A 111,939-nucleotide genomic window follows, 5' to 3' on the forward strand; every position below is an offset into this window, starting at 1 on the left:
CCGCCACCCCACGAGGACCCCGCGCCGCAAGGCCGGGGTCCTCGGCGCTTGTGGGCTGCCACTCACCGAACGGTGCAGCAGCAGAGCCTTCGCCCACAATCCGCTGCACCTAGACCTGACCGAGTCCTCGCCATGATCAAGCTCCTCGTGCGCTGGTGCCTGCTGGCCGCAGCGCTGCTGCTGGTCGCCAACCTCGGCGTCGGCGTCAGCATCAGCAACTTCCGCTCAGCCCTGTTCGCCGCGCTGGTGCTCGGACTGCTCAACGCGTTCGTGCGGCCGGTCCTGCTGCTGCTGACGCTGCCGGTCACGCTGGTGACGCTGGGGCTGTTCCTGTTCGTGATCAACGCGCTGATGTTCTACGGCGCGGCCTGGCTGCTCGACGACCTGCGCGTGGCCGGCTTCGGCGCGGCACTGCTCGCGTCGCTGATCTACAGCGCCTGCGGCATGGTCATCGACGCCGCCCTGTCCCGCCTGTTCGGCGAGGCCTGAGCCGGCGTCGACCGGCTCACTCTCCGCGTCGCTCGTCGAGCAGCTGCTGGCGGCGGCGCTGTTCGACCACGCGAAGACGTGCATCGATGACCGCACCCTCGATCGGGTCCTGCGCGGACTGGCGCTGGCCAGCGCGCAGCCGGTCCGACGCACCCTGCCAGTCGCCCACCGCCGCATGGGCCTCGGCCTCGGCCCGCAGGGCTGCCAGCGACTGGCCGCGCGCACGTTGCAGCTGCGACAGGTGATCCCAGGCCCCGGCGTCGTCGGGATGACCGGAGACCCAGACCTGCAGCGCATCGACCTGGCGACGCAGGCGCTCGCCGGCCACGGCCACATGCGGCTGCGCGTCGATCAGCACCTGCGAGGCCACCATCATCCCGGCGCGGCTGCCGTCGTCGACCCGCGCGCCGTCCGGGGACTGAAGCAGCGCCAGCGCGGCGGCATGGTCGCCCCGCGCCTGCAGCGACTCCAGCTGCATCACGACCACCGCCCTCGTGGCCGACTCGAACGGCGCAGCCAGCTGGCGGGCGCGGGCCAGCGCGGCATCGGCGCGGGCCCACTGCTTGACCTGCGTGGCGGCCAGCGCGACGGTGCTCGCCACGGCCAGCGAGGCCGGCTCCCGGGCCGTCGGCAGGGTCAGCGCCGCAAGCTGCTGCTCGGTCGCATCGCGCGTGTCCATCAAGGCCCGCGAGCGGCCCTGCATGGCCGCATGCAGCCAGGCCGCCGCCGGACCGCCCGAGCCCAGGGTCATCGACGGCTGTGCGGCCGCGTCGATGCCGAGGCGGTTGCGGGCGTCGGCGATGCGCTCGCCAGTCAGCGGGTGCGAGCGCAGGTAGGGGAAGGCGTTGTTGTCGGTCAGGCGGGAGGCGCTGGCCATGCGCTCGAACATGCCGACCATGCCGATGCCGTCGTAGCCGGCCGACTGCAGGATGCCCGAGCCGATCCGGTCGGCCTCGCGCTCCATGTCGCGCGAGAAGTTCAGCTGGCCCTGGATCGCGGCCGCCTGGCCGCCAAACACCAGCGCCTGCGCCGCATCCGGGCTGCGCGACAGCGCCAGGATGCCCAGCACGGTCGAGGCCAGCGCCAGCATCGAGCTGCGCCGGTTGCTGCTCATCATGCGGGCGATGTGGCGCTGGCTGACGTGCGACATCTCATGCGCCAGCACCGAGGCCAGCTCGTCGCGGCTCGCCGTCATCGCCAGCAGGCCCATGTGGACGCCGACATGTCCGCCGGGCAGCGCGAAGGCGTTGATGGTGCGGTCGCGCACGATGAAGGTCTGCCAGGCGAGGTGCTGCGCGAGGTCCTCGGTGATGTCGCCACGCGCCTTGGCGGCGTTCAGCAACGGCCCCCAGATGCGCTCGATGTACTCGACCAGCAGCGGGTCGTCGACCACGTCCGGGTCGCGCCGCAGCTGCTGCATGATGCGTTCGCCCAGGCGCGCCTCGGCCGGCACCGAAAGCTCGTCGCCGGCCTCGTCACCGAGCGCCGGCAGCGCGGAGGCGCCCTGCGCCATCGCGGCCTGCGGCACCGGCACGGCCCACAGCAGGCTCGCCAGCGAGGCGGCGATCAGGGCGGTTCGAGGGGACGGCAGAGGCATGGCCAGGACGGGCGCGGGCGCATCGAAAAAGACGGCACCTATGATGCACCGGATCCATCGCCCGACTGTTTCCACCCATGACATCGACCCCTGCTCCCAGCCCCGGCCGCCCGCTGGACGAACCCGCGGTGCTGACCCACTTCGACGCCCAGGGCCAGGCCCACATGGTCGACGTCGCCACCAAGGCCGTGACCCACCGCGTCGCCACCGCCAGCGGCTCGATCCGCATGCTGCCGGCGACGCTGGCGCTGATCACGCAGGGCACCGCGAAGAAGGGCGACGTGATCGGCATCGCCCGCATCGCGGCGATCCAGGGTGCCAAGCGCACCGCCGACCTGATCCCCCTGTGCCATCCGCTGCCGCTGACCCGCGTGGCGGTCGACTTCAGCGTCGACGCCGCGCTGCCCGGCGTGCACTGCACCGCCACCGCCGAGACGCTGGGCCAGACCGGCGTCGAGATGGAGGCCCTGACCGCCGTGCAGGTCGGCCTGCTGACGATCTACGACATGTGCAAGGCCGCCGACAAGGGCATGGTGATGTCCGACATCCGCCTGCTGGAGAAGCAGGGCGGCAAGAGCGGGCACTGGAAGGCGGGTTGAGCCGCCACGCCGACGCCGCACCCGCGTCGGCTCAGGGCCGCAGGTCGTTCGCCGGCAGGGCCGGGTCCGGGCCGCACTGGAAAGGCAAGGCGTCCGGATCGACCGCAGCCGCCCCGGCGACCGCCGACCCGTTGCACGGCGCGAAGAACGCGGCAGAGGCCGGGTTGCGGAACTCGCGCAGCCGGGCCGCGACGTGGCGGGCCCGGGCGGTGTCGCCGCGTGCATGCAGCGCACGGGCGTAGGCGATCATCAGTCGCGTGTCGAGCAGGTGAAACAGCGGGCGCTCGAAGTCGTCGAAGACCAGCTCCGGCCGCTGCGCCATGGTCAAGCGGGCGTAGTCGGCGTGGTGGCCGAACAGCACGCTGCGCTGGCCCTGGGCGATGCGCTCGGACAGCGGGCCGGGCCGGCCGCCGGGGACCAGGTCGGGGTCGAAGATCACCGCGACGTCGTGGTACTGGCGGGCCGCCACGAAGGACGCCAGCAGCGCCGCCGCCGACACCAGCAGCAGCAGCAGCCGGGCCGAGCGCACCGGCAGCGTCGCGGCGGCGGGCACGTCCAGGCTGGCGGGCCGGACGTCCTCGCGCCGCGCCAAGCCGGCCAGCCAGCCGGCGATCAGCGCCGCCGGCAGCAGGAAGTAGACGTACCAGAGCGGGTACTCGAGCAGGCTGTGGACCAGCACCAGCACCAGCAGGAAGGCGGCGCAGCGGGCAGCCTGGGCGCGCAGTTCGTCGGCCTGGGTCAGCACGCCGCGCAGTCGCCACGCGAACAGCGCCATCAGCCCGAGCACCAGCACCGTGTAGGGCAGTCCGAAGTCGACCGCCAGTTCCAGCACGAGGTTGTGGGTGTGGTCGAAGAAGGCGATCGGCCGGACCGCGAACGGCGTCATCGACCAGACGAAGTTGAACGCCCCGGCGCCGACGCCTGTCCACGGATGCTGGGCGATGAGTTCCAGCGTGTTGGACCAGATCTTGCCGCGCGAGCTGCTCGGGTCGCCGTGCAGCGTCTTGCGCACCTGGTCGTCGCCGAAGAAGGTCTGGCCGGTCAGGCTGGACCAGTGCTCCATCGACCACCAGCCGGCCGCGTAGACGGCCACCGTCGCCGCCATCGCCACGCGCAGGCCGCGCGGCAGGCGGCGGTCGACCAGCCCCCACAGCGCCAGCAGGCCGACGCCGACCATGCCGGTGCGCGAGGCGTTGAGCACCTCCGCGCCGACCAGCAGCGCCAGCAGCGCGGCCGGCAACGGCCAGCGCCAGCCATGCCGGCGCGACAGCCAGACCGTCGCCCCGCAGGCCCACAGCAGCAGCGTCGACAGCTGGTTGGGCTGGCGCATGTTGCCGATCGCCCGGCCCGGCGTGGTCGAGGCGGCGAACCAGCGGCCGTCGGCCCATTCGGGCAGGAAGACCTGCACCACCGACACCGCCACGCTCAGCAGGCCGGCCACCAGCAGGCCGATCAGCAGGCCATGCCACCAGAGGTCGCCGGCGGGCTCGCCGTCGGCAGAGGCAGGGGCCGAACCCGGCCACGCGCGGGCGCAGCGGCCCGCCACCCAGGCCAGCACGGTGGCCAGCAGCAGCGTGGCGATCGGGATCAGGCGCTGGCCGAACGGTGCGGTGGTCCAGGCCTGGCCGGCCGCCAGCACCAGCATCAGCGCCAGCAGCACGCGCAGCGCGTCGCTGCCCTGGCCGCGCGTGGCCAGCGAGACGACGTGGTCGCTCGTGCCCGGTCGCCAGGCGAGTCGCCAGGTCAGCAGCACCAGGGCCAGTCCGGCGAAGGACAGCCACTGGTTCACGAAGGTGGTGGTCGGCGTGTAGCTCGGCGCGAACAGGAAAGGCAGCGCCACCACGCCAGCAAGCAGCGGCAGCAGCGGCTCGGGCGCCACGTGGCGCGGAGGCAGGGAGCTCATGGGCGGGCATGCTATCTTCATCGACCCCTTAGACCGCTGCGCGAGCGCGCCCAGACCATGCCGCTGAACTTCCTGCGAGGCCTGTTCGGATCGAACGAGATCAAGACGCTGGCGCAGTCGCTGGCCAACGAGCTGGCCCGCCGCTATCCCCCGACGATGGCGAGCGGACAGGGCCGCAAGCTGTCACCGCAGGCGGTCACCAACATCCTCGAGAGCGTCATCACCAAGGCCGTCACCAAGACGCAGGAATGGCGCCTCGGCGTGGTCGGCAAGGCCCGACTGGGCAACGCGCTTCGGTGGGAAATGAAGGAGCGCGGCTACCCGGAGCCCTTCATCGAGATGGTGACGGAGGCGCTGGTGGTCTACATGACGCGCCGCGCCCAGGCACCCGCGGCGACCGCCGGCAAGCGCTGAGGCGGCGATGGGCTTGCTGAAGTCCTTGTGGCGGGAGGTGGCGGGGCGGCGCGGCACGGCGCAGACAGGCGTCGACCCGGCGGGGCAGCTGGCGGCGCTGGCGCCCGGCCTGCGCCATGCCGAAGCCGACGAGCGGGCGCGTGGCCGGCAGGCCGTGCAGGACCTGCTCGCCGCGCACCTGGCCCCGTCGATCCAGGCCGACGGCCATGCCCTGCTGGGCGACGAGGCGCTGGCACAGGGCCGGCTGGCCGAAGCCGAGGCCAGCTACCGCACGGCGCTGTCGGCCCGGCCCGAACATGCCCGGGCGCAGGAAGGCCTGGGCCTGACGCTGCTGCAAGCCCGGCGTCTGGACGACGCCTTCCTGCACCTGGAGATGGCGCACAGGCTCGACCCGATGAACGCGGACATCCTCGTGCACTGGGGGCTGGTGGAGCTGGAGATGGGGAACTACGAGCTGGCCAGCACCCGCTTCGCCCGGGCCATTGAACGCGCCCCAGCCAACCCGCACGCCTGGCTCAACCTGGGGCTGGCGAGCTTCAAGCTCGGCCAGTTCCCGATCAGCGTCTCGCAGCTGGAGCGGTCCGTTGAGTTGCGGCCCGATCTCGCGCTGGCCTGGAGCAACCTCGCGCTCGCACGTCGCCAGGTCGACGACCTGGACGGCGCCATGACCGCCGCCCGGACGGCGCTGGCACTGCGCCCGAACCAGTCGCGGCTGTCGGTGATCCTCGGTGACCTGCTGGCCGATGCGGGCGAGTTCGAGGCCAGCGACGCCGCCTTTGCACGCGCCGAGTCACTGGACCCGTCCTCGGCACAGGTCGCGATCGGGCGCGGCAAGTTGCGGATGTCGCAGGGCCGGCTGACCGAGTCCGAGACGGCCTTCCGTCTGGCGATGGCACGCGATCCGGCCAACCCGGAATGCGCGGGTGGCCTGGGCCAGTTGCTGCTGCTGCAAGGCCGCTGGGCCGAAGGCTGGGAACACTACGAAGCACGCCGCCGCACCGTGCCGGGTCCCGTCCGTCATGTGCCTGCCGCCGACTGGTCCGGTCATCCGCAGCGTGGCGAGCGGCTGCTGGTGCATGCCGAGCAGGGGCTGGGCGACATCATCCTGTTCGGCACCTGCCTGCCGGATCTGGTCGAGGCCGGCGTCGATTGCGTCATCGACCTGCCGGCGCGGCTGGCGCCGCTGTTCCGCCGCTCCTTTCCCGAGGCGACGATCTGTCCGGACGATGGACGTCGCAACGGCGACGCCTGGCTGGCCAGCCTGCCGCCCTTCGACCGCCATGTGCCGATGGGCACCTTGCCGCGCTGGTTGCGCCAAGGCGATGCCCAGTTCCCGTCGCATGCCCGTGGCTACCTGCGCGCCGATCCGCTGGCCGTGGCGCGCTGGCGCGAGCAGCTGGCCGACCTGCCGGGCCCGCGCATCGGCCTGAGCTGGCGCGGCGGCCTGCTGGCGACCGCCGGCCGACAGCGCTCGCTGTCGCTGGTGTCGATGCTCGAAGGCCTGCGCCACACCGGCGCCAACTTTGTCTGCCTGCAGTACGGCGACGTGGGCCGTGACCTGGCCGAGGCCGAGGCCGCGACCGGCATCCGGGTCCATCCCGGCCTGTCCGGCTATGGCGACCTCGACGACATGGCGGCGCTGAACGGCGCCCTCGACGGCATCGTCACCGTGTGCTCGACGCAGGCCCACCTGTGCGGCGCGCTCGGGCTGGACGCGTCGGTGCTGGTGCCCGTGAACCCGAACTGGCGCTACGGCGCGAGCGGATCGCGCATGGCCTGGTATCCGAGCCTGACGCTGATGCGTCAGACCGATGCGGGCGAGTGGTCTGCGGTGCTGGCGCAGGCCGCCCAGGCAATCGCGCAACGGTGCGGGTCGCGCGGCTCATGAGTTCGCGCCGATGCAAGCGTTGAAGCGCCTGGCCGGCCTGTTCGGGCTGGCCAGGACGACGGCTCAGGCCACCTCCGCGCCACACGGCGACGGCAGCCAGGCCGCCGTCAACCCGGAGATGGCACGACCGGTGCCGCATGAAGACCTGGCGCAACTCGAAAGCTGCAGCGGACATGCGGCCCTGTCGCAAGCCCGGGCGTCCGAGCTGGCCGACGCACTGGCCGCCTGCCGCATCCGCCACGAGGACCTCAGGGACAGCGCCCTGCTGCGCCTGTTCGATGCCGCCCTGCTGCGGCTGCAGGGCGACCTGGACGCCGCGGCCGAGCTGGCCGACACGCTGCTCGCCGCGCCCGACGTCGACCCGTCGAGGGTCCACCTCGAACTCGCGCTGACGGCCCGGGCGAGGCACGACCTGCCCGGCGCGACCGAGTCGCTGACCGTGGCCGTCAGCCTGGACCCCGACTTTGGCGTGGCCTGGCTCCGCTTGGGCGAGGTGCTCGGACGCCTTGATCGGCTCGATGAGGCTGGGTCGGCATTGAGCGAGGCGGTGCGCTGCCTCGACGGTGAAGCGAAGGCCGAGGCGCTGCACCTGCAAGGCGAGATCCTGCGCATGCGTCGCCGTCATCTGGAGGCCGGCGCCGCCTTCGATGCCTGCCTCGCGATCGCGCCGGAGCGTCGCCAGACCCTGATCGCCCGCGGTCACGTCCACCTGATGGCCGAGGAAGAGGGACAGGCCCTGGCCTGCTACGAGGCGGCCTTGCAGCAGGCCCCGCACCTCGCGCCCGAGGTCCAGCTCAACATCGGTTCGATCCGCCAGAACATGGGCAATCTCGAAGGTGCCCGGGAGATGTACCAGCGCCTGCTCGACCAGCGGCCCGGGGACCATGCGGCACGCTGGTATCTGTGCCAGCTCGATCTGCTCCAGGGCCGCTGGGCCAGCGGCTGGGCCAACTACAGCTCGCGCTACCGGGCGGGCGCCCTGCCCTACCGGCCGATGCCCTATGCGAGCTGGGACGGCCGCCCGCTGCCGGACGAGACGCTGCTGGTGCTGGCCGACCAGGGCCTGGGCGACGAGATCATGTTTGCCTCCTGCCTGCCCGACCTGCAGCGACGCGCGCCCCATGCCATCGTCGAGTGCGAGCCGCGCTTGCGGGCCCTGTTTGAACGGTCCTTTCCCGGCCTGCGCTTCGTCGCGACCCAACGCGAGAACAGCACGGACTGGCTGGCCGGACTCCCGACCCCGACCTGGCAGGTCAGCGCGGGCGAACTTCCGAGCTTCTTCAGGCTGAGCGACAGCGACTTCCCGGACCACTGCGGCTATCTGAAGGCCGATCCGGCCCGCGTCGCGGCCTGGCGCGAGCGCCTGAAGGCCAGCAGCGGCGGCCAGCGGGTCGTCGGGATCTCCTGGCGCGGTGGCCTGGTGGGCACCCGCACCCGCGCGCGCTCGATCGACGTCGCCGAGTGGGGCGACATCCTTTCCTGCCCGGGCGTCCACTTCGTCAACCTGCAGTACGGCGACTGCACCAGCGATCTGGCCAACCTGCAGGCCCGGCACGGCGTGACGATCGAGCACCATCCGGAGGTCATTGCCGACTACGACGAGACGGCGGCGATGGTCTGCGCGATGGATCTGGTGGTCAGCGTCTGCACGTCCATCATCCACCTGACCGGCGCCCTCGGTCAGCCGGTCTGGGTGCTGACACCGCATTCGCCGGGCTGGCGATACACCGCCGACCGCGATCGCCTGCCCTGGTATCCGAGCAGCCGGATCTTCCGGCAGCCGCAGGCCGGCGATTGGGTCGCAGCGTGCCGCGAACTGTCAGCCGCGCTGCGCGAGATGACGAGAAATGTCAGCCCCCATCCCGCATCCGGCACCGAGACCCCATCCGAAAGTTGAAATGGGCGCGGATCCACCCCCAGTTTGCGGGATCAACACCGGGTACGGCGCTTGCTGTCGACTTGTTCACGACCGGGGCGTCCCGGACCGGATTCCCTAGCCTGGAGGACATGGAATGAAATCAATGCAACGAGGCTTCACCCTCATCGAACTGATGATCGTCGTGGCGATCATCGGCATCCTGGCAGCCGTGGCGCTGCCCGCCTACCGCGACTACACGCTGCGCGCGAAGGTCTCGGAACTGCTGCTGGCCGCCAGCTCGACCCGCACGGCGGTGACCGAGAACTCGCAGAACGCGGGTGCGACCAATGGCTCGGGCATCACCGCACCGGGCGCCGGCGGCAAGGTGGCCAGCGCGGCCGTCGATGCCAGCGGCAAGATCACCATCACGGGCGTGGCCAGCGAGTTCGGCGGTACCGCCGTGGTCGTCACGCTGAACCCGAGCTGGAATGCGGGTGCATCGACCGTGGTCTGGACCTGCGCGGTGTCGCCGACCAACCTCGAACCGTCGTCCTGCCGCCAGGACTGATCGACCGCCAGGCCGTCACGCACGGTCCGGCCCGATCCCCAGCAACGCCCCGGATGTCCTCCGGGGCGTTTTTCATGGCGAGGGCAAGGGCAAGGGCTTCACGCCGACCATGCGCATGTCCCGCATCGGCACATGCGTGAGCGCCTTCTCGGTCGTGATCGACACCAGGCCGACCCGCGTCAGCACGTGGCGAAGCTCGGCCTCGGAATAGCACCAGCGATGCAGCATGTGGACGTCCTTGTGTCCCGGATCGCCGAACAGGCCCCACATCGTCAGCTGCACCGGCGCGGGCGTGCCAGCCGCCAGGTGGGCCTGGAAGATCGACAGGATCTTGTCCAGGCAGGGCAACTCCAGCACCAGGCGCCCGCCCGGCTTGAGCACCCGCAGCCATTCACGCAGGCAGGGCTCGACCTCCCAGTGCAGGATGTGTTCGAGCACGTGGTAGGCATGGACCTCGTCGGCATGTTCGTCCGGAAAGGGCAGCGTCTTCGTGATGTCGGCCACCACGTCGGGCGCGATGCCGGACCAGTTCTCGCCGAAGTCGACGTTGATGAAGCCGGCCATGTGGCGCGCGCCACAGCCCAGGTTGATGCGCACGCCGCCGGCAGGCGCATCCGCGGTCGACGTGGCCGCGTCGAACGGGACGGCGGAGAAGGCGTCCAGCCACGCCTGCGCGATGGCCGGCACGCTGCAACGCTGCTCGACGGCAGCCTGTCCGGCCAGCAGGGCTGCCTCGACCTGGTCGCCGTGGTTCATCCAGTGCCGCAGGCCTTCGACGGGATCGTCGACCAGGCTGACGTGCGCCGCCCACGGCTTGTAGGCTGGCAGGGGACTGGCCACCACGGCACGTCCGGCATGGATCGCGTCGGTCAGGCGGTTGGCGGTCTTCACCGCCTTGCGTGCGTCGTCCGGGTCGGACGGGATCAGCACGATGTCGCAGCGTTCGAGCGCCGCCCACTGGGTCGCCTCGTCCCAGGGCAGGCATTCGGCCTTCAGACGGCCTTCGCTGGCGCGTTCGGCGGCCTCCAGCGCCGCGACGATCTGCGGCAGGGGCTGGGTCACGACCTGAAGCGACAGCGGGCAGGACGCGGCATGGGCGACCAGTCTCGGCAGCCAGGCCTGCATCGCGGCCCAGTTCACCGGATGGCCGTACCAGAGCAGCCGCAGCCGGTCGTCGGCCCGCTCGCCTGCGCGCCACCAGCGCACCCGCGATCCGGCCGGTTTCGACAGCCGGCGCACGCGCACCCGCCCGTGCGGCGAACCGAGCGGATCCCCCACGACATGCGCCGCGCGGCCACAGGCCGACATCAGCCGGGCGCGCATGGCCGTCGATCCCGCCACGTGGACCTGGGCCGCCTCGGCCAGTCCGCGCCAGTACGGCCCCTGCTGCGGATGGTCGAAGTGGTCGTCGTTGAAGTCGGCCACGACGTGCGCGCCTTGCGCCCTCGCCAGCCGCGCCTGGTCGAGCAGCCTCGCGGCACGCGCCTGGTAGCGAGCCATGTCGCCACCGGGCAGGAACTTGGCGATCACGACGATGTCCGCGACGGCCGGCCGGTCGCTCGCCAGCCAGGCATCCAGCTCGATGAAGTCGACCTCGTGCCCGAGGTCACGCAGTCCCTCGGCCGGCAGGATGACCCGGTAGCGATGCGACGCGAGCGGGGACGTGTGGCCGCCCTGCCCGTCCGGCCTCAAGCCTTCGACGATCCAGGCGATGCGCCGGCCCATGGCGTGCTCAGCCACGCCGCTGATCCACCCGCAGCATCGCCTCCCGCTCGCGCTGCCACGCCGGGCCATGCTCGCAGTCCACGTACTCGTGGAAATACGGGCCGCCGATGGTGAAATGGACGTTGGCAGCGTCCTCGCGCGGCGCGTCGTAGCCGACCAGGTGGTTCCAGGTGGCGGGCAGCGCGCCGATCTCGGCGTCGTCGGCCAGCCACTTGAACTGGTGCAGTTCGAGGCCGCTGGCGGTGTTGACGTAGTCGGGCGTCAGCGCGCGGCAGCGGGCGTTGTTGAACAGCATGACGCTGGACCAGTTCTTCTTGCCGTAGGCCGACTGCGGCGCGCCGAGGAACTTGACGGTCTCGGCCGGGCGGTGGTCGTGCTGCACGCACATCACCGCATGGCGCTCGTCGCGCAGGGCCCAGAGTCCGGCGATGTCGGTGCGCACCAGCATGTCGCAGTCCATGAACAGCGACCAGCCCTCGTAGCCGCTGAGGTGCGGCACCAGGAAGCGCGAGAACGAGAAGTCGGTCGACTGCAGCGGATTGCGCTCGCGCCACATCAGGCCCTGCAGGTTGTCCAGCGCCAGCGGGACGAAGGCGACCGGCTGGCTGGCACGCGCCAGGATGCTGTGCGTCAGCACATGCCAGGCGACGGTCTCGCGCGGGTCGTAGCCGATGAAGATGCGGATCATGGTGCGGCTCTTGCTCAGGTGTTCCGACGTGGAGAGGCACTCTAGCAGCGTCAATCCGGCCGGCACCTAGGCCGGATCAAGGGCTCGCTGGGTATCCTCGCGACTCGATCGTTGACCAGGGAATCAAGACCATGAAGTTCCGCATCGCTCTGATCGCCGCCGCCGCCGGCCTCGCCGCACTGGCCTCGACCGGCCTGCAGGCCAAGACCTTCAAGTGGACCAGCGCCGCCGACATCCCGACCTGGGACGTGCACTCGCAGAACAACGCGCTGGCCAACGGCATCCATGCCGCCGTCTACGAATCCCTCGTCTACTACAACAGCCGCACCTTCAAGCCCGAGCCGGTGCTGGCCACGGCCTGGAAGCAGGTCACGCCGACGCAGCTGCGGCTGACGCTGCGCAGTGGCGTGAAGTTCCACGACGGCTCGCCCTTCACCGCCGACGACGCGGTGTTCTCGCTCGAACGGGCGATGGCCAAGACCTCGAATTTCGCGGTCTACGCGCAGGGCATCGACCGGGTCGTGAAGGTCGACGCCGGCACGATCGACATCTTCACCAAGGACCCCAACCCGGTGCTGCTCAACCAGCTCACCGAGCTGCGCATGATGAGCAAGGCCTGGGCCGAGAAGAACAACTCGCTCGCGCCCAAGGACATCAAGACGCCGGAGGAGAACTTCGCCCACCGCAACGCCAACGGCACCGGGCCGTTCCAGCTGGTGTCCTGGCAGCCCGACCAGAAGCTGGTCCTCAAGCGCAACACCGCCTGGTGGGGCAAGGCCGACGGCAACGTGACCGAGGTGGTCTACACGCCGGTCAAGTCGGTCGCTACGCGCATGGCCGCGCTGCTGTCCGGCGAGGTCGACTTCGTGCTCGACCCGAGCCCGCAGGACCTCGTGCGGGTGCGCGGCGACAGCGCGCTGAAGGTCATCGACGGCCTGGAGAACCGCACCATCTTCCTCGGCATGGACCAGTTCCGCGACGAGCTGCCCGGCAGCGACGTGAAGGGCAAGAACCCGCTCAAGGACGTGCGGGTTCGGCGTGCGCTGTACCAGGCCATCGACATGGACAGCATCGCCCGCGTGACGCTGCGCGGGCTGGGCCAGCCGACCGGCACGCTGATCGCGCCGCAGGTCAACGGCTGGACCCAGGCCCTGGACAAGCGCCTGCCCTTCGACCCGAAGGCCTCGCAGAAGCTGCTGGCCGAGGCCGGCTACCCGAACGGCTTCGAGGTCGACTTCGCCTGCCCGAACAACCGCTACATCAACGACGAGCAGATCTGCCAGGCCATCGCCTCGATGTGGACCCGCGTCGGCGTCAAGGCCAAGCTGCGCACGCAGCCGCTGGCGACCTACTTCCCGATGATCCAGCGCTACGAGGCCAGCATCTACATGCTGGGCTGGGGCGTGCCGACCTTCGATGCGCTCTACAGCCTGCAGTCGCTGGTGCGTTCGGTCGGCGCGGGCGGCGACGGCAACTACAACGTCGGGCGTTACTCCAACCCGCAGGTCGACGCGATGGTCGAGCGGACCAAGAAGGAGACCGACCTCAAGCTGCGCACCGAGCTGCTGAGCAAGGCGCTGCAGCTGCAGGCCGACGACGTCTCGCACCTGCCGCTGCACAACCAGGTCATCCCGTGGGCGATGAAGAAGAACATCGACGTGGTGCACCGGGCCGACAACCGGCTCGACTGGCGGCTGATCAAGGTCAACTGAACGCGGCCGGCACGACGCGCCGATGCTGGCCTTCATCCTGCGCCGCCTGGCCCAGGCCCTCGTCGTGATGGCGGTGGTCGCGGCGGTTGCCTTCGCGCTGTTCCAGTACGTCGGCGACCCGGTGACCTTCCTGCTCGGGCAGGACGCGACGCCGGAAGAGCGCGCCCGCATCCGCAGCGAGCTGGGCCTGGACCGGCCGGTGCTGGTGCAGTTCGGCCACTTCGTCTGGAACGCGCTGCACGGCGAGTTCGGCATGAGCCTGCGCCAGGGCGTGAAGGTCTCGCAGCTGTTCGCCGAACGCCTGCCCGCGACGCTGGAGCTGGCCTTCGTCGCGGCGGCGCTGGCCTTGCTGGTGGGCGTGCCGATGGGCGTCTACGCGGCGCTGCGGCGCGGCACCTGGCTGGCGCAGGTCTTCATGACGGTCTCGCTGCTGGGCGTGTCGCTGCCGACCTTCTTCATCGGCATCCTCCTGATCCTGGTGTTCGCGGTGAACCTGGGCTGGTTCCCGAGCTTCGGCCGCGGCACGCTGGTCGACCTGGGCGGCTGGAAGACCGGGCTGCTGACGCTCAAGGGCTGGCACCACATCACGCTGCCGGCGCTGACGCTGGCGGTCTTCCAGCTCACGCTGATCATGCGGCTGGTGCGTGCGGAGATGCTGGAGGTGCTGCGCAGCGACTACATCAAGTTCGCCCGTGCCCGCGGCCTGAGCGACCGCGCCGTGCACTTCGGCCATGCGCTGCGCAACACGCTGGTGCCGGTCATCACGATCACCGGGCTGCAGCTGGGCGGCCTGATCGCCTTCGCCATCATCACCGAGACGGTGTTCCAGTGGCCCGGCATGGGCCTGCTGTTCATCCAGGCGGTCTCGTTCGCCGATGTGCCGGTGATGGCGGCCTACCTGTGCCTGATCGCACTGATCTTCGTGGTCATCAACCTGGTGGTCGACCTGCTCTACGTGGCCGTCGACCCGCGCCTGCGGCTGGACGGCCGCAGCGGCCATTGACCGAGCAAGGACCGACGCCGTGATCGCCACCCTGCGCCGCTGGTTCGCCAGCGACATCGGCCACAGCTTCCGGCACACGCCCAGCGCGCTGGTCGCCGCGCTGATCGCGCTGGCCTGCCTGGTCGGCGCCCTCGGCGCGCCGTGGCTGGCGCCACACGACCCCTTCGACCTGGGCACCCTCGAACTGGCCAACGCGCGCCTGCCGCCGGCCTGGCAGGACGGCGGCAGGCCGACCTTCCCGCTGGGCACCGACAACCAGGGCCGCGACATCCTGTCGGCGCTGATGTACGGCGCGCGGATCTCGCTGGTCGTGGGACTGGCCTCGGTAGCGCTGTCGGTGCTGGTGGGCGTCACGCTGGGCCTGCTGGCCGGCTTCCTCGGCGGCTGGGTCGACGCGCTGCTGATGCGGCTGTGCGACGTGATGCTGTCCTTCCCGGCCATCCTGGTCGCGCTGCTGATCGCCGGCGTCGGCCGGGCGCTGTTCCCGAACGCGCACGACGGCCTGGCCTTCGGCGTGCTGATCCTGTCGATCACGCTGACCGGCTGGGTGCAGTACGCCCGCACGGTGCGCGGCTCCACGCTGGTCGAGCGGCAGAAGGAATACGTGCAGGCCGCGCGGGTCACCGGCGTGGCGCCGCTGGCCATCATGCGCCGGCATGTGCTGCCCAACGTGCTCGGGCCGGTGCTGGTGCTGGCCACCATCCAGGTCGCCACGGCCATCATCACCGAGGCGACGCTGTCTTTCCTGGGCGTGGGCGCGCCACCGACCTCGCCGTCGCTGGGCACGCTGATCCGCATCGGCAACGACTACCTGTTCTCGGGCGAGTGGTGGATCACGATCTTTCCCGGCCTGATGCTGGTGCTGATCGCGTTGTCGGTGAACCTGCTGGGCGACTGGCTGCGCGATGCACTCAACCCGAGGCTGCACTGAGATGACCCGCCTGCCCGCCGCCCCGCTGCTGCAGGTCGAGGACCTGGTGGTCGAGTTCCCCGGTCGACGCGGCACGCTGCGCGCGCTCGACGGCGTGTCCTTCGAGCTGGCGCCGGGCGAGATCCTCGGCATGGTCGGCGAGTCCGGTGCCGGCAAGTCGCTGACCGGCGCGGCGGTGATCGGCCTGCTGGAGCCACCCGGGCGCATCGCCGGCGGGCGCATCCTGCTGCGCGGCGAGCGCATCGACGACCTGCCGCCCGAGCGGCTGCGGCGCATCCGCGGCAAGCGCATCGGCGCGATCTTCCAGGACCCGCTGACCTCGCTGAACCCGCTCTACACGGTCGGCCGGCAGCTGGTCGAGACCCTGCGCACCCACCTGCCGCTGAACGCGGTGCAGGCGCGAGAGCGGGCCATCGAGCTGCTGCGCGACACCGGCATCCCGGCGCCCGAACAGCGCATCGACCACCACCCGCACCAGTTCTCCGGCGGCATGCGCCAGCGCGTGGTGATCGCCCTGGCGCTGGCCGCCGAGCCCGAGCTGATCGTGGCCGACGAGCCGACCACGGCGCTGGACGTGTCGATCCAGGCCCAGATCATCGGCCTGCTGCGCACCGTCTGCCGCCAGCGCGGCGCGGCCGTGCTGCTGATCACGCACGACATGGGCGTGATCGCCGAGACCTGCGACCGCGTCGCGGTGATGTATGCCGGTCGCATCGCCGAGATCGGCCCGGTCGCCTCGGTGATCCACCGCCCGGCGCATCCCTACACCGCCGGGCTGATGGCCTGCATCCCCGACATGGGCCGCCCGCCGCTGGAACGGCTGAACCAGATCGACGGCGCGATGCCGCGCCTGAACGCGATTCCCACCGGCTGCGCCTACCACCCGCGTTGCCCGCAGGCCGCCGGCGACACCCGCTGCACCCGCGAACGCCCGCCGCTGATGCCAGCCGGCGAGACCCGCGCGGCCTGCTGGTTGCAGGCCCAGGCTGGAGAGCCCCGATGAGCGCGCCGGACGCCGCCCCGCTGGTCCGCGCGGTCGACCTGGCCAAGCGCTTCGAGGTTTCCGCGCCCTGGCTGGACCGGGTGCTGGGCGGCCGGCCGCGCCAATGGCTGCAGGCGGTCGACGGTGTCAGCTTCGAGATCGAGCGGGGCCGCACGCTGGCGCTGGTCGGCGAATCGGGCTGCGGCAAGAGCACGGTCGCGCGGCTGCTGGTCGGGCTCTACCAGCCCACCCGCGGCCAGCTGGTCTTCGACGGCCAGGACGCGCAGGCCGCCTATGCCGGGCCGCAGGACCGGGCGCGCGCGCTGCGGCGGCGCATCCAGATGATCTTTCAGGACCCCTACGCCAGCCTCAACCCGCGCTGGCGGGTCGAGGACATCGTGGCCGAGCCGCTGCGCGTGCACGGTCTGGGTGCTGACGACGAGGAGCGGCGCGAGCGCGTCGGCCAGCTGCTGGCCTCGGTCGGCCTGAACGCGGCCGATGGTAGCAAGTACCCGCACCAGTTCTCCGGCGGCCAGCGCCAGCGCATCTCGATCGCGCGGGCGATCGCGACCGCGCCCGACTTCCTCGTCTGCGACGAGCCGACCTCGGCGCTGGACGTCAGCGTGCAGGCCCAGGTGCTCAACCTGATGAAGGACCTGCAGCGGGCACGCGGCCTGACCTACCTGTTCATCAGCCACAACCTCGCGGTGGTGCGCCACGTCAGCGACAGCGTCGGCGTGATGTACCTCGGCCGGCTGGTCGAACTGGCCCCGCGCGAGGCGATCTTCGAGGCCCCGCGCCACCCCTACACCCGCATGCTGCTGGCGGCGATCCCGCAGCTGCACGCGACCGGCGCGGCGCGCACGCCGGTGCTCGGCGAGGTGCCCAACCCGCTGGACCCGCCCAGCGGCTGCACCTTCCACCCGCGCTGCCCGCAGGCCGATGCGCGCTGCCGCAGCGAGCGGCCGGCGCTGCGCACGGTCGGCGGCATCCGCATCGCCTGCCATCAAGTGGCATGACTGCCCCCGGCTGCGGCTTGGGGCGGCCCGGCGCTCGGCCGACGAAGCAAGCATGAAAAAAGGCCTGCGACATCGCTGTCGCAGGCCTTCAGGCTGCCGGGCAGGCGACGGGGCCCGAGGGCCCCGCGGACATCACATGTCCATGCCGCCCATGCCGCCCATGCCACCCATGCCACCCGGCATGGCCGGGCCGTCTTCCTTCGGGGCTTCGGCGACCATGCACTCGGTGGTCAGCATCAGCGAAGCGACCGAGGCGGCGTTCTGCAGCGCGGTACGGGTCACCTTGGTCGGGTCCAGGATGCCCATCTCGATCATGTCGCCGTAGGTGTCGTTGGCGGCGTTGAAGCCGTAGTTGCCCGAACCGGCCAGCACGGCGTTGATCACCACGCTCGGCTCGCCACCGGCGTTGCCGACGATCTCGCGCAGCGGAGCCTCGATGGCCTTCAGGACCAGCTTCACGCCGGCGTCCTGGTCCGGGTTGTCACCGGCGATCTTGCCGGCGGCCTGACGGGCGCGCAGCAGGGCCACGCCGCCACCGGCGACGATGCCCTCTTCGACGGCTGCACGGGTGGCGTGCAGGGCGTCTTCCACGCGGGCCTTCTTTTCCTTCATCTCGACTTCGGTGGCAGCACCGACCTTGATGACGGCCACGCCGCCGGCCAGCTTGGCCACGCGCTCTTGCAGCTTCTCGCGGTCGTAGTCGCTGGTCGCTTCCTCGATCTGGATGCGGATCTGCTTGACGCGGGCTTCGATGTCCGCGGCAGCGCCGGCGCCGTCGATGATGGTGGTGTTTTCCTTGCCCACTTCGACGCGCTTGGCCTGGCCCAGGTCAGCCAGCGTGACCTTCTCGAGCGACAGGCCGACTTCCTCGGCGATGACCTTGCCACCGGTCAGGATGGCGATGTCCTCCAGCATGGCCTTGCGACGGTCGCCGAAGCCCGGAGCCTTGACGGCCACGACCTTCAGGATGCCGCGGATGGTGTTGACCACCAGGGTCGCCAGCGCCTCGCCGTCGACTTCCTCGGCAATGATCAGCAGCGGACGGCCGGCCTTGGCCACCTGCTCCAGCGTCGGCAGCAGATCGCGGATGTTGCTGATCTTCTTGTCGAACAGCAGGACAAACGGGTTGTCCAGCAGCGCGACCTGCTTCTCGGGGTTGTTGATGAAGTAGGGCGACAGGTAGCCGCGGTCGAACTGCATGCCTTCGACGACGTCCAGCTCGTTGTTCAGCGACTTGCCGTCCTCGACGGTGATGACGCCTTCCTTGCCGACCTTGTCCATGGCCGAGGCGATGATCTCGCCGATCGAGTCGTCGCTGTTGGCCGAGATGGTGCCGACCTGGGCGATTTCCTTGGACGTGGTGGTGGCCTTCGAGGCCTTCTTCAGCTCGACGACCAGGGCGGTGACCGCCTTGTCGATGCCGCGCTTCAGGTCCATCGGGTTCATGCCGGCGGCCACGTACTTCATGCCTTCGCGCACGATGGCCTGGGCCAGCACGGTGGCGGTCGTGGTGCCGTCACCGGCGTTGTCGGAGGTCTTGGACGCGACTTCCTTGACCATCTGGGCGCCCATGTTCATGAGCTTGTCCTTGAGCTCGATCTCCTTGGCGACCGAGACACCGTCCTTGGTGACGGTGGGGGCGCCGAACGAGCGCTCCAGAACCACGTTGCGACCCTTGGGGCCCAGGGTGACCTTGACCGCGTTGGCCAGGATGTTCACGCCTTCGACCATGCGGGCGCGGGCGTCAGCGCCGAAAACGACGTCTTTTGCTGCCATGTGAATACTCCGAATCTGATGGGTTCATCTCGAAGGGAAGCCGGGCCTGATCCGGGTCTCCCGGTCAGGTCCGAGCCCCCTCGGGGGGTAGCGAGGATCGCGGCACCGCCGCGACCACAGCCTGGGGGCTTGAAGGCTTATTTCTGGACGACGGCGAAGAGGTCCTCTTCGCGCATGACCAGCAACTCTTCGCCATCGACCTTGACGGTCTGGCCGCTGTACTTGCCGAACAGGACGCGGTCACCGACCGACACGTTCAGGGCGATGAAATCACCCTTGTCGTTGCGCTTGCCCGGGCCGACGGCCAGCACTTCGCCTTGGTCAGGCTTCTCGGCGGCGTTGTCGGGGATGATGATGCCCAGGGCGGTCTTGGTCTCGTTCTCGAGGCGCTTGACGATCACGCGATCGTGCAGGGGACGAAGCTTCATTGCATCTCCTTGGAGTCGTACAGGGTGCGGTGGGTCGGTGCGCAGGACGCGAACCGGGGTAACGCGTTCGACTTCGGGGCGGGCCGGAGAGGCCTCCTGAAGTCGCTAGCACTCACCGATGTCGAGTGCTAACGGAGTCAGATTATAGGAACGGTCTTCGGCGTTTCAAGTGCCGGGGATGTTCAGTCGTGCAACGAGAGCGGCCGGGCGCTACGGCCGCCCTGCAGCGCATCGAGGGTCATCAGCATCAGCTGGCGCAGCGCGCCGTAGGGCTCGGTCGGCCAGCCCGGCTGGCGCAGGCCCTTGACGATGCCGTCGCAGGCATGCGCGGCACGCACCAGCGCGTCGGCCCGGGCCGGGTCCAGCTGCGGTGCGATGCGCTCGAACAGCTTCTCCTTGACGCCCCAGACCCGCGCCTCGCGCAGCGCCATCGGCAGCGGCCGGCCGTCGCGCAGCGCCGCCGCGACGCGGGCCAGCGCCCGCACGTCCTCGGCCAGCGTCCAGTGGACCAGCACGGCGGCCTCGCCCTCGGACTGCAGGCCTTCGAGCATGCGCAGCGCGCGGGCGACCTGGCCGGCCAGCACCGCCTCGCCGAGCTTGAAGACGTCGTAGCGCGCGACGTTGAGCACCGCCGACTCGATCTGCTCGAAGGTCAGCACGCCCGGCGGGTGCAGCAGCGCGAGCTTGCGGATTTCCTGGAAGGCGGCCAGCAGGTTGCCCTCGACCCGGTCGGCGAAGAAGGCCAGCGCGCGCTGGCCGGGCTCGCCGTCCTCGACCCGCTGCTGCTGCGCGGCCAGTCGCTGGGCAATCCACTGCGGCAGCGCCCGGCGGTCGACCGGATCGACCTTGAGGCTGACGCCGGCGCCGTCCAGCGCGGTGAACCAGGCGCTGGCCTGCTGGGTGCGGTCCAGCCGGGGCAGGCTGACGATGGTGATGGTGTCGTCGGGCAGCGCCTGGGCGTAGCGTTGCAGGGCCTCCGAGCCGTCCTTGCCGGGCTTGCCCGAGGGGATCCGGATCTCGATCAGCCGGCGGTCGGCGAACAGGCTCAACGCCTGGGCCTCGCCCAGCAGGCCGGACCAGTCGAAATGCGCCCCGGCGACGGTGTGCACGCTGCGCTCGCTGTGGCCGGCCGCCCGGGCCGCCGCACGGATCGCGTCGGCCGCCTCCTGCGCCAGCAGCGGCTCGTCGCCGTGGATGACGTACAGCGGCCGCAGGCCGCGCTGCAGGGCGGCATCGAGCTGGTCGGCACGCAGCTGCATCGGGTCGATCCGTTCAGCGCGAGGCCGCAGGCGCGACGGCGGACCCGTCCGCCGGCAAGGCAGCCAGCCGCCGCAGCACCTGGCGGGCGATGTCCTGGTGCATGGTGCGGATCAGGAACTGCTGCTCGTGCTCCTTGGCCAGCGCGTCGTTCTCGGCGTAGCTCATCTCGCGCGCCTGGGTCAGCGTGGTCGGCCCGATCAGCTCGGTGCCGTCGGCCCGGCGGACACGGAAGACGAGGGTCGATCGCAGCGTCAGCTCGCGCACCTGGCCGGCGGCGGTGATGCTGGCGACCACCGGCACGGACTGGTCCAGCACCGCTTCGAGCACCACGTCGGACTCGGCCGGGGTGGCCGCGAGCGTCGCGCCCGGGCTCATGCGCAGCTGCCGGCGCAGCTCGTCGGCCAGCGCCGAGTCGCTGCCGAAGCCGCCGAGGTGGACCCGCTTGAGTGCCAGCTCGGGCGGCCGGCGCAGCTGGAAGCCGCAGCCGGCCAGCATCGATCCAGCCAGCGCGGTCAGCCAGGTCCGGCGCGTGGGCATCGCGGCGTCCCGTTCAGGCAACGACGTTGACCAGGCGACCCGGCACCACGATGACCTTCTTGATCGGCCGGCCCTCGGCGAAGCGGGCGACCTCTTCCGAGGCACCGGCGATGGCCTCGATCGCGGCCCGGTCGGCGCTCGCCGGCACGGTGATCGCGCCGCGCGTCTTGCCGTTGACCTGCAGCACCAGCTCGATCTCGTCGCGCACCAGCGCGGCCTCGTCGACCACCGGCCACGGCGCGTCGAGCAGGCCGCCCAGGCGCTGGTCGTAGCCCAGCTCGTTCCACATCACCTGGGCGATGTGCGGGCAGGCCGGGTAGAGCGCGCGCAGCAGCACCGAGTAGCCCTCGCGCATGACGGCGGCGCTGGCCGCGCTGTCGTCGAGCCGGGCGCCCTCGAGCGCGTTCAGCAGCTTCATCGCGCCGCTGACCACGGTGTTGTATTGCATGCGCTCGTAGTCGTGGCTGACCTGGCGCAGCACGGTGTGGACCTCGCGGCGCAGCGCGCGGGCGTCGCCGGCGATGTCGGTCACGACGGCGGCGATCTCCGGTGCGCCCTTCAGCGCCGTCGCATGCCTGGCACCGTAGCCCCAGACCCGCTTGAGGAAGCGCTGCGCGCCCTCGACCGCCGAGTCGTTCCATTCGAGCGTCTGCTCCGGCGGCGACGCGAACATCACGAACAGGCGGGCGGTGTCGGCGCCGTACTGGTTGATCAGGTCCTGCGGATCGACACCGTTGTTCTTGGACTTGGACATCGTGCCGACGCCCTGGTAGTCGACCGCGCTGCCGTCGGCCTTGAGGGTCGCGCCGACGATCTTGCCGCCGGCGTCGAACACGTTGTCGACCTCATGCGGCCAGAAGTACTCGATGCCGCCCTTGTCGGTGCGACGGCTGTAGATGTGGTTGAGCACCATGCCCTGCGTCAGCAGCCGCGTGAAGGGCTCGTCGACCTGCACCAGCTTCAGGTCGCGCATGACCTTGGTCCAGAAGCGCGCGTAGAGCAGGTGAAGGATGGCGTGCTCGATGCCGCCGATGTACTGGTCCATGCCGCTGCCGCCCACGGCACCGGCATGGCCCCGCATCCAGTACTGCGTGCCCTCGCCCACCATCGCCGTGTCGTCGGTGGCGTCGCAGTAGCGCATGAAGTACCACGACGAGTCGACGAAGGTGTCCATCGTGTCGGTCTCGCGGCGCGCCGGCCGGGCGCAGCGCGGGCAGGCGACGTTCAGGAAATCGCTGCGCAGACGCAGCGGATTGCCGCTGCCATCGGGCACGCAGTCGATCGGCAGCACCACCGGCAGGTCCTGCTCGGGCACCGGCACCGGGCCGCAGTCGTCGCAATGGATGATGGGGATGGGCGTGCCCCAGTAGCGCTGGCGGCTGATGCCCCAGTCGCGCAGGCGCCAGGTGGTCTTCTTCTCGCCCAGGCCCAGCGCGCCGACCAGCTCGGCGACCTTGCCGACCGCGGCCTTGTGCGCCAGGCCGTCCAGCACGCCCGAGTTGATGCAGACGCCGCGCTGCTTGTCGCCGTAGGACTCGGCCCAGGCCTCGGTCGTGAAGGTCTCGCCCTCGACGGCGACGACCTGGCGGATCTCGATGCCGTACTTCTTCGCGAAGGCGAAGTCACGCTCGTCGTGCGCCGGCACGCCCATCACGGCACCGTCGCCATAGCTCATGAGCACGTAGTTGCCGACCCAGACCTCGACCTGCGCGCCGGTCAGCGGGTGGGTGACGAACAGGCCGGTGGCCATGCCCTTCTTTTCCTGCGTGGCCAGCTCGGCCTCGGTCGTGCCGCCCTGCGCGCATTCGGCGATGAAGGCCGCCAGCGCCGGGTTGCTGGCCGCCGCATGCGTGGCCAGCGGATGTTCGGGCGCGACCGCGCAGAAGGTGACGCCCATGATGGTGTCGGCACGGGTCGTGAAGACGTAGAGCTTGCCGTCCTGGATCGGCGCGCCGTCGGCGGCGCGGATCGCGTGCGGGAAGGCGAAGCGCACGCCTTCGCTCTTGCCGATCCAGTTTTCCTGCATCAGCCGCACGCGCTCGGGCCAGCCGCTGAGGTAGCTCGGGTCATCCGGGTTGGCGACGGCCGAGAGCAGTTCCTCGGCGTACTTCGTGATCGCCAGGTAGTAGCCGGGGATCTCGCGCTTCTCGACCGGCGCGCCGGAGCGCCAGCCCTTGCCGTCGATGACCTGTTCGTTGGCCAGCACGGTCTGGTCGACCGGGTCCCAGTTGACGACCTGGGTGCGGCGTTCGGCGATGCCGGCTTCCAGCATCTTCAGGAACAGCCACTGGTTCCACTTGTAGTAGCTCGGGTCGCAGGTGGCGACCTCGCGCGACCAGTCGATCGCCAGGCCCATCGCCTGCATCTGGCGCTTCATGTAGGCGATGTTCTCGCGCGTCCATCGCTCCGGCGGCACGCGGTTCTTGAGCGCGGCGTTCTCGGCCGGCAGGCCGAAGGCATCCCAGCCCATCGGCATCAGGACGTTGTGGCCCTTCATGCGCAGCTGGCGGGTCAGCATGTCGTTGATGGTGTAGTTGCGCACGTGGCCCATGTGCAGCTTGCCGCTGGGGTACGGCAGCATCGAGCAGGCGTAGAACTTGGGCTTGAGCCGGCCCTCGCTGTCGCGGGCGTTCTCGACGACACGGTAGGCGTCGGCCGCGGTCCATTGCGACTGGGCGGCGGCTTCGACGGCGGCGGGATCGTATTTCTCGTTCATGGTGCGCGGGCAGGCAAGGAAAGCGGTGCGGGTCGGCGGAAGCGCCGGATTATCGTTGCCGGGGTCGCCGCCGCAGGGGCACCGGCCGGCCGCCTCAGCGGCTGGCGGCGGCCACCGGCTCGGTCACGAAGGCGATGCGGTTCAGGCCGGCCAGCTGGAGCTGGCCGATCAGCTGCGCCACCAGGCCGTAGGGCGTGGCCTGGTCGGCCCGGAGCTGGACCTCGGGACGCGCGGCCTCGGCGCGCTGGCCGAGTTCGGTGATGCGGCGCTGGAATTCGGCCGCCTCGAGGCGTTCTTCGCCAAGGTGGAGCGCCCCGTTGGCCTGCAGCGCGACCTGGATCGCGGCCGGCGTCTCGACCTGGGGCGTGGCGCCGTCGGCGCGCGGCAGGTCAAGCTTGAGGCTGGCGCCCATCAGCGGCGCGGTGATCATGAAGATCACGAGCAGCACCAGCATCACGTCGATCAGCGGGGTCATGTTGATCTCGCTCATCGGCTGCGGCTGGCTGCGCCGCTCGAGTCGGCCCAGCGCCATGTCAGCGGTCCTCGTCGGCGTCGGCCGATGCGGCACCCGGCGCGAACAGCTCGCGCAGGTCATGGGCCCAGCCTTCCAGATCGGCCTCGCAGGCGCCCAGCCAGCGACCGAACAGGTTGTAGGCCAGCACGGCCGGGATGGCCACGGCTAGGCCGGCGGCGGTCATGATCAGGGCCTCACCCACCGGTCCGGCCACCTTGTCGATGCTGACGCTGCCCGAGGCGGAGATGCCGACCAGCGCGTGGTAGATGCCCCAGACCGTGCCGAACAGGCCGATGAATGGCGCCGTCGCGCCGATCGAGGCCAGCACGACCTGGCCTTGCTGAAGCTGCGCCAGCACACCGTGCAGCGCGTCGCGCAGGCGGCGTGTCAGCTGCGCCTGGGCCTGCGCGCCGGCGGCCAGCGAGCCCCCGGCCGGCGCCGCACGGGCGGCGTCCAGCATCGGCAGCAGCACGGCCTCGCGGTCACGCTCGGCCAGCAGGCGCTGGCCGGCCGACAGGTCCGGTGCATCCCAGAAGGCCGGCACGATCCGGCCCAGGTCACGGCGGGCCCGCTGCAGCACCCAGGTCTTCCAGAAGATCAGCACCCAGGCGCTGACCGACATCGCCAGCAGCAGCAGCGCGACCGCGCGGCTGACGCCGTCGCCCTGGGACCAGACGACCTGGAGCGCGTTCATGCTCAGGCGAAGCCGAGGACGTCGTTCATGCCGTACAGGCCGCTGGCCTGGCCCGACAGGAAGCGGGCGGCGCGCAGCGCGCCCTGGGCGTAGGTCGAGCGGCTGGACGACTTGTGGGTGATCTCGATGCGCTCGCCGATGCCGGCGAACAGCACGGTGTGGTCGCCGACGATGTCGCCGCCGCGGATGGTCGCGAAGCCGATGCTGGATGGATCGCGCTCGCCGGTGATGCCCTCGCGGGCGTAGACGGCGCAGTCCTTCAGGTCACGCCCGAGCGCCTGGGCCAGCACCTCGCCCATCTTCAGCGCGGTGCCGCTGGGCGCGTCGACCTTGTGGCGGTGATGGGCCTCGATGACCTCGATGTCGTAGCCGTGGCTCATGGCGCGCGCGGCCATGTCCAGCAGGCCCAGCACGACGTTGACGCCCACGCTCATGTTGGGCGCCAGCATGATGGCGATGTCGCGCGAGGCGGCCGTGATCTCGGCCTTCTGGGCCTCGCTGAAGCCGGTCGTGCCGATGATCATCTTCACGCCCAGTTCCCGGCAGACCGCCAGATGCGCCATCGTGCCCTCGGGGCGGGTGAAGTCGATCAGGAAGCGCGAGGTGCCCAGGCCGGCCTTCAGGTCGGAGGTGATCGCCACGCCGCTGGTCTGGCCCAGGAAGGCGGCGGCGTCGTGTCCCTCGGCGGGGCTGCCGGCGCGGTCGAGCGCGCCGGACAGGCGGCAGTCGTCGGCTGCCATCACGGCCTCGATCAGCATGTGGCCCATGCGGCCGGTGCAGCCGGCGACGGCGATCGGAAGTTGGTCGGTCATCAGGAGTCCCCGGGGCCGCGCGGAGGTCGGCCCGAGCAGTGGGTGTAGATCGGGATCAGCGAGCCGGCAATGGCTCGAGAGGGGGATAGGCACGCGCCGGCGCGCTGGCTGCGGATCCGGCCGGTGCGGCGGCCGTCTCGGCCGGTTTGGGCAGCGGCAGCTGGCGCAACTGGTCGTCGCTGAGGGCCAGCGGGACCGACCTGCGCTCGACCTTGGCGACGTCGATGGCATCGACGAACTCGCGCTCGGAGGGCAGCTGCGGCGCCTCGAAGCTCAGCACCTTGTCGTTCTGGAACAGCACCGTCACGTGCCGGCGCTGCGGCGCGGCACCCTGCCGACGGATGGTGAAGACGTAGTCCCAGCGGTCAGCGTGGAAGACGTCGGCCAGCAGGGGCGAGCCGAGCAGGCCGCGGACCTGTTCGCGCGTCAGCCCGGGTCGCAGCTGGGCGGCCATTTCCTGCGTCACCACGTTGCCTTGCACGACCTCCATGCGGTAGGGCGTGATCAGGCCGGCGAAGCGTCGGTCGGGGTCGGCGGAGGCGGCGCAACCGGCCAGGGTGATGGCGGCCAGCAGGGCCGCGGCGACGGGCGAGAAACGCAGGAAAGGAGACCGGGTCACGAGTGCCTCAAGGTGGTTTCCGGCCTGGCCCTGGGGCCGATGCATGCCGATATGATCGGCAAATTCTAACGAGGCGCGCCCCGCGCCCACCGGCCCGACCTGCCGACCCATGACACATGCGGATGAACTGAAGAGCTCGGGCCTGAAGGCCACGTTGCCGCGCATCAAGATCCTCGAGGTCTTCCAGAGTGCCCGCGAACGTCACATGACGGCCGAGGACGTCTACAAGCTGCTGCTCGCCGAAGGATCGGACATCGGCCTGGCGACGGTCTATCGCGTGCTGATGCAGTTCGAGCAGGCCGGCTTGCTGACGCGCAACCACTTCGAGAGCGGCAAGTCGGTCTTTGAGCTCAACGAAGGCCAGCACCACGACCACCTCGTGTGCATGGACTGCGGCCGGGTCGAGGAGTTCTACGACCCGCAGATCGAGAAGCGCCAGCACGAGATCGCGCTCGAGCGCGGCTACCGGCTGCAGGAACACTCGCTGGCGCTCTACGCCCAGTGCACCAAGACGGCCTGCCCGCACCGGCCGGGCAAGTGACGCGCTGACACCGGTCGATGAGGCGGCGGACGGCCCCGATCAGAGGCCGGCGTCGCCCTGGTCCATCAGGTCGCGGTGGCGACGGATGAATTCCTGGTAGGTGTCGATGCCGCGCAGTTGCAGCACGGTGTTGCGCACCGCCGCCTCGACCAGCACCGCCAGGTTGCGGCCAGCGTCCACCGCGATCACGACCTTGCGCACGGGCATGCCGAGGATGTCCTCATACAGCGGCTCGTAGGGGATGCGCTCGAAGTCGCGGTCCAGCGTCTCCTTGCGGACCAGGTGCACGATCAGCTTGAGCCGCATCTTGCGGCGCACCGCCGTCTCGCCAAAGATCGCCTTGATGTCGAGCAGGCCGATGCCGCGCACTTCCAGCAGGTTGCGCAGCAGCTCGGGGCAGCGGCCCTCGACGGAAGTCTGGGCGACGCGATAGAGATCGACCACGTCGTCGGCCACCAGACCATGGCCACGCGAGATCAGCTCCAGGCCGAGTTCGCTCTTGCCCAGGCCCGATTCGCCGGTCAGCAGCACGCCCAGCCCCAGGATGTCCATGAAGACGCCGTGGCGCGAGGTCCGCTCGGCGAAGTGCTGGCCGAGGTAGCCGCGCAGGATGTCGATGCAGTGGCCGGCCGATTCCTGGGTGCTGAACAGCGGGATTTCGGCGCGCTCGCACATCGCCACCAGCTTCTCGGGCGGCGTGCAGCCGTCGGCCACGATCAACACCGGCGGTTCGAGCGTGACGATGCGCGAGATGCGACGGCCCTGCCGCTCCGGGTCGCTCACGACGTGATCGAGGTAGGCAACCTCGCGCCGGCCGAGGATCTGGACCCGGTAGGGATGGATGTAGTTCAGGTATCCGACCAGGTCGGCGGCGGACTGCGCATCGCGCACCGCCACCTCGTCGAAGCGGCGCTCCGGCGCGGCGTGGCCGGCAATCCACTCCCATTTGAGCGCCGCCCGGTGGGCATCGAACAGCGCCTCGGCGCTGATGACGGTGGGCTTCACGCGGCGGCCGGCGGGTGCGGGGTCCGGATGCGGGTCAGGCGACCGACTTGAGCGGTTCCCAGCGGCGGATCAGGTCGTGCACCGTGGCGGCGTCGGGCTCGGTCTTGAGGCGCTCGCGCAGGTCACGGTCGGACAGCAGCTCGGCGATCTCCGAGAGGATTTCCAGGTGCCGCTGCGTCGCCGCCTCGGGCACCAGCAGGAAGATCATCAGCGAGACCAGTTCGTCGTCCGGCGCCTCGAAGGCGATCGGCTGGGAGACGCGCAGCACCGCCGCGAGCGGATTCTTCAGGCCCTTGATGCGGCCATGCGGAATCGCCACCCCGTGACCCAGGCCGGTCGAGCCGAGCCGTTCGCGTGCGAACAGGTTGTCGGTCACGGTGGCGCGGGCCACGGCATGCTGGTTCTCGAACAGCAGGCCGGCCTGCTCGAAAGCACGCTTTTTGCTGGAGGCGTCCACCTGCACGAGAACATTGCTGGCGGGCAGGATGGCGGCAAGTCGGTTCATCGGGATCGGTCGCCGGTTTGGGCCTGAGCCTTGGCGGGCGCCTCGGTGGAGACGGGAAAATGATTATAGGAATCGGCATCCCGGCTGCGCGGGTGCCATCCCTCAGGCAGTCAGGCGATCAGCGCAAGGTTGCCGCATTGCAACAATCGTTTGCAACTCCCCTGGGCAAAGGTTCACGACTTCCAGATCGATTGCCTCGCGACGCACCGGCAGCGTGCGCCGGACATGAAAAAGGGGCCCGAAGGCCCCGCGGTCGTCAGGGTTGCCCGACGTCTCAGATGGCGTCACCGGTCGCGTCGAGCCGCTTGGCGGTGGCGTGGTGGTGATCCTGGAGCTTGTCCTTGTGGCGGACCACCTGGCGATCGAGCTTGTCCATCAGCTGATCGATCGCGGCGTAGAGGTCTTCATGGGAGCTTTCGACGAAGATGTCCTTGCCCTTCACATGGAGTGTCACTTCAGCCTTCTGGCGCCTTTCCTTTTCCTTCAGTTTCTCGACCGTCAGCAGGACGTTCACATCCACGACCTGGTCAAAGTGCCGCGTGACCCGGTCCAGCTTGGTGAGAACGTACTCACGCAGGGCCGGGGTCACTTCCAGGTGGTGTCCACTGATCGTCAGGTTCATGAGGCCTCCATAGAGGGGGTGGTGGGAAAACGCTGGTCGGGGCCCTGGCGGCACGAACCCCGCTGATGTCTTTTCTGTGAAGCCAGTGTGACCGCATCAACTGGCCCTGGCAAGGCAGGACCGGGGTGCCGCACCAGGGTCGTGCGGGAATGCACTGGGGGTGCTTCTTTCGCGTTACGCTCCGTGTTTGCGAGCATCCTGCGCGCCTCGCGGATGCGCTGGATGCGGCAGATCGACCGGTCCGCAGCCCACGCGCGATGCCCCTTCCGGACGGCCCTTCCATGCTCAGGCGAGCCCGGTCGCGGTGCGATACTCGCCGGCTTTGTGCGGGGTTCCCGGCAGCACGCCGCAGGACGCCTCAAGACGCCGTCCGGCGACGCGCAGCAGCCCACGGCGGACGCCGGGACGGGCCAGCCCGCGGCGCCCCGGGTCGCCCCCCCAGGAGCCTGCATGCTCAACGTCTTCACGCTGGTCAACGGCCGGCTCTACCAGGTCGAGATCGAGGCCGGGACCGACAAGCCCGAGGCCACCGCCACGCTGGCGCCGGTCTGGGTCGACCTCGAAGCACCGACCGAGCAGGAGAAGGCCTGGGTCGAACAGCGCTTCGGCCTGCGCACGCCCGACACCGAGGTCGGCGAGGACCTGGAGGAATCGGCCCGCTACTACGAGGAAGACAACGGCGAGCTGCACATCCGCTCGGACTTCCTGATCGACGACGACGAGACGCCGCGCAACGTGCGCGTGGCCTTCATCCTGTTCAACAACGTGCTGTTCTCGGTGCATGCCGAGGACCTGCCGGTGTTCCGCCTGCTGCGCCTTCGGGCGCGCCGCATCCCGGCCCTGATCGAGGACGCCAAGGACGTGCTGCTCAAGCTCTACGACGCCGATGCCGAATACTCGGCCGACGCGCTCGAGGGCATCTACGACAACCTCGAGAAGGTCAGCGCGGGCGTGCTCAAGCAGGAGATCGACGACCGCGCCGCCGGCGAGGCGCTGGCGGCGATCGCACGCGAGGAAGACCTCAACGGCCGCATCCGCCGCAACGTGATGGACACGCGCCGCGCCATCAGCTTCATGATGCGCAGCCGCATGCTCAACGCCGAGCAGTTCGAGGAAGCGCGCCAGATCATGCGCGACATCGACTCGCTCGACTCGCACACCGCCTTCCTGTTCGACAAGATCAACTTCCTGATGGACGCCACGGTCGGCTTCATCAACATCAACCAGAACAAGATCATCAAGATCTTCTCGGTGGCGTCGGTCGCGCTGCTGCCGCCGACGCTGATCGCCAGCATCTACGGCATGAACTTCGAGTTCATGCCCGAACTGCGCCAGGCCTGGGGCTATCCCTTCGCGCTCGGGCTGATGGTGACCTCGGTCGCCGCGCCGCTGATCTACTTCCGCCGCAAGGGCTGGATGCGCTGAGGCGCCCCGATGCGGCTCAGCGCCCTGGCGTCGCCAGCCGGCGGCGCAGCCAGCGCATCAGCGCACCGATCAGCGGCAGGCGCGCGTACAGCTCCTCTGCGGCATCCCAATAGTCACGGTGCATGGCGATGCGGCCCGTCGGGTCGAGCCGCAGGTGCGAGGCACCACGGATGCACTGCCGCGACGTGCCGTCGGGAGCCTTCGCCAGCGCGGTCGACTCGAACACGAAGTCCCAGGTCAGGAAGCAGTCGTCGCCCTGCGCCACGGCGTCGCGCACGATGAAGCGCGGTGCGGTCATGGTCTCGAACATGTGGGCGAAGATGGCCGCGATCGCCGCCGTGCCCCGGACCTCGTTGAAGGGGTCCTTGAAGGCCGCGTCGGGCGCATAGATCGCGTCGATGCGGGCCAGGTCGGCCGGGCCGAGCTGCTCGAAATAGCCGATCAACACGGCAATCCGTGCATCCGGGTGGCGCGGCGGAGTGCCCATCTCAGAGCCCCGTCGCACGGCGGATCGCGCGGAAGTACAGCGACGGCGGCAGCAGCCCGATCAGCTTGAGCACCCAGGTGAAGCGCTTCGGGAAATGGATCTCGAACTCGCCACGCGCCCAGCCGGCCAGCATCGCATCGGCCGCCGCGGCGGGTGAGATCAGCGCCGGCATGCGGAACTCGTTCTGCGCGGTCAGTGGCGTCTCCACGAAGCCGGGGTTGACCACCGACACGCCGATGCCGCGCTCGCTCAGGTCCAGGTAGAGCACCTCGGCCAGGTTCTGCAGCGCCGCCTTGGTCGGGCCGTAGGCGAGCGCCTGCGGCAGGCCACGGTAGCCGGCCACGCTGGAGATCAGGCTGATGTGGCCGGCCTGCTGTTCGAGCAGCACCGGCAGCACGGCATCGAGCAGGTGCAGCGCGCCGACATAGTTGACCTGCTGGTGGCGCAGCATGTCGGCCAGGTCGTGGTCGGTCGCACGCTGGGCGCGGTAGGTGCCGGCGCAGTAGACGACCAGATCGATGCGGCCCCAGCGTTCGCGGATCGTGTCGGCCGCACCGGCCAGCACGCCGGGCTCGGCGACGTCGAGCGGCAGGATCAGCGCATCGCGGTGGCGCAGGCCGAACTCGGACAGCGCGTCGGCGCTGCGAGCCGACACCGCAACATGCGCGCCCCGCTCGGCCAGCCGCTCGGCACAGGCCCGGCCGATGCCGGTGGAGGCGCCGACCAGCCAGACGACGCGGTGGCGCCAGTCCTTCATCTTGGGGTTCAGGGCCATCGCGGTCGGTGCCTCAGAGTTTCTGGAACGACAGGGTGACGTCGCCCAGGTGGATGCCGAACTTGCTCATGGCCGCCCGGTTGAGCATGACCTGCCGGTCCATCTGGAACATCCAGTCGTCGAACTGCACGTCCCAGGTGCTGCCGTCGACCTTCAGGCGCAGCGTATACCGCCAGCGCAGCGCGTTGCCGGCGGCCTCGCCCTGGGCCTCGCCGACGACGTCGTCGGCCCGGCCGATGTAGCGGCCATCGGCACCGCGCTGCAGACGCCAGACCCGGCGCTCGGTCTGGCCGTCGCTGTAGAGGAAGTCCTCTTCCAGCACGCCCTGGTCGCCCTGCCAGGTGCCCTTCATCTTGACGGTGAAACGGCGCTTGACTGCGCCGGAGCGGTCGGTGAACAGGCCGTGCGCGACGAGGTCGCCGTTGAAGTACTCGCGCAGGTCCAGCTGCGGCGTCTCGCGGGCGTAGTCCTGAACCTGTGGGCCGGCGCAGCCCGCGAGCGTGAAGGCGAGCGCGGCCGCTCCGGCGAGCAGCAGCCGGCGAGCGGAGGGGATGAATCGGATCGTCATGGTCGGTCCTTCGGGTTCGGGTCGGGGATCAGGGTGAACTCAGGGCGAGGCGGGTTCATCACCCAGGATGCGTGCCGCGCGTCGCCACAGCAGGGCGGCCGCAGCCAGCTTGAGCAGGCAAGGGAAGGCCGCATAGGCCAAGCTGAGCGCGGCCAGCGCGCCCGGATCGGTCGCGCCAGGCCGATAGCCGGCCAGGTCCAGCGCCGGCAGCACCAGGCCGGCCGACAGGGCCAGGTTGAGCTTGGTGGCGGCGTTCCACCAGCCGAAGCAGACGCCCTCGCCGGCCGAGGTGCCCGGGTTGCCGGTGCCTGCCCCTGGGTGGCTCGATCCATGAGCCTGTCGTGCGACGCGGGCCAGCAGCGCGCCCGGCACGGCCAGGTCCGCGCCCAGCGCCAGCCCGCTGGCGATGCAGACCGCCAGGAAGCCGGCAACGTCGCCCGCGCCCAGCCCGACGGCAAAGGCAAACGTGGCCACCGCCAGCAGCATGCCGGCCAGCCAGGCCGGCACCAGGCCGCGCCAGGCCACCAGCCGCAGCCACAGCGGCAGCGACAACGCGCCGGCCGCGAAGTAGGCCGCCAGGAAGCCGCCTTCCCAGGCCGGCGCCTGCAGCCGGTCGCGCACGAAGAACAGCACCAGCGTGGCCGGCACCGCGCTGGCGATGCCGTTGAGCAGGTAGACCGACAGCAGCGCGCGGAAGGCCGGCAGGCGCCAGGGCGAAGGTGCGGTGGCCTCGGACCGGTCCGCGTGAGCGCGTTCCGGCGTGATCGACACCGACGGCACGGCCTTGAGCCACCACCAGCCCGCCAGCAGCAGCAGCGCCAGCAGGCCGGCCGTCAGGTCCAGACCGGCCAGCGAGGGCAGCACGCTGGCGACCATCACGCCGGCCAATGCCAGACCTTCGCGCCAGGCCACGCGGCGGGCCTGCGCCACGTCGTCGCCACCGAGCCGTGCGCCCCAGGCCTGGTGGACGATGCTGGCCAGGCTGTAGGCCAGGTAGGTCAGCACCAGGCCGGCACCGCACCAGGCGAGCAGGGCCGTCAGGCTCGCGCCGGCCGGTGCGTGGAAGAGCGCCCAGAAGCCCGCCGCCATGACGACCGCGCAGCCGCCGATGACCTGCCAGGCGCGGGCGCCGGATCGGTCCAGCAGGCGGTCGGCCAGCCGACCGATGGCCGGGTCGAGCAAGGCGTCGAGCCCGCGCACCGCCAGCAGCAGCAGGCCCAGCGCCGCCAGCGGCACCGCGTGGCGATCGGCATAGTGATGCGGCAGGAGGACGTAGAGCGGCAGCGCGATGAAGGCCAGCGGCAGGCCCAGGGCGCCGTAGGCCAGACCCGCACGCCAGGTCGACGGAAGGGGGTCGGCCACCGGATCAGCGGGTGGTCGTGCCCGCGCCCAGCAGCTGCGCGCGCAGGGCCGGTTCACGGGTCGACGCCGACAGCCAGATGCCGAAGAACAGGCGCGCGAACCGCGTGTCGGCGACCTCGCCGCTGACGCGGCCGTTGTGCAGGAACTGCACGCCACGACCCGGCCGGTGCAGGCCGACCAGGCGGTCGCCCGGCGCGACGTCCGGGAAGGCGATGCGCATGGCCTTGAGCCAGTCTTGCGCCTCGGACGCGCCGATGGCCTCCAGGCGCTTCATCTCGTCGAGCGAACGGTCGGCGATGGAGCGGCCTTCGAGCCGTCGGGCATAGGCCAGCTCAAGCGCATAGGGCCGGCTGACGAGGTCGTCGCCCTCGCGCAAGGGCGTGACCGTCCACAGCCGGGCGTCGTAGACGTGCAGCCCGAACCACGTGAAGCGCATGCCGCCCTGCAGCCGCACGTCGGGCAGGGCCTCGAGGATCTCGGCCGGCGCCGAGGTCGGGGATGCCGGGCGTGGCGGGCTGTTGCTGGCCTGCGCCGGCGTCGCCACGGTCAGCCCGCCGGTCGCGACGGACAGCAGGGCGAGGCCACCGAGCCCACCCAGCCGGGCCAGGACGCGGCGACGTGCCGCCGTGCGAACCGATCGCGTCGATCCCGTCGATCCCGCCGATCGCGACGGGGAGATCTGGCCGATCGTCTTCATGCCGGCCGCCGCAAGGTGAACTGCACGACGTCGGTGCTGCCGGCGTCGAAGGCGGCCTCGCAGTAGGCGAGGTAGAACTCCCAGGTCCGCATGAAGCGGGTGTCGAAGCCGAGGCTGCGCACCGCCGCTTCCTCGGCCATGAACATGGCGCGCCAGCGCCGCAGCGTCTCGGCGTAGTCGGGGCCGAAGGCCATCTGGCGTTCGACCACCAGGCCGGCGCGCTCGGCTGCCAGGCAGAACTCCTTCGGGCTGGGCAGCAGGCCGCCGGGGAAGATGTACTGCTGGATGAAGTCGGTCGAGCGCACGTAGCGGACGAACAGGTCGTCGCGGATGGTGATGCTCTGGATGCAGGCCTTGCCACCAGGCTTGAGGCAGCGCTTGACGGTCTCGAAGTAGCTCGGCCAGTAGTCACGGCCGACCGCCTCGAACATCTCGATGGACACGACCGCGTCGAAGGGCGCATCGGCGATGTCGCGGTAGTCCTGCAGGCGCAGGTCGGCGCCTGCGGCCAGTCCGGCATCGGCCAGGCGGCGCTGCGCCCAGGCCAGCTGCTCGGTCGACAGCGTCACGCCGGTCAGGTGCGCGCCGGCGCGGGCGGCGGTCTCGGCCACCGCGCCCCAGCCACAGCCGATCTCCAGCACGCGCGCGCCGGGCTGCACGCCGGCCTCGTCGAGCGCGCGGACCATCTTGGCCTGCTGGGCCGACTCCAGGGTCTGCTCGAAGCCCTCGGCAAACCAGGCGCTGGAGTAGTTCATCGACCGGTCCAGCCAGCGTTCGTAGAAGGCGTTGCCGAGGTCGTAGTGGGCGTGGATGTTGCGACGGCTGCCGCGCCGGCTGTTGCGGTTGAGCAGGTGCTTGACGCGGTACAGCAGGCTGCCCCAGCGGCTGCCGTAGACGACCCGCTCGATCGCCTCGCGGTTGACCAGGCAGAAGCGCAGCAGGCCAGCCAGGTCGCGGCTGCTCCAGCGGCCGTCGATGTAGGCCTCGGCCAGGCCGATGTCACCGGACTTGAGCACCGCCGCGCAGACCGACCAGTCGTGGATGCGCAGCGACGCATGCGGCGCCTCGCCGTGGCCGATGCGCAGCAGCCGGCCGTCCGGGAGGTGCAGCTCGATCGAGCCGTGGCGGATCTGGCGCAGGCAGCCGAGCACCGTGCGCGCGGCCAGTGGCAGGCGAGGCAGCAGGGCGTCGAGGTCGTGGATCAGGCCATCGAGGGCGGTTTCGGCACGGTCGGCGGCGAAGGCGTTGTCGAGCATGTGTGTTCTCGGCGTGTGGGGGGCGCAGCCTCAGCGGCTGACCGGGATCGAGGGCGGCGCAGGCTTGCGAAAGAAGGGCACGCGCTTGAGCCACAGCCGCAGCGCCTGCCAATGGATGCGGGACCAGACGCCCAGCGTCAGCAGCGGCATGGCCAGCCAGGCGCGCCACAGGTGGCGCGGCGTCAGCGGCAGCAGCGAGCCGCTGATGCGGGTCTCGATCAGCGGCCCCGATGCGTCGTCGTGGTCGACACGGGCGATCAGGCGCTCCGGCCGGCCGCCTTCGGCCAGGCTCCGCAGGAAGCGGAAGCGGTAGCTGCCCTCGACCGAGCAGAAGGGCGAGACATGGAAGACCTTGCGCGAGCGGACCTCGCGGCCCCAGCCCAGCGCGTCGCCCTGCAACAAGTAGGCGTGACGTTCGCCGAAGGTGTTGTTGACCTCGGCCAGCACGGCCACCAGGCGGCCGTCGGCGGCGTGGGCGTACCAGAAGCTGACCGGCTTGAAGGCATAACCGAGCACGCGCGGGTAGGTCTGCAACCAGATCTCGCCGCCGTCGAGGTCGGCTGCCGCCATGCCTTCGCTGCGCAGCAGCGCGTCGATCCAGGCCAGCGCGTCCTGGCCGCCCTCGCCGTGGTCGGCATCGCGGAAATTGACCAGCGCCGCCCGGTTGCGCGCCAGCGCCCCGCCCGGCTTCCGGGCCCAGGCGCGCAGCGGCAGCATCAACATCCAGGTCGGATAGCGGAAGCCGTGCAGCGTCGGCCGCAGGCGGGTGTGGCTGACCTCGCCGCGCAGCAGCAACGGCGCGACATCGCCCACCCAGGCGCCGGCCGGCGTCGACGGCGTCGGCATCGTCATGCGGCCAGCCTCTCGGCGCGTTCCGCGACGGCGACCCGCAGGCCGTCGGCCACCGCCAGGCCCGACTTGAGGCCGTCCTCGTGGAAACCGTAGCCCGTCCAGGCGCCGCAGAACCAGGTGTGGCGCTGACCTTGCAGCGTCGGCACGCGGCGTTGCGCCGCGATCGCGCCGAGATCGAAGACCGGGTGCGCATAGTCGTAGCGGCCCAGCACCAGGTCGGCACGTGGCGGGCGCACCGGGTTGAGCGAGACGACCACCGGCTGCTGGAAGGGCAGCGGCTGCAGCCGGTTGATCAGGTAGTGCAGGCAGACGGCGGACGACTCCTGCGTGTCGCTCCCACCGTGTTCGTAGTTCCAGGCCGCCCAGGCGCGCGGCCGACGCGGCAGCATCGACGTGTCGGTGTGCAGCACCGCCACGTTGGGGTGGTAGGCGATGGCGCCCAGCACCTCGCGCTCGGCCGGGCTGGCATCGCTGCCGAGCAGGCGCAGGGCCTGGTCGCTGTGGCAGGCGAACACGACCTCGTCGTAGCGCTCGGCGCCCTGGGCGGTGTAGACCTGCACGCCGTCGCCCGCGATCCGGCGAACCGCCTGCACCGGCGTGTCCAGCCGGACCTGGCCCAGGCGCGGCCGCATGCGGCGCACGTACTCGCGCGAGCCGCCGCGCACGGTGTGCCATTGCGGGCGATCGTTGACCTGCAGCAGGCCGTGGTTGTGGCAGAAGCGGATCAGCGTGCCGATCGGGAAGCGCAGCATCTGCTCGGTCGGGCAGGACCAGATGCAGCCGATCATGGGCAGGAAATACCAGCGCCGGAAGGCCTCGCCGAAACGGTGCTCGTCGAGGAAATCGCCGATCGCCTGGGCCAGTTCAGCCTCGGCGCCGCGCTGCGCCAGTTCGGTCGTCAGGCGGTTGAAGCGGACCAGTTCGGCCAGCATGCCCAGGAAGGCAGGCCGCAGCAGGTTGCGGCGCTGGGCGAACACGCTGGCCAGGTTGCTGCCGCTCCATTCAAGCCCGTCGGCGACCGACTGGACCGAGAACGACATGTCCGAGGCCGCGACCGGCACCTGCAGCGTGTCGAACAGCTGCACCAGGTTCGGGTAGGTGCGCGGGTTGAAGACCAGGAAGCCGGTGTCGACACCGTGCGTGACGGGACGCCCAGCGGCATCCGGCAGGGTCACGTCGACGGTGTGGGCGTGACCGCCGAGCGTCGCGCCGCCTTCGAACAAGGTGACCTGGAACCCGCTGCCGGTTTCACCCAGCTGCCAAGCTGCCGCAAGCCCGGAAATGCCAGCGCCGATGACCGCGACGCGCTTCATCGGGCGACTCCGGCGCCGACTGCCATGAAGGCAACCGTGCAGCAACCCGAAGCGAACGAGGGAGGGAGGGAGGAGGAGAGACGCTTCGAGCGGGCCGTCGGCAGGGCCGACCGTCTGCACGGTTGAAAACGAGTGAGCATGTCCGTCATGACCTGGCTGTACGCAGCGGTGGTCCTGGCGGATGCAGCCACACCCTCCTCGGTGCGCCGCACCCTGCTGGTGAGTCGTGCGTTCATGGGAAGTTCCCGGTTTGGAGCGATTGCGTGGGTTGACTGGCGGATCGGGCGGCCGGGCGACGTCTTCTTTGATGACGTCGCCCATGCTTTGTCCTAGTCAGTCCGTTTGATGCTGGCTATATTAGGGACGAACCGAGGCACTTTCAATCGATTGTCCAGGACACACAAAAACCTTGCGCCCTGAACTACCCGGGCAATGTCCGCCACTTCCGAGTCATTCACCATGAGCGCCGACCCCAGCCTCAACCGTCTGTCCATGACAATCGCCGCCGTCGAGCGCGACACCCGCATCGGCAAAGACACGCTGCGCGTGTGGGAGCGCCGCTACGGCTTCCCGCAGCCGGTCCGCGATGCCAACGGCGAGCGCCTTTACCCCCCCGATCAGGTGGAGCGCCTGCGGCACATCAAGCGCCTGTTGGACGCCGGCCACCGGCCCGGCCGAATCGTCAGCCTCCACCTCGACGAGCTGCTGCAGCTGGGCGGGAGCAACGCCAACGGTCAGGCCAACGGCGGCCTGGCGGGCACCCGCGCCGGGGGTGGCGACGATCGCGACACGGCCGACATCGACCGACTGCTCGAACTGCTGCGCCGGCACGACATCGGCGCGCTGCGTCGCTCGCTCGGCCAGGCGCTGTTGCGGCTGGGCCTGGAACGCTTCGTGCTCGACCTGGTCGTGCCGCTGCTGGCGGAAATCGGCCATGCCTGGTCGCACGGCACGATGGAGATCTTCGAGGAGCACCTGGCCAGCGAGGTGCTGGAGACCGTGCTGCGCTCGGCCATTGCCGCTGGCCCCGAATCGGGCCCCTCGGCCCGGCCGCGCGTGCTGCTGGCCACCGCCTCGTTCGAGAACCACGGCCTCGGCCTGCTGATGGCCGAGGCGGTCTGCCTGGTGCGCGGCTGCTTCAACATGAGCCTGGGCCGGCAGACACCGATGCGCGACATCCTGCTGGCCGCCCAGGCGCACCAGGCCGATCTGGTCGCCCTGAGCTTCAGCGCCGCCAGCAACCCGAACCAGGCGCTCGACTGCCTGACCGAACTGCGCCAGATGCTGCCGGCGAACATCGAGATCTGGGCCGGCACGCCCCTGCAGGCCATGCAGCGCCGCAGCCCGGACGGCATCGTCACGATGAGCCGGCTCGACGCGCTGCCCCCCGAACTCGAACGGTGGCGCGCCGAGCACCTCTGACGCCTGCGGGCGCCACCCGCCGCGCGGTGCGCCTGCCACGGACGTTCAGAGTTTTCCAACGATCGCGTCAAGGTCCGTGAATCGATGGGGCAAGCCGCGAACGTAAGCTTCGATTCATTGAAGCCTGCGTCATCGCCGCCCCACATGTCCGCTGCCCTCCCCGTCTCCGCTCCGCCGACAGACCGCCGCTATGGCGCCGTCGCGATCGCGCTGCATTGGCTGCTCGGGCTGGCCATCGTCGGCGCCTTCGGCGTCGGCGTGTACATGGCCGACCTGCCCTTCTCGCCGGCCAGGCTCAAGCTCTACAACTGGCACAAGTGGGCCGGCGTGACGATCCTGGCGCTGTCGGCGCTCCGGCTGCTGTGGCGCCTGACGCACCGGCCACCGGAACTGCCGGCACAGGTCATCGCCTCGATGCCGGCGTGGCAACAGAAGGCCCACCACGGCACCCATCACCTGATGTATCTGCTGTTCTTCGCCGTGCCGCTGACCGGCTGGGCCTACAGCTCAGCGGCCGGCTTCCCGATCGTCTGGTTCGGCGTGCTGCCACTGCCCGACTTCGTGCCGGTCAGCAAGGAACTTGCCGAGGCGATCAAGCCACTGCACAAGCTGGCCGCCTTCGGCCTCGCCGCCCTCGTGCTGCTGCACGTCGCCGCCGCACTCAAGCACCAGGTCATCGACCGCGACCGCCTGCTCGGCCGCATGGGCATCGGCCCGGTCTGAGCGCGTCCCGACACACCACCTCCCGATCGACGCCCATCCGGCGTCCTGAACCCGACCGCACCGCCCGACCCGGACGGCCGCAGGCAAGCCCAGAGGAATCCGACATGAACTTTCCGCTCTCGACCACCCTGACCCCGCTCACCGCCGCGGCCGCGCTGGGTGCCGCCCTGCTGATCGCCACGCCGGCCGAAGCCGCGCCGGTGGTCGACGCCGCCAAGAGCGAGGTCACCTTCGCGATCAAGCAGATGGGCGTGCCCGTGGAAGGCCGCTTCAAGAAGTTCGATGCGCAGATGGCCTTCGACCCGAAGAAGCCCGAGACCGGCAAGGTCAGCTTCTCGATCGACCTGGGCAGCGCCACCATGGGTTCGGCCGAGACCGACGTCGAGCTGCCCAAGGCCACCTGGTTCAACACCGCCAAGTTCCCGCAGGCGACCTTCCAGTCCAGCGCCATCAAGGGCCTGGGCGGCGGCAAGTACGAGGTCACCGGCAAGCTGAACATCAAGGGCGCCAGCAAGTACGTGGTCGTGCCTGTCACGCTGGCCGCCGCCGGCCCGGCCGCCACGGCCACCGGCACCTTCGCCATCAAGCGCCTGGATTTCAAGATCGGCGACGGCGACTGGTCCGACACCTCGATGGTCGCCAACGACGTGACCGTGAAGTTCAAGCTGCAGATCAACGGCCTGGGCGCGCTCTGACGCGGCCGGCCCGCCACCCTTTCTCCTCACCCGACCAACCCTCAACCCTTTCGGAGTCATCGATGAAGAAATCCCTGCTTGCCCTTGCCGCTCTGGCCCTGTCTGGCGCCGCCTTCGCCGCCCCGTCGACCTACGCGATCGACCCGAGCCACACCTACGTGACCTTCGAGATCGGCCACTTCGGCACCAGCACGAACCGCGGCCGCTTCGACAAGAAGGAAGGCTCGGTCACGCTCGACCGCGCCGCCAAGAACGGCAAGGCCGACATCACCGTCGACGTGTCGTCGATCAACACCGGCTTCACCCAGTTCAACACGCACCTGAAGAGCGCCGAACTGCTGAACGCCGAGAAGTTCCCGACCGCCCGCTTCGTCAGCGACAAGTTCGTGTTCGAAGGCGACAAGGTCAGCGAGATCACCGGCCAGTTCACGCTGATGGGCAAGACCCACCCGATCACGCTGAAGGCCTCGCAGTTCAACTGCTACGACAACCCGATGCTCAAGCGCGAAGTCTGCGGCGGCGACTTCACGGCCGACATCAAGCGCAGCCTGTGGGACGTCAAGTACGGCCTGGACTGGGGCTTCCCCGACAACATGCGCCTGGTGATCCAGGTCGAAGCCGTCAAGCAGTGATGCCTTGACGCGGCTGGCCCGCCAGGGCTGCCGGCGGACGCAAAAAAAAGGGCACTGCCGCGAGGCAGTGCCCTTTTCTTCATCTGGAACCTCAGGGTCGTTCCGTGAACATCCCATCCTGGCGCGGCGTCGCCGACCTGCGGCGACGTGCGGGCCGGGCGCAGGCCGGGTGCAGGCTCAGCAGGTGGCGCTCATGCCGCGTCGACGCAGTCCTGCCGAGGGCATGCGCTTGACCGAACGCACCAGCCAGGCGACCGGCCACAACAGCACGATCGCAGCGGACGCCACGATCGCCGCGGCGAGCATCGCCGGCGCACAGATCAGCACCAGGGCCAGACGGACCAGACCGGCCATCGTGGCCAAGGTCGACAGATCAGGGTTCGGCTTGCTGTTCATGGTGACTCCGGGGTGCTGAAAGTGGGTCGGGAGACGCATCGTCTTCGATGAACCGATCACACGCAGTCGTGTGACCCAAGCCCCGAATATATGCGCCATATCGCCCACTGTCACAGAAAACGTGATCTACGGCATGAATGCGGGCTGATGTGCTGTTTTTTCAGATTGACCGCATGATGTCTGTTGAGAAATCGCCACAAGGCGCCCGGAAATCGATACACACTTCGCAACAAATCGCGATAGGAACGGCAGCCCACCCCCCGCAATCAAGGGGATCGACGTGACGGCGATTCCCCCTCAATCTGGCGTGGGCATGCCAAATAGTTGTGTAGAGAAACTGCATGAGTCTCCATGCCGCCGATGTGGTCGCCTCAATAAATGGGATAATTTTCCATTTATTTGCACCCAATTGGGTCGGCATCCGCAGCCTGCCGTCCATGGACGGTATCCGACCCGTCCACCCGCGTTGACGCTGCGCGGGCAGGCGCATCCCCGGCCGAGGGACATGACGCCGAAGGAGGGGGGTGGGATGGGAGATCGCCTCAAGGCGTGAGGCGCCGCCTGCCTGGCAGCAGGCGCCGGTCTGTGTTCCCGGCAACGCGGGAAGATCGGACACGACTGACCACGACCGGCCGAGGTTGGTCCGGTGGGCGAGCGGGATGCGGCGGAATCTGGGGGGGCGCACCGACCAGAACGGCCGATGCCAGCGGGGCGACGCGTCAGGCGCGTCGCAAACCGGTCAGCGCTTGCGGTCCATGCGCTGGGCCAGGGCCTGGCTGCGCATGTCGAAGCCGACGCGGCCGTAGTCGAAGGACTCGTGCTTGTGGCCCTTGTCGGTCGGACGCTCGGGGGTCAGCGGGCGACGGGGGGCGGGTTGTTCGGTACGCAGGAGGTGTTTCATGGCGATGGACACTTGGATCTGAACCTTCCGCAGTCATCGGCCGGGATCGGCCTGGGGGGTTGCGGTACGCCTCTACAACGACGCCTCCGCTGGTTCGGATGACAGGTTTCAACCGGGGAACATGTAACCGAGCGCGACCTGGACAAGGGCAAACACCGACGTTCAATCGCCGTTCAGTCGTTTACTAAACAGTTGGTCGGTTGCAAACTGGTGCGGTGAGCAATAACCCAAGCACCCCGCTCGCCACCCATTCCGGCGAGATCCGGCTGAGCTGGCCCCACGGCGACGCGCACTGGCAGCACCTCGGCGGCATGCTCGGACCCGTCACCTTCCTGGCCGACGGCCATGCGCCGTTCCAGCCGATGCAGATCGCGCCCTGGGCCGAGGAGCCCGGCGCCGACGCCCTGCCCGGCATCCTGCGTCGGTTGCGCGGCGAGTGGCCTTGCGTGCCCTTTGGCCGGACCGACCCGGTCGACGGCCTGCCGCGCGGCTGGACGTCCCGCTCGCCCGGCGACGACTGGGGCCACGGCCATGCCTCGCACCACGACTGGACGCCGGCGCAGACAGACGACCCGCTCACCGCCCGCCAGACCATCGCCTTGCCCGCCGACCAGCCGATCGAGCGACTGTCCCGCACGCTGCGTGCCGACCCGGCCGCGCCGACGCTGCACCTGGACCTCGCGATCCAAGCCCGCACCGACTGCGTGCTGCCGGTCTCGCTGCACCCGACGCTGCGGCTGGACCTCGGCCGCGTCGCGCTGGACCTGCCACATGCCGGACCGGCGCTGAGCTACCCGGTGGCGGCCGAGCCTTCGTCGCGGCTGCTGCCGGATGCCCGCTTCGATCGCCTGTCCGACGCGCCCGCCGCCGACGGCCGCCGGATCGACCTGAGCCGCATGCCGCAGCCGGTCGACAGCGAGGAACTGCTGCAGCTGATGGCCATCACCGGCCCGGTCCGGGCCCACTACCTGGACGCCGGCTGGACGGTCGAGCTGGACTGGGACCGCGCGCTGCTGCCCGACCTGATGGTGTGGGTCAGCCACCGTGGCCGGCCGCAACCGCCCTGGAACAGCCGGCACTGGGCGATCGGCCTGGAGCCGGTGCACGGCGTGTTCGACCTGGGCCGCGTCGCCACGCCGCCGGCCGAGCATCCGCTGGCCGGCCGCACCGGCCTGGCCTTCTCGGCCGGCCAGACCCGCCACCTGGCCAGCCGCATCAGCGCCTGGCCCATGACCCTCGCGGAGCGTGCCCGGTGGGCGTGACCATCCGCGACGTCGCCGCCGCCGCCGGCGTGTCGATCGGCACGGTCTCGCGGGCACTCAAGAACCAGCGCGGCCTGTCCGACGAGACCCGCAAGCACGTGCGCCAGGTCGCCCGCGAACTCGGCTACGACGCCGCACGGCTGCGCTCGGGCCGGGCCCAGCGGCTGGTCTTCCTGGTCCACCGCCACCACAGCAGCTTCGCGCTCAACCCGTTCTTCGCGCTGGTCATGCATGGCGTCGAGGAAGCCTGCCGCAGCTACGGCGTCGCACCCACGCTGCTGGCCGCCGGCCCGGCCGATCCGGTGCGCGACCAGCTGCGCCTGCACGAACCGGACGCACTGATCGCGGCCGGCTATTTCGAGGCCGAGCTGCTGACGCTGCTGGGTGGCCTGGACCTGCCGATGGCGTTGATCGACTCGTGGCTGCCGGGCTGCCCGTCCGTCAACCCGGACAACGCCGGCGGCGGCTACCTCGTCACCCGACACCTGCTGGACCAGGGCCGCCGCCGCATCGCCTACCTGGCCGGTTCGCTGGCGCACTACAGCATCCGCGAGCGCGAACGCGGCTACCGGCGCGCGCTCTACGAGGCCGGCGTGCTGGCCGATCCGGACCTGGAAGTCGTCGCCCCGCCCGGCCTGGACACCAGCAGCGGCGCCGAGGCCGGCATGCGCATGCTGCTCAAGCTGCGCCATCGTCCGGACGCCGTGTTCGCCTACAACGACACCGCCGCGCTGGCGGCCCTGCGGGTCTGCCAGGCCGCCGGCCTGCGGGTGCCCGAGGACATCGCCATCGTCGGCTTCGACGACATCCCGGAAGCCGCCTACGCACCCGTGCCGCTGACCACGCTGCGGGTCAACAAGGAAGCGCTCGGACGCGCCGGCGTCGAGCTGATCCTGCATGGCGAGGACCTGCCGCAGGAAACCGTGCAGCCGGTCGAGCTGGTCGTGCGTGCCAGCAGCAGCGCCACCGTCAGCGCCTGATCCGCCCGAGCCCTCTTTTACGTTCCACGAACCACACCAGGAGCATCACCATGCGTTGGGGATTCATCGGCGCCAGCAACATCGCCGAACGTGTTGCCGCCTCGCTGCGCAAGCTGCCGGGCCAGGCCTTCGTCGGCGTGTGCTCGCGCAGCGCCGAGCGGGCCGCCCAGTTCGCCCGCGACCAGGGCTTCGAGGCCGGCCACACCGAGCTGTCCGCGCTGCTGGCGCAGGGACTGGACGCCGTCTACATCAGCTCGACCAACGAGCAGCACCACGACCAGACGCTGGCCGCACTGGCCGCCGGTTGCCACGTGATGTGCGAGAAGCCGATCGCGATGTCGCTGGCCGATGCCGCCGGCATGGTCGAGGCCGCCCGCCGCGCCGGCAAGGTGCTGGCCACCAACCACCACCTGCGCGCCCAGGCCACCCACCAGGCCATGCGCCGGATGATCGCGGAGGGCAAGATCGGCCGTGTCCACGGCGTGCAGGTCTCGCATGCGGTCTACCTGCCGCCGCACCTGCAGGGCTGGCGCCTGAGCGCGCCCGAGGCCGGCGGCGGCGTGGTGCTCGACATCCTCGTGCACGACGCCGACCTGCTGCGCTTCCTGCTCGGCCGCGAGGCCCGCCGCATCACCACGGTGACGCAGCGCAATGGCATGGCCCAGGGCGGGCTGGAGGACGGCGCGATGAACCTGATCGAGTTCGACGACGGCATCCTGGCGCAGACCCACGAGTCCTTCGTCGCCCGCGACGCGATGACGCGGCTGCACGTGCTCGGCACCGAAGGCAGCCTCTACGCCGAAGGCTCGCTGAGCCAGGCCGGCGAGGCCACGCTGAGCTGGCGCCACGACGGCCAGGTCGAGCCATTGCCCATGCCGAAGGTCGATCTCTACGAGGTCGGCTTCGATGCCTTCGTGCGGGCCTGCGCCGGCGACGGCCAGCCACTGGCCACGGGGGTCGACGGCGAACGCTCGATGGCCATCGCGCTGGCCGGGCTGGCATCGGCGGCCAGCGGGCAAGCCAGGCTCATCGACTGAGCCTCCCCTCGAACCTCACGTCACACGACAACACCGAACGAACCGGAGACCGCCATGGAAGCCTGGATGAACGACGTGCCGCGTGCCGTCACCGAGACCCAACGTCGGCTGCGCGCCGAGGTAAGCGACCTCGCCGGCCGCCACCGCCTGCTGACCGAGGCCCTGCGCGACGAGGTCAGCGCGATCCGCGCCGAGCAGGCCCAGGGCGGCGCGGTGCCGCAGATCGCCTATGCGGACGTGGCGGCAGGCACGGTCTCGGCAGCGGACATCGCGCGCATCAAGCGGCGTGGCTGCGTCGTCATCCGCGGCGTGCACGACCGGGCCCAGGTCGAAGCCTGGAACGAGGAGGCAATCCGCTACATCGACGAGGTCCGCTACCTCGAACGCATGAAGGACAAGGCCGGCCTGGACCAGTACTTCAGCGCGCTCGCCTCGAGCCGCCCGCAGATCTACAGCCTGTACTGGTCCAAGCCGCAGATGATGGCGCGGCAGAACCCGACGCTGGACACCACGCGGTCCTGGCTGAACCGCCTGTGGACCTTCGAGAAGGACGGCACGCGGTATTTCGAGCCCGACCGGCAGTTCAACTACGCCGACCGGATCCGCCGCCGCGAACCCGGCGACAGCACGCTGGGCCTGTCGCCGCACTCGGACGGCGGCTCGGTCGAGCGCTGGTGCGAGCCCACGTTCCGGCACGTCTACCGCCATGTCTTTGAAGGCGACCCGCTGGCCTTCGACCCCTTCGACGCCGAGGGCCGCACCACCACCCGCGAGATCCCCTCGCCAGCGGTCTGCTCGGCCTTCCGGACCTTCCAGGGCTGGACCGCGCTGACCCGCCAGGGCCCCGGCGACGGCACGCTGCAACTGGTGCCGCTGGCGAAGACCACGCCGTGGATGCTGACCCGCGCGCTGCAGCCCGACGTGCCCGAGGGCGACCTGTGCGGCGCCAAGCCGGGCCGGGCGCTGGGCGCGTCGCGGCAGTGGCATCCGGAGCTGCTCGAAGGCCTGGTGCCGATCCCGCAGGTCGAGCCGGGCGACACCGTCTGGTGGCATCAGGACATCATCCACGCGGTCGAGGACCACCACCGCGGCAGCGGCTACAGCAACGTCATCTACATCGGCGCGGCGCCCTGGTGCGAGAAGAACGCGGCCTATGCGGCCCGCCAGGCCGAAGCCTTCCTGGCCGGCCGCAGCAGCCCGGACTTCGCGCCCGAGCACTACGAGCTGGACTTCGCCGGCCGCGCCATGGCGAGCGACCTGAGCGAGCTGGGCCTGCGCCAGATGGGCCTGAAGGCCTGGGACTGAACGACGAGACATGCCGATGAACACGCCCATCCCGCCCCGCCCCGACTTCCGCTCGCCCGACTTCCTGCGCAGCCACATCCGCCACACCCTGTCGTTCTACGACCCGCGCTGCGTCGACCCGAGCGGCGGCTTCTTCCACTTCTACAAGGATGACGGCACGCTCTACGACCGGCGCACCCGCCACCTGGTCAGCAGCACCCGCTTCGTCTTCAACCACGCCACCGCGCTGTGCCGCTTCGGCGCGGCCGAGCGCCCGGACGACCTGGCCCGCGTGCGCCACGGCATGGCCTTCCTGCAGGCCGGCCATGCGCAACCCCAGGGCGGCTACGCCTGGCAGGTCGACTGGGACGGCCAGCGCGCGACCGTGCAGGACGCCACGAACCACTGCTACGGCCTGGCCTTCGTGCTGCTGGCCCATGCCCACGCCGTCAAGGCCGGTGCCGACGAGGCCCGCGCCGGGCTCGCCGCCACCTTCGAGCTGATGGAACAGCGCTTCTGGGAACCGGCCCACCGGCTCTATGCCGACGAGGCGACGCCGGACTGGCGGGTCGGTGGCTACCGCGGCCAGAACGCCAACATGCACAGCTGCGAGGCCATGCTGGCCGCGCACGATGCCACCGGCGAGGCCCGCTACCTGGACCGGGCGCTGACGCTGGCCGAGTCCATCACCCAGCGTCAGGCCAGCCTGGCCGACGGGCTGGTCTGGGAGCATTACCGCGCCGACTGGACGGTCGACTGGGACTACAACCGCGACGACAAGACCAACATCTTTCGGCCCTGGGGCTACCAGGTCGGCCACCTGACCGAGTGGACCAAGCTGCTGCTGCAACTGGCGTCGCGCCTGCCGGCCGACCGACGCCCGGCCTGGCTGGCCGAGACCGCACAGCGCTTCTTCGAGACCGCGATGAAACACGGCTGGGACGAGACCCACGGCGGCCTGGTCTACGGCTTCGCGCCGGGTGGCGAGGTCTGCGACGCCGACAAGTACTTCTGGGTCCAGGCCGAGAGCTTCGCCGCCGCCGCGTTGCTGGCGCTGCACACCGGCGAGGCCCGCCACTGGGACTGGTACGACCGCATCTGGGGCTATGCCTGGGACCACATGATCGACCACGTGCACGGCGCCTGGTACCGCATCCGCACGCCCGACAACCGCGCCTATTCCGACGAGAAGAGCCCCGCCGGCAAGACCGACTACCACACCATGGGGGCCTGCCACGACGTGCTGCGCGGGCTGGGTGCCTGAGATGGCTCACGACCTGAGCCACCCCGGCAGCCTGCGTCACCTCGTGACCTTCCGCTACAAGCCGGCGATCGACCCGGCGACGCTGGCCGACGCGCATGCGGCGTTCTGCGCGCTGCCGTCGCAGATCCCCGGCATCCTCGCCTTCGAGCACGGCGCGGACGTCAGCCCCGAAGGGCTGGGGCAAGGCTACGGTCACGTCTACCTGATGACCTTCGTGGATGCCGCCGCCCGCGACGCCTACCTGGTCCATCCGGCGCACCAGGCCTTCGTCGCCGCGATCGGGCCGCTGCTCGACGCGGCGCTGGTGCTGGACTACGCGCCGCAGCCGGTCTCCTGCATCACGGCCTGCAACACGGCCTGCAACACGGCCTGCAACACGGCCTGCACCGCGGCCTGAACCGCGGCCTGAACCTCGCCCTCCTGCCCATCGGAACACCCATGAACCCAGACCCCGAGCTGCTGCGCCGCGATCTCGCGCGCATCGCCGAACAGGAAGCCAGGCTGCGCCTGCCGACCTGGAACGAGGCCATCGCCTGGCAGCTCGGCTGCTGCCTGCGCGAGCGGGCCGCCGCGCGCGGCGTGGCCATCACCATCGAGGCCCGGCTGGCGCGCGAAACGGTCTTCCTCTGCGCCATGCCCGGCACCGCGCCGACCAACGCCGACTGGGCCCGCCGCAAGCGCAACGCGGTCGAGACGCTGCAGCGCAGCTCCTACGCGATCGGCCTGCAACTGGCGCTCGAAGGCGTCGCCGACCTCGAGGTCAAGCTCGGCCTGCCCTTGCGTGACCATGCCAACGCCGGCGGCTGCTTTCCGATCCGCCTGGCCGACGGCGGCGCCTGCGTCGGCACGCTGACGGTCTCCGGCCTGCCGCAGCGCGACGACCACGACCTGGTCGTCGAGGTGCTGGCCGAACACCTGGGCATCGCGCTGGAAACGGTCGCGCTGGCGCGCTGAACGGCGCTCGAAAAGCACCGCTGCGGCCTGCCATCGCGCTGGGTTTCAGCGCCGTTCCTGCGTACGATGCCCGGGCCGCCGAGAACCCTCACCCACCCCGCCATGGCCCGAGGCAACCGCCCCCACATCACGCCGATCGCCGGCCCCATCCTCGGCGAGTTCATGTTCGGCATCAGCGTGGCGATGGCCGGGCTGTGGATGGCCTCGGAGATCTCCGACGCCGCGGCCGGCGCCTTCGGCATGGCCCAGCAGGTCATGGAGACGCTGTTCGTGCTGTTCCGCGTGCTGGCCATCGGCGTGGGCGTGACGATCACCCAGGCCGTCGGCGGCCACCAGCCCGAGGCCGCACGCCGCACCGCCCTGGTCGGCCTGGGCGCGTGTACCTGGGCCGGTGCCTTTGCGGCGATGTGGGTGCTGTTCCTGCCCGACCAGATCCTCGACGTGCTGAACGCGCCCGAAGAGGTCGCCGCCATCGCCGGCCCCTACCTGCCGCTGATCGCGCTGGCGCTGCTGCTGGAGGCCTACAACCTGACGATGGCCAGCATCCTGCGCGCCCACCTGCATGCGCGCGAGACGCTGATGGTGATGATCGCCATGCACCTGTCGCACCTGGCGCTGGCCTACCCGCTGATGCTGGGCTTCGGCGACTGGGACGGCCTGGGCCTGCCCGGCTACGCGATCGCGCTGACGCTCAGCCGCGCCTTCGGCCTGTGGTTGCATCTGTGGCTGTGGCGCAGCCGGCTGAAGCTGGCGCCGCACCGGCGCGACTGGTACGTCTGCCCGGCCCGCTCGCTGATGCCGGTGCTGCGCATCGGCGTGCCCGGCGCCGCGCTGGAACTGGCCTACCGCATCGCCTTCATGATGTCGCTGTCGTCGGCGGCCCGGCTGGGCGTGGCCGCGCTGGCGACCCAGGCCTACACGCTGCAGACGCTCAAGTACGTGCTGCTCATCAGCCTGGCCATCGGCTGGGCCTGCGAGATCATGGTCGGGCACCTGATCGGCGCCGGCGAGTTCCGCAACGCCCACCAGCTCGTGCGCAAGGGCCTGCGCAACGGCCTGCTGGCCTCGGGCTCGCTGGCCCTGGTCGCGGCGGCCGGGGCGCCCTGGATCATGCGCATCTTCACGCGCGATCCGGCCGTGATCCAGGCTGCGCAGACGCTGCTGTGGATCTCCTTCGCGCTGGAGACCGGCCGGGTCGCCAACCTCGTCGTGCTGGGTGCCCTGCGCTCGACCGGCGACGTGATCTTCCCGGTCAGCGCCAGCATCGCCTCGCTGATCCTGGTGCTGGGCGTGGGCTCGGTGGTGCTGAGCCGCCACTTCGGCCTGGTCGGCATCTGGATCGCCTACGCGGCCGACGAATGGATCCGCGGCGGCCTGATGTACTGGCGATGGGAGACCCACGGCTGGGTCCAGCATGCCCGCGCCATCCACCAGCGCATGCGGGCGCCAGGGACGGAGACGCGCTTCTAGCGCCGCCTCACTCGCACAGCGCGCGCCAGTCCTCCGGCACCGCCACCGCCTCGATCGCGTGCGGGTCGCTGCCGTCGCCCTTGCGGCGGGCGAAGACGCGCACCTCGGTCACCTCGACCAGCACGACGTCGGCGCGGCGGATCTGGTGCTTCATGACGAAGCTGCGGCGACGCCATTCGCTGACCTGGCTCTCGATCTGCAGCACGTCGCCGTAGGAGGCCGGCCGCAGGAACTTCGCCTGCGTGTCGGCCAGCGGGGTGCCCAGGATGCCGCGCTCGCGCTCGGTGGTCTTCCAGTCCGGCAGGCCGCACTGCACGAAGAAGTGGCGGCTGGCGGCGTCAACCCAGCGGAAGAAGTTGGGAAACCAGACGATCTGCGCCGGGTCGCAGTCACCGAACTCGACGCGCAGGGTGTAGATGTGGCTCTTCATGCGCCGGACCTTATCAGCGCACCCGCGTCGCTTCATCCGGGACGGCCAGGCCGAACAGCTCGGCCACCGCCTCGCGGTAGCGGTCCAGGCCGACCGCGTTGGTGTTGTGGTGCGAGCCGCCCTCGACCAGCACGAAGCGCTTGGGCTCGCGGGCCTGCTCGTAGAGCTGGCGCCCCAGCGCCGGCGGGATCAGCGTGTCCTCGCTGCCATGCACGACCAGCAGCGGCGAGCCGATGTGCGCGACCTGCGAGACCGCCTCGAAGCGCTGCGTGATCAGCGGCCCGACCGGCAGCCAGCCCCACCGGAACGAGGCCACCACGTCGGGGATCGAGGTGAAGGTGCCTTCGACGATGACACCGGCCTCGTCATCGACCTGGGCGGCCAGGGCGACCGCGATCGCACCGCCCAGCGAATGGCCGAACACCGTGCGGCGGCGGCCCGGATGCTCGCGCGCCAGCCAGTCCCAGGCCGCGCGGGCGTCCTCGACGGCCGTCTGCTCGGACGGCAGCTCGTCGGTGCTCAGGCCAAAGCCGCGGTAGTCGATGCCCAGCACGGCGTAGCCCAGGCTGTGCAGGCGGCGCATGCGCATCGCGCTGCTGCGCACGTTCCAGCGCGCGCCGTGCAGGTAGAGCAGCACGGGTGCGTCGGCCTGCGGCTGGTCCAGCCACAGGCCGTGGAGCCGCACCGGCCGGCCCTGCGCGTCGCCGTGCTCGATCCAGACTTCCTGCATGCCCTCGGCCGCCGCCGCGCTGCCCCACCAGGTCGACTTGCTCGGCTGGAAGATCCAGGCGCGCTGGCGCTCGTCCAGGCTCGTGCAGCCCGCCATCAGCGCGGCACCGAGCAGGGCGGGGAGCAACAGCCAGGCCAGTCGCGGGGCGCGGCGGCGACGGTCGGAGGCGGGCGGTGCGGGATCGGTCTGTGGCATGGCGCGATGTTCCCAGAGCCCGCGACAGCCCCGGCCGGCGCGGGGATTTCGGCCCGTCGCTCGGCCCGTCGCCCGGCCCGTCACCCGGCCGGTCCATCCTGCCGGCATCACGGGAACAGGCGAGCCTTGCTCACTCCTCGAACGGCAGGCCGACGTAGTTCTCGGCCAGCGAGGTCATCGCCGCCTGCGAGTGGACCAGGTAGTCCAGCTCGGCGGTCTGCATGCGGTGGCCGACCTCGCCGGTGTCGCCGGGGCCAGCCGGGAAGCGGTGCATCAGGCTGGTCATCCACCAGCTGAAGCGCTCGGCCTTCCAGATCCGGCGCAGCGCCTTGCGCGAGTAGTCGTCCAGGCCGGCATCGGACTTGTCGGCGTAGTGCTCGATCAGCGCGCGGCTCAGGTAGCGCACGTCGGCGGCGGCGAGGTTCAGGCCCTTGGCGCCGGTCGGCGGCACGATGTGGGCGGCGTCGCCGGCCAGGTAGAGGCGGCCGAAGCGCATCGGCTCGGCCACGAAGCTGCGCAGCGGGGCGATGCTCTTCTCGAACGACGGACCGGTCGGCAGGCGCTCGGCGGTGGCCGGGTCCAGGCGCGACTTCAGCTCGGCCCAGAAGCGCTCGTCGCTCCAGTCCTCGACCTTGTCCTGCAGCGAGCACTGCACGTAGAGCCGCACCCGGCTCGCGCTGCGCATGCTGCACAGCGCGAAGCCGCGGGCATGGTTGGCGTAGATCAGCTCGTCGGAGACCGGCGGCACGTCGGCCAGGATGCCCAGCCAGCCGAAGGGGTAGACACGCTCGAACTGCCGGATCGCGCCGACCGGCACGCTGGCCCGCGCGACGCCGTGGAAGCCGTCGCAGCCGGCGATGTGATCGCAGGCCAGCGTGTGCTCGACGCCGTCCTTGCGGAAGGTGACCGTCGGCGCGTGGCCGTCGAAGCCGTGCAGGGCGACGTCCTCGGCCTCGTAGACGATCGGCGCGCCGTGCTCGCGGCGGGCGTCCATCAGGTCGCGCGTGACCTCGGTCTGGCCGTAGACCATGACCGACTTGCCGCCGGTCAGCGCCGCCAGGTCGATGCGGTGGCGCTCGCCGGAGAACATCAGCTCGATGCCGTGGTGCACCAGGCCCTCGCGGTGCATGCGCGCGCCGACGCCGGCCTCGTCGAGCAGGTCGACGCTGACCTGCTCCAGCACGCCGGCGCGGACCCGGCCCAGCACGTAGTCGGCGCTGCGCTGTTCGAGGATCACGTTGTCGATGCCGGCCTGGTGCAGCAGCTGGCCGAGCAGCAGGCCGGACGGGCCGGCGCCGATGATGGCGACCTGGGTGCGGGTGGGAAGGCTCATGGTTCGGGTCTCCGGTCGGGGTCTTGTGGTGGACGGGTGTGCGCGTGGGCGGGGTCGAGATCGGGATCGGGCTTCACAGGAACTGCCGCAGGTGCGCCTGCACCTCCAGCAGCATCGGCAGGCAGCGGTCGAGCAGCTCGGCGTTGCTCATGCGACCGGCGTGTGCGCTGACGTTGATCGCGGCCACCACGTCGCCGCGGAAGTTGCGCAGCGGCACCGACAGCGTGCGCAGGCCGGGCTCCAGTTCCTGGTCGACCAGCGCATAGCCGCGCACCCGCACCCGCTCGATCTCCAGCCGCAGGCGCTCGGGCTGGGTGACCGTCTGTGGCGTCAGCGGCAGCATGGGCTGGCGGGCGATGAAGGCGTCCAGCGCGTCGTTGGGCAGCGCCGCCAGCAGCACCCGGCCGTTGGCGGTGCACCAGGCCGGCACGCGGGTGCCCGGCTGCACGGTGGCCGAGACCACCCGGCCGGCGGTCGCGGCGGCCACGCTGATGACGTCGTCGCCGTCGAGCACGCCGGCCGAGCTGGCCTCCTGCAGCGCCAGCGCCATGCGGGTGAGCTGCGGTTGCAGCAGCCGCGGCAGGCGGGCCGAATGCATGTAGGACTGGCCGAAGCGCAGCACCTTGGCGGTCAGCTCGAACAGCCGGCCCTGCTGGTGCGCGTAGCCCAGCTGGGTCAGCGTCAGCAGGTGACGGCGGGCAGCGGCGCGGGTCAGGCCGGCGCGCTGGGCCACCTCGCTGATCGACAGGCGCGGGCGGTCCTGGTCGAAGGCCTCGATCACCAGCAGGCCGCTCGCCAGCGCGGCCACGAAGTCGCGCGCCGAGACGGCGCCGGCGTCCTGCCGGGCGCTGGCGGCGGGGCCGGCTTCGGAAGCCTCGGTGAGATCGGAAGGGCGTGCGGTCATCGGGTCGGACGGTGTGGACCTCGGGCGCGGCCGCGGCGTCGCTGAGGGCGCGTCCGGTCGCAAACCTGCGTCAGGTCAAGCAAGCGTAGCGACGCCGTCGACCGCAGGCCCTGTTTGTGCGAGATGCGCACGCTTTTCGGGGCGCAGGGCGCCCGGTGGGTCCGGCCAGGTGAAATCGACCGATCGGCTTCAGGCCGCCACGTCGGCCAGTGGCTGCGGGCGGCCGAACAGGTAGCCCTGGAAGGCTTCGCAGCCCAGCGCCGCGACGCGCTCGAACTGGGCCTGGGTCTCGACGCCCTCGGCCACCACGCGCAGGCCCAGCGTTGTCGCCAGTCCGACGATGGCGCGCGCGATGGCCTCGTCCTGCCCGTCGGCGTCGATGTGGCGGATGAAGGAGCGGTCGATCTTCACCGTCGTCAGCGGCAGGCGCTTGAGGTAGCTCAACGACGAGTAGCCGGTGCCGAAGTCGTCCAGCGCCAGGCCGATGCCCAGCGCACGCAGCGCCCGCAGCTTGCGCACGCCATCCTCGACGTCCTGCTGCAGCATCGATTCGGTCAGCTCCAGCGTCAGCCGCGCGGCCGGCGCGCCGCTGCGCCGCAGCACGGCGGCAATCTGCTCGACCACCTCCGGATGACGCAGTTGTGCCGCGCTGACATTGACCGCGACCGACAGCGGCGCGAAGGCCGGCACGTCGCGCCAGGCGGCCAGCTGGCTGCAGGCCTGTTCGAGCACCCACAGGCCGATCTCGTCGATCAGGCCGGTGGCCTCGGCCAGCGCGATGAACGCGCCGGGGGCCAGCAGGCCGCGCTCGGGATGCTGCCAGCGCACCAGCGCCTCGTAGCCGATGCAGGCGCCGGCACGGTCGACCAGCGGCTGGTAGTGCAGCCGCAGCTGGCCCTCGGGCACGGCGCGCCGCAGCGCCTGGCCCAGCGCGATGCGCTCGGCGAGCCGCTCCTCCAGCACCGGCGTGTACAGGCGCAGCGTGTCGCGGCCGGCCGACTTGGCCTCGTACATCGCGATGTCGGCCTTCTGGATCGCGCGGTCGAAGCCGACCGCCGTGCCCTGCAGCAGCACCATGCCCATGCTGGCGGTGGCGCGGTGCGCGGCCAGCGCGCCGGCCAGCGGCTGGGCCAGCCGTCGCAGCAGGCTGGCACCGAAGGCGGAAGCCCGCCCGATGCGGTCGGCCTCGCAGCCGCCGTCGGGACCCAGGTCGGCCATCACGATGAACTCGTCGCCGCCGAGCCGGCCGCAGACGCGCCCGTCCGAGGCCGACGCCAGCCGCTGCGCCCACTGGCGCAGCAACTCGTCGCCCAGGTCGTGGCCGCGGGTGTCGTTGAGTTCCTTGAACTGGTCGACGTCGAACAGCAGCAGCACACCGACATGGCGGCTCTGCGCCAGCCCGGCGCACAGGGTGTCGAAGCGGCGCTGCATGTGCAGGCGGTTGGGCAGGCCGGTCAGCGTGTCGTGCAGCGACAGGTGCGCGATGCGTGCCTCGTCGAGCTTGCGCTGGGTGATGTCGCGGCAGACGATGTAGGCGCGTTCGGGCTGGCCGTCGGGCCGGTAGACGAAGCGGGTCGAGTCCTCGCGCCAGAAGTAGTGGCCCTGGCGATGGCGCATGCGGTAGGCGTAGACCTGGTGCGGCAGGCGGCGCTCGATGGCGTCGCGGACCGCCTCGGCGACCTGCTGGCGGTCATCGGGATGGATCCGTTCGAGCATCTCGGCACGGCTGCGGCCGAAGCCCACATCCGGGTCGTCGCCCAGCATGCGGGCATAGGACGGCGAGGTGTAGCGGATCGCGCCGTCCTGGTAGATCGCCAGGCCGTCGCTGGTGTTCTCGGCCAGCAGCCGGAAGGTCTCCTCGCTGAGCTGCAGCGCGGCGCGGGTCTCGTGCTCCTGCTCGCGCAGCAGGCGGGCTTCCAGCGCATGCACGACCGCGACGGCCAGTCGATCAAGCACCGGCAGCGCCGTCTCGTCGAGCTGGCGCGGCACCCGGTCGATCACGCACAGCGCGCCGACGCAGGAGCCATCGGCCAGCCGCAGCGGCACACCGGCATAGAAGCGGATGCCGGGCTCGCCGGTGACCAGCGGGTTGTCGAAGAAACGCTCGTCCAGCCGGGTGTCGGGCACGACCAGCGGCCGGCCCTGGTCGACGACGTGGGCACACAGGGCGATGTCGCGCGCCGTCTCCTGCATCGCGATGCCGCGCCGCGCCTTGAACCACTGCCGGTCGGCGTCGACCAGGCTGACCATCGCCACCGGCATGCGCAGCGCGGCCATGGCCGCCTCGACCAGCGCGTCGAAGGCCGGCTCGGCATCCGTGTCCAGGACACGCAACCGACGCAGGTTGGCGAGCCTGATCCATTCGCCCGATGAGACCGGCGAGACTTCCATGGGAATGCCCAGTGAAACACGAGACTGGCCTCGGCCATCCATCGCCGAGGTCCGGCTTGTCAGGAGGCCGGCCTTCGCCGACGTCGCAACAAGATGTCTTGGACACTACAGAAATCGTGGGCGATCAACAAGCCCGCCACGCAAACAAGTGGCAAAGGAAGCCGTTTCCGGCCACCTGACACGGGGATGACATGACCCAGGTCAAGTCAGGCGCTGACGGACGCCGGCTTGCGGCCCTCGTGGGCAGCGGCCGACGCGATCACCGCACCGCCCAGGCAGACCTCGCCCTGGTAGAGCACGACGCTCTGGCCCGGCGTGACGGCCCACTGGTCCTCGGTGAAATCGAGCGTGAGGCCGGCGGCATCGACCGCCGTGACCGCGCAGGCCGCGTCCTCCTGCCGGTAGCGCGTCTTGGCGGCCAGGCCGCCGTGCGCACCCAGGCCGGGCGCGGGGGCACGGCCCGAAACCCAGCTCATGTCGTCGGCCGTCAGGCGAGGCGCCAGCAGCCACGGGTGGTCGTGGCCTTGCACGATGTGGAGCGTGTTGCTGGCCATGTCCTTGCGGGCGACGAACCACGGCGCGTGCTCGCCCCCGCCGCGCGGTGCGCGCTTGTCCTTGATGCCGCCGATGCCGATGCCCTTGCGCTGGCCCAGCGTGTAGAAGCTCAGTCCGACGTGCTCGCCCAGCGTGCGGCCGCGGTCGTCCTTGATCGGGCCGGGCTGGTGGCTCAGGTAGCGGTTGAGGAACTCGCGGAACGGCCGTTCGCCGATGAAGCAGATGCCGGTCGAGTCCTTCTTGCGCGCGTTTGGCAGGCCGATCTCGGCGGCGATGCGGCGCACCTCGGTCTTGGGGAGTTCTCCGACCGGGAACATCGTCCGGGCCAGCTGCGCCTGGTTGAGCCGGTGCAGGAAGTAGCTCTGGTCCTTCAGCGGATCGAGCCCCTTGAGCAGCTCGTGCAGGCCGGTGGCCGGGTTGTGTCGCACCCGCGCGTAGTGGCCGGTGGCGATGTGCTCGGCGCCCAGGCGCATGGCGTGGTCGAGGAAGGCCTTGAACTTGATCTCGGCATTGCACAGCACGTCCGGGTTGGGCGTGCGGCCGGCCGAGTACTCGCGCAGGAACTCGGCGAAGACGCGGTCCTTGTAGTCGGCCGCGAAGTTGACGTGCTCGATGTCGATGCCGATCACGTCGGCGACCGAGGCCGCGTCGAGCCAGTCCTGCCGGGTCGAGCAGTACGCGCTGTCGTCGTCGTCCTCCCAGTTCTTCATGAACAGGCCGATGACCTCGTGGCCCTGCTGCTTGAGCAGCCAGGCGCTGACGGCCGAGTCCACGCCGCCGGACAGGCCGACGACGACGCGATGTTTCTTCGTTGCGGTTTCCACGGCCCGGATTATCCCGGCGGCCGCCTTGACCCTGCCGTGCCGGTCGGTCGTCAGTGACGCGGTCCGTGCAGCCGCCGCCAGGCCTGCGAGGGCAGCTCGCCGTACATGCGCCGGAAGTCCTGCGCGAAATGGCTGAAGTGCCAGAAGCCCCACTGCGCGGCCGCCTCCGTCACGGTCGCCGCGCTGCGCAGCGCACGCCGCGCACCGGCCAGCCGGACCGCGCGCAGGAAGGCCGCCGGCGCCATGCCCAGCACCTGCTGGAAGGACGACTGCAGCGTGCGCCGGCTCACGCCCAGCGACAGGCACAGCTGGGCCACCGTCAGCGGCGTCTCCGGTTCCTGCTGGACCAGCGCCCGGGCGCCTTCGACCAGCTGCCAGGCGCGCTGCGGCGCCGGGCCGGCCACGTCGTCGTCGCCGGCATGCACCAGCGCCTCCAGTGCGTTGGACAGCGCGGCCTGGCGCAGCTGGCTGCGCACGGCCGCATGGTCGAGCAGGCCGGGCCGCGAGCGCAGCAGCGCGAAGGCGCCCTGCATGAAGTCGCGCAGACCGGCCACGCTGCCCGGCGCGGCGAGGTGCAGGCCGGCCCGCGCCGCGACGCGGTCGATGCGGTCCTGCTCGTCGGGGGTCGCCAGCGCCAGCAGTTCGTCGCGCGACAGCTCCAGGCCGGCCATGGCCAGGCCCTCGGGCGTGAAGTACTCGAAGCCGTCGGCACCGGAAAAGCCGCAGTAGCGCGCCGCATCGCCCTGGCCCCAGTCGCTCGCGCCGCAGAACACCGCCGGACCTTCACCGGCCTGCAGCGGCAGGCCGATGGCGAGCCGGTCGGCGTCGAGCACGCCACGCTGCATCAGGCGCCGGCTGGTCGATTCGACGAAGAGGTGGACGCCGTCCAGCCAGGCCTCCTCGATCCGGCCCTCGAAGCGGCCGGCCGACAGCTGCGCGTAGCTCTGGTTCCAGCCGTCGAGCAGCGCGGCCTGCTCGTCGACGTCGCCGGTACGGGCTGCGCGCGTGCCGCAGGACGCGGCCGGCCGGGCGGCGGCGCAAGAAGGGGCGGGGGTGGGTGCGGGCATCGGGCCTCCTCGGGCGTGTGTCGACCATGCAGCAAGCATCAGGCCAGTGCCAGCCCGCGACATCCCGGAGCCTGCGGCGGCCGGTCGCTCCATAGACTGGCGACTGGCGACTGACGACTGGCAGGAACCGGCAACGGTCCATGCCGTCGTCGCACCAGGCTGGCCCATCCGGCCGACCGCCCCGCACACCCGTCGTGCAGGTCCCCGCACCGGTCCCGTTGCCGATCGTGGATAGCCCCGCGACAGGCACTTGCGCAGACTCCCACGCCATGAGCTATCAGCACCGCATCGGCAGCCGCAACTGGGTCTTCCGGGACCTGAAGGACGTGATGGCCAAGGCCACGCCGGCCCGCTCCGGCGATGCGCTCGCCGGCCTCGCGGCCGGCAGCGAGGTCGAGCGCATGGCCGCGAAGATGTGCCTGGCCGACCTGCCGCTGCGACGCTTCCTGGACGAGGCGCTGATCCCCTACGAGGACGACGAGGTCACGCGGCTGATCGTCGACACGCACGACGCGGCGGCCTTTGCGCCGGTGGCCCACCTGACGGTCGGCGCCTTCCGCGACTGGCTGCTGGGCGACGAGGCCGACGAGGCCGCGCTGACCGCCTTGCGGCCGGGCCTGACGCCGGAGATGGTCGCCGCGGTCAGCAAGCTGATGCGGGTGCAGGACCTGATGCTGGTGGCGCGCAAGTGCCGTGTCGTCACGCGCTTTCGCGACACGATCGGCCTGCCTGGCCACCTGGCCGTGCGACTGCAGCCCAACCACCCGACCGATGCGCCGGCCGGCATCGCCGCCTCGGTGCTGGACGGGCTGCTCTACGGCGCCGGCGACGCGGTCATCGGCATCAACCCGGCGAGCGACAACCTCGCGCTGCTGACCGACCTGGTCAAGCTGCTCGACGAGGTCATCCAGACCTGGGCGGTGCCGACCCAGGGCTGCGTGCTGACCCACGTGACGCAGACGCTGCGCATGATCGAGGCGGGTGCGCCGGTCGATCTGGTGTTCCAGTCCATCGCCGGCACCGAGGCCACCAACCGCAGCTTCGGCATCGACCTGGCGATGCTGCGCGAGGCCCGCGAGGCCGCGCTGTCGCTCAAGCGCGGCACGATCGGCGACAACGTCATGTACTTCGAGACCGGCCAGGGCAGCGCGCTGTCGGCCGGCGCGCACCACGGCGTCGACCAGCAGACCTGCGAGGCGCGTGCCTACGCGGTCGCGCGCGCGTTCTCGCCGCTGCTGACCAACACCGTGGTCGGCTTCATCGGGCCGGAGTACCTGCACGACGGCAAGCAGATCATCCGCGCCGGCCTGGAGGACCACTTCTGCGGCAAGCTCCTGGGCGTGCCGCTGGGCTGCGACGTCTGCTACACCAACCATGCCGAGGCCGACTCCGACGACATGGACACGCTGATGACGCTGCTCGGCGCGGCCGGCCTGAGCTTCATCATGGGCATCCCCGGTGCCGACGACGTGATGCTGAACTACCAGAGCACGTCCTTCCACGACGCGCTGGTGCTGCGCCAGCTGCTGGGCCTGAAGCGCGCGCCCGAGTTCGAGGCCTGGCTGGCATCGATGGGCATCGCCGATGAACACGGGCAGATCCGCCCGGTCGCGGCCGACCACCGGCTGCTGCAGGTCGGCGTCGCGCCGCTGCGGCGGCTGGCCTGAACAAGGAGCCGACGTGAACCAACCGACCTCGCTGAAGGCAGACCCCTGGGCCCGCCTGCGCCGCCACACACCCGCGCGCATCGCGCTGGGCCGCAGCGGCGTGAGCCTGCCGACGTCGGAGCTGCTGGCCTTCGGGCTGGCCCATGCGCAGGCCCGTGACGCGGTCCACCTGGCGCTGGACGCCGAGGCCTTTGCCGAGGCGCTGCAGGCCGAGGGCCTGCACACCCTGCGCAGCGCCAGCGCCGCGCCCGACCGGGCGACCTACCTGCTGCGCCCCGACCTGGGCCGGCGCCTGCCCGACGCCGAATCCACCCGCCTGCGCACGCTGGCGGCCGGGTGGCCGGCGCCACCGCGGCTGCTGGTGGTCGTGGGCGACGGCCTGTCCTCGCTGGCAGTGGCCCACCAGGCGCTGCCGCTGCTGCGCGCGCTGCGGGCGATGACGCCAGCCGGCTGGCCGGCGCCCGGCGAGGCCGGTGCGCCGGTGGTCGTCGCGACCCAGGCCCGCGTCGCGCTGGGCGACGACGTCGGCGAGGCGCTCGGCGCCGGGCAGGTGCTGGTGCTGATCGGCGAACGTCCGGGCCTGAGCTCGCCCGACAGCCTGGGCGCCTACCTGACCGCCGCCCCGCGCCGCGGCCGCCACGACGCGCAGCGCAACTGCATCAGCAACATCCGACCCGACGGCCTGGCCAACGAGCGCGCCGCCCACAAGATCTGGTGGCACGTGCTGCAGGCCGAGGCGCTGCAGGCGACCGGCGTGGCGCTGAAGGACCTGAGCGAGCAGCAGGCGCTGCCGGGGCTGCCGCTGCTGGCGGACTGAGCCGGGGCGGCCTCAAGGCGCCTTGACTTCAGGCGCCAGCAGCGTCGGGTCGACCGTCACCACCTCCAGCGGATGGCGGCGGCCGGCGGCGTGGTCCTCGATGCAGCGCAGGACCAGCGGGCTGCGGTGGCGCGCGGCGCTGGCCCGCACCTCGTCCAGCGTCATCCAGACCCGCCGCACGATGCCGTCGTCCAGCGCGCGGCCCGGGTCGGGCTCGCCGACCGTGCCGCTGTAGGCCAGCCGCACGTAGGTGACGTCCTCGCCGCGGGCCGGCCGCAGGAAGCGGGCCATGTAGAGACCCAGGAAATGCTGCGGCGTGAAGACACAGGCGGTCTCCTCCAGGGTCTCGCGCACGACGGCCTGCTCCGGCGACTCGCCGGGGTCGAGATGGCCGGCAGGGTTGTTCAGGCACAGGCCTTCGGGCGTGACTTCTTCGATCAAGAGGTAACAGCCGCGGTCCTCGACGATGGCCGCGACCGTCACGTTGGGCTTCCAGCGCAGGTCGGTCATGGCCCGATGCTAGGTCCGCCACCACCTGGCCGGACCGTGTGGAGACCCGGCTGCCGACCGTCGGTGCCTCGTCGGCGCCTCGTCGGGGTTGCGCCGATCCCGCGCAGGCTGTCGCCTCGGCGTCGCGAAATGGCACGCCAGGGCCTGCATGAACGGCGCAACGCACGCTCGTCAATACCCAGTTACGGGTGAAGGGCCAATCTGTGTATGCTCGCCGCCGCATGACGAGGAGGATCTGACATGTTGGTGGGGGTACCCCGTGAGACAGCCGCCGGCGAGACCCGCGTGGCGGTGACGCCGGAAACGGCCAAGAAGCTGAAGGCGCAAGGCCATGTGATCCGCATCGAGGGCGGCGCGGGCCTGGCGGCCAGCGTGACCGATGCGGCCTACGAGGCCGCCGGTGCCGAGATCACCGATGCGGCCGGCGCCCTGGGTGCCGACCTGGTGCTCAAGGTGCGCGCGCCGTCGGCCGACGAGCTGACGCAGGTGAAGCGAGGCGCGGCGCTGGTCGGCATGCTGGACCCGTTCGACCGCCCCGGCCTCGACCGCCTGGCCGCCGCCGGCCTGACCAGCTTCGCGCTGGAAGCCGCGCCGCGCACCACCCGGGCGCAGAGCATGGACGTGCTGTCCAGCCAGGCCAACATCGCCGGCTACAAGGCCGTGATGATGGCGGCCAACCAGTACCAGAAGTTCTTCCCGATGCTGATGACCGCCGCCGGCACGGTGAAGGCCGCCCGCGTGGTCATCCTGGGTGTCGGCGTGGCCGGCCTGCAGGCCATCGCGACGGCCAAGCGCCTCGGCGCGGTGATCGAGGCATCCGACGTGCGCCCGTCCGTCAAGGAGCAGGTCGAGTCGCTGGGTGCGAAGTTCATCGACGTGCCCTACGAGACCGACGAGGAGCGCGAGGCCGCGGTCGGCGTCGGCGGCTATGCCCGGCCGATGCCGGCGAGCTGGATGGAGCGCCAGAAGGTCGAGGTCGCCAAGCGCGTCGCCCAGGCCGACGTGGTCATCTCGACCGCGCTGATCCCGGGCCGCCCGGCACCGACGCTGATCACCGAGGACATGGTCAAGGCCATGAAGCCGGGCTCGGTCATCGTCGACATCGCCGCCGGCAAGGGCCGCAACCTGCAAGGTGAACCGGGTGGCGGCAACTGCCCGCTGACCGTCGCCGGCCAGACCGTGCAGGTCCATGGCGTGAACATCATCGGCGAGACCAACCTGCCCGCGCTGGTCGCTGCCGATGCCTCGGCCCTGTATGCCCGCAACGTGCTCGACTTCCTCAAGCTCGTGCTCGCCAAGGACGCCGCCGCGATCAACGTGCCGATGGACGACGACATCGTCGCCGCCTGCCTCATGACCCGTGACGGCAACGTCACCCGGAGCTGAACATCATGGATGCGGTTTCCCCAACGATCATCAACCTGATCATCTTCGTGCTGGCGATCTACGTCGGCTACCACGTCGTCTGGACCGTCACGCCCGCGCTGCACACGCCGCTGATGGCGGTGACCAACGCGGTCTCGGCGATCGTGATCGTCGGCGCCATGCTGGCCGCCGCGCTGACCGAGACGACCGCCGGCAAGGCCTTCGGCACGCTGGCCGTGGCGCTGGCGGCGGTCAACGTCTTCGGCGGCTTCCTCGTCACGCGGCGGATGCTGGAGATGTTCCGCAAGAAGGACAAGAAGCCGGCGGCGGAAGGGAAGCACTGACATGAGCATGAACCTGGTCACCCTGCTGTACCTGATCGCCTCGATCTGCTTCATCCAGGCCCTCAAGGGCCTGAGCCACCCGACCACCTCGATCCGCGGCAACCTGTTCGGCATGGTCGGCATGACCATCGCCGTGCTGACCACGGCCGCGCTGATCGTCAAGCTCGCGGGCTCGGCCAACGGCCTGAGCTACGTGCTGGGCGGACTCGTCATCGGCGGCGGCCTCGGCGCCACGATGGCCAAGCGCGTCGAGATGACCAAGATGCCCGAGCTGGTCGCCTTCATGCACAGCATGATCGGCCTGGCGGCGGTCTTCATCGCGGTCGCCGCGGTGCTCGAACCCTGGGCCTTCGCGATCACCGAGAAGGGCGGCCTGATCCCCGGCGGCAACCGCATCGAGCTGGCGCTCGGCGCCTTCATCGGCGCGGTCACCTTCAGCGGTTCGGTCATCGCCTTCGGCAAGCTCAGCGGCAAGTACAAGTTCCGCCTGTTCCAGGGCGCGCCGGTGCAGTTCGCCGGGCAGCACAAGCTGAATGCGGCGCTGGGCCTCGCCACGCTGGTGCTGCTGGTGGCCTTCTGGAGCGGCCAGAGCGTCGAGTCCTTCGCGCTGATCTGCCTGCTCGGCTTCGTGATGGGCGTGCTCATCATCATCCCGATCGGCGGCGCGGACATGCCGGTGGTCGTGTCGATGCTCAACAGCTACTCGGGCTGGGCGGCCGCCGGCATCGGCTTCTCGCTCAACAACTCGATGCTGATCATCGCGGGCTCGCTGGTCGGCAGCTCGGGCGCCATCCTCTCGTACATCATGTGCAAGGCGATGAACCGCTCGTTCTTCAACGTGATCCTGGGCGGCTTCGGCGGCGACACCGCGGCGGCCAGCGCCGGCACGCAGCAGCAGCGCAGCGTCAAGAGCGGCAGCGCCGACGACGCGGCCTTCATTCTGGGCAATGCCGAGACGGTGGTGATCGTGCCGGGCTACGGCCTGGCGGTGGCACGGGCGCAGCACGCGGTCAAGGAACTGGCCGAGAAGCTCACCCACAAGGGCATCACGGTGAAGTACGCGATCCACCCGGTCGCCGGCCGCATGCCCGGCCACATGAACGTGCTGCTGGCCGAAGCCGAGGTGCCCTACGACCAGGTCTTCGAGATGGAGGACATCAACGGCGAGTTCGGCCAGGCGGACGTGGCGATCATCCTCGGCGCCAACGACGTGGTGAACCCGGCCGCGCTGACCAAGGGCACGCCGATCTACGGCATGCCCATCCTGGAGGCCTACAAGGCCAAGACCATCATCGTGAACAAGCGCTCGATGGCAGCGGGATATGCCGGCCTGGACAACGAGCTGTTCTACATGGACAAGACCATGATGGTCTTCGGCGACGCCAAGAAGGTGGTCGAGGACATGGTCAAGGCGGTCGAGTGAAGACGCCAGCGGCTTGACGGCCACGGTGCCGTCCTCGCCCCGAAGGCCGGCTGCATGCCGGCCTTTTTCATGGGCGGCCGGCACCGCGAGCCTAGGCGTAAAACCCGGGAACCTCGCTGTCAGACGTCCGTCAGAATCGTGACCAGATCAGCCCTCATCGACAAAAATGAACCATCAGCCCTGGCTCCAGCACTACCCCGCCGGCGTGCCCGCCACCGTCGACACGAACCAGTACTTCTCGCTCGTCGAGCTGATGGAGGCGAGCTTTGCCCGCCATGCGGACAAGCCGGCCTACCGCTACCTGGACCGCGAGTTCCCGTATGCGCAGATCGACCAGCTGTCGCGCCAGTTCGCGGCCTGGTTGCAGTCGATCGGCGTGAAGCACGGTGACCGCGTCGCGCTGATGATGCCCAACGTGCCGCAGTACCCGGTGGCGGTCGCGGGCGTGCTGCGCGCCGGCGCGGTGGTGGTCAACGTCAACCCGCTCTACACGCCGCGCGAGCTGGAGCACCAGCTCAAGGACTCGGGCGCCAAGGTCATCGTCATCCTCGAGAACTTCGCCCACACGCTTGAACAGGTGCGCCGCACGGTGCCGGTCCAGCACGTGGTCGTGGCCTCGATGGGCGAGCTGATGGGCTTCCCCAAGGGCCTGATCGTCGACCTCGTCGTGCGCCACGTGAAGAAGCTCGTGCCGGCCTGGTCGCTGCCCGGCTCGCTGCGCTTCAAGGACGCGCTGGCCCAGGGCGCCGGCGGCACGCTGCAGCCGGTCCATGTCGGCCCGGACGACATCGCCGCGCTCCAGTACACCGGCGGCACCACCGGCGTCAGCAAGGGCGCCGTGCTGCTGCATCGCAACCTCGTGGCCAACCTGCTGCAAAGCGAGGCCTGGTATCAGCCGGCCTTGAAGAAGGTGCCCGAGGGCGAGCAGATCGTGCAGGTCTGCGCGCTGCCGCTCTATCACATCTTCGGCTTCAACACGAACATGATGCTGGGCATGCGCATCGGCGCGTGCAACATCCTGATCCCCAACCCGCGCGACCTGCCGGCGGTCTTCCAGGCCCTGCGCGGCCAGCGCTTCCACACCTTCCCGGCGGTCAACACGCTGTTCATGGCACTGGCCAACCACCCCGACTTCGGCACGGTGGACTGGAGCCACCTGAAGATCTCGGTCGGCGGCGGCATGGCGGTGCAGCAGGCCACGGCCAAGCTCTGGCTGGACAAGACCGGCTGCGCGATCTGCGAAGGCTATGGCCTGTCGGAGACCTCGCCCTCGCTGTCCTGCAACCCGACCGACAGCACCCGCTACAGCGGCACCATCGGCCTGCCGCTGCCCAACACCGACATGCGCCTGATCGACGACGACGGCCAGCCGGTCGCCACCGGCCAGCCCGGCGAGATCGCGGTCAAGGGCCCGCAGGTCATGGCCGGCTACTGGCAGCGCCCGGACGAGACCGCCAAGGTCATGACCGCCGACGGCTGGTTCCGCACCGGTGACGTCGGCGTGATAGACGAGCGTGGCTACTTCCGCATCGTCGACCGCAAGAAGGACATGATCCTGGTCTCGGGCTTCAACGTGTACCCCAACGAGATCGAGGACGTGCTGACGCTGATGCCCGGGGTGCTCGAGTGCGCCGCCATCGGCGTGCCCGACGAGCGCACCGGCGAGGCCGTCAAGGTCGTGATCGTGCCGCGCAGCCCGGCCCTGGCCGAGGCCGACGTGCGGGCCTATTGCGAGCAGAACCTCACCGGCTACAAGCGGCCCAAGGTGATCGAGTTCCGCAGCGAACTGCCCAAGACCCCCGTGGGCAAGGTGCTGCGGCGCGAGCTGAGGGGCAAGCCGGTCACCGCCTCCGCAAGCACGCCGGCAACGACCACCACCACCGCGGGCTGATCCCGACTCATCCGTCGATGCCGGGGGGGCCACACCCGCCCCGCCCTCCTGCCGGCGCAGCCGCAACGCAACGGCAACCCCGTGACGGCACCCTTCGGCCGTGCGGGTGCCCTGCATTGCGGCGAAACTGGCAAAGGGAGAAAAATCCGTCATGGCCGAATACTTTCGCAAGACCGAGCGGGGGCGCCGCGAGGTCCGCGAGCGCAGCCTCAACCTGTCGCGCACCGCGCGCAACCTGCTGCTGATCCTGGACAGCTCGAAGAGCCTCACGGCCTGGATCGACATGATCCAGGGCGCCACCCTGGCCGACGCCGTCGCGCTGCTGGAAGCCGGCCTGATCGAGTCGCCACCGAACGCCGAGGACAGCCGTCCGGCGCAGTTCGAACCCACCGAGCCGATGGGCCACACCGGCTGGCAGGTGCCGTCCCAGTACGCCGGCCTGCGCGACCCGGCCAACCGCACCGGCAGCCTGCCGCCGCCGGTCGCGTCGGCGACAGCCTCGACGGCATCGGCATCCGCGCCAGCCGCCACCCCGGCGGTCCCGCCGGCCGCGCGCCCGACCGGCGCCAGGGCCACGTCCGGCCTGGGCGAGCCAAAGGGCCTGGAGCGACCGCCGGGTGCGGTCCGACCGGGTGGCCAGGCATCGCCACCGGCCTCGTCGCGCGGTGACACGCTGCCGGGGAGCCTGGACCCGCTGGTGCGCAGCGCCGGGCCGGCCTCGCGTCCACCGAGCGACTTCGGCGGCCTGGACGTCACGCCCTTGCCGCCGGTCGGGCGCAGCCTCGGCTACACCGAGCTGTACGACAGCCTCAATGCGCTGCTGCGCGAATCGCTCGGACTGTTCCGCGGCTACCGCTACACGCTGCGCATCGAGAAGGCACAGAACATCGCCGAGCTGGAACAGGTCGCGCGCGACTTCATCGACGAGGTCCATCGGGTGCGTGGCGAGAGCATGGCGCGCATGGTCCAGCGCGCGCTCGGCCTGGGCAGCTGAGGCCATGACGGACGCGCCGCGATGAGCCGCCCCACCGCCCTGGTCGGCGCGATGCAGCAGGAGCTGGCCGCGCTGCTGGCGCGCTGCGAGACCGAGCGCGTGGTGCGCCTCGCGGGTCGCGACTTCCACGTCGGCCGGCTGCACGGCCACCATGTCGTGCTGGTGCTGTGCGGCATCGGCAAGGTCGCGGCGGCCACGACGGCGACGCTGCTGGGCGCGCACTTCCGCGCGCGTCGCCTGGTCTTCACCGGCGTGGCCGGTGGCCTGGGCGAGGGCGTGCGGGTCGGCGACGTGGTGCTGGCCGACTGCCTGCTGCAGCACGACCTGGACGCCTCGCCGCTGTTCCCGCGCCACGAGGTGCCGCTGACCGGCCGCAGCCGCTTCGACGCCGACACCGCGCTGAACCTGTCGCTGGCACGCGCGGTCCGCCGGGTGATCGACCGGCCTGGCCACTTCGGACCCGACGCCGCGGCGCTGGGCGTGACGCAGCCGCAGCTGCACCGCGGCCTGGTCATCAGCGGCGACCGCTTCATCGGCGACGCACAGGCCAGCCTGGCGTTGCAGCGCGAGCTGCCCGATGCGCTCGCGGTCGAGATGGAAGGTGCCGCGCTGGCCCAGGTGGCTCATGACCTGAGCCTGCCCTTCGCCGTGCTGCGCACCATCTCCGACCGTGCCGACGACAGCGCGCACGTCGACTTCCTGCGTTTCATCGACGTCGTCGCGGCCCAGGTCAGCGCCGACGTGGTCGGCCGTTGGCTGGCCGACGATGCGCCGCTCCCGTCCGCCTGACCCTGGAACCGCCATGACCCTTGAACGCCTGCGCCCCCATGTGAAGGACCTCGGCGGCGGCCTGACCGTGCGCCGCAGCCTGCCGGCCGCCAGCCGCCAGGCGGTCGGTCCCTTCCTGTTCTTCGACCACTTCGGACCGCTGCTGGTCGAGCCCGAGGACCAGCACGACGTGCGCCCGCATCCGCACATCGGCCTGGCCACCGTGACCTACCTCTACGAGGGCGCGATGGTCCACCGCGACTCGACCGGCGCGGTGCAGCGCATCGAGCCCGGCGCGATCAACTGGATGACGGCCGGTCGCGGCATCGTGCATTCCGAGCGACGGCCCGACGACCTGGCCGGGCGCCACTACCGCCTGCACGGCCTGCAGCTGTGGGTCGCCCTGCCCGAGGCCGACGAGGGCTGCGAGCCGACCTTCGCGCACACCGGCGCGGCCGATATCCCGCAGCACGAGACCTGCGGCGTGACCACGCGGGTGCTGGCGGGATCGGCCTACGGCCTGGCATCGCCGGTGCGCACCGGCTCGCCGGCGCTGTTCCTCGACCACCGGCTCGAACCGCGCGGCCGTGTCGACCTGCCGGCACGCGAGCCCGGCATCGAGCAGGCGGTCTACGCCGCCGATGGCGAGGTGGAGGTGGTGTTCGACGACGACGGCCACAGCGAGCGGGTCGCCACCGGCGAGATGCTGGTGCTGCCCGAAGGCCGCAGCGCCCGCCTGTGCAGCTGCACCGAGCCGGCGAGGGTCGCGCTGATCGGCGGCGCGCCGCTGGGCCGTCGCCTGTTGTGGTGGAACTTCGTCGCGACGCGGCGCGAACTGATCGACGCCGCCGCGCAGGCCTGGACCGACGACACGCTGGGCCGCGTGCCCGGCGAGACCGAGCGCATCCCGCTGCCGGAGCGCAAGCCCGCCTGACGGTTCACGGGCTACCCCAGACTCACGACCGCAGGCCAGCGCCGGGCCGCTCCCCAGCGGCCTGCGCATCCCCTCGGGGGATCGACCGGCGTGCCCGCCGGGCGAGGGGTCTCAGATGGCGCCTTCGACGCCGGCCTGGTGGGCCTGCTGGTCGGCGTGGTAGCTCGAACGCACCAGCGCGCCCACGGCGGCGTGGCTGAAGCCCATCTTGTAGGCCTCGTCCTCGAACATCCTGAAGGTGTCCGGGTGCACGTAGCGGCGCACCGGCAGGTGGTGGCCGCTGGGCGCGAGGTATTGGCCGAGGGTCAGCATGTCGACGTCGTGGGCACGCATGTCGCGCATGACCTCGAGGATCTCCTCGTCGGTCTCGCCCAGGCCGACCATCAGGCCGCTCTTGGTCGGCACGCCCGGCGCGAACTCTTTGAAGCGCTTGAGCAGGTTCAGGCTGAAGGCGTAGTCCGAGCCCGGGCGCGCTTCCTTGTACAGGCGCGGCACGGTCTCCATGTTGTGATTCATGACGTCCGGCGGCGCGGCCTTGAGGATCTCCAGCGCGCGGTCCATGCGGCCGCGGAAGTCGGGCGTCAGGATCTCGATGCGGGTGGCCGGCGACAGCTCGCGGGTGCGCTGGATGCATGCGACGAAGTGGCCGGCACCGCCATCGCGCAGGTCGTCCCGGTCAACGCTGGTGATGACCACGTAGCTCAGCTTGAGCGCGGCGATGGTCTTGGCCAGGTTCAGCGGCTCGGCGGTGTCGAGCGGGTCCGGACGGCCGTGGCCGACGTCGCAGAAGGGGCAGCGCCGGGTGCACTTGTCGCCCATGATCATGAAGGTCGCCGTGCCCTTGCCGAAGCACTCGCCGATGTTCGGGCAGCTCGCCTCCTCGCAGACCGTGTGCAGCTTGTGCTCGCGCAGGATCTCCTTGATCTCGTAGAAGCGCGTGGTCGGGCTGCCGGCCTTGACGCGGATCCAGTCGGGCTTCTTCAGCGTCTCGGCCGCCACGACCTTGATGGGGATGCGCGCGGTCTTGGCCTGGGCCTTCTGCTTGGCGGTCGGGTCGTAGGCCGGCGGGGCCGACGCGGCGGCAGGGGTCGACGAATCGGGCGAGGACGGGTGGTCGGTGGACATGTCGGAGGGACGTTGCGGGCTGCCGGTGGGCAGCGGAGCGGCCTGCGGGTCGAGGCTGGGGGAAAGGCCGTGCGGGATGGGTGCCAGGGTGCGGGCCGGGCTCAGGGCGCGAGCAGCGCGGCGAGCCGTTGGCCCAGTCGCTGGGCGGCATCCGGCACCTCCACGGCGAGGCCGAGTTTAGCGAGGTCGACCGTCTGAAGGCCCGCATATCCGCACGGGTTGATGCCGGCGAACGGCGCCAGATCCATCGCCACGTTCAGCGCCACGCCGTGGTAGGTCCGGTGTCGGCTGACCTTGATGCCCAGCGCGGAGATCTTGCCCAGGCCACGGAAAGGGTCGCGCGGATCGGCCGGGCCGGTCAGCGCGCGGTGGTCGAAGGGGTCGTCCAGGCGCACGTAGATGCCGGGCGCGCCGCCGACGCGGTGGCCGGTCACGCCCCAGATCGCGAGGGTGCGGATGACCGCTTCCTCGATGCGGTAGACGTATTCCTTGACGTAAATGCCCAGGCGCTGGAGGTCGATCAGCGGGTAGGCCACCACCTGCCCTGGCCCGTGGTACGTGACCTGGCCGCCGCGGTTGGTCTGCACCACGGGGATGCCGGCGGGGGCGAGCACGTGGTCGGCCTGGCCGGCCAGGCCCTGGGTGTAGACCGGGTCGTGCTCGCACAGCCAGATCTCGTCGGACGTGGCTTCGGTGCGGGCCTCGGTCCAGGCGCGCATCTCGGCATAGGTCGGCTCGTAGGGCAGGCGGCCACGCACGCGGATCAGGGGTTCGGACATCGTCGGGATCGGGTGAAGCACGGGTCGGCGGTGGGCGCAAATTGTCGGCCATCGCCACCGTTTCGGAGGCCGCGCAAGAATCGGCCAACGCGGGCGACTGACCCGTCACCGTCCACCCTCAGGAACGCCATGACGCATCGCCACCTTCCCCTCGTCGCCTTGCTGGGCCTGGCCTGGCTGACCGGCCCATCGGGCGCCGCGCTGGCCGCTTCGGTCGCCGACCGCATCGCCGCGCCACCAGCCGCGATGGAGAACGGCAAGGGCTACGCGCCGCAGTCACCGCTGCTGGCGGCCATCCTCGACTACCGGGCCGGCCACTTCGACGTGGCTGCGCGGGCCTTCGCCACGCTGGCCCAGGCGGGCGATCCGGTCGCGATGCACGATCTGGCCGTCATGCACCTGCGCGGCGAGGCACCCGGGGCCAGCGTCGCCACCGCCCGGCAATGGCTGGAAAAGGCCGCCGCCGCCGGCTTCGTCACGGCCCAGCTGGCGATGTCCGAGCTGCACGAGAGCGGCCGGCTCGGCCGCAAGGATCCGGCCGCCGCCCTGCCCTGGCTGCAGGCCGCCGCTGACGCCGGCCATGTCGATGCGCAGATCAACGTCGGCTCGGCCTACTACCTCGGGCGCGGCACGGCGCGTGACGAGCGCCAGGCGCTGCACTGGTATCGGGAAGCGGCCAAGGCCGGCGACGTCGGCGCGCAGTACCTGACCGCGTCGATGTACGAAGCCGGCCTCGGCACCGCCGCCGATGCCCGCCTCGCACGCTACTGGTACGACCTCGCGGCGCGTCAGGGCGATCCGGTCGCGCGCATCAAGCGCGGCGAGATGGACAAGGCGCTCAAGGCCGGCGTCGAGCCTTGAACCAGGCCACCGTCGAACCCTTGGCCAGCCGGGCGGCGATCAGCACCACGACGATCGCCGCGTAGACCGACACCTCGTCGTAGCGGTGCTTGGCCGCGCGCATCCACAGAAAGTGCAGCAGGCCGAGCCCGATGACCGGCCAGACCAGCTGGTGCAGCGCCTGCCAGCGGGCCGCGCCGAGCGCACGGATGGCCCGGTTGAACGAGGTCAGCGCCAGCGGCAGCAGGCCGACGAAGGCCGCGAAGCCGACCAGCGCGAACGGCCGCTTGTCGAGGTCGCGCACGATCGCGGCGGCATCGAAGCCCATGTCCAGCCAGGCATAGGACAGGAAGTGCAGCAGCGCATAGCCGAAGGCCGTCAGGCCCAGCATGCGGCGCCAGCGCGCCAGCGCCGGCAGCTTGGTCCACAGGCGCAGCGGCGTGATCGCCAGCGTGACGATCAGCAGCCGCAGCGTCCACAGGCCGGTGCCGCGCAGCAGGGCCTCGGCCGGGTTGGGACCGAGCCGGTCGGCCGCGATGCCCCAGATCCAGCCGGCCAGCGGCAGCAGCGCGATCAGCAGCACCAGTGGCTTGACCCACGGCCGCAGCAGCCAGGCCCCCCGGACGGCGGGCGGGTCGTGGCGGACCCGGGATCCGGCCTCGGGTCGGCTCACGGCGACGGCGCGATCCATTTCAGTAGTTCTTCTTCAGGTCCATGCCGGCATAGAGCTGGCCGACCTGGGCTTCGTAGCCGTTGAACATCAGCGTCGGGCGCTTCTTGGCGAAGACGCCGTCCTCGCCGATGCGGCGCTCGGTCGCCTGGCTCCAGCGCGGATGGTCCACCGCCGGATTGACGTTCGAGTAGAAGCCGTATTCCTGCGCGGCGGCCTTGACCCAGGCGGTCGCCGGCTGCTTCTCGACCAGGCGGATCTTGACGATCGACTTGGCGCCCTTGAAGCCGTATTTCCAGGGCACCACCAGACGCAGCGGCGCACCGTTCTGGTTGGGCAGCACCTCGCCGTACATGCCGAAGGCCATCAGCGTCAGCGGGTGCATCGCCTCGTCCAGGCGCAGTCCCTCGACATAGGGCCAGTCCAGCGTGCGCGAACCGACGAAGGGCATCTGCTTCGGGTCGGCCAGGGTCACGAACTCGACGAACTTGGCGTTGCCTCGCGGCTCGACCTTCCTGAGCAGTTCGGCCACCGACCAGCCGACCCAGGGGATCACCATGGACCAGCCCTCGACGCAGCGCATGCGGTAGATGCGCTCTTCCATCGGCGCGAGCTTGAGCAAGGCCTCCAGATCGAACACGCCGGGCTTGTTGCACTCGCCCTCGACGCTGACGGTCCACGGCCGGGTCACGAACTTCTGCGCATTGCGGGCCGGGTCGGCCTTGTCGGTGCCGAACTCGTAGAAGTTGTTGTAGCCGGCCGCGTTGTCGAACTCGGTGAGCTTGTCCATCACGACCGCGCCAGCCACGGCGCTGCGCGCACCCGGCAGGGCCGCGCGCTTGCCCGGTCGGGTCACCATGGCGGCACCTTGCGCCAGCACGGGCAGGCCGCTGAGCGCGGTCGCCCCGGCCGCGACGCCCAACCCGGCCTGCTGCAGCCAGCGGCGCCGATCGGCATAGACCGCGAGCGGCGTGATCTCGCTGGGCACGGGATGGAGGTGGCCGGTCGAGCGGGGATTGAATCGGTGGGATGGCATGCGCGCTCCTGGGGTCATGGGCGTGGACGTGTGACGCTCTGTCGCACGAACGCGGCCGATTCTTGCAGCGGGTCTGCACCCAGGCGCACGGGCATGAAAAAAGCCGGTCAGGGACCGGCTCTCTCGGGGTGGCGCGCCAGTGGCTGGCGCGCGGAGGGGCGATGTCTCAGTACAGGCCGGCGATGTAGTCGGCGACGGCCTTGATCTCGCGGTCGTTCATCTTGGCGGCCACGCCGGTCATCTGCGCGCTGTTCTTGCGCACGCCGTCGCGGAAGTTCTTCAGCTGCGACTCGGTGTAGTCGGCATGCTGGCCGGCCACGCGGGGGTACTGGGCCGGGATGCCGGCACCGGTCGGGCTGTGGCAGCCGGCACAGGCGGGGATGTTGCGGTCGGCGATGCCACCGCGGTAGATCTTCTCGCCCAGCACGACCAGGTCCTTGTTCTTCGCGAAACCGGGCTTGGCCTGCTTGCTGGCGTAGAAGGCGGCAACGTTCTTCATGTCCTCTTCGGACAGGCCGGACGCGAAGCCCTTCATGATCGCGTTGTCACGCTTGCCGGACTTGAACTCGGTCAGCTGCTTGACCAGGTAGGCCGGGTGCTGGCCTTGCAGGATCGGGTTGGCGGGCGTGCCGCGCGAGCCGTCGGCGGTGTGGCAGGCGCCGCAAACCTGGCCGGAAATCGTCGCGCCCTTGGCGGGATCGACCTTGGCAGGAGCCGCTGCCTCGTTGGCCTGGGCCGGGGCGACCACCATCAGCGAGGCCGACGCGGCCAGGGTGACGGCGCAAATCAATGCAAAGAGCGGCTTGGCAGGCGATTTCATGGTGGACTGGGCTGAGAGATCCAAAACCCGACGATTTTACAATGCGCCCCATGAGCCCGACACCCAACCCCGCCGAAGGTGGCGCGGACGCCACGCGCGCCGCCCTGGCCTGGGCCCACACCGCACGATTCCTCACCACCGCGAGCAAGCTCGAACAGCTGCCTGCGCACGACTTGCCGGAGATCGCCTTCGTGGGCCGGTCGAACGCCGGCAAGTCCACCGCGATCAACACCCTGGCGCAGCAACGCCAGCTGGCCTTCGCGTCCAAGACGCCCGGCCGCACCCAGCACGTCAACCTGTTCGAGGTCGGCCCCAAGGACGCGCCGCATGCCTACTGGGCCGACCTGCCCGGCTACGGCTATGCCGCGGTCGAGCGGGCCGCCAAGCTGCGCTGGCAGGCCGTCATGGCCGACTACCTCGCGCTGCGCCGCAACCTCGGCGGCGTGGTGCAGATGGTCGACTCGCGCCACGGCTTCACCGCGCTGGACCGCCAGCTGCTGCAGTTCGTGCAGCCGCGCGTGGCCACCGGCGAGGTCAAGCTGCTGGTCGTGCTGACCAAGGCCGACAAGCTCAACCGCAAGGACGCCGCCGCCTCGCTGCGCAACGCGCAGGGCGTGCTCGGCGAGCTGGCCACCGAGGATTCGGACGTCGGCGTGGTCCTGTTCTCCGCACTCTCGAAGACCGGCGTCGGCGAGGTCGCGCAGGTGCTGCAGTCCTGGGCCCCGCCGCGCAACGCCGCCACCCCTCAGGAAGAAGCCCCCACCGATGTCTGACGACAACGACCTCCCCGCGACGCCGCCATCGCCCCTGGCGGCACGCCGCCGGCCGCAGATGGTCGACATCGCCCGGCTCGCCGGCGTGTCGGTCGCCACGGTGTCGCGGGCACTGAACGGTCACCCCGAGATCAGCGCCTCAACCCGGGAGCGCATTTCCGAGCTGGCCCGCAGCCTCAACTACACGGTCAATGCCGGTGCCAAGAACCTGCGCACCAAGGGCAACCGGACCGTCGCGGTCGTGGTGCCGCGCGACCCGGCCGCGCCGCAGCCGATCAGCGACCCCTTCCTGCTGGCCATGATCGGCCGGCTGGCGGACGCGCTGACCAGCCGCGGCTACGACATGCTGCTGTCGCGCACGCCAGCCGACCAGATCGCGGCGCTGCATGCGTCGGGCACGGCGGTCGGCATCGTCCAGCTGGGCCAGTGGCACGACAGCGGCTCGCTCGAAGCGGCCGCCCGGGCCGGCGTGCCGCTGGTCGTGTGGGGCGCGCCCCTGCCCGACATCGGCTACTGCTGCGTCGGCTGCGACAACCGGGAAGGCGGCCACCTGGCCACCGCCCACCTGCTGGCCGAAGGACGCCGCCACATCGCCTTCATCGGTGACCTGTCCACGCCCGAGCCGGCCGAGCGCTGGCAAGGCTACCGGCAGGCCCTGGCCGAACAGGGCCTGACGCCCGCCCCGGCGCTGCACCTGACCGAGACGACCGACCTGGCGCACACCCGCAGCACCGTGCAGGCCATGCTCGACAGCGGCACGCCGGTGGACGGCATCGTCTGCTGCAGCGACATCCTGGCGATCGCCGCGATGGCCGCCGTGCGCGCGCACGGCCTGCGCGTGCCCGAGGACGTGGCCGTCACCGGCTACGACGACATCAGCTGGGCCAGCCATGCCGAACCGCCGCTGACCACCGTGCGCCAGCCGATCGAGCCAGCCGCCGATGCGCTGGTCGCTGCCCTGATGGAACAGGCCGCCGGCCAGCCGACCGCCAGCGTCGTGCTGCCGGTCGAACTGGTGGTGCGGCGCAGCTCCACGGGCTGAGCAGCCCCGGCGCGGACCCTGGTCCTCAGGGTCGGCCCAGCCGCAGGAACAGGCCCAGGCTGCCCTGCGGCGCCCAGGTCGTGCCGAAGTAGAGCGGCCCCAGTCCCGTGTCGGCGCCGACGAACAGGCTGCTGCCCGGACGCAGCGTGCGCAGGTCGGCCTGGCCGGCACGGCGCCAGGCGTTGCCGGTCTCCAGCGTGGCGCCGGCGAAGAAGCCGCGCGTCAGCACCGGCTGCGTGTTCAGCCGCAGCGTCCAGGTCAGGCGCGCCAGCAGCGTCGCGTTGCCGTTGAGCTGGTCGACCGCATAGCCCGACAGGTTGTGGAAGCCGCCCAGCGAATACGCCTGGCGGCCCAGCAGCGGGCTCTGGCTGGCCTGGCGCCAGCGCAGGCCGGCGTCGATCGTGTGCGGGCCGTCGCTGGCAACGCGCTGGGCGTCCAGCTCGTAGCGGCGGTAGTCCTCGCGGACCTCGTCCCCGCCGTCGGGGCGCAGCAGGCGGCGGCCGGCCTCGGCCTGCAGCCGCAGCCGGTGGCCGCTGCGCGGGAAGCTGACGTGGTCGAGCTGGTCGATCAGCAGCAGCGCGCGCAGGCCACGCTCGCGGCTGCGCTCGCGGTCCGGGCCAGCGGCTCCGGCGAGCGAGCCGCCCTCACGCGTCAGCTCGGCCACCAGCAGCTCGCGCAGGCTGGCCAGGCCGATGCGCCATTCGCCCAGCGCGCCCAGCGATCGCCCCACGTCCAGGCCGAGCCGGCCGGCGGTGCGGGCCTGTCGGGCGGTCAGCACCGCGGCGGCGGCATCCTGCCCAGGCGCGATCGGCTCGTGGACATCCAGCCGGCGACGTTCCAGTTCAACCTGCAGCGCGACAAAGACCTGCGCGCCGCCGGACGACACCGCGCCGACGGGCTGGTAGACCTCGCTGAACCAGCGCGGCACCGAGCCGATCTGCGCCCGGTTGCGCCACTCCGCACCGCGCGCGCTGAGCCAGTGCCGGTTGTGGCCCAGCTTGAGGTTGAAGTCGCCACGGCCGGCGAAGTCGCTGGCCATTTCCAGGCCGAGCCGGAAGTAGTCCGGTCCCCAGGGCTTCTCGACCAGCGAGAAGACCAGGCCGGTGCCGGCCGGAAGGTCTTCCAGGCGGTAGTCGGCATGCAGGTAGTCGCCGGTGGCGGACAGCACGCGGGTGTCGGCCTCGACCCGGTCGAGGTCGAAGGCGGTGCCAGGCCGGCTGGCCAGCGCCTCGGCCTGCAGCTCGGGCTGGCTGATGTCGGCACCCTCGAAGCGCAGGCTGGCGATCGGCGCGGCAGGTGTCGCAGGACGCAGCCGTCGGTCCAGCAGCGCCTGCCAGCGGTCTTCCGGCAGGGCCAGCGCCTGCAGCTGCGGCAGCATCGCGGTGGCGGCCTGCTGGCCACGCGCGATCAGCTCGCGCGAGCGGCCGAAGTCGGCCGAGCTGAGCGAGCCCAGTGCCGGCGCGATCAGCAGGTCATGTCCGGGCCGCAGGCTGGCCAGCGAACGCTGCACGTTCTGCTCGGTCAGGATGTTGATCATCTGCGCCGTCAGGCCGACCACCGTGCCCAGCGTCTCGCGCCCGGCCAGCGGCGTGCCGACGTTGACGGCGATGACCACGTCGGCGCCCTGACGGCGGGCCACCTCGACCGGCAGGTTGTCGACCAGCCCGCCGTCGCCGAGCAGCCGACCTTGCACGTCCGAGGGCGGGAAGACACCAGGAACGGACATGCTCGCGCGCAGCGCCTGCGCCAGGTCGCCACGCGAGAAGACCACGGCAGCGCCGGACTCCATGTCGGTCGCGACGGCCCGGAACGGGATCGGCAGGCGGTCGAAATCGGACACCGCGCGCACCGACAGCGTGCGGCGGCGCAACAGCAGTTCGAGGCCCCGGCTGGAGACCGGGCCGAGCGGCAGCATCGGCGTGCCGTCGCGGCCCAGGCCGATCTCGATGACGGGCGAGATCTCCTGGTCCTCGTCCTTGCGACGCGGCGGCAGCGATTCGCGCGGCAGGCGGTTGGCGAACAGCGCCTCCCAGTCGAGGTCCTGCAGCGCCAGTTCGAGCTGGGCCGCGCCCATGCCCGAGGCGTGCAGGCCGCCGATGATGGCGCCCATCGAGGTGCCGGCGATCAGGTCGACGGGGATGCGCTCGCGCTGCAGCACCTGCAGCACGCCGACATGGGCCAGCCCGCGCGCGCCGCCGCCCGAGAGCACCAGTCCGACGCAGGGCCTGAGCCCGCGTGCCAGGCCGCAGACCGGCAGCGGCGCATCGGCCCTGTGCGGCAAGGGCTCGGCGCTGAACGCACCGGTCAGGCCCAGGGACAGCAGAAGGCCCGGGATCGTTCTTCGCAAGCGCATCGGACCATTCTGCCCGGCGGCATGCCTCGCCTGGGTTCAATGCACGGCGTCACATCGACGGGTGCGCGACGCCGCCAGCCGCACGTTCGGCCTGCTCCGCACAGCCGATGCAGAGGTCGGCGTGGGGCCGGGCCTGCAGCCGCGCCCAGCCGATGGCCTCGCCGCAGCGCTTGCAGCGGCCGAAGTCGGGGCCGTCCAGCCGTTCGATGGCGGCGACGACCTGTCCCAGCTCGACCCGCGCCTGGTCGGCCTGCGCCAGGTCGACCTCGCGGTCCGCATCGCGCTGGGGCGCGTCGTCGCCGTCCTGCGCCAGAAACGCCGCCGCATGGGCGATGCGGCCGTCGTCCGACTCGCGCAAGCGCAGCGTCGCCAGCAGCGCGGCATGGCGACGCAACAGCACCTCGCGCAGCGCCAGGCGCTGGGCGGCGTCCAGGTGACCGGTCGGATGGGCAGGCACGGCGAGGGGGACGTGGCGGACGGTGGTCATGGAAGTCTCCGGTGATGGACCCATGCTCGCGCGATGGGCCCGGGCCCGCGTTGACCGGGCGCAAGGCAGGTCCGTCAGGTCGCGTCAGGGCGCATCAGGGCGCGTCAGGGGAGGATGGGGCCCGCTCCCTAGAATTCCGGCCATTGAACGCCTCGAGTCCCCCACGCCGCATGACCTCGTCCGATCGCCCCACGCAGCCTGCGGCCTCCGCCAGCGCCCCTTCCGAGGTCCTGCCGGCCGCCGTCGCCGCCCGCCTGGGCCATGACGAGGCGCTGCGGGTCGACGGCAGCGGCGAGTGGCCCGCAACGGTCGACGTGGTGGTGGTCGGCGCCGGACCGGCCGGCAGCGCCTGCGCGATCGAGCTGGCGCGGGCCGGGCGCTCGGTGCTGCTGGTCGACCAGCATGACTTCCCGCGCGACAAGGTCTGCGGCGAGGGACTGATCCCCGATGCCCATGCCGCCCTGCGCCACCTGGGCGTGCTCGACGCGGTGCTGGCGCGGGCCCAGCCGGTCGGCCACGTGCGCTGCGTCGCGCCGCGCGGCGGCCAGGTCGACGTGCCCGGCCAGCTGGCCGTGCTGCCGCGCCAGGTGCTCGACACGCTGCTGGTGCAGCAGGCGCAGCGCTGCGGCGCGAGCGTGCGCACGCCGTGGAAGTTCGACGGCCTGACCGAGTCCGGCGGCCGCGTGCGCGGGGCCCGCCTGCGTGCGTCAGCAGACCCGGCGCAGACCCGCGAGGTCAGCGCCCGCTGGGTCGTCATGGCCACCGGCGCGGCCGTGCCGGCGCTCATCAAGGCCGACCTGTGCGAGCGCCGCACCCCCACCGGCGTGGCCTTGCGGGTGCATGTGCATGCGCCCGACCTCGCCGACCGGCTGACCACCATGGACGTGGTCTGGCACCGTGCCCTTCGGCCCGGCTACGGCTGGATCTTTCCCTGCGGCGACGGCCTGTTCAACATCGGCGTGGGCGCCTTCTTCCAGCGCGGCGAGAGCGGCGACGGCACCAACCTGCGCGAGCTGTTCGACGCCTTCACCCGCGTACATGCGCCAGCCCGCGAGCTGATGGCGCAGGCCCGCTGGACCGGTGAGACCAAGGGCGCGCCGCTGCGCTGCACGCTGCGCGGCGCCCGCCTCGGCCGGCCCGGCGTGCTCGCCACCGGCGAGGCGATCGGCTCGACCTACGACTTCAGCGGCGAAGGCATCGGCAAGGCCATGGAGACCGGCATGCTGGCCGCCACCGCGATCCGCGACGAGGCCGACGACAGCGCCGCGCTGGCGCGCTACCAGGCCGCGGTCGCCGCACTGCAGCCGCGCTTCGACCTCTACGAGAAGGCCAACCGCGTCAACCACCACCCCTGGCTGGCCGACCTGGTGATCTGGCGCGCGCGCCGCAGCGCGTCGGTCCTGCGACGCATGAGCGGCGTGCTCAACGAGACCAGCAACCCGGGCAACCTCATCTCGCTCAAGGGCCTGATGCGGCTGTTCGTGACGCGCTGATCGCGGCCCGTCCGGCGCCACGCCCCACCCGGTCACGACCGACCCACCGGAATCCCGCCATGTGCCAGCTGCTCGGCCTCAACGCCAACACCCCAACCGACCTGGTGTTCAGCTTCACCGGCTTCGCCCAGCGCGCCCAGGAGCACAAGGACGGCTTCGGCATCGCCTTCTTCGAGGGTGCCGGCGTGCGGCTGTTCGTCGACCACCAGAGCGCCACCGTTTCGCCGGTGGCGCAGATGGTGCAGCGCTACCCGATCCGCAGCCGCCACATCCTGGCCCACATCCGCAAGGCGACCCAGGGCGTCGTCGCGCTGGAGAACACCCACCCTTTCCAGCGCGAGCTGTGGGGCCGCTACTGGGTCTTCGCGCACAACGGCAACCTGGTCGACTACCAGCCCAAGCTGCATGCCGCCTTCCACCCGGTCGGCTCGACCGACAGCGAGCGAGCCTTCTGCTGGCTGATGCAGGAGCTGGCCAAGAACCACGCCTCGCTGCCCAACGTCGAACACTTGAGCGAGACCCTGGCCGAGCTGCTGCCGCAGATCACCCGCCACGGCACCTTCAACTTCCTGCTCAGCCATGGCGAGGCGCTGTGGGCGCACTGCTCGACCCGGCTGCACTACGTCGAACGCCGTCACCCCTTCGCCCGGGCCCAGTTGCAGGACGAGGACCTCACGGTCGACTTCGCCGCCCAGACCACGACCAGCGACCGCGTGGCCATCGTCGTCACCGAACCCCTGACCCGCGACGAGACCTGGCAGGCGCTGCGTCCTGGCGAGCTGGCGACCTTCGTGGGCGGCAAGCGGGTGCGCTGACCCGCCGGGAAACGACAGGCTGCGGCAGCCCGGACACCCTCCGGGGCTTGTGCATCGACGCTTCCTGTCAGCCCGCCTGACGCTTTGCGTCAGTCTTGCAAAGAGCCATTGCAGACCCCACCGCTGGCCGTGATCGGCGACACATTCGCTGCATGGCACGGCTCCTGCGTTTTTCAGATCAGGTTGGATTCAGGGTTTGGTCTGAACCCACCAGCCTGCAGGAGGGAGTCGCGACATGAAGAAATTCCGTTGGACCGACTGGCTGGCCGCTGCGGCGCTGGTCGTCACCCTGGGCGCCTTCGCCGGCGCCGAGAGCCCTGAGCTGGTGGTGGTCACGGCCCAGTTGCCTTGAGCAACCGGCCCTGAGCAAGCACCCCTGCGGTCGCCGACGCCCACCCGTGGCGACCGCAGACATATTCCCCGTCCCGCCCGGCCTGGCCGATGCGTCGACGAACCCCGCCACCGCGCGAGCCTCACCCCGGCGCGGCGACGGCCGAAGGACTACTTTGCGTCTCCTCGACAGAGTAGCGTTCGGGACTGGGTGAGGTCCCAGGGGGGCGGGCAAGCCGGACAAGAGAGAGCGAGCGTCCGGAGCCCTTGTCCCGTCCCCCTTCTTTTTTCGTGCAGCCGCCGAATCGGCGCGGCCCCACGGTGCAGTGCAGCATTCCCACCTTGGCCGGATGCCTTCGCGGCGACAATCGCGGCCGTTTTCATCGCGACCGGCGCGCCCCACGCATCCCTGCGGACGGCGAACGACCGGACCGCCAACGGAGTGACCATGCCTGCCCTGATCTGCGGCTCCCTTGCCTTCGACACGATCGCCACCTTCCCCGGCCGCTTCGCCGATCAGATCCTGCCGGATCACATCCACATCCTGAATACGTCCTTCCTCGTGCCCTCGCTGCGGCGCGAGTTCGGCGGCTGCGCCGGCAACATCGCCTACTCGCTGAAGAAGCTGGGCGGCGAGCCGCTGCCGATGGCCACGGTCGGCGCCGACGGCGATGTCTACCTGGCGCGCCTGCGCGAGCTCGGCATCGACACGCGTCATGTCGCGCTGCTTCCCGAGTGCTACTCGGCCCAGTGCCACATCACCACCGACCGCGACAACAACCAGATCACCGCCTTCCACCCCGGCGCGATGGAGCACGCGGTGCGCCTGGTGATCCCGAACCCGCGCGGTGACATCGCCATCGGCATCATCGCGCCCGATGGCCGCGACGCCATGCTGCGCCACGCCGAGCAGATGGCCGAGGCCGGCATCCCCTTCGTCTTCGATCCGGGCCAGGGCCTGCCGCTGTTCAACGGCGACGAGCTGCGCCACTTCGTCGAACTGGCCACCTGGGTCGCGGTCAACGACTACGAAGGCCGCATGCTGTGCGACCGTACCGGCGCGGACCTGGCGACGCTGTCGCGCTCGCACCTCAAGGGCCTGGTCGTGACGCTGGGCCATGAAGGCTGCGACGTCTGGGTCGATGGCGAGGTCACCCGTGTGACCGGCGTGCAGGCCGAGGCGGTGGTCGACCCGACCGGCTGCGGCGACGCCTTCCGCGCCGCCCTGCTCTACGGCCTGGAGCGCGGCTGGGACCTGGTGCGCTGCGTCGAGCTGGGCAACCGCGTCGGCGCGATCAAGATCGCGGCGGCCGGCACGCAGAACCACGCGCTCGATCCGGTCGCGCTGGGCCTGGGTGCCGCGTGATCGCCGCGTGATCGCCGCGTGATTTCAGCCTGAGCACGGCCTGATCGGGGTCTGGACGCGCGACAGGCGCCACGCTGCGGCCGCCCTGCGGTCGTCCCGTCATCACCACCTGGGAGCGCAAGATGGATGTCGTCATCAGCCTCGTCGGGGTGCTGGGCCTGATCGCCGGCCTGGTTCTGGCGCTGCTGGCCAGCTGGCACCGCCAGCGCGCCCGCCGCGCGGTGCTGCAGGCCGAGACCGAGATGCGCATCTCGCGCGAGGCGGCCGCGCGGCAGCTGCTTGAACTGCGCAAGCGCCTGGCCGAGGCCGAGTCCGATCAGGCCCGCATCGCCAGCCTGCAGGACGAGGTGCGCCGCCTTCGCGACAAGAACCGTCGCCTGCAGGCCTTGCATGCGCTCGACACCGACCGCGACCGTCTCGGTGCCACCGAGCCCACGTCCGCCGCGTCCGGACGCAACCTCGGGCCTTCTGTGGGCCGCGCAGAGGCCGTGACACCCAAGCCCATCTCCAGCTTCCCGGACCTGCCGTCGGACCTCGACCGCGGACCGGACGGGGCCTGAGGCTGCCCGGTCAGGCTTCGGTCGGCGGCCCCTGCCGCTGGGCCTCCAGCACGCCGGCCTCGCGCAGCGCCTGCAACCAGTGCTCGACCGCCGCCACGTCGGCCTGCACCTGCAGCCGCTTGCGCCGGCTGGTCTGGCCCAGCACCAGCTCGACCGCACGCAGCGGCACGTCCAGCGCGCCGGCCAGCCAGCGCTGCAAGGCCTCGTTGGCGGCCCCGTCGACCGGCGGCGCGGCCAGCCGCACCCGCAGCGCGCCGTCGTGCAGGCCGATCGCCTCGGTGCGCTTTGCGTTGGGCACCACCGCGACGTCGACACGAACCCCGCCGCCCTGAGGCCAGGACAGGAAGCTTGCGACGGGTCGCGTCGAGGTCGAGGTCGACGCACCCGTGGTGTCGGATGGGGATCGTCGCGAGCGGTTCGCGGGAGGTCGCTGGGCCATGGTCGGGATGTGCTGGGCGAGTGCACGACGCGGGTCGGAGGGGCGCGGAGTCGGTCAGGCGTCCACCACGCATCAGCGCTTGCGCATGGAACCACTCAGCGGCCTGCATCCATCAGCGCTTGCGCATGGATGATCGACCCGGCCAGGCCCGATCGATGGACGAAAAAAAGCCCGGACAGCGTCCGGGCCGGATCTGGCCGCCGCCGCCGTGGGTCGCAAGACCCGCACGGCAGCGGACGGTTCGATCAGGGCTTGTCGCCGGTCGGGAAGGGCCAGGCCGCCTGCGGGCTCAGCGTGGTCTTCGCTGCGGGCGCAGGTGCCGCCGCAGGCGCAGCAGGCGCAGGGGCCGCTTTCTTGCCAGCCTTCTTCGCCGCGGCCTTCTTGGCTGCCGCCTTCTTCGCCGGGGCCTTCGCCGGTGCCTTGGCGGGCGCGGCGGCCTTCTTCGCAGCGGCCTTCTTGGCCGGTGCAGCTGACGCCTTCTTGGCCGGTGCAGCCTTCTTCAGCGCGGGCTTCGGTGCTGCTGCCGCCTTCTTGGCGGGCGCCTTTACCGGGGCCGATGCCTTCTTCGCGGCCGCCTTCTTGGCCGGTGCCGCGGCTGCCTTCTTGGCCGGAGCGGCCTTCTTCAGCGCGGGCTTCGGAGCCGCTGCGGCCTTCTTCGCCGGTGCCTTCGCCGGCGCAGCGACCGCCTTCTTCGCGGCGGCCTTCTTCGCCGGAGCGGCAGCCTTCTTGGCCGGAGCAGCCTTCTTGGCGGGGGCCGCCTTCTTCAGCGCGGGCTTCGGTGCGGCGGCGGCCTTCTTGGCTGGTGCCTTGGCGGGTGCCGCCTTCTTCGCTGCAGCCTTCTTCGCAGTTGCCATGGGTATCTCCTTGATCAGGTTGACGGGACATGCAGCCCGATGGGCCACATGATCCACAGAGCCCGGGTCTTTCTTGCGCAGACCTCGGGTGCCGGGGATGTGTTCAGGCGCGACAGGCCTTCAAGCCTGCCGCGCCGGATGGGTCGAACCGCCGTCAACGGACCGGAGTCGCGGGCCGCAGGGCCTGTCGGGCTGGGGCGCCTGGCCTGCCCGCGCAGCATGCGCAGGGGCATCGGCCGACACCGCTCAGTCCCAGGACAGCGCGCCGCCGGACTGGTACTCGATGACGCGGGTCTCGAAGAAATTCCGCTCCTTCTTCAGGTCGATCATTTCGCTCATCCACGGGAACGGGTTTTCCTCGTTCGGGAAGAGCTCGTCGAGGCCGATCTGCGTTGCGCGACGGTTGGCGATGTAGCGCAGATAGCCCTTGAACATCGAGGCGTTGAGGCCCAGCACGCCACGCGGCATGGTGTCCTCGGCATAGCGGTACTCCAGCTCGACCGCCTTCATGAACAGCGCCTTGATCTCGGCCTTGAACGACGCCGTCCACAGCTGCGGGTTCTCAAGCTTGATCGCGTTGATCAGGTCGATGCCGAAGTTGCAGTGCATGGACTCGTCGCGCAGGATGTACTGGTACTGCTCGGCCGCACCGGTCATCTTGTTCTGCCGACCCAGCGCGAGGATCTGCGTGAAGCCGACGTAGAAGAACAGGCCCTCCATCAGGCAGGCAAACACGATCAGGCTCTTGAGCAGGGTCTGGTCGTTCTCGAGCGTGCCGGTCTTGAAGGTCGGATCCATGATCGCGTCGATGAACGGGATCAGGAACTCGTCCTTGTCGCGGATCGACGAGACCTCGTGGTACGCGTTGAAGATCTCGCCCTCGTCCAGCCCCAGCGACTCGACGATGTACTGGTAGGCGTGCGTGTGGATCGCTTCCTCGAAGGCCTGGCGCAGCAGGAACTGACGGCACTCGGGCGCGGTGATGTGGCGGTAGGTGCCCAGCGTGATGTTGTTGGCCGCGAGCGAATCGGCGGTCACGAAGAAGCCGAGGTTGCGCTTGATGAGGCGACGCTCGTCGTCGGTCAGGCCGTTGGGATCCTTCCAGGTCGCGATGTCGCGCGACATGTTGATCTCCTGCGGCATCCAGTGGTTAGCACAGGTCGCGAGGTACTTGTCCCAGGCCCACTTGTACTTGAAGGGCACCAGCTGGTTGACGTCGGTCTGGCCGTTGATGATGCGCTTGTCGGCGATGTTCACGCGGCGGGTCGAGCCGGCATCGGCGGAGGCTGAGGGCGTCTTGTGGTGGGTCATCGAAGGCATCGAGGCCATCGATGACGAAGCGCTCGACAGGCCGACCGCAGCATGCGGCCCTGACGAGGGCTGCATCGAAGCGTCACGCGGAACGTTCGATGGATACGGGGTCGCCGACGAGGGCGTGGGGCGCGGAGTGTCTTCCCAGACGAGCATGTCTGACTTCCTGATGATGTGAATTATCGGAATGTTGCGTCGAAACACCAAGCACTTCTTGACACGCGGCGAGAGGGCCGTGGCCCTCTCGCACCGCATGGGATCGAGAGGCTCGATGCGATGCGGACGCGGGTCGGGTCAGCTCACTGGCAGGCTTCGCAACTGGGGTCGTCGATGGCACAGAACTTCACGTCGGTGGCCGGCGTCGCATCGGCTTGGGCCGCCGCGATCTGGGCCTGTGCCTGCGCGGCCAGCGCATCGATCGAGCCATGGCCACCGGCGCTCGGGACCGCGTTGAGCGAGCCCGCCTTCACGGTCGACTTCTCGGCATGGGTCGCGCCCATCGTGCGCAGGTAGTAGGTGGTCTTGAGGCCGCGCAGCCAGGCGAGCTTGTAGGTCTCGTCGAGCTTCTTGCCCGACGCGCCGGCCATGTAGATGTTCAGGCTCTGGGCCTGGTCGATCCACTTCTGGCGACGCGAGGCGGCCTCGACCAGCCACACCGGCTCGACCTCGAAGGCGGTCGCATACAGGCGCTTGATGTCCTCGGGCACGCGGTCGATGCGGCGCAGGCTGCCGTCGAAGTGCTTGAGGTCCATGACCATCACGTCGTCCCACAGGCCGAGCTTCTTCAGGTCACGCACGAGGTACTCGTTGATGACCGTGAACTCGCCCGACAGGTTGCTCTTGACCGAGAGGTTGCCGAAGCAGGGCTCGATCGAGGCATCGACGCCGATGATGTTGGAGATGGTCGCGGTCGGCGCGATGGCCACGCAGTTGCTGTTGCGCATGCCGTGCTGGGCGATGCGCGAGCGCAGCGCGTCCCAGTCCAGCGTGACCGAGCTGTCGACCTCGACATAGCCGCCGCGGGCTTCGGCCAGCAGCTTGAGCGAGTCCTGCGGCAGGATGCCGCGGTCCCACAGCGAGCCGCGGTAGCTGCTGTAGCGGCCACGTTCGGCAGCCAGCTCGGTCGAGGCCCAGTAGGCGTGGTAGCAGACCGCCTCCATCGAGCGGTCAGCGAACTCGACCGCCTCCTGCGAGGCATAGGGCAGGCGCAGCTGGTAGAGCGCATCCTGGAAGCCCATGATGCCCAGCCCGACCGGGCGGTGGCGCAGGTTGGAGTCACGCGCCTTGCGCACCGCGTAGTAGTTGATGTCGATGACGTTGTCGAGCATGCGCATCGCCACTGTAATCGTGCGGGCCAGCTTGGCCTGGTCGATCTGCTTGCCTTGCTCGCCATCGGTCAGGTGTCGGGCCAGGTTGACCGAGCCCAGGTTGCACACCGCGATCTCGCGGTCGTTGGTGTTGAGCGTGATCTCGGTGCACAGGTTGGACGAGTGCACCACGCCGACATGCTGCTGCGGCGAGCGCACGTTGCAGGCATCCTTGAAGGTGATCCACGGATGCCCGGTCTCGAACAGCATCGTCAGCATCTTGCGCCACAGGTCGACGGCACGAAGGCGCTTGAACAGCTTGATCTCGCCGCGGTCGGCCTTGGCCTCGTAGGCGGTGTAAGCCGCCTCGAAGTCGGCACCGAAACGGTCGTGCAGGTCGGGGCAGCTGGCCGGCGAGAACAGGGTCCAGTCACCGCCCTCCATGACGCGGCGCATGAACAGGTCGGGGATCCAGTTCGCCGTGTTCATGTCGTGGGTGCGGCGGCGGTCGTCGCCGGTGTTCTTGCGCAGTTCGAGGAACTCCTCGATGTCGAGGTGCCAGCTCTCCAGGTAGGCGCAGACGGCACCCTTGCGCTTGCCGCCCTGGTTGACGGCGACGGCGGTGTCGTTGACGACCTTGAGGAAGGGCACGACGCCCTGCGACTCGCCGTTGGTGCCCTTGATGTGCGAGCCCAGCGCGCGCACCGGCGTCCAGTCATTGCCCAGGCCACCGGCGAACTTCGACAGCAGCGCGTTGTCCTTGATGGCCTCGTAGATGCCGTCGAGGTCGTCGGGCACGGTGGTCAGGTAGCAGCTCGAGAGCTGCGAGCGGCGCGTGCCCGAGTTGAACAGCGTGGGCGTGCTGGACATGAAGTCGAACGAGGACAGGACCTCGTAGAACTCGATCGCGCGGGCCTCGCGGTCGACCTCGTTGAGCGCCAGGCCCATGGCCACGCGCATGAAGAAGGCCTGCGGCATCTCGATGCGGGCCTTGCGCACATGCAGGAAATAGCGGTCGTACAGGGTCTGCAGGCCGAGGTAGTCGAAGTCGAGGTCGCGCTCGGCTTTCAGCGCCGCGCCGAGGCGGGCCAGGTCGTACTGGGCCAGGCGCTCGTCGAGCAGCTCGGCCTCGATGCCCTTCTTGATGAAGGCGGGGAAGTAGTCGGCATAGCGCGCGCCCATCTCGCCCTGGGTGACTTCCTCGCCGAGGATCTCGCGGCGGATGGTGTGCATCAGCAGCCGCGCGGTCACGCGGGTGTAGGCCGGGTCCTTCTCGATCAGGGTGCGGGCGGCCAGGATCGCGGCCTTGTAGACCTCGTCGATCGGCACGCCGTCGTACAGGTTGCGACGGGTCTCGGCCAGCACCGGCGCAGCGACGACCTCGCTGCCCAGGTTGGCGCAGGCTGCCTCGATGATGCCGGCCAGCTGGACCAGGTCCAGCGGCACGCGCTGGCCGCGGTCGGTCACGTAGAAGGCCGGCTCGGTCGCACGCGCGGCCTGGCCCAGCTGCGCACGCTCTTGTGCACGGCGCTCGCGATAGAGCACGTAGGCGCGGGCGACGTCGTGGTGGCCGCCCCGCATCAGGCCCAGCTCGACCTGGTCCTGGATGTCCTCGATGTGGAAGCTGCCGCCGCTCGGACGCGAGCGCATCAGCGCGCGCACCACCGCCTCGGTCAGCGCATCGACCGTCTCGCGCACGCTGGCCGAGGCCGCACCTTGCGTCCCGTGCACCGCCAGGAAGGCCTTCATCATGGCCACCGAGATCTTGTGCGGCTCGAAGGCCACCACCGCGCCGTTGCGGCGGATGATCTGGTAGCTGCCGTAGACGCTGGCGGTCGGACGCGCATCCGCGCCGAGGCTGCCGGACGTGGCGTAGAAGGAAGGCTGAGGGTGTGAGGTGCCGGTTGCTTGCATCGGTGCTCCTTGCTTGTCTTTGAGGTCGTTCAGCGGGCGTCGCCGGCTTCGTCGGCACACCATCGAAGGCATCGGCCCGATGCGTTCGACAGGGCTCTCGGAAGGACGCTGGAAAGGCGGTGAATCTGGAAAGGCAAAGCCCTGCCTCGCCTGGCCGACGACAACAGCGTCAGGACGCTGCGCGCACGGACCACGCGGGTGGCAAAGAGCTGTGTTGAGTTCGGAAGCTGCGGTCTCTTGGATCGCGGTCGGCGGATGCGACGCCGGCCGATGGGCCGCCGTGATCCCCGCGCGTCACGGGGCCTGGAGGTGTCTGGAACGGGTCGGAGGATAGCACGAGGAGGCACTATAGCTAGTGCCTCAGACGGCGCCAACCACTAGCGCTAGTGTGAGGGGAGCACTTACCCCAGGCGTGCCGACTCTCGCATTTCGGGCTCGTCCGGGTACACCGCGAGACCGCTTCCACGCAGTCGACGGGCCAGCCGGGACCAATCGAAGCCCGGCCCCGGATCGCGCTTGCGACCCGGCGCGACATGCTCGTGGCCGACCACTTCCTGCAGCGGCACGACCTGCACGAGCTGGCGCAGCAGCGCGGCCAGCACGCGGTACTGGACGGCCGCGAAGCGGTGGCCTTCCAGCCCTTCCAGCTCGATGCCGATGCTGTGGTCGTTGCAGTTGTCGCGGCCGCGCCAGCGCGACACGCCGGCATGCCAGGCCCGGCCTTGCAGCGGCACGAACTGCAGCAGGCGGCCGTCGCGACGGACCACGAAGTGGGCCGAGACCTGCAGGCCATCGAGGGCCGCGAACGAGGCATGCGCGGTCGGGTCGAGCCGGTTGGTGAAGAGCCGTTCGATCGCCTCGCCGCCGTAGCGGCCGGGCGGCAGGCTGATCGAGTGGACGATGGCCAGGTCGATGGCGACACCGGCCGGCCGCGTGCCGACGTTCGGGCTAGGCACCGCACGCGCCTGGCCGTGCCAGCCGGCCGACCAGCGCCAGGACGCGCCAGGACGGCGTCGTGCGACCTTCATGCGTGGCTCGTCGTGCGTGGCTCAGTCGCCCGCGCCATCGCCGTCGTCAACGGTCAGGCCCTCGCCGGCCACCTGGATGCCCAGCCGCGCCATGCGGTAGCGCATCTGGCGCAGCGTCAAGCCCATCGCGGCGCCAGCGGCCGTGCGGTTGTAGCGATGGCGCTCGAGCGCCCGCACCAGCACGGCACGCTCGACCTCGTCGAGGTAGGCCACCAGATCCTGCGGCACGGCCGGCTCGGCCAGCGGTGCCGGCCCGGCCACGACCGGCTCGGGCAGCACGGTCGCCGGCTTGACGGGCTCGTGGCTCCAGGGATCGCCGATGCGGCCGTCGCCCGGCCAGGCCGGCATGAACGCCGCGGGGGCTGCACCGCGCGCCCGGGGCGCGATCGGCAGTTCGAGGTCCTCGATGTCGATCTGGCTGGCGCTGCTCAGCGCCACGGCGCGGTGCAGCAGGTTCTCCAGCTCGCGCACGTTGCCGGGGAAGTCGTAGTGCGCAAGGTGGTCCAGCGCCCGCGGCGTCAGGCGCGGCATCACCGCCATGCCGGCCTCGCCGGCGATGCGTTCGAGCATGCGCGCGCACAGTTCGTAGAGGTCATCGCGGCGTTCGCGCAGCGGCGGCACACGGATCTGGATGACGTTGAGGCGGTAGAACAGGTCCTGCCGGAAGCGCCCCTCGGCCACCTCGGCGGCCAGGTCGCGGTGGGTCGCGCTGATGATGCGCACGTCGACCGCCACCTCGGCCACCGCGCCGACCGGGCGGACCGCGCGCTCCTGGATCGCACGCAGCAGCTTGCTCTGCATCGACAGCGGCAGGTCGCCGATCTCGTCAAGGAACAGCGTGCCGCCGTGCGCGGCCTGGAAGAAGCCTTCGCGGTCCTCGGCCGCGCCGGTGAAGGCGCCCTTGCGGTAGCCGAAGAACTCGGCCTCGAGCAGCTGCTCGGGAATGGCGCTGCAGTTGACCGCGATGAAGGGCTGCGCGGCCCGCGAGCTGACCTGGTGGATCGAGCGCGCGACCAGCTCCTTGCCCGTGCCCGACTCGCCCTGGACAAGCACCGGCGCCATGCTGCGCGCGACCTTGTCGACCAGCGCGCGGACCTGCTGCATGGCCGCCGACTGGCCTGCCATGCGACGCAGCGCACCGCTGCCGCGTTCGTGCCGGGGCACGATCGAGCGCAGGCCCAGCCCGAAATCGGCCGGCACGCCGGAGCCCGTGCCCGCCGCCGAGGACACACCGGCGGACGCCGCGTTGGGTGCCGCGCCGCGAGCGGCCGGGCTGCGCCCGAGCGCGGCCGAGACCACGCTGCGGAAGACCTTCAGGTCAACCGGCTTGGTCAGGTAGTCGTAGGCACCGGACTTGAGCGCCTGCACCGCGTTCTCGGCCGAGCCGTAGGCGGTGATGACGATGGCACGCTCGCTGCGGCCGGACTGTTCGAGCCGGCGCAGCAGGTCCAGACCGCTGCCGTCGGGCAGTCGCATGTCGGTGATGACGGCGCTGTAGGTGCGGTCCTTGAGCTGGGCCCAGGCTTCCTCGACGCTGCCGGCGGTCTCGACCTCGTAGCCCTCGCGCAGCAGCGTGAGCTCGTAGAGGGTGCGCAGGTCGGGCTCGTCGTCGACCACCAGCAGGCTGTGCAGCGAGGTCGCGCTCACGACATCGCCCCCGGCCAGGCCGGGCCGGGTCGCATCGGCGGCGACACCGGAACCATGCGCGGCAGGGTCATCACGAAGACGTTGCGGTGTCGCGCACCGGGACCGCGCGGGTGATATTCGATCGTCGCGCCATAGCGCTCGCACAGCTCGCGGCAGATGTAGAGGCCCAGGCCGCTGCCGCGGCTGCGGGTCGAGAAGAAGGGCTCGAACAGGTAGGGCTCGACGTCGGGCGCGATCGGCGCACCGTCGCTGGCCACCGACACCACGACCTGCGACTCGCCGCGCGCATGCACGCGCACCCACAGCGCATCGGCGCGGGCACTGCCGTGGCGGTGGGCGTTGTCGAGCAGGTTCACCAGCACGCGGCGCAGGTGGTCCGGGTCGAAGCGCACCGGCAGCACGCCGTCGCCCGCATCGACCATCAACGGGCTCGGGCCCAGCTGCGGCAGGCCGGCCGTGCGCCCCCAGTCGGCACAGAGCATCTGGACCTGGGCCGACAGGTCGATGACCGGCGCTTCACGCGGTGCGCCTGGCGCGACCTCCATCACGTCGTCGACGATGCGCTGCAGCCGCACCACGTTGTCGGCCACCATGCGCGTGAGCTGGCGCTGGGCCGGCTGCATCAGGTCTTCGGACAACAAGGCATTGGCCTGGGCGATGGCCGCCAGCGGGTTGCGGATCTCGTGCGCGATGCCCGCCGAGACCCGGCCCATCGCGGCGAGCTTCTCCTGCCGCGCACGGGCCTGCAGCGTGCGGACATCGTCCATGAAGAGCACGCACAACAGCGACTCACCGGCGGGATGTCCGGGCGGCTGGGCGGCCGGGTCCTCGCCGCTGTCATGCCGGCGCGTGAAGCGCATGCGCAGGCGCAGGCCGCGTTCCTCGACCTTGGCGCCCTGGCTCAGGCGCAGCCGGATCTCCTCGCCGCCATCGGGCCAGAAGCCGGTCGCCCAGGCCCGCTCGAGGGCCAGCCAGAGGGGCTCCCAGGCCTCGTGCTGGCGCAGGTCGAAGGTCATGAAGCGACGTCCCGGCGGCGCGCCGATCAGCGCCATGGCGGCCGGGTTGGCCGCGCGCACATGGCCGTCGGCATCGACGACCATGACGCCGTCCTGCATCTCCTCGATCATCAGCCGGTTGAGCATGGCCTGCTGGCGCGCCATCTCCAGCGTGCTGCGGGCGGCCGCCTCCTGGCGGGTCAGGCGGTCGGCCATCTCGGCGGTCAGCAGGGCCAGCGCGAAGACCATCGCGCCGAACATCCCCGACTGGGTCAGTTGCGTGGCCATGTCCGAGCCGGCCAGCACGCGCCACCAGGCCCCGCCCAGCATCAGCAGGACGACCGATGCAGCGACCGCCGCAGCGGTGCGGCGCGGCATCAGCGCACCGGCGGTCAGCACCGGCAAGAGGAAGAGCGCGTTGAGGTTGAGCGGCCCGGACAGCGACACGACCAGCAGCGCCGTGAAGCTCGCCAGGTCGACGCCAATGGTCACCCAGCGCCAGTGAGGCAGCAGGTGCCCGCGCAGATCCAGCGGTGCGCGCCGCGTCGGCAAGCGGCGCAGTTCGACCTGCGCGACCAGCACCAGCGTGGCCAGCGCGTAGCCGGCGCAGATCGCCAGCGCCAGCAAGGTCGATCCGGAACTGCCGTAGATCGCCACCACCGCCTGCATCGCCAGCAGCAGCACCGCCAGCAGCGCGCGCGCGATGATGAAGCCGCGGAAGATGCGCAGGAAGGCCTTGGGCGGCCCCTTGCGCAGGCGATCGGCCGGCAGCGGCTCGATCACCGGCGGGGTGGTGTAGCCGCTGGTGTCGGGACCTTCGTCGCGGACGTCGCGGCCATCGGGTCGTTCGACCGGCGCCGGCGCGGCGTCCGGATGGGCGGCCCACTCCTCGGCCGGCACGGTGTCGGCACCGGTGTCGGTGTTGGCCTTGGCTTGCCCTCCCGGCACGGTCACGCGGGAACTGGCCGCCGGATCGGCGTGGACCCGCTCGAAGCGACCGCGCGAAGTGATCGCATCAGGCCGTGGGTCGGGTCTTGCATCAAACGGCAGGGTCGGCGAGAAGCCCGTTCCCATCGGACGTGTCGGCGCGATCAGCGCATCGAAGTCCTCCGGCCGTGTCGACTCGGCCGACCCTTCCAGCCCGGCGAACCACGACTCGCGCGGGACCGCCGGGCGACCAGGCTGCCGTCCTGGAAGGTCCGTGTCCAGGAAGGGCAGTGGCGGCGCGGCGGGGTGGCCTGGAAGGCGGTTGCGGGCCATGTGTCGGGTCCGACCTCAGGACGGCAGGCCGGCGCGGGGCCCGGCCGACAGGTGGGCGGGGCTGCAGTAGTCGCGCGCATCGGCACCGCGCACGGCCTCGGACTCGGGCAGGTGCAGTCCGCAATGGGCGCAGCGGACCATGCGTCCGGTCTCGGCCGGCTTGGCACCGGGTCGGCGTGGCACCTCGGCCGGTTGGGCCCGCCTGGACGCCTGCTCGCGTTGACGCTGCCACTTTCGGATCAGCAGGTAGGCCGCCAGGCCGATCAGCAGCCAGAGCAGCGCCCTCATGTTGTCCACCTCGCGCGGACCGGGTCGTGTCGATCGCCCATGGCATTCATCCGGTGATGGCCACGGGCCGGTGCAACAGCACCTCGAAGACGAAGCGCGAGCCGATGTAGGCCAGCAGCAGCAGCACGCTGCCGAGGTAGAGCCAGCGGGTCGCGCGGCGGCCGCGCCAGCCGAAGGCCCGGCGGCCGCCGAGCAGGCCGGCGAAGACCGCCCAGCCCATCAGGGAGAACAGCGTCTTGTGGTCCCAGCGCCAGGCGGCCATGAACCAGCTGCCCAGCACGATGGCGGCCGACAGCACGACGAAGCCGGCGGCGACGAAGCGGAAGGTCAGCTGCTCCAGACGCAGCAACGGCAAGGCACCGCTGTCCAGCGCCGGCGTCTTGCGCGAGCGCATCGCGCGTTCGGCCCGGTCCAGCCAGATGGCATGCAGGACCGCGGCGCCGAACAGGCCATAGGACGCGAAGCCCATCAGCCAGTGCAGCGGCGCCCAGGGCGAGACGGCATGGATCGCGCCCTCGCCCGGAAAGAGCAGCCCGATCAGCACGGCCAGGCCACCCAGCGCAGCCAGCAGCCGGCGGATCGCCGGGACCGGCACGAAGCGGCTCTCGATCGCATGCACCGCCAGCACCAGCCAGACCGTCGACGACAGCGCCGGCGCGAAGCCGAACCGGATGCCGTCACCCGGCAGGCCGATGCCCAGCAGATGCGCGAACAACGCGGTGCCATGGGCAATCCAGGCCAGCGGCAGCGCGCGCCGCGCAAGGGCCGAATCGCCGCGAGGCCAGGCCAGCGCGTAGGCCACCAGCGCGATCACGGCGGGCACCACGGACCAGGGCGACAGCGGGGCGGCGAACAAGGCTGAAAAGTCGGTCGATAGAATCACTCGCACAGTGTACTTTCGGGCCCCGTCGTGACGACGCTGCACGGCCCGCCACACCAGCCCGACCGACCTCATCGGTCACAGATCTCCGGAATCCCCGATGGCCTCAGCCCTCTCCGATCGCCTGTCCAAGCTCGTCAAGTCGATGCGTGGCCAGGCCCGCATCACCGAATCGAACGTGCAGGACATGATGCGCGAGGTGCGCATGGCGCTGCTCGAGGCCGACGTCGCGCTGCCGGTCGTGCGCGACTTCATCAACCGCGTCAAGGAGAAGGCGCTCGGCCAGGAGGTCGTCGGCTCGCTCAATCCGGGCCAGGTGCTGGTGAGCATCGTCCACAAGGAACTGGCCGCGACGATGGGTGAAGGCGTCGCCGACCTCAACCTCGCCGTCCAGCCGCCGGCCGTGATCTTGATGGCCGGCCTGCAGGGCGCCGGCAAGACCACCACCACCGCCAAGCTGGCCAAGCACCTGATCGAGCGCCGCAAGAAGAAGGTGCTGACGGTCTCGGCCGACGTCTACCGCCCGGCCGCCATCGAGCAGCTCAAGACCGTCACCCGCCAGGCCGGCGCCGAGTGGTTCCCGAGCAAGCCCGAGGACAAGCCGCGCGACATCGCGCTCGCTGCGCTGGACCACGCCCGCCGTCACCTGTTCGATGTGCTGCTGGTGGACACCGCCGGCCGTCTCGCGATCGACGAGGCGCTGATGGCCGAGATCCGCGAGCTGCACGCGGCACTCGCCCCGATCGAGACGCTGTTCGTGGTCGACGCCATGCAGGGTCAGGACGCGGTCAACACCGCCAAGGCCTTCAAGGACGCGCTGCCGCTGACCGGCGTCGTGCTGACCAAGCTGGACGGCGACTCGCGCGGTGGCGCGGCGCTGTCGGTGCGCCAGATCACCGGCGCACCGATCAAGTTCGCCGGCGTGTCCGAGAAGATCGACGGCCTGGAGGTCTTCGACGCCGACCGCCACGCCGGTCGCGTGCTCGGCATGGGCGACATCGTCGCGCTGGTCGAGGAAGTCCAGAAGGGCGTCGACATCCAGGCGGCCCAGAAGCTGGCCGACAAGGTCCGCAGTGGCGAAGGCTTCGACCTGAACGACTTCCTGGCCCAGCTCAGCCAGATGAAGAAGATGGGCGGGCTGTCCGGCCTGCTCGACAAGCTGCCCAGCGAACTGGCCGCCAAGGCCGGTCAGGCCGACATGGGCAAGGCCGAGAAGGACGTGCGGCGCATGGAAGGGATCATCAACTCGATGACGCCGCTGGAGCGGCGCAAGCCCGACCTGCTCAAGGCCAGCCGCAAGCGCCGCATCGCGGCCGGCGCGGGCGTGCAGGTCCAGGAGGTCAACCGCCTGCTGAACCAGTTCGAGCAGATGCGCGACATGATGAAGAAGATGAAGGGCGGCGGCCTGATGAAGATGATGAAGCGCATGGGCGGCGGCAAGGGCAAGTTCCCCCCGGGCATGGGCGGCATGGGCGGGATGGGCTTCTGAGCCGGGCCGGATGCCGGCACGCACCAGCCTTGTCGCACCAGCCCTGTGCGAAGCCTCGCGAAGACACGAAATCCGGTCGAACGGCATCACTTCGAAAGGTGAGACTGTTACATCGATCACGCAGGGTCCCGCATTGACGACCCAGTTCGTGCGCGCTAACTTGTCGTGATGGATCTCTCAATGCTGGCCGCCAACCCGATCGCCCTGGTGGTCCTCTCCGGCGTCTGCGCTGCGGTGGTCGTGTGGTTCTGGCGTCGCAGCCACGGCAGCAAGCCTCGGCAGGCCAGCATCGGACGTCCTCGCGCCCTGGATGCGGTCGACACCGTGATTGGCTGGCCGCCCGAGGCGACCCGCGTGCTGACGCTGCGCCACCAGCGGGCCTTCGAGGTGCTGCGCCGCGCCCTGCCCGACCACCTGGTGCTGGCGCAGGTGCCGATCTCGCATTTCGTGCGCGTACCCACCCGCAACTCCTACGTCGAATGGATGCGCCGGGTCGGCCACGTCTGCGTCGACCTGATGGTCTGCGACGCGGCCTCCAACGTGATCGCGGTGATCGAGGTCCGGCCGGCCGACCGGGTCGAGACCGAGCGGGCCCGCAAGCGCCACCTGCGTGTCGAGCGGGTGCTGCGGGCCGGCGGCATCCCGCTGCATGTCTGGACCGAATCGCTGCTGCCGGACCCGGCTGCGGTGCGCAAGATCTTCGTGCCACAGGCGGCTGCCGAGGTCCTGTCCGACGAAGGTCCGGAGACCAGTCCGATGGAGCCGACGTTGCATGGCCAGGGCCGTCCGCGGCCGGGTCGTTCGTCCGACATCGGCGGCGACCGCGAGCCGCCGCGCACGACCTGGTTCGACGACCTCAACGCGACCCGCCCGGCCCAGCTGGATCCGGTCGACGCCGCGGCCCACGATTTGCCGGAAAACAGCTCGCTGGGAGGGATCAAGCCTCCCGCCCACGGCATCGTCGGCCTGAGCCGCTGAGCGCTGCCCCGGTCCTTCAGCAGGCCGGTTCCAGAAGGACGAAAGCCGCCCATCGAAGGCGGCTTATTCATGTCGGGACCGGAAAAAAAAGAGCCCCAGCATTGGCTGGGGCTGCAAAGCCTTAACGCTGTCAACACGGTAAGGCACCTGCTCAGGGAGGAAAAGCAGGGAACGAGGACCTTGCGGCCCGTCGCTCAACGACGAGTGTAGCAGCGGCGTTCATCGGTCCGGATCGGTGCGGCTACTGACGCGATCGTGTCGGTGACAGCGATGAAGCAGGCTCGCGCGCGACAATCTTCGATGCGATCCGACGCCTGCGCGCGGGTCCCGTCCGACCCCTTCTTCGTCAGCCGAGAGTCGATCCATGCACCTCCCCCCGCCCTACCCCATGGCCCGTCCGCGCCGCCTGCGCCGCGATGCCTACACCCGCGCGCTGGTGCGCGAGCATCGCCTGCACCCGAGCGACCTGATCTACCCGGTGTTCGTGCTCGAAGGGCAGGACCGCGTCGAGGACGTGCGCTCGATGCCCGGCGTGCAGCGCCTGAGCCTGGACCGCCTGCTGCCGGTGGCCGAACAGTGCGTCGAGCTGGGCGTGCCGGTGATGGCGCTGTTCCCGGTGCTGGACGGCACGCACAAGACGCCCGATGGCCGCGAGGCCGCGAACCCCGACGGCCTGGTGCCGAAGGTCGTCGCCGAGCTCAAGCGGCGCTTCCCCGACCTGGGCGTGATGACCGACGTCGCGCTCGACCCCTACACCAGCCATGGCCAGGACGGCCTGATCGACGACAGCGGCTACGTGCTCAACGACGTCACGATCGAGGTGCTGGTCCGGCAGGCCCTGACCCAGGCACGCGCCGGCGTCGACATCGTCGCGCCCAGCGACATGATGGACGGCCGCATCGGCGCGATCCGCCGCGCGCTGGAGGCCGAGGGCCTGATCCACACCCGCATCATGGCCTACAGCGCCAAGTACGCCAGCGCCTTCTACGGCCCCTTCCGCGACGCGGTCGGCTCGGCCAGCAACCTCGGCAAGAGCAACAAGAAGGTCTACCAGATGGACCCGGGCAACACCGACGAGGCGCTGCGCGAGGTCGGTCTGGACCTGGCCGAAGGTGCCGACATGGTGATGGTCAAGCCCGGCATGCCCTACCTGGACGTGGTCCGACGCGTCAAGGACGAGTTCCATGTGCCGACCTTTGCCTACCAGGTCAGCGGCGAGTACGCGATGCTCAAGGCCGCCGCCGCCAATGGCTGGCTGGACCACGACGCGGTGATGATGGAAAGCCTGCTGGCCTTCAAGCGCGCCGGTGCCGACGGCATCCTGACCTACTTCGCGCTCGATGCGGCGCGGCAGTTGCGGCAGTCGAAGGACTGACGCCAGCGGACTCAGCCGACCGCGAGGCCTTCCATGACCTCGCGCGCCAGGCAAAGGTCTTCCCAGACGCGCGACTTGTCGACCGGGTTGCGCAGCAGGTAGCCGGGGTGGTAGGTCACCACCACCGGCACGCCGTGGTACTGATGGACCTTGCCGCGCAGCCGGCCGATCGGCTCGGCGCTGCGCAGGATGGACTGCACCGCGAAGCGGCCGAGCGCCAGGATCAGGCGCGGCTGCACCAGCTCGACCTGACGCTTCAAGTAGGGCTCGCAGCGTTCGACCTCGTGCGGCTCGGGGTTGCGGTTGCGGGGCGGGCGGCACTTGAGCACGTTGGCGATGTAGACCTGCTCCTCGCCGCCGCCATCGGCCCGTGTCAGGCCGGTCGCGCGCAGCATGTTGTCGAGCAGCTGCCCGGCGTCGCCGACAAAGGGCTGGCCGGTGCGGTCCTCGTTCTCGCCGGGCGCCTCGCCGATCAGCATCCAGCGGGCCTGCCGGTTGCCCACGCCGAAGACGGTGTTGCGGCGGCTGTCGCACAGCTCGCAGGCGCGGCAGCCGGCGACCGCCTCGGCCAGCGCTTCCCAACCCATCGTCGCGACCGGGCTGGACGGGTCGATCGGGCTCGCGCCTCGGGCAGCCTCGGGCACCCAGACGACGGGGGCGGCCACCGCAGGCGTCGCGACAACGGGTGTTGAAACGGCGGGCACCACCGCTTCGCCGGACTGCGCAGTGGGCTCGGCGGCAAGCGCTGCCACCGCCGCGTCCCCGGCCGGCCCCGCAACGGTCGTCGGCAGGCGCAGGTGGATGCCCATCTCCGCCAGCATCGCCACCTGGCGTTCAGACCAGACCATGGCCGTCCTCGTGTTCGCTGCGTTCGTGGCGCGACGTGCCGATGTCCAGCCGCAGCACCAGCGCGTCCTCGCGCTGGCCGACCCCTGCCGGGTAATAGCCGCGCCGCAGGCCGACCTGGACATAGCCATGGCGGGCATAGACCTCGCGGGCGCGCACGTTGCTCGGCCGGACTTCGAGCCAGACGCAGTCGCAGCCGGTGGCGCGGGCATGGCGGGTCAGTTCGTGCAGCAGCCGCACCGCATGACCGCGGCCCTGGTGCTCGGGCGCGACGGTGATGTTGAGCAGGTGCCACTCGTCGACGCCGGCCATCGCGATCATGTAGGCGACCAGTTCGCCGGACGGCGTCTGCAGGCCCTGCGCCAGGTAGCCGGCCGCCAGCGCGTCGATGAAGTTGCCGCGGCTCCACGGGTGCGAGTAGCAGCGCGCCTCGATCGCCAGCAGCGCGTCGAGCGTGTCCAGCGTGATCGGCCGCAGCACCAGCGGCATCGCGCGGGGTGCGCGCGCGGGCTGGGGCGCCGGGGCGGGGGCAGGACGGGCGCTCATCGCGAGACGGCAGACGGTTGGTCCACGCGCTCAGCCGCCCGTTCGGCCGTCGTCTGCGCCACCTTGTCGCGCACATAGAGCGGCAGCGCCAGCGCCGGATCGATCCAGCGGCGTGCCGCATGGGCCCGCCACGCCAGCGCGGCCAGCGCCTCGCCATCGGGCAGGGCCTGCGGGCAGACCGGCAGGTCGAGTCCGCTGGCCGCCGCCTCGTGCACCGTCCAGCCGGGGCCGGCCAGCGCGGCGGGATGGGCCTGCACGAGGGCGCGCAAGGCATCCGGTCGCAGCAGCATCGGCGCGGCGATGACGGCATCCGACGCGTCGCGCGCGAGCTGCCAGTCGACCACGCCGTCGGCACCTTCGATGCGCTGCCAGCAGGCCGCATAGGCCTCGCCCATGCGCGCATCCAGCAGCGTCCAGACGCGCTCGAAGCCGGCTTGCCGATGGGCCGATTCGGCCACCAGCGCGAGCGTGTCGAGCGCCACCAGCGGCCGGTCCAGCCCGATCGCCAGGCCCTGCGCGATGGCGCAGGCGGTGCGCAGACCGGTGAAGGCGCCGGGGCCGCGGCCATAGCCGATCGCGTCGATGTCGGCCATGCGCGCACCAGCGGCGTCGACCAGCGAGGCGATGGCGGGCAACAGGTTCATCGAGGCCTGCGCACCACCGGCCAGCGCGCGCGCCTGCACGACGCCGTCACGCCACACCGCGAGGTGCAGGGTTTCGGTCGCGGCATCGAGGGCAAGCAGGCAGGCTGAGGGCATGGCAAGAAGGCGAAGAGGCCGGTTCAGTGTAGCGGCCGGTCGTCCCGACAAGGCCGATGGCATCGGCCTTGTCGGGACTCGACCGCTCATCGGAAGGACCGTCTCCACCCCTAAGATCGGCCCCGATGCGCAGCCTCCGCCGCCCCTTCCGATCCCTGCTGCCGGCCCTGTCCGCAGCCCTGTTCCTGATGGCCTGGCCAACCGGCGACGCGCGGTCGCAGCCGGCTTCCCCGCTCGCCAGCGCGAACCCGGCGACGCCGCGCCTGCCGCCGGCGGTTCAGGCCGCACTGGCCCAGGCCGGGCTGCCGGCCGAGGCGCTGCACGTCTGGATCGGTCCAGCCGACGGCGGCGAGCCCTGGCTCGCGCACCGCGCCGCCCAGCCCGTCAACCCGGCCTCGCTGATGAAGCTGCTGACGTCGGCGGCGGCACTGGAAACGCTCGGTCGCAGCCACCAGTGGCAGACCCAGGTCTTCGTCGACGCGCCACCGCGCGAGGGCGTGCTGGCCGGCTCGCTGCGCATCCGCGGCGGCGGCGATCCGAGCCTCGTGGCCGAGCGGCTGTGGCTGCTGCTGGACCAGATCCGCCAGCGCGGCGTGCGCGAGATCCGCGGCGACATCGTGCTCGATCGCAGCGCCTACGCCATCCCGGAGGTCGATCCGGCCGCCTTCGACAACGAGCCGCTCAAGCCCTACAACGTGCGGCCCGATGCGCTGCTGGTGAACTTCAAGAGCGTGACGCTGACCTTCCGCCCGCAAGCCGGGCAGTCCTTTGCCGACGTGACGGTCGACCTGCCGCTGGCGGGCTGGCGGGTCAGCGAGCGCGTGCCACTGCTCGACGGCCCGTGCGAGGACTGGCGCGCAAGACTGCAGCCCGACTTCCGCTCGCCCGCGTCCTGGACCTTCGCCGGCGGCCTGCCGCGCAGCTGCGGCGAACGCAGCTGGTCGATCGCCTACAACGAGCCGGCCAGCCACGCCGCGCGGGCCATCGAGGCGCAGTGGCGCGCCTTCGGCGGCATGCTCGGCGGCACGGTGCGCAACGCCGGTCCGGGCACGGCCGGTGCGACCGGGCAGCCCTGGTTCACCTTCAGCTCGCCGCCGCTGGCCGACGTGCTGCGGCCGATGAACCTGTTCAGCAACAACACCATCGCCCAGCAGATGCTGCTGGCGCTGGGCGGTCCGGCCAACCTGCCGACAGCGCCGGGTTCGAGGCCGATGAATGCCGGCGAATCGAACGTGGTGGCCGCTGCGCCGGCCAGCTGGGAGGCCGGCCGCGCCGTCGTCACCGGGCTGTTGCCGCGGGTGGGCTGCATCGCCGACGAGCTGCGGCTGGAGAACGGCTCGGGCCTGTCGCGCGACGAGCGCATCACGCCGCGCTGCCTGGCGCAATGGCTGCGCTGGTCCTGGCGCCAGCCGTGGATGCCGGACCTGCTGTCGAGCCTGCCGCTGGCCGGCGAGGCGACCGCCCGGCGGGCCTATTCGGTGGCAGGTCGGGCGCACCTGAAGACCGGTTCGCTGGCCGACGTCGCCGGACTGGCCGGCTACATCGACGGCCTGGATGGGCGTCGCGCGGTGGTCGTGGTCATCCTCAACCATCCCCAGGCCCATCGAGACGGCAGCCGGGCGGTGCTCGACGCGGTGCTGGGCTGGGGCGCGGAACGGCTGGCTGCGCCGCGCTGACGGCGGCGGTCCAGGCGGTCGATCAGAACGGGTTGTTGCGGGCCCGGAAGATCGCCCCGGCGGTGCCGGCCGCGATCTGGTTGTGGAAGGCCGGACCGGGGATGACGTCGAAGGCCCAGAGCCAGTTGGTGCTGGTCGCGTTGGCCACCAGCGTCGTGGTGGTGCAGGACGTCGACGGCGTGGCCGTGTTGCAGGCCGACGTCTTCAGCGAGCTTTCCGCGTCGCTGAAGAGCAGGTAGAGCGACGAGAACAACGCATTCGGCGTCGTCGTCGTCATCGAGCGCAGGCGGTCATCGAAGATGACCTCGCCGGCATACCGGCCGTCGTTGATCACCGCCGTGCGGAAGGCCGTGTTGAAGGCCTTGGTGAGCTCGGTCAGCGCATCGGAGCGGGAACTCTGGTCCTGGCAGCTCCCGCTGATCCGGATGCCATCGGCATAGGCCCGCGGCGAGCAACCCAGGTCGGGCACCGTGCCGTAGATGACGCGCGGACCGGCGCCGTTGTTCGTGAGATCGTTGATGAGGCCCGCCAGCTGCCGCCCCTTGTCGGCGAGCTGGGCTTCCAGCGTCACGAGCGCAGCCGGCTGAGATCCGGATGCGGTGGCCTTGTAGACATCGTAGGCGTCGATGACATCCCACAGTCCCCCTTGGACGGTCACCAGCGTCGACGGCACGAACGCGGCCGCTCCCGGCGAGACGCGGGCCGCAGCGACCTGGGCCGCGATGTCGGCGACCCTCGCGCCGGCCACCGCACCCATCACGCCGTTGGACGTGCCGCCGAGCGGGCAGTTCGGCAGCGTCAGGCCCATCTCGGAGGCCAGGCGCTGGTTCCACAGCGGGTTGTCGCCGCAGCTGGCACCGTTGATGTTGACCTTGAGGCCGCTGCCGTCGACGGCGCTCAGGTCATCCCCGAAGGACATCATCCGCGTCGGCACATAGGGCTCGATCCGGCTGGAGCTGTCGCAGCCCGCAAGTCCGGCCAACACGAGGCTGAGGACGGCGGCGGTGCGCATCAGGCGCGCAAGCAGGGACTGGGGATTCATCAGGTCTCCAACGGGGAACCGGGCAGGGTCGGGGGTCAGGGGCAGGACGGCGGAACGGGGGCGATCAGGCGGCTGCGGCACGCTGCAGGCGGTCGCGGACACCGTCCCAGGCGCTGTCGGCTGGCGGCTCCTCGACCCAGATCAGCGACACCTGGGCATCGTCGAAGTCGCGCAGCGCACCGAACAGCTCGTGCGCCACCGCAGCCGGGTCGGACGGCAGGGTCCGCCAGACCACGCCGGAGATCCCAGCCGGCTTCGGGAGGCGCGAATATACCGCCAGCGTCGGAGGCTTTCGTGACGCCCTCGACGCTTCGGCCAGGCTGGACGCGAGCACGCCAAGGCCCTGTTCGAGCGCCGCCCGGTCCATCAGCCGGACCTTGGCGCGCGGCGCGTAGTGGGCGGCCAGCGTGCCCGAGGCGCGCGGGGCCTGGGCGTCCGGCGCGAGCAGCGGCTCGCCGGCCGCCGCCTCGATCTGGGCGCGGCCCAGGCTGCCCGGGCGCAGCAGCACCGGGTGGCCGCGGCTGCAGTCGACGATGGCCGACTCGATGCCGACCTCGCACTCGCCGCCCTCCAGCACCAGCAGGCCGGCGGCCTCGGGCTGGCCGGCGAACTCGCTCATCACATGCGTGGCGCGGGTCGGGCTGACGCGGCCGAAGCGGTTGGCGCTCGGCGCGGCCACGCCGCTGACACCGGCCCGCGCCGCTTCGCGCAGCAGCGCCTGGGCGACCGGGTGCGAGGGGCAGCGCAGGCCCACGCTGGCCTGGCCACCGGCGGCCTCGGCCGCGACGCCGGGCCGACGCGGCACGATCACCGTCAGCGGTCCGGGCCAGAAGGCATCCATCAGGCGCCGGGCCAGCGGCGGGATCTCGGCGGCATAGGCCTCGGCCGCCGCCGCATCGGCCACGTGCACGATCAGCGGGTGGTCGCTGGGCCGGCCCTTGGCCGCGAAGATGCGGGCGACGGCCTGCGCCTGGTCGGCGCGTGCGCCCAGGCCGTAGACCGTCTCGGTCGGCAGCGCGACGAGGCCGCCTTCGGCCAGCCGGGCCACCGCCGCCCGCAGGCTGGCGTCACGTTCGGCCTCGGTCGAGGTTGGCAACAGGACAGGCATGGACAAGGGTCGTCGGGGGGACTACGGAGCGTCGTCTGGCAACGGTCTGACGGGCCGGAGGGCCGATCAGAACGGCTCGAAACCGAGCACGGCCGCCGCCTGCAAGGCGACCGTGCGCGCCGCCTCGGGGGTTGGCGCGGTGATCGTCAGGTGGCCCATCTTGCGGGCGCGCCGCACCTCGGTCTTGCCGTACAGGTGCAGGTGCGTGCCGGGCAGCGCCAGCACGCCGGACCAGTCGGGCGCGCGCTCCCGGCCGGCGGCATCGAACCACAGGTCGCCCAGCAGGTTGAGCATGACGGTGGCCGAATGCAGCCGGGGCGCGACCAGCGGCAGGCCGGCCAGCGTGCGCACCTGCAGGTCGAACTGCGAGACGTCGCAGCTGTCGATGCTGTGGTGACCGGAGTTGTGCGGGCGCGGCGCCATCTCGTTGGCAACCAGGCTGCCATCGGCCAGCACGAAGAACTCGATGCACAGCACGCCGACATAGGCCAGCTCGGCCGCGATGCGGCCCGCCGAGTCGATCGCGGCGGCCTGCGTCGCCGCCGGGATGCCTTCGGCCGGCACGGTCGTGACGGCCAGGATGCCGTCGCGGTGCAGGTTGCGCTGCACCGGCAGGTGCACGCACTGGCCGTCAGCACCACGCGCCACGACCACGCTCAGTTCGGCGGCCAGCGGCAGCATCTTTTCCAGCAGGCAGGGCACGCGGCCCAGCGCGGACCAGGCCTGCGCGAGTTCGGCGGCATCGCGCACGCGGCGCTGGCCCTTGCCGTCGTAGCCCATGCGCGAGGTCTTCAGGATGCCCGGCAGCAGCAGGGCCGTGTCGACGCCGGCGAGGTCGGCCTCGGACCCGATGCGGGCATGCGGCGCACAAGGCACGCCGCTCGCCACGAAGTGGGCCTTCTCGGTGGCGCGGTCCTGGCAGACCGCCACCGCGTCGCCGGCCGGGGCGACCGGGCGGTGCGTGGCCAGCTGGCGCAGCGAGGCGGCGGGCACGTTCTCGAACTCGGTGGTGATCGCGGCCGACACGTTGGCCAGCGCGGTCAGGCCGATGACGTCCTCGTAGCCGGTGCGCACGTGTTCGTGGGCGACCCAGCCGGCGGGGCTGGCGGCATCGGGTTCGAGCACCGCCGTGCGGTAACCCATCTGCTGTGCGGCCTGGACAAACATGCGGCCGAGCTGGCCGCCGCCCATCACGCCCAGCGTGGCCTGGCCATCGGGAAGGATCACGGGATGTGCGGCCATCAGTCGTCCAGCGTCATCGCGCGGGCCACCTCGGTCTGGCGGGCCCGGAAGGCGTCCAGCCGGGCCGCGAGGTCGGCATCGCGGTTGGCCAGCAGCGCCACCGCGAACAGCGCCGCGTTGGCCGCGCCGGCCACACCGATCGCGAAGGTGGCCACCGGGATGCCCTTGGGCATCTGGACGATCGAGTGCAGCGAGTCCACGCCCTGCAGGTGCTTGCTGGCCACCGGCACGCCGAGCACCGGCACGGGCGTCTTGGCGGCCAGCATGCCGGGCAGGTGCGCGGCCCCGCCGGCGCCGGCGATGATGGCCTGCAGGCCGCGTCCGCGGGCAGCCTCGGCGTAGGCGAACATGTCGTCGGGCATGCGGTGGGCCGAGACCACGCGTGCCTCGAAGGGCACGGCAAACTCGGTGAGAATCTGGGCCGCCTGTCGCATGGTGTCCCAATCGCTGTTGGAACCCATGACGATGCCGACCACGGGCGAGGCGCTGTTCACTGCAGGCTCCGGGCGAGACAAAGGCGGGATTTTAGGCGGCGCGTGCCGTCCGCTTGCTTTCCCCGGCACTGCCCTCAAGTCCCGTCGGCTCAACACCCGGCTCTCGCCTCCCCTCCCGCCCCGCTTCCCCTAGGTGCCGCGATGATCGACATCACCCTCGAGAACTTTGAAACCGAACTGATCCAGGCCTCGTTGCAGCAGCCCGTGCTGCTCGACATCTGGGCGCCCTGGTGCGGTCCGTGCCGCCAGCTCGGCCCGATGCTGGAACGTCTGGAGACCGCCTACGACGGCCGCTTCACGCTGGCCAAGCTCAACAGCGACGAGGTGCCCGAGATCGCCGGCCAGCTCAGCCAGATGTTCGGCGTGCGCTCGATCCCGTTCTGCGTGATGTTCAGCAAGGGCCAGCCGGTCGACGGCTTCGTCGGCGCGATCCCCGAGGCGCAGATCCGCGAGTTCCTCGACAAGCACGTGCCCAGCGAGGCCGAGATCGAGGCCGAAGCCGAGGTCGAGGAAGCCGAGGCACTGGCCGAGGACGGCAACGCGGAGGCGGCGCTGGCCAAGCTGCAGGAAGCCGTGGCGATCGACCCGTCCAACGACACCGCCCGCCAGGACTACGTCAAGCTGCTGCTGCAGGAAGGCCGCGTCAGCGACGCCCGCCGGGCCTGGGAGCCGATGGCGGGCAAGGCCATCGTCGACCAGCGCATCGCCGCGCTGGGCGCCTGGCTGGAGGCCTGCGAGTCCATGGCCAGCGCCCGCCCGATGGCCGAACTGGACGCCGCCATCGCCGCCAACAAGCGCGACTTCGAGGCCCGCTACGCCCGCGCCCGCCAGCTCTTCGCGCTGCAGGACCACACCGCCGCGATGGATGAGCTGCTGGAGATCCTGATGCGCGACAAGACCTGGGCGGAAGGCCGCGCTCGCAAGACCTACGTCGCGATCCTGGAGCTGATGACCAAGCCGGCACCCAAGCCGGTGGCAGCCACCGAGGCCAAGGGCGCGGTCGAGATCGCCGGCAAGACGGCCGCGGTCGCCAGCGATCCGCTGCTGGACCAGTACCGCCGCAAGCTGAGCATGGCGCTGTTCTGAGCCGCGCGCAGCCGGGGACTCAGGCTGCGGCCTTGGGCTCGGCCACCGTCGGCCCGAGCCGGTTGCGCTCCAGATCGGCCGCCGCCAGCATCTCCAGCAGCCGGGCGCTGCGGCTGCGATAGAGCTGCAGCGGTGCCTCGGCCTCGCCCAGGTGACGCGCGCCGATCGCGGCCAGGCCCAGGCGCTCGAACAGCGGCCCCAGCAGCGCATGCGCCACGGCCTGCTCCTCGGGCTCGGTCGCACCGAGGAAGGCCGATTCGGCCTGCCGGGCCGCCACCAGGGCCTCGTCGCCCTGCCCCAGCGCCAGCAGGCAGGTCGCCCGATCGGCCTGGAACAGGCATTCCGAAAAAGCCAGGCCCTCACGCAGCGCGCCGTCCAGATGGGCGTCGTACAGGGCCAGTGCGGCCGCATGCTCGCCCAGCGCCGACAGGACCAGCGCCTGCTGCATCGGCGTGTGGTGACTCAGGGCCTTGGTGCGCACGTTCAGGTCGAGCTGGCGCGACGAGTCGGTGCCCAGCCGGGCGCGCTTGACCTTGAGGCCGTCGGGCGTGCCGAAGCGTTCGGTCAGGCGCACCTCCATGACGCGCAGGGCGGCCATGTTGTACATGAGCGAGCTGAGTGCCGCCCCGTCGCCTTCGGCCGTCGCATGGGCCCGCGCCTGCAGGTACCAGGGCTGGGCCAGGTCTTCCCGGCCGGCGTAGTGGTAGGCCCCGGCCACGACCGTGCAGGCGCGCGAGCGGGCCGAGTGGTGGGTGGCGGGCGCCACGGTCAGCGCGATGCGCACATGCTCGATCGTCGCGGCGTAGTCATGGACCCGGAAGTCGAGGTGTGCCAGCCACGCTGCCGCCAGCGAATGGGCCCGTGGCGCACGCATCTGCGCGGCCTGCACCACCGCCTTGCCGACCCGCTCGCGGGCCCGCAAGCTGACGTTCTCGAAGTAGTCGGCCAGGCCCTCGGCCAGCCACAGCCAGGCGCCCAGCACGGTCTGCGTGTGGATGTCGCCGAGCTGGCGCAGCTGATGGACCTCGCGGCGCGCCAGGTCCAGCTCGCCGAGCCGGGCATAGACCACTGCGCGCTCGGCCCGCAGGAAGGGCAGCTCGCGCGGGATGCGGGCCCGCTCGATGGCCTCGTCGAGGTTGCGCAGCAGTCGGTGCATGGCGGGTCGCAGTCGGTGGGCTACGGCGCCGCGTGGCGGGCCGTCAGGCGGTGAGGCGCTCGAGCGCCTCCCGGTAGGTCGCCGCGGTGTGGGCGATGACATCGGCCGGCAGCGCCGGTGCGGGCGCCTGCTTGTTCCACGGTTGACCGTCGACGCGGGCCGCCTCCAGCCAGTCGCGCAGGAACTGCTTGTCGAAGCTCGGCGGGTTGCGGCCCTCGGCCAGCGCCTGCTGGTAGTGCTCGACCGGCCAGTAGCGCGACGAGTCGGGCGTCAGCACCTCGTCCATCAGCGTCAGCGTGCCGTCGGCAGCGAGGCCGAACTCGAACTTGGTGTCCGCGATGATGATGCCCTTGGTCAGGGCATGTGCCGCGGCCGCCTGGTAGAGCGCGATCGAGATCGAACGGATGCGCTCGGCCAGGTCGCTGCCGATGATCTCGGCCATGCGCGCGAGGCTGATGTTCTCGTCGTGGTCGCCCATCTCGGCCTTGGTGGCCGGCGTGAAGATCGGCTCGGGCAGGCGGTCGGCGTTGCGCAGGCCCTCCGGCAGCGTCACGCCGCAGACGGAGCGGCTGTCCTGGTATTCCTTCCAGCCACTGCCGGCGAGGTAGCCACGCACGACGGCCTCGACCGGCACGGGCTTCAGGCGCTTGACCAGCATCGAGCGGCCTCGCACGCGATCAGCCTCGTCGGGCGCGACGACCGAGGTCGGGTCCTCGCCGGTCAGGTGGTTGGGCACGACATGGCCGAGCTTGTCGAACCAGAACTGCGCCATGCGCGTCAGCAGTTCGCCCTTGCCGGGGATGCCCTCGCCCATGATCACGTCGAAGGCGGAGATGCGGTCGCTGGCGACCATCAGGATGCGGTCCTCGCCGACGGCGTAGTTGTCACGGACCTTGCCACGTGCGAGCAGCGGCAGCGAACGGAGGCTGGATTCTTGGAGGGCGGCGGCAGCGGTCACGGCTCGATCGGAGGGAAGTTTCACGAATTGTAGGGGGGCCCTTCCATGCAAAAGGCCCGCCGGGTGCGGGCCTTCCTCATTCGGACGGACGGGAATACGAGGGGCCCAAGCGGCGATGCGCCGGGGCCCGACCGCCGTTCAGCGCACCTGCTGCGCGAGCGCGCCGGCGGCGTACTGGCGGGCGACCTCGTCCAGCGCGATCGCCTTGATCTTGCCGGCCTGGCCTTCGCAGCCGAACTCCATGTAGCGCTGCTTGCAGACCAGCCGGGCGGCCTCGCGGGCCGGCTTGAGCCACTCGCGGGCATCGAACTTGTCAGGGTGCTCGGCCATGAACTTGCGCACCGCGCCGGTCATCGCCAGGCGGATGTCGGTGTCGATGTTGATCTTGCGCACGCCGAACTTGATGGCCTCCTGGATCTCCTCGACCGGCACGCCATAGGTCTCCTTCATCTGGCCGCCGTACTGGTTGAT

Annotated in this window: 107 protein-coding genes (1 of these 107 only partly in view); 47 read left to right on the forward strand and 60 right to left on the reverse strand. The window is 70.7% G+C overall.

All coding sequences use genetic code 11. The features are described from left to right. Positions 1–132 precede the first annotated feature (132 nt). Complete coding sequence (locus Q8X39_RS16380) at positions 133–489, forward strand: phage holin family protein (RefSeq protein ID WP_305750756.1); 357 nt, start codon at positions 133–135, stop codon at positions 487–489. 16 nt (positions 490–505) lie between these two features. Here Q8X39_RS16380 and Q8X39_RS16385 read toward each other — a convergent pair whose 3' ends face one another. Continuing rightward, positions 506–2,086, reverse strand: coding sequence for a M48 family metalloprotease (locus Q8X39_RS16385; RefSeq protein ID WP_305750757.1), 1,581 nt, complete (start codon positions 2,084–2,086; stop codon positions 506–508). 77 nt (positions 2,087–2,163) lie between these two features. Here Q8X39_RS16385 and moaC point away from each other — a divergent pair, with 77 nt between their 5' ends. Beyond that, complete coding sequence (gene moaC, locus Q8X39_RS16390; protein ID WP_305750758.1) at positions 2,164–2,685, forward strand: cyclic pyranopterin monophosphate synthase MoaC; 522 nt, start codon at positions 2,164–2,166, stop codon at positions 2,683–2,685. Between the two features lie 31 nt (positions 2,686–2,716). On the opposite strand, the gene Q8X39_RS16395 is transcribed toward moaC, so the two are convergent. After that, positions 2,717–4,588 carry a PglL family O-oligosaccharyltransferase gene (locus tag Q8X39_RS16395; protein WP_305750759.1) on the reverse strand — a complete coding sequence of 624 codons (1,872 nt, stop codon included), beginning with the start codon at positions 4,586–4,588 and terminating at the stop codon, positions 2,717–2,719. Between the two features lie 57 nt (positions 4,589–4,645). Here Q8X39_RS16395 and Q8X39_RS16400 point away from each other — a divergent pair, with 57 nt between their 5' ends. From Q8X39_RS16400 to Q8X39_RS16415, 4 genes are all read left to right on the forward strand, one after another. After that, positions 4,646–5,002 (forward strand): hypothetical protein, encoded by a 357-nt coding sequence (locus Q8X39_RS16400; RefSeq protein ID WP_305750760.1) that lies wholly within the window; start codon positions 4,646–4,648, stop codon positions 5,000–5,002. Positions 5,003–5,015: 13 nt separating this feature from the next. Then, positions 5,016–6,890 (forward strand): tetratricopeptide repeat protein, encoded by a 1,875-nt coding sequence (locus Q8X39_RS16405; protein ID WP_305750761.1) that lies wholly within the window; start codon positions 5,016–5,018, stop codon positions 6,888–6,890. A 10-nt stretch (positions 6,891–6,900) separates the two neighbouring features. After that, on the forward strand, positions 6,901–8,787 hold the full coding sequence (locus Q8X39_RS16410) for a tetratricopeptide repeat-containing glycosyltransferase family protein (protein WP_305750762.1): 1,887 nt from the start codon (positions 6,901–6,903) through the stop codon (positions 8,785–8,787). Between the two features lie 115 nt (positions 8,788–8,902). Further along, positions 8,903–9,316 (forward strand): pilin, encoded by a 414-nt coding sequence (locus tag Q8X39_RS16415; RefSeq protein WP_305750763.1) that lies wholly within the window; start codon positions 8,903–8,905, stop codon positions 9,314–9,316. A 72-nt stretch (positions 9,317–9,388) separates the two neighbouring features. Here the strand turns inward: Q8X39_RS16415 and Q8X39_RS16420 are convergent, their stop codons facing one another. Further along, positions 9,389–11,056: a methyltransferase domain-containing protein gene (locus Q8X39_RS16420; RefSeq protein ID WP_305750764.1), complete on the reverse strand. Its 1,668-nt coding sequence runs from the start codon at positions 11,054–11,056 to the stop codon at positions 9,389–9,391. Next, entirely contained in the window at positions 11,049–11,729 is a 681-nt protein-coding gene (locus Q8X39_RS16425) for a glycosyltransferase (protein ID WP_305750765.1), read from the reverse strand. The genes Q8X39_RS16420 and Q8X39_RS16425 overlap by 8 nt, the downstream gene beginning before the upstream one ends. Positions 11,730–11,860: 131 nt before the next feature. Here Q8X39_RS16425 and Q8X39_RS16430 point away from each other — a divergent pair, with 131 nt between their 5' ends. Genes Q8X39_RS16430 through Q8X39_RS16450 form a run of 5 tightly spaced genes read left to right on the forward strand, consistent with a single transcriptional unit; the run spans position 11,861 to position 17,376 of the window. Continuing rightward, positions 11,861–13,441, forward strand: coding sequence for an ABC transporter substrate-binding protein (locus tag Q8X39_RS16430; RefSeq protein ID WP_305750766.1), 1,581 nt, complete (start codon positions 11,861–11,863; stop codon positions 13,439–13,441). A gap of 22 nt (positions 13,442–13,463) precedes the next feature. Further along, positions 13,464–14,444, forward strand: a complete 981-nt coding sequence (locus Q8X39_RS16435; RefSeq protein ID WP_305750767.1) for an ABC transporter permease — start codon at positions 13,464–13,466, stop codon at positions 14,442–14,444. Positions 14,445–14,463: 19 nt separating this feature from the next. Further along, positions 14,464–15,375 (forward strand): ABC transporter permease, encoded by a 912-nt coding sequence (locus Q8X39_RS16440; RefSeq protein ID WP_305750768.1) that lies wholly within the window; start codon positions 14,464–14,466, stop codon positions 15,373–15,375. 1 nt (position 15,376) lies between these two features. Next, complete coding sequence (locus Q8X39_RS16445; RefSeq protein ID WP_305750769.1) at positions 15,377–16,378, forward strand: ABC transporter ATP-binding protein; 1,002 nt, start codon at positions 15,377–15,379, stop codon at positions 16,376–16,378. Further along, complete coding sequence (locus Q8X39_RS16450) at positions 16,375–17,376, forward strand: ABC transporter ATP-binding protein (RefSeq protein WP_305750770.1); 1,002 nt, start codon at positions 16,375–16,377, stop codon at positions 17,374–17,376. The genes Q8X39_RS16445 and Q8X39_RS16450 overlap by 4 nt, the downstream gene beginning before the upstream one ends. Positions 17,377–17,508: 132 nt before the next feature. Here Q8X39_RS16450 and groL read toward each other — a convergent pair whose 3' ends face one another. The 9 genes from groL to Q8X39_RS16495 form a co-directional block, all read right to left on the reverse strand. Further along, positions 17,509–19,152 (reverse strand): chaperonin GroEL, encoded by a 1,644-nt coding sequence (gene groL / locus Q8X39_RS16455; RefSeq protein ID WP_305750771.1) that lies wholly within the window; start codon positions 19,150–19,152, stop codon positions 17,509–17,511. 137 nt (positions 19,153–19,289) lie between these two features. Beyond that, positions 19,290–19,580, reverse strand: a complete 291-nt coding sequence (locus Q8X39_RS16460; protein ID WP_305750772.1) for a co-chaperone GroES — start codon at positions 19,578–19,580, stop codon at positions 19,290–19,292. Positions 19,581–19,762: 182 nt separating this feature from the next. After that, positions 19,763–20,839 carry a DNA polymerase III subunit delta gene (gene holA / locus Q8X39_RS16465; RefSeq protein ID WP_305750773.1) on the reverse strand — a complete coding sequence of 359 codons (1,077 nt, stop codon included), beginning with the start codon at positions 20,837–20,839 and terminating at the stop codon, positions 19,763–19,765. Positions 20,840–20,852: 13 nt separating this feature from the next. Further along, entirely contained in the window at positions 20,853–21,377 is a 525-nt protein-coding gene (locus Q8X39_RS16470; protein WP_305750774.1) for an LPS-assembly lipoprotein LptE, read from the reverse strand. Positions 21,378–21,390: 13 nt separating this feature from the next. Then, the gene (gene leuS / locus Q8X39_RS16475; protein ID WP_305750775.1) at positions 21,391–24,093 is read right to left on the reverse strand and encodes a leucine--tRNA ligase; all 2,703 of its coding nucleotides are present in this window, start codon (positions 24,091–24,093) and stop codon (positions 21,391–21,393) included. Positions 24,094–24,187: 94 nt separating this feature from the next. Continuing rightward, a complete protein-coding gene (locus tag Q8X39_RS16480; protein ID WP_305750776.1) occupies positions 24,188–24,625 on the reverse strand; it encodes an ExbD/TolR family protein in 438 nt (145 codons plus the stop codon). A gap of 1 nt (position 24,626) precedes the next feature. Then, positions 24,627–25,301 (reverse strand): MotA/TolQ/ExbB proton channel family protein, encoded by a 675-nt coding sequence (locus Q8X39_RS16485; RefSeq protein ID WP_305750777.1) that lies wholly within the window; start codon positions 25,299–25,301, stop codon positions 24,627–24,629. Positions 25,302–25,303: 2 nt separating this feature from the next. After that, positions 25,304–26,113, reverse strand: a complete 810-nt coding sequence (dapB, locus tag Q8X39_RS16490) for a 4-hydroxy-tetrahydrodipicolinate reductase (protein WP_305750778.1) — start codon at positions 26,111–26,113, stop codon at positions 25,304–25,306. A gap of 55 nt (positions 26,114–26,168) precedes the next feature. Then, positions 26,169–26,732 carry an outer membrane protein assembly factor BamE gene (locus Q8X39_RS16495; protein WP_305750779.1) on the reverse strand — a complete coding sequence of 188 codons (564 nt, stop codon included), beginning with the start codon at positions 26,730–26,732 and terminating at the stop codon, positions 26,169–26,171. Between the two features lie 109 nt (positions 26,733–26,841). Here Q8X39_RS16495 and fur point away from each other — a divergent pair, with 109 nt between their 5' ends. Next, positions 26,842–27,273, forward strand: a complete 432-nt coding sequence (gene fur / locus Q8X39_RS16500; protein WP_305750780.1) for a ferric iron uptake transcriptional regulator — start codon at positions 26,842–26,844, stop codon at positions 27,271–27,273. Between the two features lie 39 nt (positions 27,274–27,312). Here the strand turns inward: fur and hprK are convergent, their stop codons facing one another. The 3 genes from hprK to hpf all read right to left on the reverse strand — a co-directional run bounded on the left by hprK (position 27,313) and on the right by hpf (position 29,405). Continuing rightward, positions 27,313–28,278, reverse strand: a complete 966-nt coding sequence (gene hprK, locus Q8X39_RS16505) for an HPr(Ser) kinase/phosphatase (RefSeq protein WP_305750781.1) — start codon at positions 28,276–28,278, stop codon at positions 27,313–27,315. Between the two features lie 34 nt (positions 28,279–28,312). Beyond that, entirely contained in the window at positions 28,313–28,783 is a 471-nt protein-coding gene (locus Q8X39_RS16510; protein ID WP_305750782.1) for a PTS sugar transporter subunit IIA, read from the reverse strand. 274 nt (positions 28,784–29,057) lie between these two features. After that, entirely contained in the window at positions 29,058–29,405 is a 348-nt protein-coding gene (gene hpf, locus Q8X39_RS16515; RefSeq protein ID WP_305750783.1) for a ribosome hibernation-promoting factor, HPF/YfiA family, read from the reverse strand. Between the two features lie 450 nt (positions 29,406–29,855). Here hpf and corA point away from each other — a divergent pair, with 450 nt between their 5' ends. Beyond that, on the forward strand, positions 29,856–30,830 hold the full coding sequence (corA, locus tag Q8X39_RS16520) for a magnesium/cobalt transporter CorA (RefSeq protein WP_305750784.1): 975 nt from the start codon (positions 29,856–29,858) through the stop codon (positions 30,828–30,830). 16 nt (positions 30,831–30,846) lie between these two features. Here corA and Q8X39_RS16525 read toward each other — a convergent pair whose 3' ends face one another. The 8 genes from Q8X39_RS16525 to Q8X39_RS16560 are packed head-to-tail and all read right to left on the reverse strand — an operon-like array spanning position 30,847 to position 38,140. After that, entirely contained in the window at positions 30,847–31,278 is a 432-nt protein-coding gene (locus Q8X39_RS16525) for a nuclear transport factor 2 family protein (protein WP_407068023.1), read from the reverse strand. Between the two features lie 40 nt (positions 31,279–31,318). Beyond that, positions 31,319–32,092 (reverse strand): SDR family NAD(P)-dependent oxidoreductase, encoded by a 774-nt coding sequence (locus Q8X39_RS16530; RefSeq protein ID WP_305750786.1) that lies wholly within the window; start codon positions 32,090–32,092, stop codon positions 31,319–31,321. A gap of 13 nt (positions 32,093–32,105) precedes the next feature. Continuing rightward, positions 32,106–32,660: a DUF3833 domain-containing protein gene (locus tag Q8X39_RS16535; protein ID WP_305750787.1), complete on the reverse strand. Its 555-nt coding sequence runs from the start codon at positions 32,658–32,660 to the stop codon at positions 32,106–32,108. A gap of 39 nt (positions 32,661–32,699) precedes the next feature. Next, positions 32,700–34,022 carry an MFS transporter gene (locus Q8X39_RS16540; RefSeq protein ID WP_305750788.1) on the reverse strand — a complete coding sequence of 441 codons (1,323 nt, stop codon included), beginning with the start codon at positions 34,020–34,022 and terminating at the stop codon, positions 32,700–32,702. A 4-nt stretch (positions 34,023–34,026) separates the two neighbouring features. Next, a complete protein-coding gene (locus Q8X39_RS16545) occupies positions 34,027–34,719 on the reverse strand; it encodes a chalcone isomerase family protein (RefSeq protein ID WP_305750789.1) in 693 nt (230 codons plus the stop codon). Further along, positions 34,716–35,975, reverse strand: coding sequence for an SAM-dependent methyltransferase (locus tag Q8X39_RS16550; protein WP_305750790.1), 1,260 nt, complete (start codon positions 35,973–35,975; stop codon positions 34,716–34,718). Before Q8X39_RS16550 ends, Q8X39_RS16545 begins: the two co-directional genes overlap by 4 nt. Before the next feature lie 30 nt (positions 35,976–36,005). Beyond that, positions 36,006–36,827 carry a DUF1365 domain-containing protein gene (locus Q8X39_RS16555; RefSeq protein WP_305750791.1) on the reverse strand — a complete coding sequence of 274 codons (822 nt, stop codon included), beginning with the start codon at positions 36,825–36,827 and terminating at the stop codon, positions 36,006–36,008. After that, on the reverse strand, positions 36,824–38,140 hold the full coding sequence (locus tag Q8X39_RS16560; RefSeq protein WP_305750792.1) for an NAD(P)/FAD-dependent oxidoreductase: 1,317 nt from the start codon (positions 38,138–38,140) through the stop codon (positions 36,824–36,826). Before Q8X39_RS16560 ends, Q8X39_RS16555 begins: the two co-directional genes overlap by 4 nt. A gap of 138 nt (positions 38,141–38,278) precedes the next feature. Between Q8X39_RS16560 and Q8X39_RS16565 the strand changes: the two genes are divergently transcribed. From Q8X39_RS16565 to Q8X39_RS16585, 5 genes are all read left to right on the forward strand, one after another. Continuing rightward, positions 38,279–38,473, forward strand: coding sequence for a hypothetical protein (locus Q8X39_RS16565; RefSeq protein ID WP_305750793.1), 195 nt, complete (start codon positions 38,279–38,281; stop codon positions 38,471–38,473). Between the two features lie 126 nt (positions 38,474–38,599). Beyond that, positions 38,600–39,562: a MerR family transcriptional regulator gene (locus Q8X39_RS16570; protein WP_305750794.1), complete on the forward strand. Its 963-nt coding sequence runs from the start codon at positions 38,600–38,602 to the stop codon at positions 39,560–39,562. Between the two features lie 144 nt (positions 39,563–39,706). Further along, entirely contained in the window at positions 39,707–40,285 is a 579-nt protein-coding gene (locus Q8X39_RS16575) for a cytochrome b (RefSeq protein ID WP_305750795.1), read from the forward strand. A gap of 104 nt (positions 40,286–40,389) precedes the next feature. Beyond that, positions 40,390–40,980, forward strand: coding sequence for a YceI family protein (locus tag Q8X39_RS16580; RefSeq protein ID WP_305750796.1), 591 nt, complete (start codon positions 40,390–40,392; stop codon positions 40,978–40,980). Positions 40,981–41,042: 62 nt separating this feature from the next. Continuing rightward, complete coding sequence (locus Q8X39_RS16585) at positions 41,043–41,612, forward strand: YceI family protein (RefSeq protein WP_305750797.1); 570 nt, start codon at positions 41,043–41,045, stop codon at positions 41,610–41,612. A gap of 177 nt (positions 41,613–41,789) precedes the next feature. On the opposite strand, the gene Q8X39_RS16590 is transcribed toward Q8X39_RS16585, so the two are convergent. Further along, a complete protein-coding gene (locus Q8X39_RS16590; RefSeq protein WP_305750798.1) occupies positions 41,790–42,008 on the reverse strand; it encodes a hypothetical protein in 219 nt (72 codons plus the stop codon). A gap of 739 nt (positions 42,009–42,747) precedes the next feature. After that, a complete protein-coding gene (locus Q8X39_RS16595; protein ID WP_305750799.1) occupies positions 42,748–42,909 on the reverse strand; it encodes a hypothetical protein in 162 nt (53 codons plus the stop codon). A 215-nt stretch (positions 42,910–43,124) separates the two neighbouring features. On the opposite strand from Q8X39_RS16595, the gene Q8X39_RS16600 reads away from it, so the two are divergent. The 8 genes from Q8X39_RS16600 (at position 43,125) to Q8X39_RS16635 (ending at position 51,160) form a co-directional block, all read left to right on the forward strand. Continuing rightward, complete coding sequence (locus Q8X39_RS16600; RefSeq protein WP_305750800.1) at positions 43,125–44,171, forward strand: hypothetical protein; 1,047 nt, start codon at positions 43,125–43,127, stop codon at positions 44,169–44,171. Then, entirely contained in the window at positions 44,162–45,151 is a 990-nt protein-coding gene (locus Q8X39_RS16605) for a LacI family DNA-binding transcriptional regulator (protein ID WP_305750801.1), read from the forward strand. Before Q8X39_RS16600 ends, Q8X39_RS16605 begins: the two co-directional genes overlap by 10 nt. Before the next feature lie 50 nt (positions 45,152–45,201). Continuing rightward, positions 45,202–46,188 carry a Gfo/Idh/MocA family protein gene (locus Q8X39_RS16610; protein ID WP_305750802.1) on the forward strand — a complete coding sequence of 329 codons (987 nt, stop codon included), beginning with the start codon at positions 45,202–45,204 and terminating at the stop codon, positions 46,186–46,188. A gap of 54 nt (positions 46,189–46,242) precedes the next feature. After that, on the forward strand, positions 46,243–47,493 hold the full coding sequence (locus Q8X39_RS16615) for a YbiU family protein (RefSeq protein ID WP_305750803.1): 1,251 nt from the start codon (positions 46,243–46,245) through the stop codon (positions 47,491–47,493). Positions 47,494–47,509: 16 nt separating this feature from the next. Continuing rightward, positions 47,510–48,736, forward strand: coding sequence for an AGE family epimerase/isomerase (locus Q8X39_RS16620; RefSeq protein ID WP_305750804.1), 1,227 nt, complete (start codon positions 47,510–47,512; stop codon positions 48,734–48,736). 1 nt (position 48,737) lies between these two features. Next, the gene (locus Q8X39_RS16625; protein WP_305750805.1) at positions 48,738–49,133 is read left to right on the forward strand and encodes a Dabb family protein; all 396 of its coding nucleotides are present in this window, start codon (positions 48,738–48,740) and stop codon (positions 49,131–49,133) included. Positions 49,134–49,174: 41 nt separating this feature from the next. Beyond that, positions 49,175–49,690 carry a heme-degrading domain-containing protein gene (locus Q8X39_RS16630; protein WP_305750806.1) on the forward strand — a complete coding sequence of 172 codons (516 nt, stop codon included), beginning with the start codon at positions 49,175–49,177 and terminating at the stop codon, positions 49,688–49,690. Between the two features lie 102 nt (positions 49,691–49,792). Continuing rightward, positions 49,793–51,160 carry an MATE family efflux transporter gene (locus Q8X39_RS16635; RefSeq protein ID WP_305750807.1) on the forward strand — a complete coding sequence of 456 codons (1,368 nt, stop codon included), beginning with the start codon at positions 49,793–49,795 and terminating at the stop codon, positions 51,158–51,160. A gap of 7 nt (positions 51,161–51,167) precedes the next feature. Here the strand turns inward: Q8X39_RS16635 and Q8X39_RS16640 are convergent, their stop codons facing one another. The 7 genes from Q8X39_RS16640 to Q8X39_RS16670 form a co-directional block, all read right to left on the reverse strand. Next, positions 51,168–51,590 (reverse strand): acyl-CoA thioesterase, encoded by a 423-nt coding sequence (locus Q8X39_RS16640; RefSeq protein ID WP_305750808.1) that lies wholly within the window; start codon positions 51,588–51,590, stop codon positions 51,168–51,170. A gap of 13 nt (positions 51,591–51,603) precedes the next feature. Beyond that, complete coding sequence (locus tag Q8X39_RS16645) at positions 51,604–52,515, reverse strand: alpha/beta hydrolase (protein ID WP_407068024.1); 912 nt, start codon at positions 52,513–52,515, stop codon at positions 51,604–51,606. A 130-nt stretch (positions 52,516–52,645) separates the two neighbouring features. Next, positions 52,646–53,848: a 4-hydroxybenzoate 3-monooxygenase gene (gene pobA / locus Q8X39_RS16650; protein WP_305750809.1), complete on the reverse strand. Its 1,203-nt coding sequence runs from the start codon at positions 53,846–53,848 to the stop codon at positions 52,646–52,648. A 73-nt stretch (positions 53,849–53,921) separates the two neighbouring features. Beyond that, a complete protein-coding gene (locus Q8X39_RS16655) occupies positions 53,922–54,752 on the reverse strand; it encodes an IclR family transcriptional regulator domain-containing protein (RefSeq protein WP_305750810.1) in 831 nt (276 codons plus the stop codon). A 189-nt stretch (positions 54,753–54,941) separates the two neighbouring features. Further along, positions 54,942–57,143, reverse strand: a complete 2,202-nt coding sequence (locus Q8X39_RS16660; protein ID WP_305750811.1) for a putative bifunctional diguanylate cyclase/phosphodiesterase — start codon at positions 57,141–57,143, stop codon at positions 54,942–54,944. 206 nt (positions 57,144–57,349) lie between these two features. After that, on the reverse strand, positions 57,350–58,522 hold the full coding sequence (gene mnmA / locus Q8X39_RS16665) for a tRNA 2-thiouridine(34) synthase MnmA (RefSeq protein ID WP_305750812.1): 1,173 nt from the start codon (positions 58,520–58,522) through the stop codon (positions 57,350–57,352). Positions 58,523–58,572: 50 nt separating this feature from the next. Then, complete coding sequence (locus tag Q8X39_RS16670; RefSeq protein WP_305750813.1) at positions 58,573–59,589, reverse strand: helix-turn-helix domain-containing protein; 1,017 nt, start codon at positions 59,587–59,589, stop codon at positions 58,573–58,575. 269 nt (positions 59,590–59,858) lie between these two features. Between Q8X39_RS16670 and Q8X39_RS16675 the strand changes: the two genes are divergently transcribed. Together Q8X39_RS16675 and eutC are read left to right on the forward strand one after the other, a co-directional pair. Then, the gene (locus Q8X39_RS16675; RefSeq protein WP_305750814.1) at positions 59,859–61,256 is read left to right on the forward strand and encodes an ethanolamine ammonia-lyase subunit EutB; all 1,398 of its coding nucleotides are present in this window, start codon (positions 59,859–59,861) and stop codon (positions 61,254–61,256) included. Positions 61,257–61,269: 13 nt separating this feature from the next. After that, positions 61,270–62,073, forward strand: a complete 804-nt coding sequence (gene eutC, locus Q8X39_RS16680; protein ID WP_305750815.1) for an ethanolamine ammonia-lyase subunit EutC — start codon at positions 61,270–61,272, stop codon at positions 62,071–62,073. 12 nt (positions 62,074–62,085) lie between these two features. Here eutC and Q8X39_RS16685 read toward each other — a convergent pair whose 3' ends face one another. Next, positions 62,086–62,583: an NUDIX hydrolase gene (locus Q8X39_RS16685; protein WP_305750816.1), complete on the reverse strand. Its 498-nt coding sequence runs from the start codon at positions 62,581–62,583 to the stop codon at positions 62,086–62,088. A 240-nt stretch (positions 62,584–62,823) separates the two neighbouring features. On the opposite strand from Q8X39_RS16685, the gene Q8X39_RS16690 reads away from it, so the two are divergent. The 7 genes from Q8X39_RS16690 (at position 62,824) to Q8X39_RS16720 (ending at position 70,302) form a co-directional block, all read left to right on the forward strand. Next, positions 62,824–63,969: a Re/Si-specific NAD(P)(+) transhydrogenase subunit alpha gene (locus tag Q8X39_RS16690; RefSeq protein WP_305750817.1), complete on the forward strand. Its 1,146-nt coding sequence runs from the start codon at positions 62,824–62,826 to the stop codon at positions 63,967–63,969. A gap of 5 nt (positions 63,970–63,974) precedes the next feature. Then, positions 63,975–64,292 (forward strand): NAD(P) transhydrogenase subunit alpha part 2, encoded by a 318-nt coding sequence (locus Q8X39_RS16695; RefSeq protein WP_305750818.1) that lies wholly within the window; start codon positions 63,975–63,977, stop codon positions 64,290–64,292. A gap of 1 nt (position 64,293) precedes the next feature. Beyond that, a complete protein-coding gene (locus Q8X39_RS16700; RefSeq protein WP_305750819.1) occupies positions 64,294–65,715 on the forward strand; it encodes an NAD(P)(+) transhydrogenase (Re/Si-specific) subunit beta in 1,422 nt (473 codons plus the stop codon). Between the two features lie 166 nt (positions 65,716–65,881). Continuing rightward, a complete protein-coding gene (locus tag Q8X39_RS16705; RefSeq protein WP_305750820.1) occupies positions 65,882–67,606 on the forward strand; it encodes a long-chain-fatty-acid--CoA ligase in 1,725 nt (574 codons plus the stop codon). 151 nt (positions 67,607–67,757) lie between these two features. After that, positions 67,758–68,600, forward strand: coding sequence for a hypothetical protein (locus tag Q8X39_RS16710; RefSeq protein WP_305750821.1), 843 nt, complete (start codon positions 67,758–67,760; stop codon positions 68,598–68,600). 21 nt (positions 68,601–68,621) lie between these two features. Beyond that, a complete protein-coding gene (locus tag Q8X39_RS16715; protein WP_305750822.1) occupies positions 68,622–69,389 on the forward strand; it encodes a 5'-methylthioadenosine/adenosylhomocysteine nucleosidase in 768 nt (255 codons plus the stop codon). A gap of 13 nt (positions 69,390–69,402) precedes the next feature. Next, on the forward strand, positions 69,403–70,302 hold the full coding sequence (locus Q8X39_RS16720; RefSeq protein WP_305750823.1) for a pirin family protein: 900 nt from the start codon (positions 69,403–69,405) through the stop codon (positions 70,300–70,302). A 111-nt stretch (positions 70,303–70,413) separates the two neighbouring features. On the opposite strand, the gene lipA is transcribed toward Q8X39_RS16720, so the two are convergent. Further along, positions 70,414–71,427: a lipoyl synthase gene (gene lipA, locus Q8X39_RS16725; protein WP_305750824.1), complete on the reverse strand. Its 1,014-nt coding sequence runs from the start codon at positions 71,425–71,427 to the stop codon at positions 70,414–70,416. A 101-nt stretch (positions 71,428–71,528) separates the two neighbouring features. After that, positions 71,529–72,206, reverse strand: coding sequence for a lipoyl(octanoyl) transferase LipB (lipB, locus tag Q8X39_RS16730; protein ID WP_305750825.1), 678 nt, complete (start codon positions 72,204–72,206; stop codon positions 71,529–71,531). Between the two features lie 129 nt (positions 72,207–72,335). Here lipB and Q8X39_RS16735 point away from each other — a divergent pair, with 129 nt between their 5' ends. Continuing rightward, the gene (locus Q8X39_RS16735; RefSeq protein WP_305750826.1) at positions 72,336–73,067 is read left to right on the forward strand and encodes a tetratricopeptide repeat protein; all 732 of its coding nucleotides are present in this window, start codon (positions 72,336–72,338) and stop codon (positions 73,065–73,067) included. Here Q8X39_RS16735 and Q8X39_RS16740 read toward each other — a convergent pair. From Q8X39_RS16740 to Q8X39_RS16750, 3 genes are all read right to left on the reverse strand, one after another. Continuing rightward, the gene (locus Q8X39_RS16740) at positions 73,045–73,737 is read right to left on the reverse strand and encodes a protein-methionine-sulfoxide reductase heme-binding subunit MsrQ (protein WP_305750827.1); all 693 of its coding nucleotides are present in this window, start codon (positions 73,735–73,737) and stop codon (positions 73,045–73,047) included. The genes Q8X39_RS16735 and Q8X39_RS16740 overlap by 23 nt on opposite strands. Before the next feature lies 1 nt (position 73,738). Continuing rightward, positions 73,739–74,752 carry a protein-methionine-sulfoxide reductase catalytic subunit MsrP gene (msrP, locus tag Q8X39_RS16745; protein WP_305750828.1) on the reverse strand — a complete coding sequence of 338 codons (1,014 nt, stop codon included), beginning with the start codon at positions 74,750–74,752 and terminating at the stop codon, positions 73,739–73,741. A gap of 166 nt (positions 74,753–74,918) precedes the next feature. Further along, positions 74,919–75,572 (reverse strand): c-type cytochrome, encoded by a 654-nt coding sequence (locus tag Q8X39_RS16750; RefSeq protein WP_305750829.1) that lies wholly within the window; start codon positions 75,570–75,572, stop codon positions 74,919–74,921. A gap of 50 nt (positions 75,573–75,622) precedes the next feature. On the opposite strand from Q8X39_RS16750, the gene yihA reads away from it, so the two are divergent. Together yihA and Q8X39_RS16760 are read left to right on the forward strand one after the other, a co-directional pair. After that, a complete protein-coding gene (gene yihA / locus Q8X39_RS16755; RefSeq protein WP_305750830.1) occupies positions 75,623–76,345 on the forward strand; it encodes a ribosome biogenesis GTP-binding protein YihA/YsxC in 723 nt (240 codons plus the stop codon). Further along, positions 76,338–77,387 (forward strand): LacI family DNA-binding transcriptional regulator, encoded by a 1,050-nt coding sequence (locus Q8X39_RS16760; RefSeq protein ID WP_305750831.1) that lies wholly within the window; start codon positions 76,338–76,340, stop codon positions 77,385–77,387. The genes yihA and Q8X39_RS16760 overlap by 8 nt, the downstream gene beginning before the upstream one ends. A 25-nt stretch (positions 77,388–77,412) precedes the next feature. Here the strand turns inward: Q8X39_RS16760 and Q8X39_RS16765 are convergent, their stop codons facing one another. Both Q8X39_RS16765 and Q8X39_RS16770 read right to left on the reverse strand, forming a co-directional pair. Beyond that, complete coding sequence (locus Q8X39_RS16765) at positions 77,413–79,740, reverse strand: patatin-like phospholipase family protein (protein WP_305750832.1); 2,328 nt, start codon at positions 79,738–79,740, stop codon at positions 77,413–77,415. A gap of 49 nt (positions 79,741–79,789) precedes the next feature. After that, positions 79,790–80,227: a TraR/DksA family transcriptional regulator gene (locus Q8X39_RS16770; protein ID WP_305750833.1), complete on the reverse strand. Its 438-nt coding sequence runs from the start codon at positions 80,225–80,227 to the stop codon at positions 79,790–79,792. A 170-nt stretch (positions 80,228–80,397) separates the two neighbouring features. On the opposite strand from Q8X39_RS16770, the gene Q8X39_RS16775 reads away from it, so the two are divergent. The 4 genes from Q8X39_RS16775 to Q8X39_RS16790 all read left to right on the forward strand — a co-directional run bounded on the left by Q8X39_RS16775 (position 80,398) and on the right by Q8X39_RS16790 (position 84,791). After that, positions 80,398–81,720, forward strand: a complete 1,323-nt coding sequence (locus Q8X39_RS16775) for an NAD(P)/FAD-dependent oxidoreductase (protein ID WP_305750834.1) — start codon at positions 80,398–80,400, stop codon at positions 81,718–81,720. 59 nt (positions 81,721–81,779) lie between these two features. Further along, positions 81,780–82,535, forward strand: coding sequence for a class II glutamine amidotransferase (locus tag Q8X39_RS16780; RefSeq protein WP_305750835.1), 756 nt, complete (start codon positions 81,780–81,782; stop codon positions 82,533–82,535). 778 nt (positions 82,536–83,313) lie between these two features. After that, positions 83,314–84,231 (forward strand): carbohydrate kinase family protein, encoded by a 918-nt coding sequence (locus Q8X39_RS16785; protein ID WP_305750836.1) that lies wholly within the window; start codon positions 83,314–83,316, stop codon positions 84,229–84,231. A gap of 122 nt (positions 84,232–84,353) precedes the next feature. Then, positions 84,354–84,791 (forward strand): hypothetical protein, encoded by a 438-nt coding sequence (locus Q8X39_RS16790; RefSeq protein WP_305750837.1) that lies wholly within the window; start codon positions 84,354–84,356, stop codon positions 84,789–84,791. Positions 84,792–84,801: 10 nt separating this feature from the next. Here Q8X39_RS16790 and Q8X39_RS16795 read toward each other — a convergent pair whose 3' ends face one another. The 9 genes from Q8X39_RS16795 to Q8X39_RS16835 all read right to left on the reverse strand — a co-directional run bounded on the left by Q8X39_RS16795 (position 84,802) and on the right by Q8X39_RS16835 (position 96,690). Next, positions 84,802–85,134, reverse strand: a complete 333-nt coding sequence (locus Q8X39_RS16795) for a DUF167 domain-containing protein (protein WP_305750882.1) — start codon at positions 85,132–85,134, stop codon at positions 84,802–84,804. 341 nt (positions 85,135–85,475) lie between these two features. Continuing rightward, complete coding sequence (locus Q8X39_RS16800; protein ID WP_305750838.1) at positions 85,476–86,084, reverse strand: histone; 609 nt, start codon at positions 86,082–86,084, stop codon at positions 85,476–85,478. A 246-nt stretch (positions 86,085–86,330) separates the two neighbouring features. Beyond that, positions 86,331–87,551, reverse strand: coding sequence for a ribonucleotide-diphosphate reductase subunit beta (locus tag Q8X39_RS16805; protein WP_305750839.1), 1,221 nt, complete (start codon positions 87,549–87,551; stop codon positions 86,331–86,333). A gap of 143 nt (positions 87,552–87,694) precedes the next feature. Beyond that, positions 87,695–90,616, reverse strand: coding sequence for a ribonucleoside-diphosphate reductase subunit alpha (locus Q8X39_RS16810; RefSeq protein WP_305750840.1), 2,922 nt, complete (start codon positions 90,614–90,616; stop codon positions 87,695–87,697). 401 nt (positions 90,617–91,017) lie between these two features. Further along, positions 91,018–91,644: a 1,6-anhydro-N-acetylmuramyl-L-alanine amidase AmpD gene (gene ampD / locus Q8X39_RS16815; protein WP_305750841.1), complete on the reverse strand. Its 627-nt coding sequence runs from the start codon at positions 91,642–91,644 to the stop codon at positions 91,018–91,020. A 21-nt stretch (positions 91,645–91,665) separates the two neighbouring features. Beyond that, positions 91,666–93,291 (reverse strand): sigma-54-dependent transcriptional regulator, encoded by a 1,626-nt coding sequence (locus Q8X39_RS16820; protein ID WP_305750842.1) that lies wholly within the window; start codon positions 93,289–93,291, stop codon positions 91,666–91,668. Continuing rightward, a complete protein-coding gene (locus Q8X39_RS16825) occupies positions 93,288–95,240 on the reverse strand; it encodes a sensor histidine kinase (protein ID WP_305750843.1) in 1,953 nt (650 codons plus the stop codon). Before Q8X39_RS16825 ends, Q8X39_RS16820 begins: the two co-directional genes overlap by 4 nt. Positions 95,241–95,561: 321 nt before the next feature. Next, entirely contained in the window at positions 95,562–95,834 is a 273-nt protein-coding gene (locus Q8X39_RS16830; RefSeq protein ID WP_305750844.1) for a PP0621 family protein, read from the reverse strand. 46 nt (positions 95,835–95,880) lie between these two features. Further along, positions 95,881–96,690 (reverse strand): cytochrome C assembly family protein, encoded by an 810-nt coding sequence (locus Q8X39_RS16835; RefSeq protein WP_305750845.1) that lies wholly within the window; start codon positions 96,688–96,690, stop codon positions 95,881–95,883. A gap of 124 nt (positions 96,691–96,814) precedes the next feature. On the opposite strand from Q8X39_RS16835, the gene ffh reads away from it, so the two are divergent. The 3 genes from ffh to hemB all read left to right on the forward strand — a co-directional run bounded on the left by ffh (position 96,815) and on the right by hemB (position 100,556). Further along, positions 96,815–98,203, forward strand: coding sequence for a signal recognition particle protein (gene ffh, locus Q8X39_RS16840; RefSeq protein ID WP_305750846.1), 1,389 nt, complete (start codon positions 96,815–96,817; stop codon positions 98,201–98,203). A 168-nt stretch (positions 98,204–98,371) separates the two neighbouring features. Further along, entirely contained in the window at positions 98,372–99,181 is an 810-nt protein-coding gene (locus Q8X39_RS16845) for a DUF2726 domain-containing protein (protein WP_305750847.1), read from the forward strand. Between the two features lie 364 nt (positions 99,182–99,545). Further along, entirely contained in the window at positions 99,546–100,556 is a 1,011-nt protein-coding gene (gene hemB / locus Q8X39_RS16850) for a porphobilinogen synthase (RefSeq protein WP_305750848.1), read from the forward strand. Between the two features lie 11 nt (positions 100,557–100,567). Here hemB and Q8X39_RS16855 read toward each other — a convergent pair whose 3' ends face one another. The 3 genes from Q8X39_RS16855 to tsaB are packed head-to-tail and all read right to left on the reverse strand — an operon-like array spanning position 100,568 to position 102,706. After that, a complete protein-coding gene (locus Q8X39_RS16855; protein ID WP_305750849.1) occupies positions 100,568–101,404 on the reverse strand; it encodes a uracil-DNA glycosylase in 837 nt (278 codons plus the stop codon). Then, positions 101,391–101,948: a ribosomal protein S18-alanine N-acetyltransferase gene (gene rimI, locus Q8X39_RS16860; RefSeq protein WP_305750850.1), complete on the reverse strand. Its 558-nt coding sequence runs from the start codon at positions 101,946–101,948 to the stop codon at positions 101,391–101,393. The genes Q8X39_RS16855 and rimI overlap by 14 nt, the downstream gene beginning before the upstream one ends. Next, the gene (gene tsaB, locus Q8X39_RS16865; RefSeq protein WP_305750851.1) at positions 101,945–102,706 is read right to left on the reverse strand and encodes a tRNA (adenosine(37)-N6)-threonylcarbamoyltransferase complex dimerization subunit type 1 TsaB; all 762 of its coding nucleotides are present in this window, start codon (positions 102,704–102,706) and stop codon (positions 101,945–101,947) included. The genes rimI and tsaB overlap by 4 nt, the downstream gene beginning before the upstream one ends. 125 nt (positions 102,707–102,831) lie before the next feature. Here tsaB and Q8X39_RS16870 point away from each other — a divergent pair, with 125 nt between their 5' ends. Beyond that, complete coding sequence (locus tag Q8X39_RS16870) at positions 102,832–104,382, forward strand: D-alanyl-D-alanine carboxypeptidase/D-alanyl-D-alanine-endopeptidase (protein WP_305750852.1); 1,551 nt, start codon at positions 102,832–102,834, stop codon at positions 104,380–104,382. Positions 104,383–104,404: 22 nt separating this feature from the next. On the opposite strand, the gene Q8X39_RS16875 is transcribed toward Q8X39_RS16870, so the two are convergent. The 4 genes from Q8X39_RS16875 to purE all read right to left on the reverse strand — a co-directional run bounded on the left by Q8X39_RS16875 (position 104,405) and on the right by purE (position 108,235). After that, complete coding sequence (locus Q8X39_RS16875) at positions 104,405–105,424, reverse strand: SGNH/GDSL hydrolase family protein (RefSeq protein WP_305750853.1); 1,020 nt, start codon at positions 105,422–105,424, stop codon at positions 104,405–104,407. A 64-nt stretch (positions 105,425–105,488) separates the two neighbouring features. Then, a complete protein-coding gene (locus tag Q8X39_RS16880) occupies positions 105,489–106,532 on the reverse strand; it encodes an L-threonylcarbamoyladenylate synthase (protein ID WP_305750854.1) in 1,044 nt (347 codons plus the stop codon). A gap of 66 nt (positions 106,533–106,598) precedes the next feature. Next, entirely contained in the window at positions 106,599–107,774 is a 1,176-nt protein-coding gene (locus tag Q8X39_RS16885; protein WP_305750855.1) for a 5-(carboxyamino)imidazole ribonucleotide synthase, read from the reverse strand. Beyond that, the gene (gene purE / locus Q8X39_RS16890) at positions 107,774–108,235 is read right to left on the reverse strand and encodes a 5-(carboxyamino)imidazole ribonucleotide mutase (protein WP_305750883.1); all 462 of its coding nucleotides are present in this window, start codon (positions 108,233–108,235) and stop codon (positions 107,774–107,776) included. The genes Q8X39_RS16885 and purE overlap by 1 nt, the downstream gene beginning before the upstream one ends. A gap of 174 nt (positions 108,236–108,409) precedes the next feature. Between purE and Q8X39_RS16895 the strand changes: the two genes are divergently transcribed. Further along, positions 108,410–109,354, forward strand: coding sequence for a tetratricopeptide repeat protein (locus tag Q8X39_RS16895; protein ID WP_305750856.1), 945 nt, complete (start codon positions 108,410–108,412; stop codon positions 109,352–109,354). A gap of 19 nt (positions 109,355–109,373) precedes the next feature. On the opposite strand, the gene Q8X39_RS16900 is transcribed toward Q8X39_RS16895, so the two are convergent. From Q8X39_RS16900 to fba, 3 genes are all read right to left on the reverse strand, one after another. Continuing rightward, positions 109,374–110,510, reverse strand: coding sequence for a hypothetical protein (locus Q8X39_RS16900; RefSeq protein WP_305750857.1), 1,137 nt, complete (start codon positions 110,508–110,510; stop codon positions 109,374–109,376). Positions 110,511–110,553: 43 nt separating this feature from the next. Further along, complete coding sequence (locus Q8X39_RS16905) at positions 110,554–111,468, reverse strand: phosphoribosylaminoimidazolesuccinocarboxamide synthase (RefSeq protein WP_305750858.1); 915 nt, start codon at positions 111,466–111,468, stop codon at positions 110,554–110,556. A gap of 138 nt (positions 111,469–111,606) precedes the next feature. Beyond that, positions 111,607–111,939: the end of a class II fructose-bisphosphate aldolase gene (fba, locus tag Q8X39_RS16910; RefSeq protein ID WP_305750859.1), read on the reverse strand. It continues 732 nt past the right edge of the window; 333 of the gene's 1,065 nt are visible here — the last part of the coding sequence; its start codon lies beyond the right edge, outside the window — the gene reads right to left on this strand; the stop codon is at positions 111,607–111,609.

It is taken from the genome of Leptothrix discophora (genome assembly GCF_030705305.1).
Classification (GTDB): Bacteria; Pseudomonadota; Gammaproteobacteria; order Burkholderiales; family Burkholderiaceae_C; genus Sphaerotilus; species Sphaerotilus discophorus.

Bases quoted from the DNA above. Each gene is read 5' to 3' on its own strand.
- Q8X39_RS16380 (WP_305750756.1), top strand. From the start codon at position 133: ATGATCAAGCTCCTCGTGCGCTGGTGCCTGCTGGCCGCAGCGCTGCTG.
- Q8X39_RS16385 (WP_305750757.1), bottom strand. From the start codon at position 2,086: ATGCCTCTGCCGTCCCCTCGAACCGCCCTGATCGCCGCCTCGCTGGCG.
- moaC (WP_305750758.1), top strand. From the start codon at position 2,164: ATGACATCGACCCCTGCTCCCAGCCCCGGCCGCCCGCTGGACGAACCC.
- Q8X39_RS16395 (WP_305750759.1), bottom strand. From the start codon at position 4,588: ATGAGCTCCCTGCCTCCGCGCCACGTGGCGCCCGAGCCGCTGCTGCCG.
- Q8X39_RS16400 (WP_305750760.1), top strand. From the start codon at position 4,646: ATGCCGCTGAACTTCCTGCGAGGCCTGTTCGGATCGAACGAGATCAAG.
- Q8X39_RS16410 (WP_305750762.1), top strand. From the start codon at position 6,901: ATGCAAGCGTTGAAGCGCCTGGCCGGCCTGTTCGGGCTGGCCAGGACG.
- Q8X39_RS16415 (WP_305750763.1), top strand. From the start codon at position 8,903: ATGAAATCAATGCAACGAGGCTTCACCCTCATCGAACTGATGATCGTC.
- Q8X39_RS16425 (WP_305750765.1), bottom strand. From the start codon at position 11,729: ATGATCCGCATCTTCATCGGCTACGACCCGCGCGAGACCGTCGCCTGG.
- Q8X39_RS16430 (WP_305750766.1), top strand. From the start codon at position 11,861: ATGAAGTTCCGCATCGCTCTGATCGCCGCCGCCGCCGGCCTCGCCGCA.
- Q8X39_RS16435 (WP_305750767.1), top strand. From the start codon at position 13,464: ATGCTGGCCTTCATCCTGCGCCGCCTGGCCCAGGCCCTCGTCGTGATG.
- Q8X39_RS16445 (WP_305750769.1), top strand. From the start codon at position 15,377: ATGACCCGCCTGCCCGCCGCCCCGCTGCTGCAGGTCGAGGACCTGGTG.
- Q8X39_RS16450 (WP_305750770.1), top strand. From the start codon at position 16,375: ATGAGCGCGCCGGACGCCGCCCCGCTGGTCCGCGCGGTCGACCTGGCC.
- groL (WP_305750771.1), bottom strand. From the start codon at position 19,152: ATGGCAGCAAAAGACGTCGTTTTCGGCGCTGACGCCCGCGCCCGCATG.
- Q8X39_RS16460 (WP_305750772.1), bottom strand. From the start codon at position 19,580: ATGAAGCTTCGTCCCCTGCACGATCGCGTGATCGTCAAGCGCCTCGAG.
- holA (WP_305750773.1), bottom strand. From the start codon at position 20,839: ATGCAGCTGCGTGCCGACCAGCTCGATGCCGCCCTGCAGCGCGGCCTG.
- Q8X39_RS16470 (WP_305750774.1), bottom strand. From the start codon at position 21,377: ATGCCCACGCGCCGGACCTGGCTGACCGCGCTGGCTGGATCGATGCTG.
- leuS (WP_305750775.1), bottom strand. From the start codon at position 24,093: ATGAACGAGAAATACGATCCCGCCGCCGTCGAAGCCGCCGCCCAGTCG.
- Q8X39_RS16480 (WP_305750776.1), bottom strand. From the start codon at position 24,625: ATGGCGCTGGGCCGACTCGAGCGGCGCAGCCAGCCGCAGCCGATGAGC.
- Q8X39_RS16485 (WP_305750777.1), bottom strand. From the start codon at position 25,301: ATGAACGCGCTCCAGGTCGTCTGGTCCCAGGGCGACGGCGTCAGCCGC.
- dapB (WP_305750778.1), bottom strand. From the start codon at position 26,113: ATGACCGACCAACTTCCGATCGCCGTCGCCGGCTGCACCGGCCGCATG.
- fur (WP_305750780.1), top strand. From the start codon at position 26,842: ATGACACATGCGGATGAACTGAAGAGCTCGGGCCTGAAGGCCACGTTG.
- Q8X39_RS16510 (WP_305750782.1), bottom strand. From the start codon at position 28,783: ATGAACCGACTTGCCGCCATCCTGCCCGCCAGCAATGTTCTCGTGCAG.
- hpf (WP_305750783.1), bottom strand. From the start codon at position 29,405: ATGAACCTGACGATCAGTGGACACCACCTGGAAGTGACCCCGGCCCTG.
- corA (WP_305750784.1), top strand. From the start codon at position 29,856: ATGCTCAACGTCTTCACGCTGGTCAACGGCCGGCTCTACCAGGTCGAG.
- Q8X39_RS16530 (WP_305750786.1), bottom strand. From the start codon at position 32,092: ATGGCCCTGAACCCCAAGATGAAGGACTGGCGCCACCGCGTCGTCTGG.
- Q8X39_RS16535 (WP_305750787.1), bottom strand. From the start codon at position 32,660: ATGACGATCCGATTCATCCCCTCCGCTCGCCGGCTGCTGCTCGCCGGA.
- Q8X39_RS16545 (WP_305750789.1), bottom strand. From the start codon at position 34,719: ATGAAGACGATCGGCCAGATCTCCCCGTCGCGATCGGCGGGATCGACG.
- Q8X39_RS16550 (WP_305750790.1), bottom strand. From the start codon at position 35,975: ATGCTCGACAACGCCTTCGCCGCCGACCGTGCCGAAACCGCCCTCGAT.
- Q8X39_RS16555 (WP_305750791.1), bottom strand. From the start codon at position 36,827: ATGACGATGCCGACGCCGTCGACGCCGGCCGGCGCCTGGGTGGGCGAT.
- Q8X39_RS16560 (WP_305750792.1), bottom strand. From the start codon at position 38,140: ATGAAGCGCGTCGCGGTCATCGGCGCTGGCATTTCCGGGCTTGCGGCA.
- Q8X39_RS16565 (WP_305750793.1), top strand. From the start codon at position 38,279: ATGTCCGTCATGACCTGGCTGTACGCAGCGGTGGTCCTGGCGGATGCA.
- Q8X39_RS16570 (WP_305750794.1), top strand. From the start codon at position 38,600: ATGAGCGCCGACCCCAGCCTCAACCGTCTGTCCATGACAATCGCCGCC.
- Q8X39_RS16575 (WP_305750795.1), top strand. From the start codon at position 39,707: ATGTCCGCTGCCCTCCCCGTCTCCGCTCCGCCGACAGACCGCCGCTAT.
- Q8X39_RS16580 (WP_305750796.1), top strand. From the start codon at position 40,390: ATGAACTTTCCGCTCTCGACCACCCTGACCCCGCTCACCGCCGCGGCC.
- Q8X39_RS16585 (WP_305750797.1), top strand. From the start codon at position 41,043: ATGAAGAAATCCCTGCTTGCCCTTGCCGCTCTGGCCCTGTCTGGCGCC.
- Q8X39_RS16590 (WP_305750798.1), bottom strand. From the start codon at position 42,008: ATGAACAGCAAGCCGAACCCTGATCTGTCGACCTTGGCCACGATGGCC.
- Q8X39_RS16595 (WP_305750799.1), bottom strand. From the start codon at position 42,909: ATGAAACACCTCCTGCGTACCGAACAACCCGCCCCCCGTCGCCCGCTG.
- Q8X39_RS16610 (WP_305750802.1), top strand. From the start codon at position 45,202: ATGCGTTGGGGATTCATCGGCGCCAGCAACATCGCCGAACGTGTTGCC.
- Q8X39_RS16615 (WP_305750803.1), top strand. From the start codon at position 46,243: ATGGAAGCCTGGATGAACGACGTGCCGCGTGCCGTCACCGAGACCCAA.
- Q8X39_RS16620 (WP_305750804.1), top strand. From the start codon at position 47,510: ATGAACACGCCCATCCCGCCCCGCCCCGACTTCCGCTCGCCCGACTTC.
- Q8X39_RS16625 (WP_305750805.1), top strand. From the start codon at position 48,738: ATGGCTCACGACCTGAGCCACCCCGGCAGCCTGCGTCACCTCGTGACC.
- Q8X39_RS16630 (WP_305750806.1), top strand. From the start codon at position 49,175: ATGAACCCAGACCCCGAGCTGCTGCGCCGCGATCTCGCGCGCATCGCC.
- Q8X39_RS16635 (WP_305750807.1), top strand. From the start codon at position 49,793: ATGGCCCGAGGCAACCGCCCCCACATCACGCCGATCGCCGGCCCCATC.
- Q8X39_RS16640 (WP_305750808.1), bottom strand. From the start codon at position 51,590: ATGAAGAGCCACATCTACACCCTGCGCGTCGAGTTCGGTGACTGCGAC.
- Q8X39_RS16645 (WP_407068024.1), bottom strand. From the start codon at position 52,515: ATGCCACAGACCGATCCCGCACCGCCCGCCTCCGACCGTCGCCGCCGC.
- pobA (WP_305750809.1), bottom strand. From the start codon at position 53,848: ATGAGCCTTCCCACCCGCACCCAGGTCGCCATCATCGGCGCCGGCCCG.
- Q8X39_RS16655 (WP_305750810.1), bottom strand. From the start codon at position 54,752: ATGACCGCACGCCCTTCCGATCTCACCGAGGCTTCCGAAGCCGGCCCC.
- Q8X39_RS16660 (WP_305750811.1), bottom strand. From the start codon at position 57,143: ATGGAAGTCTCGCCGGTCTCATCGGGCGAATGGATCAGGCTCGCCAAC.
- Q8X39_RS16670 (WP_305750813.1), bottom strand. From the start codon at position 59,589: ATGCCCGCACCCACCCCCGCCCCTTCTTGCGCCGCCGCCCGGCCGGCC.
- Q8X39_RS16675 (WP_305750814.1), top strand. From the start codon at position 59,859: ATGAGCTATCAGCACCGCATCGGCAGCCGCAACTGGGTCTTCCGGGAC.
- Q8X39_RS16685 (WP_305750816.1), bottom strand. From the start codon at position 62,583: ATGACCGACCTGCGCTGGAAGCCCAACGTGACGGTCGCGGCCATCGTC.
- Q8X39_RS16690 (WP_305750817.1), top strand. From the start codon at position 62,824: ATGTTGGTGGGGGTACCCCGTGAGACAGCCGCCGGCGAGACCCGCGTG.
- Q8X39_RS16695 (WP_305750818.1), top strand. From the start codon at position 63,975: ATGGATGCGGTTTCCCCAACGATCATCAACCTGATCATCTTCGTGCTG.
- Q8X39_RS16700 (WP_305750819.1), top strand. From the start codon at position 64,294: ATGAGCATGAACCTGGTCACCCTGCTGTACCTGATCGCCTCGATCTGC.
- Q8X39_RS16705 (WP_305750820.1), top strand. From the start codon at position 65,882: ATGAACCATCAGCCCTGGCTCCAGCACTACCCCGCCGGCGTGCCCGCC.
- Q8X39_RS16710 (WP_305750821.1), top strand. From the start codon at position 67,758: ATGGCCGAATACTTTCGCAAGACCGAGCGGGGGCGCCGCGAGGTCCGC.
- Q8X39_RS16715 (WP_305750822.1), top strand. From the start codon at position 68,622: ATGAGCCGCCCCACCGCCCTGGTCGGCGCGATGCAGCAGGAGCTGGCC.
- Q8X39_RS16720 (WP_305750823.1), top strand. From the start codon at position 69,403: ATGACCCTTGAACGCCTGCGCCCCCATGTGAAGGACCTCGGCGGCGGC.
- lipA (WP_305750824.1), bottom strand. From the start codon at position 71,427: ATGTCCACCGACCACCCGTCCTCGCCCGATTCGTCGACCCCTGCCGCC.
- lipB (WP_305750825.1), bottom strand. From the start codon at position 72,206: ATGTCCGAACCCCTGATCCGCGTGCGTGGCCGCCTGCCCTACGAGCCG.
- Q8X39_RS16735 (WP_305750826.1), top strand. From the start codon at position 72,336: ATGACGCATCGCCACCTTCCCCTCGTCGCCTTGCTGGGCCTGGCCTGG.
- Q8X39_RS16740 (WP_305750827.1), bottom strand. From the start codon at position 73,737: ATGGATCGCGCCGTCGCCGTGAGCCGACCCGAGGCCGGATCCCGGGTC.
- msrP (WP_305750828.1), bottom strand. From the start codon at position 74,752: ATGCCATCCCACCGATTCAATCCCCGCTCGACCGGCCACCTCCATCCC.
- Q8X39_RS16750 (WP_305750829.1), bottom strand. From the start codon at position 75,572: ATGAAATCGCCTGCCAAGCCGCTCTTTGCATTGATTTGCGCCGTCACC.
- yihA (WP_305750830.1), top strand. From the start codon at position 75,623: ATGAGCCCGACACCCAACCCCGCCGAAGGTGGCGCGGACGCCACGCGC.
- Q8X39_RS16760 (WP_305750831.1), top strand. From the start codon at position 76,338: ATGTCTGACGACAACGACCTCCCCGCGACGCCGCCATCGCCCCTGGCG.
- Q8X39_RS16765 (WP_305750832.1), bottom strand. From the start codon at position 79,740: ATGCGCTTGCGAAGAACGATCCCGGGCCTTCTGCTGTCCCTGGGCCTG.
- Q8X39_RS16770 (WP_305750833.1), bottom strand. From the start codon at position 80,227: ATGACCACCGTCCGCCACGTCCCCCTCGCCGTGCCTGCCCATCCGACC.
- Q8X39_RS16775 (WP_305750834.1), top strand. From the start codon at position 80,398: ATGACCTCGTCCGATCGCCCCACGCAGCCTGCGGCCTCCGCCAGCGCC.
- Q8X39_RS16780 (WP_305750835.1), top strand. From the start codon at position 81,780: ATGTGCCAGCTGCTCGGCCTCAACGCCAACACCCCAACCGACCTGGTG.
- Q8X39_RS16785 (WP_305750836.1), top strand. From the start codon at position 83,314: ATGCCTGCCCTGATCTGCGGCTCCCTTGCCTTCGACACGATCGCCACC.
- Q8X39_RS16790 (WP_305750837.1), top strand. From the start codon at position 84,354: ATGGATGTCGTCATCAGCCTCGTCGGGGTGCTGGGCCTGATCGCCGGC.
- Q8X39_RS16800 (WP_305750838.1), bottom strand. From the start codon at position 86,084: ATGGCAACTGCGAAGAAGGCTGCAGCGAAGAAGGCGGCACCCGCCAAG.
- Q8X39_RS16805 (WP_305750839.1), bottom strand. From the start codon at position 87,551: ATGCTCGTCTGGGAAGACACTCCGCGCCCCACGCCCTCGTCGGCGACC.
- Q8X39_RS16810 (WP_305750840.1), bottom strand. From the start codon at position 90,616: ATGCAAGCAACCGGCACCTCACACCCTCAGCCTTCCTTCTACGCCACG.
- ampD (WP_305750841.1), bottom strand. From the start codon at position 91,644: ATGAAGGTCGCACGACGCCGTCCTGGCGCGTCCTGGCGCTGGTCGGCC.
- Q8X39_RS16830 (WP_305750844.1), bottom strand. From the start codon at position 95,834: ATGAGGGCGCTGCTCTGGCTGCTGATCGGCCTGGCGGCCTACCTGCTG.
- ffh (WP_305750846.1), top strand. From the start codon at position 96,815: ATGGCCTCAGCCCTCTCCGATCGCCTGTCCAAGCTCGTCAAGTCGATG.
- Q8X39_RS16845 (WP_305750847.1), top strand. From the start codon at position 98,372: ATGGATCTCTCAATGCTGGCCGCCAACCCGATCGCCCTGGTGGTCCTC.
- hemB (WP_305750848.1), top strand. From the start codon at position 99,546: ATGCACCTCCCCCCGCCCTACCCCATGGCCCGTCCGCGCCGCCTGCGC.
- Q8X39_RS16855 (WP_305750849.1), bottom strand. From the start codon at position 101,404: ATGGTCTGGTCTGAACGCCAGGTGGCGATGCTGGCGGAGATGGGCATC.
- rimI (WP_305750850.1), bottom strand. From the start codon at position 101,948: ATGAGCGCCCGTCCTGCCCCCGCCCCGGCGCCCCAGCCCGCGCGCGCA.
- tsaB (WP_305750851.1), bottom strand. From the start codon at position 102,706: ATGCCCTCAGCCTGCCTGCTTGCCCTCGATGCCGCGACCGAAACCCTG.
- Q8X39_RS16870 (WP_305750852.1), top strand. From the start codon at position 102,832: ATGCGCAGCCTCCGCCGCCCCTTCCGATCCCTGCTGCCGGCCCTGTCC.
- Q8X39_RS16875 (WP_305750853.1), bottom strand. From the start codon at position 105,424: ATGAATCCCCAGTCCCTGCTTGCGCGCCTGATGCGCACCGCCGCCGTC.
- Q8X39_RS16880 (WP_305750854.1), bottom strand. From the start codon at position 106,532: ATGCCTGTCCTGTTGCCAACCTCGACCGAGGCCGAACGTGACGCCAGC.
- Q8X39_RS16885 (WP_305750855.1), bottom strand. From the start codon at position 107,774: ATGGCCGCACATCCCGTGATCCTTCCCGATGGCCAGGCCACGCTGGGC.
- purE (WP_305750883.1), bottom strand. From the start codon at position 108,235: ATGGGTTCCAACAGCGATTGGGACACCATGCGACAGGCGGCCCAGATT.
- Q8X39_RS16895 (WP_305750856.1), top strand. From the start codon at position 108,410: ATGATCGACATCACCCTCGAGAACTTTGAAACCGAACTGATCCAGGCC.
- Q8X39_RS16900 (WP_305750857.1), bottom strand. From the start codon at position 110,510: ATGCACCGACTGCTGCGCAACCTCGACGAGGCCATCGAGCGGGCCCGC.